Below are 97,537 nucleotides of genomic sequence, written 5' to 3'. Positions count from 1 at the left end.
TTTTTGGTGTGTTATTTCGTTGTTTAGAGTTTCCGATACCGGCGGGGGGGGGGGGGGGGCTCGGCCCCCACAGGACACGACGAAGAGAGCCCTGTCTGCGCTTTCCGCAGACAGGGCTCTCCCGCTCTCGAGTGGGCGATACTGGGATCGAACCAGTGACCTCTTCGGTGTGAACGAAGCGCTCTCCCGCTGAGCTAATCGCCCGCTCTCGGTGTCGAGGTGAACTTTAGCGTACGACTTTCAGGCGCCTGCAAACGGGTGGTCCTCGACGACCACACTCCGCTTACCGGCGAGTACGGAACGCACAACCCCGAGCTAGCCGGGGTTGTGCCGGCGGGGGGCCGCCCGACGGCTCGTTCGACACCCGTGCGACGGTGCTATCGCCCGGCGACTAAACCGCGCAGTATGGAGGCGTGGGCCCCGCGGGGCGCGCCGGTCAGTTGCGCGCCGTGGGTGGTCACGGGTGGAGATGGGGGCCGAAGAGCCCGGACGGGTGATCTGCGGCGCACCCGCGACGGATTCGGCCTCCTGATGCGTCCAAGTGGTGACGCCCTCGGCCGGGCCGGGCCGGGAAGGGAGACGAAGGGTAGGACGATGCGCAACGATCACGTGACGCTCCGCTCGACGGCGGTCTTCGACCTGCTGGCGCCGCGGACTCCCGCGGTTCCGGTCAAGGTGGAGCTGCGCTACGACACACGCGACCCGTACGCGGTCGTCGCCGCCTTCCGCACCGGCCGCGCCGGCTGGGTCGAGTGGGTGTACGCACGCGACCTCCTCGCAGACGGCCTCCTGGCCGACGCGGGTGACGGCGACGTGCGCATCCGCCCGTCGGTCGAGGACCCCGAAGCGGTCCTGATCGAGCTGAACTCGCCCTCCGGGCACGCCATGTTCGAGGCGTCCGCCCAGGAGTTGGCCGACTTCCTCGACCGGACGTACGACGTGGTCCTCCCGGGCAACGAGCACCTGTGGGTCGACGTCGACGACGCGCTCACCCACCTCATCCCGCACGATCTGGCCTGATGACGGCCCTGCAACGGCGGAGTGACACCCCGGTGTCGGCCCGGTTTTCGGGGTCCGATATGGTTTTCCCACACCACGGCGACGGGGACTCGGGTTCCCGGAGCTGCGGAGTGCGGATGTAGCGCAGCTGGTAGCGCATCACCTTGCCAAGGTGAGGGTCGCGGGTTCGAATCCCGTCATCCGCTCGGTAGGCTCTCGGGCCTAGTGACGGTGGAGTGGCCGAGAGGCGAGGCAACGGCCTGCAAAGCCGTGTACACGGGTTCGAATCCCGTCTCCACCTCGCGCGATTAGCTCAGCGGGAGAGCGCTTCCCTGACACGGAAGAGGTCACTGGTTCAATCCCAGTATCGCGCACCACATGTTTTCGCAGGTCAGAAGCCCTGTCCCTCCCCGGAGGGGCGGGGCTTCAGTCGTCAGATGGCGATGAAATGGCGATGGGCCCCGGACCGGGTTCCAGACCACGCCGCGACCGCAGGTGCGGGAACCAGGACACCAGCTTGGCCCGCTCACCCGGGTACAGCGATGCCAGCGACCGCTGCCACCGTTCCTCCAGGACGGCCAGGATCTGGTTGACCATCGCCGGGGTCACGTGGTCGTAGACCCGGGCGATGCCCTTCATCTTCTGCCCCAGCCGCGCCCGCCGGGCGACCTCCGGGATCCCGTCTTCGGTCAGCCACGTGCTGTGGGTGTGGCGGCCCTCGTGGAAGGTGAACGTTGACAGGATCGGCGGCCTGCGCTCCCCCGCCCCCGCGTCGTCCAGTTCGTTGCCGTCCCACGCCGGCCGCCAGAAGCGGATCCGGAAGTTCGACCGCCGCCAAGGATGCCCTTCCGGCGTGCACAGCACGAACGGCTCCCGATGGCTGTCCATTAGCTCCTCGTACAGCACAGCTATGCCCGGCGGTAGCGCGACGAACCTTGTTCCGGCAGGAGTTTTGGTCCGGCCCTTCTTCGGCCGGGAGTTCCCGCGTCGCGTCGGCGGCCGCTGACGGCCGTCCGGGTGATGATCATCACCCTTCCGGCCTCCTTTGTAGACCTTCCCCGCCACCTCCTTCAACGGCATCCGGATCTCGATCCCGCGACGCTCGGAGTCGTACTCGTGCCGCTGCTGCCCGACAAGTTCACCCCAACGGGCGCCGGTATAGAGATCCATCAGGCACAGCACGAACCCCGACTTGCCCAGCCCGAGCTCGTAGAGCCGCATCGCGGCCCTCAGAGCTTGCGCCGGCGTAGCCACCAAGCGCTCGGTGTCGAACTCGCCGTGTGACACCCGGACGCCGTTGCACGGGTTGGCCGGGATCATCCGGGCCCGCACCGCACCGTTGAGGATGGTGGAGAACAGAGCAAAGTACGACGAGACCGAGGACTCGGCGTAATCCTCGTGCAGCTCCGAGAGCCACCGCTCGATCTCGACGTAGCCATTGAAGATCGCGATCAACGGTCACGCCTGCCACTGCGGCAGCAGCTGGTTGTCGAGGAACGACCGGTACTTCGCGATCGTGTTCAGCTCCAGGCGCGGCTCCACGGCCGCCAGCCATTCCTCGGCGAAGTCGTCGAACCGCGTTTCACCATCCCGGGGGTCCAGCCACAGGTTCCGCCGGATCAGCGCTTCCTGCTCCAGCCCCCAGTCCTCGGCCGCCTTCTCGGTCGGGAAGCCTGATTTGCTCCCCCAGGTCCCGTCGGGCCGCTTGTACCGGGCCCGCCACTCACCGGTCCCGGGCTCTTCCTGGCCGTAGGCCATCCTTCACTCCTTCTCTTGTTGCTCCGCGAGCGTCAAGCCGCGCGGAAGTCTTCAGCCAGTTCCGCCAGCGGTACCCGCCGCCGATGCGGCTTCACTGACGCCGCGCTCAGCCGCACGATCTCCGCAACATCGCCGCGCGTGAACCGGTAGTGCTTGCCGAACCGGTGGTGCGGCACCGCCCCGGCGGCTGCCTGATCCTTCAACGTCCTCGGCGACAGCTGCAGCAGCTCCCCCACCTGCTCCGCGGTCAGCAACGCATCAGGATCCGCCGGCGGCTCCGGCACGGTCGCCTGCACCGCCGCGGCCAGCTCACGGATGGCCATGGCGACGGCACAGCCGTCTCCGTTCCCGCGGCATTCGTTGTCCATCACGTACTCCATTCTTGTTGTCAGAAAATCGAGTGGACCAGGGAAGTGTTCGACCCGGCATACACCTATCCACACCGAAACACGACCGGCAGTCAATAGGCTCTCGAAAGAAACTCGAAGAGCCTCGTACATGAGCAAACCCAACAACACCCCGCGATTCCGCGACGCTACTATTCGACGCACCGGTATCCGAAACGGCACCAGAATTAAAGGATAAGCAGATGACCAAGAGGGTCACCATCGAGATACTCGACGACACGGACGGCAGCCGAGCCGAGCAGACCGTCCCATTCGGACTCGACGGCATCGCCTACGAGATCGACCTGTCCACAACGAACACCAACGCACTGCGTGAAGCACTGGCCCCGTATGTGGCGGCCGCAAGCCGAACCGGAGGCCGCCGCATCAAGGTCGCCGTCGGCCAGCCGACCAACAGCACGAAACAGGAACCGGAGCCAAGTGTGAATTACACGGCGACTCACGACATCCGCACGTGGGCTCGAGCCAACGGGTACGAAGTAGCCGATCAGGGGCGCATCTCCAAGACACTAGTCGAGGCATACCACTCATCTCGCCAGCACGGCAGCACCGAAACCAGTCGGAAGCGTCCGACCGGAACAGCGGCCAAGCGGCGCCCCAAACCACGAAAATGATTCTCCCTCAGCATCGAAGCACCTCTGTATTCCCATAACCCCTCCGAAGTAGCGATGGTGTGCCGAGTGCGGCACACTGACGCTCCTAACTCCGGCAATCAGCCCGACTGGAGACATGTGGTGACCAGCCTTGCACGACACCAGCCTGCAGGGTGACAGCCTCCCGGTACTGCTCTCCTCGATGCGACAACTCCAGCCAAACGAACGGCCGGCCCCGATACGGCGCGGTTCCGGTCGCCCACGTGGTCGCTGGAGGTTTATGGTTGAACCCCACGACTCGAGTGAGCCTGAAGGGCGGATTAGTGATCGGAGTACACCCCTCGCCGCACCTGCGCTCTGCAGCGTGGGTACCCAACGACGATCGTGGGCGCTCCCGGACCGACTCTGACCAGAACGTGCGGTGTCCTACGTTATGTCGGAGGGCGTCCCCGAAGCAGGAGCCAAGGATCCGACGCCCCCTTGATAACCGGGCGTAGCCCGTGCAAGAACTTTACCATCGCGCGTTTGCGCGACTCGACCGAGTAGCCGGCAAGCACCGGGAGTTTGCCCGATGCTGGGCGACCTACATCTCGGCGCACCCGTGGGACGTCGAGGTCCGCAGCGTCGATCCCCGCACATTGGAGATCTTGGCAGTCATGCGCCAGCCCGCGCCGGTCGAGCTCGCGCTCATCTTCTCCGAGTGGCTAGCAGCGCTGCGGGCATCCCTTGACAACGCCATCTACGCCCTTGCCGCCGCGCTCACAGGTCAGAATCCCCCACCGCAAGCGGGTAGCATCCAGTTTCCGGTCTGCTCGACTCCGGACGACTTCGCGCGCCAGGCGAATCGTCTCAGGATGTTGCCGCAACGCATTATCGAAGCACTCGAGAAGGCACAGCCCTACCAGTCTCCATGGGGACCCGAGAGCAACTTGACCTGGTGGCTCAACGAGCTGGCCCGTAAAGACCGCCACCGAGAACTCCACATCGGGCTTGGCCGCATCGATGAGCATCGCATCAGGGTCGCCCCGCCGAGCGACGTCACCATCTTGTTCGACGAGAGCGTCATGCCCTACAGCCACATCGAGCAAGAACTCGTGGTCGGGCGGTTCACGGCAAACCGGCCTCTTCAGCCGGAGGAAGTGACCGTGGACTTGACCGGCGTGACCATCGCGCCGGAAATCCAAGCCTGGGCCGAGTTCAAGTTGAACGGAAGGAGGCAACCGCTCGACAAGAGGATGGCCTACACCGAAAGGTTCACGCGCAACCACGTGGAGAACATGACCCTGATGGGCGGGTGCGTACCGCCCGGCGGGTACAGAAACGATCGACCCTGCCGTACTGGAGGACACGGCATAGCTACCCGTCGGTATACCGGATCACCGTAGTCGACCTTGTTTATCAGCACCGTCACCCCGCCGCCATCTCCGGCCGCCAAGGTCGAAGACAACCACGAGCTGGTCGACGTAGACGTCCAGTTCGCCAGGCACAACCGCGTCAAAGCTCCGGCAGCCTGGCTGACCACCACCCTTCCTGGTGGGCTTCGGTACCAGTCGGAGGACCGAGTTGATCTACAACCCACCCTGAAGTTTGCTACCGATTTGCTGCTCGAGTGACGACGGCCGGTTCGCGAACTACGCGGGCACGAGTTCGGTTCCCGTGCGTGCCATGGTGGCGTCTCAATGCGATCCCGGCTATCCCCGGTCACGCCGAGCAGCGCGGGGATCGGCGAAGATTCCTCGACGCGCGCTCACCACGCGGCTGAGCCCTGGAAAGCACCGCGACCACAATCACCACGTGGTCGCCCCTGCTCGTGGATGACCCCGGACGTCGGCCCCGTCAGGTCGCCGGGCGCAGGCGCCGCACCTTTGCCGGGCCGTCGATCGCGCCGCGGGCGATGCGGTTGGCCAGTTCCTTGAGCCGTTCCTCGGTGGTGCGGTCCGCCGGTTGGTAGACCACGACCCGGGCGCGCGGGTTTTCCTCGAGCAGCATCGTCGTGTTGCGGACGGACAGGTTGCCGACGTGCAGCGACCGGATGCGCTTCAGCCGTCCGGGGTCGGTGGACACGTCCGCCTGGTCCCACAACCGCACGAACAGCGGAGACTCCGCGCGAAGCCGGCCGAGCAACGGCTCCCACGCCGGGTCGGTGACCGACTCGCCGTAGTACGCGCGGAGTTTGGCCACGACGGCCGCGCACTCCTGCTCGTGATCCGAGTGTCCGGCGATCCAGTCGGGATGGGTGAAATGCAGGTAGGCACAGTTGCGGTCGGCCGCGGGAAGGGCCTCCAGGTCGTCGATCATGAACCGGAAGGACGCGTTGTAGGCCAGGGGCTCGAACCAGGGATTCATCACCACCGCCGGGTGCGGGGAAAGGTTGTCCAGCAGCCCTTGCAGGCGGGCACCGGCTCGTTCCCAGCTCGAGGCGGCGCCCGCATCGGGGTGTCCGCCGAGGAGGAACAGGTGCCGGCGCTCGTCGCTCGAGAGGCGCAACGCGTCGGCGATCGCCGCCAGCACTTCGGCGCTCGGCTGCACGTCGCGTCCCTGTTCGAGCCACGTGTACCAGGTCGACCCGACGTTCGCCAGGACCGCGACTTCCTCCCGGCGCAGGCCCCTGACCCGGCGCCGGCCGCCGCCGGGCAGGCCGACGTCGGCCGGGGACAGCCGGTCCCGCCGCGCACGGAGGTAGGCACCGAGCTCACGAGAACGCACGTCCGCCATGACCTTGATCGTCGCATGACCGGGCCGGCCGAAGGTAGTGGTCCGAGCACCACCATCACCACGCTCTGGGTAGGGCGTCGCGGATCACGCAGAGTGGGTGCCATGAACAAGACCTGGGCGTGTTTCGTCGCGGCGTTCGGGGCGACGTACACGTTCAGCATCGGCAACGTGACCGCCCCGCGCCTCGGGCCGGAATTGGGCGCCAGTCCCGGCGAGGTAGCACTCGTCCTGGCCGCTTTCGCCGTGTCGTTCGCCGCGGGGTTGATCCTCGCGGGCCGGCTCGGCGACCGGTACGGCCGCCGGCGGCTGCTGATCATCGGGCTCATCGCGCTCGCCACGACGTCGGCGCTGGCCGCGGCGGCTCCCGGACTCTGGTGGCTGCTCGCCGCCCGGGTCGCGCAGGGTGCGGCCTCAGCGGTCGTGATGCCCCAGACGCTGGCGATCATCCAGACCTCGGGCGGCGAGCCGGCCCAAGCGCGCGGGATCGCCGCGTTCACCGCGAGTTCCGGGGTCGGCACCGTGGCGGGCCAGATCACCGGCGGCCTCGTGATGGGGCTGAGCCTGCCCTTCGACGGATGGCGCGGCGCGGTGCTGACCTCAGCGATCCCCAGCGTGGTGGCACTGCTGGGCGCGTTCCGGCTTCCGGCACACCCACCGGCCGGCACCGAACGGCCCGACCTCGGCGGCGCGTTCCGGGTGGGTATCCCGCTCCTGGCCCTGATCGCCGGTCTCTCGCTCGGCCCGACCGCGGGCTGGACCTGGTGGACGTGGGGCCTGGCGGCACTGGGGGTGGTGGGCCTGTCCGGTTTCCTGGTCAATCAGGCACGGCGTGAGCGGGTCGGACGTCCGGTCCTCGTGCCGCCCGCCACCCTGCGCCAGCCCGCACTGCGGCTCGGCCTGCTGATGGCGCTCCTGCTCTTCGCCGGCTACGGCGCGTTCAGCTACGAGTACTCGATGCTCACCCAGGCCGGCCTCGGGTTGACGCCGGTCCAGTCGGGGCTCGCGCTGGCGCCGTTCGCGGGGACCTTCGTCGTCGCGGGACTGTGCATGCCGCACATCACCGCGCGGTTCGGTGATCGCACGATGGAACTGGCCGCGGGCCTGCTGGCCGCCGGTCTCGTCCTGCTCGGCCTCGTTTCATGGGTCACCCAACGGACGGGCGCGGCGGTCTGGATCGGCTGCTTCGAAGTGCTCGGCGTGCTCCTCGGCGCGGCGCAGGCGAGTCAGTACGGCCCCCTGGTCGGGACGGTGCTGGCCGCGGTGCCCCCGCGCGTCGCGGGCCTGGCCGGCGGCTTGTTCACGACCGCGCAACAGGCTGCGCTGGCGCTGGGCGTCGCCACCCTCGGCGGACTCTTCGGCACCCTAGCCCCCGCGCTCGGCTGGCAGCGCGCCTTCGCAGTCGCGCTCGGCCTGCAGGTGATCACCACCGCACTGTTCTGGGTGCTCGCACGTCGGCTTCGCACCACGCCGAGCCGACCCGGCATCCCCATTACCCCCGTACCGGATCAACAACGGAAGAAAGAAACCCATTCATGATCAAGATGGTCATCACCCTGAAGCGCCGCAACGGCATGACCCACGAGGAGTTCACCCACTACCAGCAGAAGATCCACCGGCCGCTGCTGATGTCGATCCCGGAATCGGAACGCTACATCCGCCGGTTCGTCGTGTCCTACCCGGTGCCGGCACCCCGGTACCCCGAACCGGAGTACGACTCGGTGGTCGAGGCCTGGTTCGACAGCATGGCCGACCTCGAAGGCCTGTTCTTCAGCGACAACTTCCTGAAGATCGTCGACCCGGACCACGAAAACTTCATCGACTTGTCGAATTTCGGCCGGATCATCTGCGAAGAGGACGTAGTCGTCGACTGCGGCTAGCAGGTTCCCGGTAAGTCAACCGGCCGGTCAAGTAGGCGGAAGGGCACCCTCGTCGCATCATGCACCGAAGGTGCCCTTCAGCCCACCTCGCGCGCAGGCAACCGTTGCCGGCCCGGCGGTGACCGTCAGGGGGTTGTCCTGGTGAGCACTGCGAAGTCCTTGCCCGCCGACTCCGGATCGGGCAGCACGCGCAGGCAGAGCGCGAGGCCACCGGTGAACACGAACGGCTTGTGCCGCCGGATCCGGCCGGACAGCCAGCCGGTCAACCACGCAGTGACCGCGACGCACGCGATTCCGATCAACCTCAGCAAGAAGATCATGCCCGGCACCGCGCCGGCCGGGACGGCGAACACTGCTGCCGGTCGAACGGACCTTCCCGCTGGCCGACATCGCCGAAGCCCACCACGCCGCCGAGGCCGGTCACGTCCGTGGCCGCCTGGTCCTCATCGTCAACTGAAGGAAACCGCATGAGCGACACCGAATCCGCCCCACCGAACTCGTGGGCGCCCCTGACCGGATCGCTGCAGCCCACCACACCCTCGATCGCGAACCTCGCGGTCGGCTGAACGCCGGCGCACGACCGCTGAATTTTCCACGCACAAGGAGCGGGGCACCGGATTCCTCCGGTGCCCCCCTTGACCCATCCCGCGAACCGTCAGACGGTGTGCGGGCCGTGCAAAACTAAATTGGTCACGCGCCCCCGGCCCTGCAGGTACCTCACGACCGCCGTGCGGCCGAGCTCATCCCTTTTTTCCGACGAACTCGAGGGCTTCCTCGACGAGTGCGACCCAGAGGTGTTCGTCCCGGCCGGCGATCAGGACCCACTCGCGGAACACACGCCCGGCCGGGGCGAACGGCTTGCCGACGCCGTCCGCGATCAGCTGCTCCACCCGGTCACGGGGCAGTTTGACGATCAGGTCGCCGGTGCGGTGGTCGCAGGAGGCGAAGAACGCACCCGACACACGCAGGCACGGGAAACCCATCATGGTGCCGGTCGCGACGTCGGGCCGGGCGAGCGCGCCGGCGCTCACCTCGTGGAAGAACGCGGTCGGCGAGCTGGACACGGACAACCTCCTACTGATCAACACTCAGCAGATATCCGGTGGCGGCGAGCCAGCGCGGCCACGCCGACTCGGGCCCCTCCACGACGACCTCGCCGTCGGCCCGGCCGTCGTCCCAGCCGGCTTCGCCGGCGGCCCAGCGGTCCAGGAACGCCGAGCTGGTGCGGACAACCAGCTCGGGCTCATCGGCAGGGCCGGGCTCCTGGTGCAGACGGCCGCCGGTGAAGCGGAAGGTGACCGGATCGCCGTCGACGGTCAGCTCGAACTCGCCGTCGGCCAGGTCCTCGACGCCACGCACATAGCTGACGTCGAAACGCTGATCGGGTGAGCCGTCGGCGGCCGGATCTGCGAGGAACCCGACGCCCCACCGCCGCAGCTCGCGCAGTGCGCCGTCCAGTGCCCGGCCGCGGTCGGTCAACGCGTAGACCACGCCACCGCCGACCGGGCCGGGTTCGCGAACCACGACGCCGGCGCGTTCCAGCGTGCGCAACCGGTCGGCGAGCACGCTGGTGCCGATGCCGGGCAGCCGGGCCACCAGCTCGGTGTAGCGCGAAGGTCGCTTGAGGAGCTCCTGAACGATGACCAGCGTCCACCGCTCCCCGACCACGTCCAAGGCCCGCGCCAGCGGGCAGAACCGGCCGTAGCCCGTCCACGCCGATCGGGGCATCTCAGGTCGACGGCTGCAGCAGGGCGTTCATCGCCGCGGTGTCGAATATCAGGCGCGCGGCGGCGAGCTTGCCGTCCCGAAAGGTCGTCCACTCCGCCATCGCGATCGAGGACACGCCCGCCGGGGTCTCGATCTTGAAGTCGTAGATCGAGCAGACCTCGTCGTCCGCCTCCCACTGGCGGTGCACGTCGGCGCCGCGCATGATCGGGCACAGTCCGGCGGAGCCCTCCAGGAACGCCGCCTTTCCCTCCGATTGCAGCATGGGGCCGTGGAACCGGAAGTCGTCCGTCAGCAGTTCCGCGGCGCCCTGGCGGTCGCCCGAGGTGAATCTCGCCAGATAGGTGCGGAAGATTTCGGCGTTCGACATGTCGGCTCCCTTGATGAGATTTGACTCTCAAAGTAAGAGCGTTCGCGGTCGCGTCAAGAGCCGGCTGCCAGTAAAGTGCCGGACGTTCTCACCAGCCGGAGGCGGGAAATGCCTGTCGATGTGCAGACCGAGATCGTGATCGACCTTCCTCGCGACCAGGTTGCCGAGTACGCGATCGATCCCTCCCACGCACCCGAGTGGTACGCCAACATCGAATCCGTCGAGTGGGAAACCCCCGCACCGCTGGCCGTGGGTTCACGGCTCGCGTTCGTCGCACGGTTCCTGAGGCGCCGGCTGGCCTACACCTACGAGATCGTCGCGCTGGTCCCCGGCGAACGGCTGGTCATGCGGACCGCTCAGGGCCCGTTCCCGATGGAGACGACCTACACCTTCGCCGAGCGTGGGAGCACGAGCACGCAGATGACGTTGCGGAACCGCGGCGAGCCGAAAGGGGTCTCCGCGATCAGCGCGCCGGTGATGGCCGCGGCGATGCGCCGGGCCAACCGGAAGGACCTCGCTGCGCTCAAGGCACTGCTGGAACGGCCCCACCGGGCGTGATCACTCAGCGCTCTCCCCGGCCGCCGCGGACGAGGAAGTCGCGTTCGGCGTCGGTGGGTGCCAGGGCGGCGGCTCGCTGGTAGGCGGCGCGCGCTTCGTCCTCGCGGCCCAGCCGGCGCAGCAGGTCGGCTCGGGTGGCGTGGAAGGCGTAGTAGTTCTCCAGGTCCAGTTCGTCCACGAGCGTGAGCGCGGCGGCCAGGCCGTGGACCTCGGCGACGGCGATGGCCCGGTTCAGCGCCACGACCGGTGTGGGGTTGAAGGCGAGCAGCTGATCGTAGAGAGCGAGGATCTGCCGCCAGTCGGTCTGCGCGGCGGTCACCGCGTCGGCATGCACGGCGTGGATCGCCGCCTGGATCTGGTAGGGGCCGGGGTGGTTGCGGCTCAGGCACCGCCGGACGATCGCCTGCCCCTCCGCGATCAGGGCGCGATCCCACCGGCTGCGGTCCTGCTCGGCGAGCAGGACCAGACAGCCGTCCGGGCCGGTGCGCGTCGCGCGCCGCGACTCGACCAGCAGCACCAGGGCGAGCAGCCCGGCGACCTCGGGTTCGTCGGGCATGAGCTCGGCCAGGGTCCGCGCCAGCCGGACCGCTTCCGCGCAGAGGCCGGGCCGCGTGAGCCCGGTGGTGTAGACGAGGTAGACGACGGCCAGCACCGACCGCAGCCGTCCCGGCAGTTCCTCCGCCGCCGGCACCCGGTAGGGGATGCGGGCGGCCTTGATCTTGCGTTTGGCGCGGACGAGGCGTTGCGCCATGGCCGACTCGGTCACCAGGAACGCCCGAGCCACCTCGGCGGTGGACAGCCCGCCCAGCAGCCGCAACGTGAGCGCCACCCGGACCTCGGCGGCCAGCGCCGGGTGACAGCAGGTGAACATCAGCCGCAGCCGATCGTCCGGCACCACCTCCGCCTTCCCCGGATCGTCCTGGGCCGCGAGCACGGCCACTTCGCCGAGCAGCTCCCGGCCGCGCGCCTCGCGCCGCAGCCGGTCGATGACGCGCTTGCGCGCGGTGGTCGTGATCCAGCCGCCAGGGTTGGGCGGCAGACCGTCGCGCGGCCAGGTGCGCAGGGCGACGGCGAACGCCTCCTGCACCCCGTCCTCGGCGAGGTCGATGTCGCCGCAGAAGCCGATGACGGCGGCCAGGGACCGGCCGGACTCCTCGCGGAAGATCCGGCCGACCACCGCCTCGCCGACCCCGCCCGTCACGCCATCGGCTCATCCGCGAAGCCGGCGAACGGGCGCACCCCGATCGGCACCTTGATGCACCCGGTGACCTTGCCGGCCCAGCCGAGCGCGGCGTCGAGATCGGCGGCCTCGATGACGTAGAAGCCCCCGAGATGATCCTTCGACTCCGCGAACGGGCCGTCGGTCGTCAGCAACTCCCCGTCGGACTCCCGGACGACGGTGGCCGTGTCCGGCTCGTGCAGGCGGCCGGAGAACACCCAGGCGCCCGCGGTGGCCATCTCCCGCTCGATCTCGCCGAGCCGCGCATGCGACTGCCGCATTTCCTCCTCGGTCATCGGCTCCCGGACTTCGCCCTCACGGCTGTGCACGGACAACAGGTAGCGCGGCATGGTGCCTCCTCCTGATCGGCGGGCTGTCCCGCATCATCACCCCACTACGAACGGGCCGCACCCGGATCGACACCGCTCACGCAGAAAATCGCTAACCCGCACGCCAGGTGTCGGTGGGCGATTCGTCCCGTTGCAGGAAAAGCGTCGACGCCGAACGCGACTGCGCCGCGGCTGGGTGACCCGCCACACGGCACTGCACGGCGGCGTCCTCGCCGGTGGCGCCGGTCTGCGCCTGGCGGCCGGCATCGCGCAGTTCGCCGGGCGCCGCAACCACACTGGCGCATCGCCGCCAGGGCATCCAGGCCGCCGAGCTCTCGGCCCGGCTCACCGATGCCACGGCAGCGGTGTACGACATCGCGCCCATCACGACCCAGCCCGGTCGAAATCCCAGCAGAACGCTCAACGCCAGCCGCCTGCCGGCAGGCGGCCGCTGACCACCCTCCGATTCCTTTTCGCGATGACCGAGGTCTACATGGGTGGGAGGCGCGGCGCGACAGACCCGTCTCTCTCACCCACCCCCGAAACCGAGAGGCTGGCCGCCAGTGACCGTTCCCACGACCATGCGCGCACTGCAGCAGACGTCCCGCAACGGCCCGCAGGACATGCGCCTGATCACGGACGCACCGGTGCCCGTCCCCGGCCCGGGCGAGGTCCTGATCCGGGTCACCGCCGCCGGCGTCAACTTCGCCGACATCTCGAAGGCCCACGGTACGTTCCTGGACGGCCCACGGCCGCCGTACCTGGCCGGCTTCGAAGCCGCCGGTGAGGTCGTCGCGACGGCCGAGGCGGCGACCGGCCCGCAGCCAGGGGGCCGCGTCGTCGGCGTCGGAAACGGCGCTTTCGCCGAGTACATGGTGCTACCCGCGGCCGCGGCGATGCCGGTACCGCCCGGCTGGACCGAGCAGCAGGCGCTGGGCCTGATCGTGAACTGGCCGACCGCGCTGGCCGCGCTCAAGCCGCTGGGCGCAGTCACAGCGGGACACACCGTGCTGGTCCACGCCGCGGCAGGCGCGACCGGTCAGGCCGCGGTCACGTTGGCCAAGCACTACGGCGCGACGGTCGTCGCCACCGCGTCACCGGACAAGCACGACGCTGTGCTGGCCTTGGGCGCCGACCACGTCCTGGGCTCCCTCGACGGCGACATCGCCGCCGACGTGCTGCGGCTGACCGGCGGCACCGGTGCGGATGTGGTGCTGGAGTCGGCGGGCGGCGCCACCTTCGGTGCCAGCCTGGCCGCGGCCAAGCGGGTCACCGGCCGGGTCGTGGTCTACGGCGTGGCGGGCGGCGACGCCTCGGTCACCAACTGGGAACTGGTGTACCGGCATCAGGTCCACGTCATCGGATTCAACCTCGGTGTGCTCATCCAGGCCGCGCCGCGGATCTTCGGCGAGCTCATGGGTGAACTGTCCGCGCTCATCGCCGCGGACGTGGTGACTCCCGGTCGGCCGACCGCGTACGAACTGGCCGACGGCCCGAAAGCGCTCGCAGAGCTGGAAAACAGGGCCACCGTCGGCAAACTGGCCCTGCTGCCCTGAGGAGTCGACACCGATGACCGCAACCGAGGACCCGGCAGCCGAGAAGATGGCGCGATTCGTCGTCCTGTACGACACCCCGTCCGACGTCGACGCGTTCGAACGGCACTACAACGAAGTCCACATCCCGCTGGCGAAACAGTATCCGGGCCTGCGCCGCTACACGCGCAGTCATCAGCCGGCGACGGTGATCGGCGAGCCGTGCTACCTGGTCGTGATGCTGGACTGGGACGACATGGCCGCGCTGGAAGCCGCACTCGGGTCCGAGATCGGCCGGCGCACCGCCGAGGACGCCGCGGCGAACCTGGCCCGCTACACGACCTTCCGCGGCATGATCCTGCAGCTCGATGAGGTGTGATCGCGGACGCCGGCACCGTAGGCTCGCGGCGTGACACGGACGGCACCGGACCAGGACCGGTTCACCGCCGAGACCGAGCGGTTCCGCCGGGAACTGCTGGCGCACTGCTACCGCATGGCCGGCTCGGCGCACGACGCCGAGGACCTGGTGCAGGAGACGTATCTGCGGGCGTGGCGGTCGTACTCCGGATTCGAGGGCCGTGCCTCGATCCGGTCCTGGCTCTACAAGATCGCGACCAACGTCTGCCTGACGGCGTTGCAGCGGCGCCCGGCCCGCGTGCTGCCCTCGGGTCTGACCGGCCCGTACGACGAACCCGACCGCCCGCCGAGTTCCGTCGCGCCGGGCGAGGTCTCGTGGCTGGAACCGCTGCCGGACGCCTGGATCGCGCCGCCCGACCCGGCCGCGGTGGTGGTCGAACGCGAGTCGCTGCGGCTGGCGCTCATCGCCGGCCTGCAGCACCTGCCCGCCCGCCAACGCGCGATCCTCGTCCTACGCGAAGTGCTGGCGTTCTCCGCGGCCGAAACCGCGGAGATCCTCGGCACCACCACCGCGGCGGTCAAGAGCGGTCTGCAGCGCGCCCGCGCCCGGCTGGACGAGGTGCGGCCGAAACCCGGGGAACTGCTCGAACCGACCGACCAGCGCGCACGTGCCCTGCTCGACGGCTACATCTCGGCCTTCGAGCGCTCCGACGCCCGTCTGCTGGAACAGGTACTGCGTACGGACGCCACGCTGGAGGCGACACCGTTCCGCGACTGGCAGTCCGGCCGGGCGATGTGCGTCCACGTCCTCGACACGTTCGTGCTGGGCACCCCGGGTGACTGGCGGATGCTCGCGACCACGGCCAACGGCCAACCCGCAGCTGTCGTGTACCACCGGGACGCGGAGGGTGTGCTCCGAGCCGACGGCGCCGTGGTGCTGGCGCCCACCACGACCGGAGTGTCCAGTGTGATCAAATTCCACGATCCCTCGCTGGTCACGACATTCGGCTTCCCGACCAGGCTCGCGCTCTGACCCGTCAAACGGCTTCCGCTCCGGGGCGCAAGTTGACTCCGACGGCCACGGCAGTCGCCTCACCCTCGTCCTGCCGATACGACCCGAACACCGTCGGTGTCGCCGTAGACCCAGCTGCCTCCGGTGTGCACGTAGGTGCCGGCGCCGACGCCGTCCTGCATCGCGGTGGCCGCGGCCAGGTCCTCGTCACCCGTGCTCGCCTGGGCGAGATGGATCACGGCCTCGGCGCGAGCGGCGGCGTGGTTCAGGATGTCCACGTCCGCCAGTCCACCGCGGACCGCCGTGGCCCCGGCCGCTTGGACGAGCTCCTCGGCGCGCTCGCTGCGGGTCAGCGCCTCCACCGTGTGGCCCCGCCGGCGCAGTTCCGCGATGGTGGCCCGGCCGATGTAGCCGGAGCCGCCCGTGAGGAAGACCTTCATCGTTGCTCCTTCGTTCGTGTGGTGCTTCTCTAGGGTGCGGCGCGGCCGGCCATTGCGTCCAAGACCTGTTTCACTCCCTGTGATACCCATAGGGCATCAGCCACGATTCCACTGTGGACAGGAACAACCCTGGTATAGCGTCCAAGTGCTGCGTTTGTCCTTCTGGCTGCCTTGTTCGGCCGACGAGCCGCGGGCGGTCAGCGTGCGTCGTCGATCCGGGCGCCGGTCAGGTCAGCACAATAAGCCAGGAACTTGTCCTGCAAAGCAGGATCGTGCACTTCGAACGGAACAGACCGCTCCCGGCGATGGTAGAAATGGCGACCGGTGACCGTCGCGGCGGCGTCGCTCACCGCCAGCCATGCCTGGGTCACCGGAGCCTGGTCCAGGTCGTCCGGGGCGCTCGGGCCTCCCATCTTGGTCGGCACCCAGCCGGGCTCGACCGAGTTCGACAGCACCTGCGGCCATCGTCGTGCCACGCCGAAAGCCAGCACAATGTCGAACAGTTTGCTGTCGCTGTAGGCCTGGGAGCCGTTCCACCGCCGACTCGTCCATTGAGGATCGGACAGGTCGGCATCACCGCCGTGGGCCATTCCCGAACTGAGGTAGACCAGCCGGTGCGGCGGGGTGATCAGCGCGGTCAGCAAATAGGGCGCCAGCACGTTGACCGTGAACAGGTGGGAAAGCCCGTCGACGGTCTCGATGCGCCGGGGCTCCCGGTAGCCGATCCCGGCGTTGTGGATCACGGCGTCGAAAGGACCCTCGGCGTTCGCCTGCTGAGCGACCGAGCGAATTCCCGCGAGGGACAATAGATCACCGGTGAGAACTCCGTCAGCGCCTGGCAGGGCAGTCCGGGTGTCCGCGGCGCGTTGGGCATTGCGCGCGTGCAGGGTGACCGAGTGCCCCTGCTGGACAAGCAAGCGGCCGGCCATCAGCCCAAGGCCGTCCGAGGAGCCCGTGATCAGCACTCTTGCCATGGCATTACCTCCGTGCCCCGCAGAACATGCTTCTGCGGTCCACGCCAGTGTGTATTCCGGCGGTGGTCGGCGTCCAAGACCTCCTTCGTCACCTCTGATGCCCTCCAGGCATCAGCGTCGTCCAGGCACCTTGCAGGAGTCAGGAAGCAATCCGTGACGACTGTTAGCCTCGGTCGAGGGATCCGGTTCTCCAGGCCGCCCCGCAAGAAACGCTGGACGAACTACCAGGTGAGCTCGCCGACGAGAACGGCCGGGGGGCGTTCTTCGAACGCCCATGGTGAGCCTGTGTTCACCGCCGGATCGACGACCTCCGGATACGCCGGAAGTGCCACTGCCGCGTGGTGACCGACCAGGCGGCCGTCATCGAAGGGGCTGCTGCGGGGCCAGGACGGCGTCGTTCACGCTTTCCAGGCGGCGGCCGGTGGTGCGCGGGCCGAGGACCGCGATGTCCACCGCGACCACCACCAGCGCGCCGGCGACGACCAGGAACAGCGTCGTCGGGCCGTGCGAGTTCAGCAGTGGCACCAGCACGAACGGCATCGCGCCGCTGGCCAGCCGCGACAGCGAATAGGTGCCGCTGGCCGCCGTCGAGCGCAGCGCCGTCGGGAAGATTTCGGCCTGGTAGATGTGGAAGGCGTTCGAGAACAGGTTGCTGGTCGCGGTGTAGAGGAAACCGAACACGAGGATCAGCGTCATCGACCCCGCGAGGCCGAACGCGATGCCGAAAACCGCCATCGCCAACACCGAGCCGACCACCAGGTACTTCCGCTCGAGTCGTTCCACGAGCGGCAGCGACAGCGCCGAGCCGACCGGGTAGCCGAGGTAGGTCAGCGCGGCGAACAGCAGCGACTGCGAAACGGCGTACCCCTTCGCGGCCAGCACCAGCGGCACCAGCGTGCCGAAGCCGTAGTACCCGAGCGTCTGCAGGATGTGGAAGACAACCATCATCCACGTCCGGCGGCGCTGCCCGGCGCCGAACAGTTCGCGCACCGGCGCGGCGGCGCGCCTGCGGGTGGTGCCGCGCGGCGGGGCCGGGGTGTCGTGGGCGTCGCCGCGGGCCTCGGCTTCCATGCCGGCCACGAGGTGCTCGGCCTCTTCGATGCGGCCGACGGACTCCAGCCACCGCGGCGACTCGGGCAGGCCGCGCCGGAGCAGAAACACCGCGCCGGCGCCGAGCGCGCCGATCACGAACAGCCAGCGCCAACCGGCGATCCCGAGGATCTCGTGCTCGGTCAGCCCGCGGGCGAGGAAGCCGACGACCGGGAAGCCGCAGAACGCGAGGGTGTAGGCCCAGGCGATGAACCGGCCACGCTTGCGCGCCGGCAGCAGGTCGGTGAGGTACGTGTCGGCCAGCGGGGGTTCCGCGCCCAGGCCGACACCCGCGAAGAACCGCGTCGCCAGCAGCATCAGTGCGCTGCCGCTGAACGCGCCGAGGAGCGAGAAGAACGCGTAGAGCCCGAGGTTGAGCAGGAACGCGCCGCGCCGGCCGAACCGGTCGGCGAACCGGCCGAGCAGCAGGGCGCCGAAGAACATGCCGACGAAGGTCGACGCGAGCAGCGGCGGCAGCTCCGCCTTGGTGAGCTCGAACTCCTCGACGAGCACCGAGCTGAGGACGCCGGTCAGGAAGACCTCGTAGAAGTCGAAGAACAGCCCGAGCCCGACGGCGACGGTGGCCCGCTGGTGCGTGCGGGTGATGGGCAGCCGGTCGAGCCGGCCCGCGATCGTGCCGGTGCCCGGCGCGGTCGCGTCGTCGGTGTTCGCCATCGGTCGTCTCCTTTGACTTCTCCACCATGTGGTTGGCAAACCCATAATGTGACGGGCTACCGGCAGAGTCAAGAACACGCGGGACATCACCGGAACCCGTCAACGGGCAACCGCGCCCACTCCGGCACGAATCGGGCACGACCGCATGCGCGGGCGATCAGAGACCGGCGACCTGCTCGACACCCGGCCGGTACCCGAGCCGCTCCGAAGCCCGCCGGCCCGCTTCCACCACGATCGGCGCCAGCCGCGGGACGTCCGCCGGGGTCATCCGCTGCGTCGGCGCGCCGATCCCGATCGCCGCGCCGACCTCGCCGTTCAGCCCGAACACCGGAGCACTGAGCGAGGCCGCCCCCAGGTCGCGTTCCTCGAAACTCGCGGCATAGCCGGCCTCGCGGATCTGCTCGAGCTGCTCGGTGAGCAGCTCGAGGTCGACGACCGTGCGCGGGGTGAAGCGCGCGAGACCGTGCCCGATGGCGTCCTTGATCGCGAGCTTGTCCCAGGCCAGGAACACCTTCCCGGCCGAGCCCGCGTGCAGCGGCATCACCATGCCGACGACGAACAGCCGCACCACCGGGTGGCGGGATTCGGCCAGGGAGATCACCGTCCGGTAGGCGCCGTCGCGGACGTACAGGCAGGCCGTCTCGCCGGTTTCGTCGCGCAGCTGCTGCAGGACCGGCCGCGTCAGCCGGACCAGGTCCAGGCCGAACGTGCCGGGCGCCGCCCAGCGGACCAGGCCGAGGCCGACCCGGTAGGTGTCGTCGTAGCGATCGAGGAAGCCTTCGCGTACCAGGTTGTGCACCAGCCGCTGGCACGTGCTCGCCGGGAGCCCGGTGGACCGGGTGATCTGCTGCAGAGTCAGCTCGGGGTTGTCGATGGTGAACGACTCGAGGATCTGCTTGAACTTGCGCAGGACGAGCACCGGCGTCGTACCGCTGCGTTCTTCCTCTGCCATCGCCCGCCTCGCGCCCGTGGTGTGCCGCACAGTCTATCCACGCTCCTTGCGGTTGACTCTCCGACACTCGCTCGTATTCTGAGTTTATGACCCATAATGTGGTTGGAGGCGGGCATGAGTGAGCAAACCGGGCCGTTGACCGGCATCCGGGTGGTCGAACTGGGGAACTTCATCGCCGCGCCCACCGCCGGCCGGCTGCTGGCCGACTTCGGCGCCGACGTCGTCAAGGTCGAGCGCCCGGGCGTCGGCGACGAGCTCCGGCGCTGGCGGCTGCACGGCGGTGACACGTCGCTGCTGTTCCGGGCGCTCGGCCGCAACAAGCGCTCGGTGACCGTCGACCTGAGCCGCCCCGAAGGCCAGGAGATCGTCCGCGCGCTGGCCGCCCGCAGCGACGTCCTCCTGGAGAACTTCCGGCCCGGCACCCTCGAACGCTGGGGCCTCGGGCCCGGCGAGCTCCGCGCGCTCAACCCCCGGCTGGTCGTCGTCCGCGTCTCCGGGTACGGCCAGACCGGCCCCTACCGCGACCGGCCCGGCTTCGGCGGCGTCGCCGAGGCGGTCGGCGGCCTGCGCGCGCTCACCGGCTATCCCGGTCAGGCCCCCACCCGCGTGGGAGTCAGCCTCGCCGACTCCGTCGCCGGGCTGTACGCGGTGATCGGGGCGCTGATGGGCCTGCTCCGGCGCGACCGCGAGCCGGGCGCGACCCCGGGCGAGGTGGTCGACGTCGCGCTGTACGAGGCCGTCTATTCGCTGATGGAGTCGCTGATCCCGGACTTCGAAGCGTTCGGCGTCGTGCGCGGCCCGGCCGGCTCCGCGCTGCCCGGGGTGGCGCCCTCCAGCACCTACCGCTGCGCCGACGGCAAGTACATCGTGATCAGCGGCAACGGCGACGCGATCTTCCGGCGGCTGATGCACGCCATCGGCCGCGCCGACCTCGCTGTCGACCCCCGTTTCGCGGACAACGCCGGGCGGGTCGCACATGCCGGGCTGCTCGACGACGCGATCGGCGCGTGGGCGGCGACGCTCTCCCAGGAGGCCGTCGAAGCCGCACTGCGGGACGCGTACGTTCCTTGCGGACCGATCCTGACCGCCGCCGACATCGCCAAGGACCCGCACTTCGCAGCCCGGGGCATGCACGAGCGGCACCGGGTGCGCCTCGGCGACCACGACACCGAAGTCACCTTCCCCGGCATCGTGCCGACGCTCACCGAACGCCCCGGCCGCACCCGCGCGCTCGGCCCGGAGCTGGGCGAACACACCGAAGCCGTGCTCGCCGAACTCGGCGTCACCGGCGAGGCGGTCACCCGCCTGCGCGAGAACGGAGTGATCTGACCATGACCGAAGTCCTCATCACCGAAGTCGTGCTGCGCGACGGCCTGCAGGACGAGCCCGTCACGGTGCCGTCGCATGAGAAGGTCCGGCTCGCCCGCGGCCTGATCGACGCGGGCCTGCGCTCGCTGGAAGTCGGCTCGTTCGTCTCCGCCCGCCGGGTGCCGCAACTGGCCGACACCGGCGAAGTGCTGCGGGCCCTGCTCCCCGACGCACCGGCGAGCCTGCACACCCTGGTGTTCACCGAACGCGGGGCGCGGCAGGCGATCGACGCCGGCGCGAAGTCGGTGCGCCTGGTGGTCTCGGCGAGCGACGGGCACAGCACCGCCAACGCCGGCGTGCCGACGGCCGCGGCGCTCGACCGGCTGGCCGCCTGCTCCGCACTCCTCACCTCGGCAGGGGTCGCGATCGAGGCGACCATCGCGACGGCGTTCGTCTGCCCGTTCGACGGCGACACCGACCCCGGCCGGACAGCCGGCGTGGCCGCGCGCCTGGGCAAGCTGGGTGCCCGGGTCGTCCACCTCGCCGACACGACCGGCGCGGCCCGGCCGGGGCAGCTTCGCGCGACGGTGAACGCAGTGCGCGACGAGCTGCCGGACGTCCCCCTCGGCCTGCACCTGCACAACACCTACGGCCGCGCCGCGGCGAATGCATGGGAAGCGCTTTCGCTGGGCATCCGCCGGTTCGACTCCGCACTGGGCGGTCTCGGCGGCTGTCCGTTCGCCCCGGGCGCCTCGGGCAACGTCGCCACCGACGACCTGGTCGATTTCTTCCACGGCGAAGGCATCGCGACGGGGATCGACGTCGACCGGCTGGCCGAGCTGCGCGACCAGGTGAGCCTGGCGGTCGGCCACCGCCTCGGCTCGGCCCTGGCTGCGATCCCCGCGACCCCGGCCGCCCTCCGCTGAGCCGTCTCAGCCGGCCGGTTCACGCACCGGAGCAGTCGGCTCACGTACCCCGCGCTGCCGGCAGGCTGCTGCTCCTGAGTCAGAGAAGCTGCTGCCGCTTGATCCGCTGAGAAGTCGCGATCTGCCGCAGGGCGGGTCGGCCGGGGTGGGCTGAGCTCGCGCGAACGGTGCGGCCGTCGACCGTTGTGGTGCCGGACGTGCTTTGTGCGCGGCGCGTTCGACGCCGCTGCCTACGCGGTCTTGCATAGTGCCCGTAACCGGTCCTGTACAACATCTACTGTGCTCGTTCCCGGTCGATCAGCGCATGCCCCCCAGGCGAGGCATAGGCCAGGAAGGTGCCGATCTGGCAGTTCTCGATCCGGCCGGCGGTTCCGGAGCACTGCCGAACCACGGCTAGCCGGCGCGATAAGCCTGGCGCGCCGAGAGAGCTCTGGCGCCGGCCCGACGCACCGGCCGGCGCGGCGGCTGAACGCCGGATCGCAGCGTTCGCAGGGCAGCCATGGCCTGCTACCTCGCCGTCACCGAGGTGCGGAGGCGGTCGAACCAGGTGGCGATCGAGCGCTTGTCCCCCTCCGGCATCCGCAGCCCGGGTACTTCGTGCTCGGCGAACTCGGTGACTCGACTGTGCTCGTGACTCAAGACGGGCGCCGCGGCCGAGGTGGAGGTGAGCCGTAGGTCACGATGAACACATCCTTGTTCGCCACCGCGATGTGGTAGACCGAGGCGTCGGGGATCTCCGCGGCGTACACCGACAGCCCGGTCTCCTCGGCGATCTCCCGTGCCACGGTCTGCTCCGGGGTCTCGCGCCGGGCTCGAGCTCCCACTCGTCGCGCTCGTTGTGCACCAGCAGCACCTGGCCGTCCCGCACCAGGACGCCCTTGATCGACACCGGGTGTCCGGACTCCGCCACCAGCACCAGCCCCCTGCCGGCCGACACAGCGCCTCACCGACCGTAACAGCGCAACGGCGTCATCGGTGAAGCCCAGTAGTTGACGATCCGTCAGTGGACGGCGCCGACGAACGCCCGGTCTGTAGAACAACGCGACGCCGCGCCGGCACTCCGGCAGCACGGTCGCGAACATCCCGGCATCTCCTCTCGGCTCCACGTCGACGTGGCCGCGGTCGGCGGCGAGCCGGCCGCGGTGCTCGCGCACCCCCGGCGCGGCGATCGACTACACCGCAGCTCACGACATCCGCTCATGAGCACGGAAGAATGGACACGAAATAGCGGACCGAGGACGGATCCCGCTTCGGTCGTCGAGGCGCACCACGCAGCTCGCGCGAGGCACCTGGAACGGCTCTGTTGCGAATCCTGGGATGCTACGAACCTGTGTTCGCATCCTTGTCTGCGGTGCGGGTTCGATCGCGCCCCATCGACCGATCGTACTGAAACTTTCATCGGCGCGAGGCCACCGGCGTGGCGACCTGAACGGGCAATCACCGAAGTGCCCGCCGGCGGGCGGCGCCCCGGCGGTGGGTTCCGGAGGCAATCGAGCACACCCAGCATTCCGGAAAAAGCCATGCACAGGCGTGCTCAATCACCCCGCCGCCGTACCCCGCAGCGCGATAATTGCTTGCCTCCAAAGGATCCACTCCGAAAGTTTCGCGAGGCACGCCACGGCAGGCAGGCCGGTGACGCACCTGGCCGGACAATCATCCGGCTGCTTGCCGCACGGCCGTCCGGCTGCTATTGATAGAGCGCCGGCCGGACCGAGGATCTCATCAGGACGGCCGAAGTACCCGGGCAAGAAAGAGTTTCCGCAGCCCTGCTGCGACGCCTTCCCGGCGGAGCCGCCGGTCGGTCGGGCGGGCGGCGTCAACCGACATTTTCGGTGAAAGGTGCGTGGATCGTGAAACACAGCGCCGTTGCCGGGCCTATTGCCCTCGTGACAGCTCTCTTGGCCGTGCTGACCGGTCTGGTGGTCAGCGGCGGCCTCGGTTTCCCCCCGGCGGCTTCGGCCGCCGCGGCGACCGCGGGCTGCGGGAAAGCCCCCGGGTTGGCGAACGGCAATCACACAATCTCCAGCGGCGGCCAGAACCGTAACTACATCCTGCGGATCCCCAGCAACTACGACAACAACCACTCGTACCGCCTGTTCGTGGGACTCCACTGGCTGGGCGGCACGGCCAACGACGTCGACACGGGCGGGTCCGACGGCTACAACTGGTCCTACTACGGGCTGCGGCGGCTGGCGGACAACGCGAACAACAGCACGATATTTGTGGCGCCGCAGGGCAACAACAACGGCTGGGCCAACCCCGGCGGTCAGGACGTCACGTTCATCGACGACCTGCTGACGCAACTCGAGGCGGCTTTGTGTGTCGACACCTCACAGGTTTTCGCGGGCGGGTTCAGCTATGGCGGTGCGATGAGCTATGCGCTGGCTTGTGCCCGGCCGACGGTCTTCCGTGCGGTCGCCGTCTATTCCGGTGCGAACCTCAGCGGATGCAGTGGTGGCACCCAGCCGGTCGCGTACATCGGTATGCACGGCATCAGGGACAACGTCTTGAACATTTCGCAGGGCCGGTCACTGCGTGACACGTTCGTCCGGAACAACGGCTGTACGCCGCAGAACCCGCCTGAACCGTCGCAGGGCAGCCTGACCCACATCGTGACCGCGTATTCCGGGTGCCGGGCGGGATATCCGGTCGTATACGCGGCGTTCGACGGGGGTCACGACCCCGCTCCGCGGGACGGGTGCACCTGCAGTGGCTGGCAGACCTGGACCTCGGGCGAGGTGTGGAAGTTCATCACCCAGTTCAGCTCCTCGGTCCCGCCGACCTCGACCACGCCGACCACGCCGACCACTACGACGACGCCCACCACCCCGACCGGCGCCTGCAGCGCGAGCTACCGGACGGTCCGCTCGTGGGAGGGCGCTTACCAGGGCGAGGTCACGGTGACGGCAGGCAGCGTGGCGATCAACGGCTGGACGGTCGCCTGGACGTCCGGCGGCCCGGCGATCACCCAGGTGTGGAACGGAAACCTGACCACGTCCGGCGAGTCCGTCTCGGTCGGCAACGTCTCGTACAACGGTTCGCTGCAGGCGTCCGCTTCGACCACCTTCGGCTTCCTCGCCAACGGCACACCGACGACTGCCCCGCCGCGCTGCACCAGCCCCTAGCCGACGCGCTATCGCCTACCCGTGACGGAGATCCTGTGTGTCGAGGTTCGGCTGAAGTAGCGGATGACCTGCGCAAGCGGTTGTCAACTCGGGTTTTCCGCCGCCTTCTTCAGGTGGTTGAGCCAGGCGGCGAGGGATTGGTCGAGGGCGGCCTGCATGAACGGAATGTCAGCGCGAACCGGGTCTCCGTCCCAGGATTCCTCGGTGCGTACGCGCACTGCGGAACCGGTCACGTCGAAGGTCCACAGATGGATTCCGGTGATTCCGTGGGCGGGGCCGCCCCAGATGGTCCGGCGTGGCTCCTCCACTTCGTACACGGTGGACTCGATGTCCAGGCCCCCGGTGCTCCAGCGGAACGTGGTGTCCATCGTCAGTGGACAGTCAGCCTGGTTGGCGGTGATGTCCGGCTGCCACTGTGGCCAAGACGGCACGTCGGTGTGCAGTCGCCAGACACGGTGCAGCGGTGCGTTGATGACGGTTTCGTGACGGACGACGACCGGTGCGCTCAGGTCGATTTCGGTGATCATGTGCTCGCCTTCCCTGTCACCGGCGGCCGGTCCTTCGATCGGCTTCGCGGTGACACAAGGGTGCCTGGCGGGCCCGCTGTTCGCGTCGGTGAGAATTGCCTACCCGCGTTCGCGGCCAAGCAAAGTACTAGGCGAGGTCAGGCAGGTCCTTGAGCTGCCTGCGTGAGGTGACGCCGAGCTTGCGGAAGACGTTGCGCAGGTGGGCGTCGATGGTGCGGGGGCTGAGGTACAGGTTCGCGGCGACTTCCTTCGAGGTCGCGCCCGCCGCGACCTGGCGCGCGATGTGCGTCTCCTGCATGGTCAGCTGGTCATAGGTGTGCTCGGTGCGGCGGCGGGCCACCACGCCGGTCGCGCGCAGCTCGTTCGCCGCGCGTTCGGCGAACGCCTCCATGCCGATCTCCGACAGCTGTTCGTGGGCGGTGTGGAGGTGTTCACGTGCGTCGCGGCGGCGGCCCTCGCGGCGTAGCCATTCCCCGTAGCGCAGGTGCGCCCGGGCGCGGTTCGGCGCCAGTGGGCTGTCGGCCAGTCGCTCGATGGCCTCCCGGTGGTCGTCCTCGGCGTCGGTGACGAGCGCTGTCGCGCCGGCGGCGATGCCGCGTGCCGTGCTGGTGCCGGCGGGTTCGGTGCGTTCGACGAGCGAGGCCAGCGCGGAGGTCGCGACGGCCTGCTCCCCGCAGCGGACCGCCGCCTCCACCAGTTCGGGCAGCGCGAAGCCGGAGACGAAGAGATCGCCGGCCTCCGCGGCCTCGGTGGCTGCCTGCAGCGCGCCGCGGTAGTCACCGGTTCCGTTGCCCAGCACGGCGGCGGCCCACTGGACGTTGGTGAGCAGTTGACCGGTGCCACGGCTCTTCGCGTCGGCGAACTCCTCGCGCGCCTCCCGGCGCCTGCCGCGCATCGCCGCCAGGTACACCCTCGGGTACATCTGAGGTACGTCGCCGGCGGCGTCGGCGATCGCTTCCTCTTCGGCGATCGCGGCGATGGCCTTCCCGAAGTCACCGGTGAGCACCGCGGCTATCGCCACCTGCGAAAGGCCGAGCCGGATGGTGATCGGCGAGCCGGTGTTCCGCCCGGTCCGCACCAGCCAGTCGACGACCGCGGCGTGCAGGTCGAAGTCCCACAGCTCGCCCGCGAGCACGGTGGTCAACCCCGGCGCGTGCGTCCAGTCGGCGCCCTTGCCGGTGAGGACCCGCTTGAGCACGGGCACGCCTTCGCGGTGTCCCTTGGTGCGCAGCAGGATCAGCCCGTCGAGGAGGTCCGGTGGCTCCGCTGCCGGCGGGGCCGTGCGCGCCGCGTCGAGCACCCGGTCCATGACACCGGTGATCCGGCTGACGGCCATCGCCATCTCCGCCGCGGCCACGAAATACCCGCGCGAACGCGCCGGGTCGTGTTCGGCGAGCCGCCGGGCCGCGCGCAAGATCAGGTCCGGTCCGCTGTCGGCCCCGTCCGCACCCCTGACCAACGCGATCTTCCCGCGCAACAGGTCGACGGACACGTGCCGGAGATCGTCGAGCGACCCGGTGTCGATGCTGGAGAGCAGGTCCGCCGCCGCGTCCGCCGCACCGCTCTCGAGCGTTGCCCGCGCGGCCGCGAGCGTGCGGTCGGTCCGCTTGTCCGGGTCGAGCGAGAGCGCCGCGGCACGTTCGAGGAACGCGGCGGCGGCACCGACACCACCACGCGCCTGCGCACGCGAGGCTGACGCTTCCAACTCGGCGGCGACGTCTTCGTCTGGGCCGGCCGTGGCCTGTGCGCGGTGCCATGCCCGCCGGTCCGGTGCGGTGACCGGATCAGTGACCTCGGCCAAGGCCCGGTGCGCCGCTTGCCGCTGGGCGGGTTCGGCCGCCCGGTACACCGCCGAGCGCGCCAGCGGGTGGCAGAACCGTACCCGCGCGTCGAACTCCACCAGCCCGGACGCCGCCGAGTCCCGGCTCGCGGCGGGCACGTCGATGTCCAGCAGCTCCGCTGCCGTCCACAGTAGACTCGCGGCTCCGGTCGGTTCCACGCTCGCGAGGATCAGCAGCAGCCGCGCGTCCGCGGGCAGGTCCGCCAGCCTGGCCTGGAAACTCCACTCGATCCGGCTCACGACCGGCGACGGCGTAGGCAGCGCGAAGCCGCCGGCCTTCGGCAACTCGATCAGCGCCAGTGGGTTGCCGCGTGCCTCGGCGAGAAGGCGTTCGCGCACCCGCTCGTCGAGCGTTCGGGTCTTCTCCGCGGCCAGCAACGCGCGGGCGTGCGCGTCGTCCAGGCCCTCGACGGTCAACCCGGGAAGCTCGTCGAACCCGGGCACGGCTTCCTGGTCGCGAGCGGCGAACACCATCGCGACCGGCTCGGCCGCGATGCGCCTCGCCAGGAAGGTCAACGCTTTCGCCGACGCGGTGTCCAGCCAGTGCGCGTCGTCGACGAGGCACAGCAGCGGACGTTCCCTGGCCGCCGTGGCCAGCAGTTCGAGGGCGGCGAGGCCGACGCGGAACACCTCCGGTGCACCATCGGCCACCCCGAACGCGACCCGGAGCGCGTCGCGGTAGGAGGTGGCCAGTTCATCCACGCGTGCCAGCACGGGAAGGCACAGCTGGTGCAGTGCCGCGAACGGTAGCTCGCCCTCGAATTCCGACCCGGACGCACGGATGATCCGGACCTTCCCCGCGGCCGCGTGTTCGACGTGGTCCAGCAGGGCGCTCTTGCCGATCCCGGGTTCCCCACGGACGACGAGCGCACCGCCCTGCCCCCGTTCCGCGGCGGCGACCAGCGCCCCGAGGCGACCGGTCTCGTCGTGCCTGCCGACCAGCGAACGAGCGGACTGCGTGGGCATGGAGCCAACGATAGGCGTGGGGCCGCCACTGCGGCATCAGCTCTCCGGCGATAGGTGAGGGGATCTAGGCGACCGTCACCGACGCGAGCGCGGGCGTACTCACGCGACCGTTGGCTCAGCACCTCCTCTGCCAGCCGGAACGATGAATTCACGGGGAAGGACGAAATGATGAGCAGCCTTGTCATGGACCCGGGGGCGGTCACTCGCCCACGGATGTCGCGTGGGGTCGCGATGGCCGGCCTGGCGACCGCCATGTTCCTGGTCGTCCTCGACAGCGCGATGGTGAACCTCGCCGGGCCCACGATCCGTGCGGGCCTCGCGCTCACGGACAGCCAGATGACGCTCGTGATCGACAGCTATCTGGTGCCACTCGCCGGCCTGTTGCTGCTGGGTGGCCGCCTCGCGGACCTGCTCGGCGGCCGGAAGGTGTTCCTGGCCGGAATGGGCGCCTACCTGCTGAGCTCGATCGTGTGCGCCGTCGCGACGAGCGGCGGGATGGTGATCGCCGCCCGGATCGGGCAGGGCATCAGTGCCGCGTTGGTCATGCCTGCCGCGCTCTCGCTCGTGCTCGCTCTGTACCCATCCCGCGGCGAACGCACCCGCGCGATGGGCATCTGGGGCGCCGTCGCCGGGGCCGGCAGTCTGGTCGGTGTCTTCCTCGGTGGCTCGCTGACCGAGGCGCTGGGCTGGGAGTCGGTCTTCTGGACCCCGGTGCCGTTCGGCGTCCTCGGAGCCGTCTTCGTGTGGCGCTCGGTGCCGTCCGTTCCGGTCCGGTCCGGGCACTTCGACGCGTTCGGCGCAGTCACGATCACCGCCGGGATCTCCGCTCTCGCACTCGGCATGATCTCGGCCACCGAAGCCGGCTGGGGCTCGCCGCTCGCCCTCGGCGGTATCGCGGTCGGCGTCGCGTTCCTGGTCGCGTTCGTGGCCGTCGAGCGACGCTCCGCGCACCCGCTCGTGCCACTCGGTGTCGTCGGGCGGAAGCCGGTGGTCCTGGCGAACCTCGTGATGCTGCTGGTCGGCGGCACTCTGACGAGCTTGTTCTTCCTCCTGCCGCCGTACCAGCAAGAGGTGCTCGGGATGAGCCCGCTGGAGACCGGGATGAGCCAGCTCCCCCTCGCCGCCATGATCATCGTGGGCAGCGTGCTCGCGCCGCTGGTCGCGAAGCTGATCGGCCTGACCCGTGCGCTACCGGTCTCCCTGGCCGTGCTGCTGGCCGGCCTGCTGTGGCTGGCGTTCGACCTGACGAGCAGTGGGTTCTCCGGGTCATTGCTGGGCGCGTTCGTGCTGATCGGCGGCGGCTTGGGCCTCAGCGCGGTCAACGCCACCGCGATGTCGGTGCGCGACGCTACCGAAGGTGAGGCCGGCTTGCTCAGCGGACTGATCGGCGCCGCACAGCAGCTGGGCGGCGCCGTCGGACTCGCCGGTCTCGTCGGGATCGCTGCCACCGGCACCGCCACGGCAACAGACGGAGGCATTGACTTCACGACCGCGTTCCTGGGTGCCGCCTCGGGCATCGTCGTCGCCTTCGCGCTGTCGCTCTTCCCTGGCGCCAAGACACCGGCTACCCCAACCACAGCGAGTGCACACTGACCGCACAGAAAGGGACAGCTTCGATGATTTACCACGGCATTCGTTTCACCCTCAAGCCCGACGTCACGGAGGACGAGGTGGCGGCAGGCCTGGAGGGCATGCGCAGGGCGAGCCGAGCCATACCGTCCATCAAGTCGTTCGTCGTCGGCCGTGTCTTCGGCGGCGAGCACGATTACGGCGCGATTTCCGTACTCGAGGACGTTGAAGGCTACGACGACATGATGAACCACCCGGTACACCTCGAAATCGACCGGATCGGACTTCCGCTGGTCGACAGGTTCGAGTCGTTCGACATCTCCGACGACCCGGACCCGGAGATCGGCGCGAAGCTCGCCGAGATTCACCAGCGCCGATTCGACGACCTGCCCGACATCGCCGAGCTGGTCTCCGGCATCGGCGAATACACCGGCACCGCCGCACCGGAAAACACGGCGACCGACAACACCCGCTGAACCGGCACCCGGCGATCATCGGCTTGCAGGACGACGTTCCCACGTCCGGCGTCGCACTCGGCACAACGTCTCGTGCCGAGTGCGCCGAGTCCGACGAACCGCGTAGGCCGATCGAGGTACCGAGCGTGTTGCTCGATCACTTCTCTCGACTAGGAGCCGGAAAGCACCTACATGGACAATGGTTCAAACCACTTGTCAGGAGTTGGTCTACCTTGGTCAAGCTTGGCCGGCGAATACGGCAATAACGGCACCGGCCAGCCCAACGTGGGCTCGTTCGTCCAGCTCGTCACGGCCCTGCGTGCGGCGATGCCCACCAAGCTGATCTCGCTGTACAACATCGGCCCGGCGGCATCGCAGTTGTCCTACGGCGAGCTCCTGCACAGCCAAGCTAGGACGGTACGCCTGTTCAGATGACTCGAACCCGGGGACCTCTGCGTTGCTGGTACAGCATGTCGAAGATCAGTCGCCCAGCCAGGCCGCGATCGAACTCAGCGCCGCGGTCTTCAGCCCGGCCGGTGCGGCCGAGCCGGTGACGGAGGCCGCCGCTGCCGCCGCGAGCTGCTCGTCGCTCAGGCCGAGCACCGAGCGAGCGAGTTCGTATTCGCGGAGGAGGTCGGTGTCGAACAGCAGTGCGTCGTCGGTGTTGAGCGAGCATCGGACCCCGGCGTCGAGCAACGTCGGCAAGGGGTTCGTCCCGACGGGATGGTAGACGCCGAGCAGGGCATTGCTCGTCAGGCAGACGTCGAGCGTCGTGCCCCGCGCCGCCAGTTCCTCGACGAGGACGGGGTCTTCGACGGCGCGTACTCCGTGCATCACCCGGTCGGCACCAAGCACCTCGAGCGCGTCACGAACCGACTCCGCCCCCGCGAGCTCGCCGGCATGCGGAACCGAAAGCAGGCCGGCCTCTCGGACGATGTCGAACGGCCGCTCGAACCACCACGCCGGGGCGGCGGCCTCGTCGCCGTCGAGGCCGAACCCCACCACACCGTCGCCGGCGCGTTCGGCGGCAACGGCGGCCACAGCGAGCGCGTCGTCGACGTCGATCCCGCGGTTGGCGGCGACGATGAGCCCGAACCCGACCCCCACCTCGCCGGCCGCGGCGCGACCGGCGTCCAGGACCGTGGCGACCGCGGCCTCGTAGTCGCCCAGGCGGCCCTGGAACAGCCCCGGCCACACGGAAAGCTCGAGCCAGACCACCCCCGCAGCCTCGGCGTCCTCGACGATCTCCCGGACCGCCCGCCGGACATCGGCCTCATTCCGAAGACAGGCCGCCGCCACGGCGATGGTCTCCGTGAAATGCTCGAACGACCCGTACCCCGTCGGCCGCGGAATCGCCCAACCCTCCTCACGCGCGATCTCCTCGACAGTCGACCGACGCAGCGAACCATCCAGGTGCAAGTGCAGATGAGCTTTGGGCAACGCCGGCAATGAGCGCACACCAGCTCGACCGAACGTGGTCACACCAGCACTCTCCCACACCGCGACGACATCCGGTCGTGCCGACGAGCGTGCGTACGCCTCCGTGAATGTCGGCACGGCTGCCTTCGCGTATGGTCGCTGCCTCGGCGGTTCCTCCGTCGCAGCTTGCTCCTGTCACGAACCAGCCGGGCGGGCGGTCCGCCGGGTCAGTTCCAGAGGCCGGTGGCGGCGGTTTCGGCGACATAGTCCTCGAACGGCCTGGCGGGCCGGCCGAGAGCCCGTTCCACACCGTCGGCGGCTTCGGATGCCGTCCCGTCGCGGATAGCGACGAGGATGCCGGTGAGCAGCCGCGCGATGTCGGGCGGCATGCCGTTGGCGACCTGGCGCTCGATGTGCACCTCGGGGGCGACGTCGACGTACCGGATCGTGCGTCCGGCGGCCTTGCCGATGAGGTCCGCCGCCTCAACGAAGCTGATCGCCCGGGGCCCGGTCAGCTGGTAGATCCGCCCCGCGTGGTCATCTTCGGTGAGCGCCGCGGCGGCGACTTCGGCGATGTCCTCGGCGTCGATGAACGGCGTGTGCCCTTCACCGGCAGGCAAGGACAGCGTCCCGGCGAGGACACCCGGCAGCCAGGGGCCTTCGCTGAAGTTCTGCGAGAACCAGTCCGGCCGCAGGATGGTCCAGTCGAGTCCGCAGGCGCGCACGGCCTGTTCGGCGGCCTTGAGCGGATGGCGGTCGTCGGCCTCGCCGACGCCACCGGCCGACAGCAACACCAACCGCCGCACACCTGCGGCAACCGCTTCGGCCACGAACCTCGGGATGCGGTCCCCGCTCGCCTGCAGGTCGGGTTCCACGACGTAGGCGGCCGTCACGCCCTCGAGAGCGGGTGCCCAGGTTGCCGGATCCGCGAGGTCGAACGCGATGTCTCCGCCTGCGCGGGAAGCCGATCGCACAGCCTGGCCGGCGGCCTTGAGGCGCCGGGTGATGCGGCGACCGGTTTTCCCGGTGCCGCCGACGATGAGGATGTTCTGCATGCCGGACAGCCAACTCCCCGAATCGAGGACGATCCATGGGAGAACGTCGGGAATTCCTTTGTGATCGTCTACGGTGGGCGAGTGGACGTGCTGAGCGATCTGCTGGTCCGGGCCCGGGCCGGCACCACGCAAGTCCGGCAGCTGATCCGGCGGCCACCGTGGTCGGTGACTTATGCCGATCCGCCACCGCTGACCGTCGTGGCCACGCTCGGCGGGTGCGCATCGGCCAGGTTCGACGACGCCGGCGCTGCGGCGGTGCGGCTTGCCCCCGGGGACATCGCTCTCGTCAAGGGACCGGGCCGCCACACGATCGCCGACGACCCGTCCACCCCACCCGGGTTCGTGATCCACCGGGGCAGGAAATACCTCCCCGGCGGAGGCGAGGTGGCAGCGCAGGCCCAACGGCACTCGGCACCCCGCACCTACGGCGACCACCTGCCCGGGGCAACCACCATGCTGCGCGGCGCCTACGACCTCCGCGGTGACACCGGTGCCCGGCTGCTGGACATGCTTCCACCACTGGCGGTCGTGCCCACCGGGCCACGGACCCGGCCGGCGCTGGACCTGCTCGCCACCGAAATCGCGCAAGACGAACCCGGCCAGGACGCCGTCCTCGCCCGATTGCTGGATCTGGTGCTCGTGCTGGCCCTGCGCGCCTGGTGCGCCAGGCCGCAGGGAGCGCTCCCTGCCTGGTACCGGGCATTGGAAGACCCCGCCATCGGCGACGCGCTACGCCTGATGCACGACGATCCCGCCCACCGATGGACAGTCGCCGCGCTGGCCGCCAAGGTCGGCATGTCCCGCGCCGCCTTCGCCGCCCGCTTCACCACCTTGGCCGGCCAGCCACCGCTCACCTATCTCACCGGCTGGCGGATGACCTTGGGAGCGGACCTGCTCCGGGACACCGAGGTCACCGTCGCCACCATCGCCCGCACAGTCGGTTACGAAGACGCCTTCGCCTTCAGCGTCGCTTTCAAACGGGCCCGCGGCGTCAGCCCCTCGACCTGGCGCCGCACATGCGCTGACACCAGCACAACGACCGGCAGGTGATCAGCCACCCCGTCGGCCGCGGCCGGACGGGGTGAGCCGACTGACCAGCAGCGAGCCGAGAACCGCGACGGTCCCAGCCGCGGCGACGACGCCGGTGAGGGCCAGGGACTTGGCCGCGAGGACAGTGGTCCGGTGCGGCGTCGCCGTCAGGGTCGTGCGGATCAGGCCGGAATCGTATTCGCCGCTGATCGCCAAGACGGCCGGGACGACGACCGGTGCCGTGCCGGCCGCGACGAGGGCGACCAGTACCCCGGCGGCCACGAGCTTCCGGTTCCTGCCGAATCTTGTCATGCGTGCCTCCCTACACCATCCGATCTTGTATCAGGAGGCAGGAACGGCCGTCCGCTCCTCGGTCCGCTCACCGGATCGAAGGCGGCTTCCGCGGCAGCACCTCGTCCACGTTCGCCGGTTCGCGCTGCGGCCGGCGGTTGAGCGCCCTGCGGACGTTCGCCGACGCGGTGTAGACACGCCGGACGTCCATGATCTCGCCCAACGGCCGGTGGGCGGGCCGTGACGCGCCACTGGTTGAACACCAGGGCGTCGCCCTGCTCCCCTCTTCCCGCGATGTCCCAGCGGGGAAGACGCACCCGGCCGGCCGTGACAAACGGGGACAGCCTCCCCGGCAGAGCCGGGCGAACACGTCCGGGCCACTGTTCAAGTCGAGTTCGCCGTGCAGCGCTCGGCCGGCGTTCGCCGCCGCGGCGGCAGCCGACACTACGAAGATCCTGCTGAAGACCATGAGTGCGATTCACAAATGCCTTCGGCGACGCTGCCGATCGGATGATGTGCAGGCACTCGCGGGGGAAGGATCGGATCCGCGAACTCGTCCGACGGCGAGGCGAACACCGCGTGCCACCTAGCTGTACTGCCCGGGGAGGTTGCGATCGTGGTGACACGTGATCGGATGATCTTGGTGTGAGGGAGGGCCTCCGGGTTCGGTGCGGATTGCGACATCTACGCCGAGCAACGGAGGCCCTCGTGACCCACGCTAACGCACCCCTGACCCCGACCGGCAGACTCCGCCTGGCCCGCTGCATCGTCGAGGACGGCTGGCCACTGCGACGGGCCGCGGAACGGTTCCAGGTCTCGGTCTCCACCGCCGCCCGCTGGGCCTGCCGCTACCGCGACCTCGGCGACGCCGGAATGACCGACCGGTCCAGCCGCCCGTGCCTCAGCCCGAACCAGACACCGACGCGGACTGAGCGGCGAGTCATCAAAGTCCGGGTGATCCGCAGGTGGGGACCCGCGCGGATCGCCTACTTGCTCGGGCTGAACCCTTCCACGGTGCACCGGATCCTGACCCGTTACCGGCTACCCCGGCTCACCCATCTGGACCGGGCCACCTCGGTCCCGATCCGCCGCTACGAACACCCCGCGCCCGGTGACCTGGTACACGTGGACATCAAGAAGCTGGGCAACATCCCCGACGGCGGCGGCCACCGCGCCCTGGGCCGGGCTGCCGGACGCCGCAACAGCGGTCAACGCGGCCACGGTTACGCCTATCTGCACAACGCCGTGGACGATCACAGCAGGCTGGCCTACACCGAAATCCTGGCCGATGAGACCCGGGAGACCGCGGTTGCGTTCTGGGTCCGGGCGCAGGCGTTCTTCGCCGGCTACGGCATCACCGTCCGGCGGGTGCTGACCGACAACGGCGCCTGCTACCGCTCACGCCTGTGGCGCGACACGCTGCGCGACGCGCAGATTGCCCCTAAACGCACCCGGCCTTACCGGCCGCAGACCAACGGGAAAGTGGAACGGTTCAACCGCACCCTGCTCGAGGAATGGGCCTACGCCCAGCTCTACCAGACCGAGACCGACCGACGCCGCGCCTTGCCAGATTGGCTGCACACCTACAACCATCACCGCGGACACACCGCACTCGCAGGCCACCCGCCCATCAGCCGCGTCCCCAACCTCACGGGTCAGTACACCTAGCCCTTTGCCGCCACCAAGTGTGCAGCCGAGGCTTGTCCCAGACGGGTGAGGTCGCCGGCCACGGTTGCGAGGGTGTAGCCCTCCCCCAGCCTCCGAGCTGCGGTGGCGCCGTCGCTTGTGTGAATCCCCGCGGCCACCCCAGCGCGAGCGACTCCGGCGATAGCCGCCTCGAACTCGTCGGCGACCGCGGGGTCGCCCGGGAAGGCGCCACCGACGGCCAGGCACAGGTCCGACGGACCGACATAGACGCCATCGAGGCCTCAGGTCATGATCCACTTCGCGGCCGCGCGGACGCCGTCGAGCGTGATCTGGTGGCCGCCGGGGTGGCGGTGCGTGACGACGTCGGCGCCGCGCTCGCGCAGCAACCGGATCAGCTCCTCGGTGGATGCCAGCGGGGCCATGGGGTCGTGTTCGCCGTTGGCCAGGAAGACCCGCGTCGCGCTCAGGTCGTGCGACGGCGGCTCCGGCACCGGCGACATCGCGGCGAACAACGCGGCTTCGCGGACGGCCTCCGGCCGCAGCAGCGTGACCGCGGCCGCGATGTTGGCGCCGTTGGAGAACCCGACGGCGACCAGCCGCCGGTCACCGAGCCCGTATTTCTCGCGGGCTTCGACGACGAAGTCCGCGAGCTCGTTCGCGCGTTTGACGACGTCTTCGTGGTCGAACACGCCCTCGGCGAGCCGCCGGAACCAGCGTGCGGCGCCGTGCTCGGACACCGGGCCGGCCGGGGCCAGCACCGCGGAGTTCGGGCTCAGTTCGCGCGCCAGGCCGAGCAGGTCCTCCGGGCTGCCGCCGGTGCCGTGCAGCAGGAGCAGCAGCGGCGCGTCCGGCGAGCCTTCGACGTACTTGTGCTGCAGCGTCATGACAGCTCCGGGTTGTTCTCGGCCGGGAGGTTCAGCTTGGGCAGCATGTGCTGGATCTCTTCGCGGCGCGGCTCCAGCCACGGCGGCAGCTTGAGCGCGCGGCCCAGCTCCAGCAGCGGCTCGTCGATCGCGAAGCCCGGCTCGTCGGTCGCGACCTCCAGGAGCGTGCCGCCGGGCTCGCGGAAGTAGATCGAGCGGAAGTACTGGCGGTCCAGGATGGACGTGACGTGCACACCCCGGTCGACCAGCTCCTCGCGCCAGGTCTTCTGGGTCTCCTCGTCCGGCGCGCGCCAGGCGACGTGGTGCACGGTACCCGCGGCGACCAACCCGCGCGGCGCGTCCGGGGTCACGAGGACGTCGACCAACGCTCCCGGCCCGCCTTCACCGGCGGCGAAGCGCAGGCGGTTGCCGTCTTCGTTGGCGAAGGTGAGACCGAGGCCGTCGGTCAGCATGCCGGCGGTGGCGTCCTCTTCGGTCACCGAGAGGGTCACCGAGTGCAGGCCCCGGATGGCGTGCGCGGCGGGAACCAGTTCGGTGTCCCATGGATCGCGCGGGTCGCCCTGCGGGTGTGCGACCAGGGCGAGCTCGAGGCCGTCGGGGTCGCGGAAGGTGATCGTTTCCTCGTTGTCGGCGTTGCGGACCTGGCCGGTCTCGACGCCGTTGGCGGCCAGGTGCTGCTTCCACCAGCCGAGGGACGTCTCGGGGATGGAGAACGACGTGGTCGTCGCCTGACCGGTGCCGTGGCGGCCGCTCGGCGCGTCGGGCCACGGGAAGAACGTCATCAGCGAGCCCGGCTTGCCGGAGCTGTCGCCGTAGTAGAGGTGGTACGTGCCCGGGTCGTCGAAGTTCACGGTGGTCTTCACCAGCCGCAGGCCCAGGGTCCGCAGGTAGAAGTCGGCGTTGCGCTGCGGGTCGCCCCCGATCGCCGTGACGTGGTGCAAGCCGGACGTCTTGATCGACATGGTTGCCTCCTCTGCGTAGGGTAACCCGCTAACCTCTTGCTCGCAAGATATATTCCGTACAGACATTCGGTGACGTGCTCACGGCGGCGATGACCTGACTGTGAGCTGGTTCGCATGTGGGTCCACGGCGACGTCTTAGGGTCTGCCCCGACCGTCACCGGTGCCGCCCAGGTGTCGACCGCGCCGGTCAGGGGGTTTCACCGGTCGTCACGGCACCAGGTGGGCTCGGAGCCGGTCACGGGTCAGCACCGTGCCGGCGGGCCAATCGCGACCGAGCAGCTCGACGAGGCCCGGGTCCGGCGTACCGCGGAGGGCGTCGGGATCGGCCGTCAGATCCGTGAGCAACCGTTCCAGCAGAAGCGCGAGTTCCACGCGGCCGCGCTCGCCGCCGCCCCAGCCGTAGTCCGACCGCGGGGCCCGCGGGGCGAGGTGCAGGGTGCCGGCACCGTCCCGGACGAAGACCGGACCCTCAAGGACGACCTCGCCGAGTGGGGCCGGTGAGGCGAGCCGGCGCGGCGCCAGGACCCGCACCGACCCCGGATCGCGGATCGGTACCACCGCAGGTGCGTCCGACTCGGGATCGACGAGAGGCGCCCCGGATCCCAGCGGGTCGGCGAGTACGTGGACGGCTCGCCGCCCGCAGGAGCGCAGCCGGGCTGCGAATTCGGCTCCGGCGGCCGATCGCAGTGACACCGTGACGAGCTGGGGATGGGTCAGGGGCGTTCCGCCGTCCCAGTCGTGGACCAGCCGGAGGCACTGTTCGGCCAGGAGGTCCTCGCGGTTCTGCACTTCGCGCCACCCCAGTCGGATCACCGGATCCGGCAGGCCGACCGGATCGGCGGGCACGCAACCGTCGTCGACGGCCGCAAGGGAGATCTCCTCCGGCCGCAGCACCGACAGTTCCCGGCCGGTCGGCACGCCGGCGGCGCGCTGACCGGAAATGCGTTGCGCCGTGTACACGAGCGCGCGGTGCACCGGGTGCCCGACGGGGTGCAGCGCGGCCAGCTCCAGCAACGGACGCACCGGCAGCACCGTCATCGCGGGGTGCCGCACGACCGGATCGCCCGGCCGCCACCGGCCGATGAGCTCCGGGTCACGCAGCCCCGGCGGCCAGAACGGCGCGGCGAGCCCCAGCACGCGGGCCAGATCCGGCCACGCGCACGGCTGCGGCGCGGCCTGGGGATCGGCCCCGGTGACCGAGACCAGCTCGGGACCGGTCTGCGTCCAGCGCGTTCCGACGCGCAGGCACGCACCGGCGGCGGGCACCGTGCGAGCCACCTCCGCCAGCGGCACGGGACGGCCGTCCAGGCACCAGCTCACGACCACCCGGCCGACCGTGGTGACCCACTCCTGCAGGACCGCACGGGGCCGGAGGTCGAATCCGGAGCCGAACAGGGGAATGACGCGGGCCAACGTCGCCGGCTGCGTGGCGTCGGGCCACCAGCGCAATGGGTATCGCACCGCCTCGAACCCGGCTTTGGCGTTCAGCCAGGCCCGCACCCTCGCGGTCGACCAGTAGTCGCCGAGCCGGTCGCGGTCGTCGGGTTCGGGAAGCCGGATCTTCCGGCGACGGCGGAACCGGCCGCCGCCCGCGCGCAGAGCGGCTTTCAACTCGGGTTCGTAGACCCGTCCACCGCTCACCATGACCAGCACCTCCGCCGCGGCCGCACTCGGCCCCGCCCCGACCCAAGATCGATTCGTACCATTGTGGACAGTTTGGCGGCCGCCACACGTCGTAGCACGTTCCACAAAGGAATCGATCACGTTCTTCGCATTTATTCAGTGATAATCCGACCTGGATGTCGTCCAGAAGCTGCGGCCAGACTATCGAGCTGCCGAGACTCCAGGCAGCGGTGAATCGAATTTGCATCGCAGTTCAGCGCTCTGCCACGATCGGGTGATAAGTGCTGGCCGGAGGGCATCACGGCCCGGTGGCGGGATGTTCGCCCACCCGAGCGCACCGGCGGGGGCAGCCGAACCCGGCTACGTTCGGCACCGTCGGCGGCCGGCCGACCGGAGCACGGAGGGCACCATGGCGAACGTCGTACGAGTGGAAACCGACGTGGCGGTTCCGGCCGACACCACCTTCAAGTGGTTCACCGACTTCAGCCACTACCCGCGGTTCATGCGCTCGGTCGAGCAGGTGTTCCCGGTCGACGGCCACCCCGGCCGGTTCCGGTTCGTCTACACCCTCGCCGGGATCCCGCGCCGTTACAGCATCGACGTCACCACCGATCTCCGGCGACGGACACTGGACTGGGTCAGCGCGAGCGGTCCCCGGCACCGGGGGCACGCCGTCGTGGGTACCGACGGCCCCGGCTCCGCCACCGTGACACTCGAGCTGGAACTGGAACTGGAAGAGCTCACCGAACGGATCGCCCAGGCCCTCGGGCTCATCACCACCCGCGCCCGCGCCGACCTGCGGCGGTTCGCCAAATTCGTCGAGGACGTCCACCAGGCCGCCGACCCCGCCGAAGCCAAGGAAATCGCCGACGGGGAAACGTCCCACCGCACGCCGCTGCAGTGGCTCTTCGACACCGTCTTCCCCACCGACGAGTCCTCGCACTGACCCGGCAGCCGGGGACGGTCACCCGGCGGCCTCGCAGACCGGCGGCACAACCCACGCCGGACACGCTCTCCGGTCAGGCTCCGGAGCGGGCAGACCAGTCCCCCGGGTGCCGCCTGATCAGCGCGGCGGCGAGGGTGAGCACCGCGGCGAGCGCGATCGCCGCGAGCACCGGGAGGAGCACGGCGTTCTTGCTCGAAGCGCCGATGGCGGCCCCGACCAAGGCCCACCCCACGCCTCCGGCATAAGCCGGCTGGGGCCCCGGCGCAGAACGACCAGAGTCACCGTGCCCACCGCGGCGGCCAAGGCGGCGGCTCGTCGGCGCGACCGGACGTCAAGGCGGCATCACCGAGGAAGAACACCGGACTGGCCGGCTGGGCGATGGCGGTGACCGCGACCGCCCATGAGGCCGCGGCGGACAGCATGCAGCTGACCAGGGAACTCAGCGCGGTCCATGAGCAACCGGGCCACGCGTTCGCCGAGCAGAACGACCTGCATCCCACGCACGTGACCGCACTGGTGGCCGTCCTGCACGCCGAAGCCGGCGGCCACCTGATCACGGCCGGCGACCTCCGCGCGCGCCTGGGCATGACAGATGCCGCTCAGGCCGCGGTCATCGCCCAGCGCATGACCTTCACCAAGCTGTGCCCGGCGAGCCGGACAACGGTCGCTTCGGCGACCGGCAGCCGTGGCAGGCGCAGCTGCGGACGTGTCCACGCCGGCATCATCGCCACCGCCGAGGCCGCGAGCGCCGCGTAGGGAAACCGCGCCGGCCACGGGACGGGCGGGGTGAGCAGAAGGAACCGGGCGGCCTGCCGGGCTTCCGGGGTACCGAGCAGCTCGGGCCGGTACGCGGCCAGCGCCAGGTCGAGCCCGGCCCGGGTCACCGGCGGGTCGGGCACCCCGAGGGCCCGGGCGATCACCGCCGTCTCGGCGACGTAGGAGTCGCACCCCGCCTCGTCGAGGGGACGCGCGCCGTATAGCTGATGGGCACGCAGGAAGCTGTCGACTTCGGCGATGTGCACCCACGTCAGCAGGTGCGGGTCGTCGGCCCGGTAGGGCCGCCCGTCCGGGGCCACTCCCCGCACCCGCCGGTGGACCGCGCGCACGGTCTCGACCGCGCGCCCGGCGTCCTCGGCCGTGCCGAACGTCGTCACGGCGAGGAAGGTGCTCGTGCGCTGCAGCCGGCCCCACGGATCACCGCGGTAGCCCGAGTGCGCGGCCACCGCCGCCATCGCCAGCGGGTGCAGCGACTGCAACAGCAACGCGCGCAGGCCACCCACGAACATGGCCGTGTCCCCGTGCACCCGCCGGATCGCGCTGTCCGGCCCGAACCAGCGCTCCCCCGGCGCGCCGTGGATGCGGGCGCGGTTGCGCGGCCCGTCGGGCCCGGCCACCCGGGCGAAGAGGGCGTCGCGCATCCGCTCGCGGATGCGCGACACCCCGGGCGGGAAGTTCGGCTGCACGGCACCTCCACGGCGTCGAGCCTTCCTACGCTGCAAAAGCGATGCAAGCTCCGTGACTGGGCGGCATCCAGGTTGGCGACCCGCCACTGATCCTACCTGCGCTTACTCCGGAAAGCGCACGAGAACGGACCTGCCGCGCTGCCGCGCTGAGCGCACGGCGGATCTTCCCCCGGGCGCTCGCAGCCCAGACGGCTTACGTTTGTGACGTCTCTGCATCGCCTGAGGAAAGGACGTCGCATGGCCGACAGCGGCCCGCCACCGCGCTGCGCGGTGCTGGGCGCGACCGGGTTCGTCGGCCGTGCGCTCGTCGCCGACCTCGCCGCCGCCGGGCACCCGGTCCACGTTCTCTCCCGCACGGCGGAGCACGGCTTCCCGCACCGGATCGACGTGACGCTCGGGGACGCCACGGACCCGCGCGCGCTCGAGACCGTGTGCGCCGGCGCGGACGTGGTCTTCCACCTCGTGCACTCGCTGGGTCACGCGGACTTCGCCGGCCGCGATCGCACCATCGCGCGGCACCTCACCGCCACGGCCGCGGCCGCCCGGGTCCGGCAGCTCGTCTACCTCGGCGGGCCACGGCCGGCAGCCACGACATCGCCGCACCTGGCGTCCCGCTCCGAAGTGGCCGAGATCCTGCTCGACGGCGAGGTCCCGGCGCTCGCGCTGCAGGCGTCGATGATCCTGGGCCGCGGCTCGGCCGGGGTCGAGCTGCTGTCGCGCACCGCCCGGCTGCCGGTCCGGCCACGGCCCCGGTGGACCGCCAGCCGCAGCCGCCCGGTCGCGCTCGCCGACGTCCGCCACTACCTGCGGGCCGCGGCCGGCCACCCGCCGCTGCGGGGCCGGTTCGACGTCAGCGGGCCGGAAACGATCAGCTACGACGGCCTCGTGCGGCGGTGCGCCCGCATCCTGCGGCGGCCCGCCGCGCCCACCCTGCCCTCGCCGTTCTGGTCCCACGAAACCGCCGCGCGGATCGCCGGGCTGACATCGCCCGTGCCCGCCACCGTCGCCGGCCCGCTGTTCGCCTCGCCCGAGCACGACCTGCTCCCGGCCGACACCCCGGCCGAATCCATCCTGCCGCCACCGAGCGGCGGATCGACGAGCCTCGACAACGCCCTGCGCACAGCACTCGGCGTACCGGTCCCCCAGGCACCCGCCGGCCCGGCGTACCGGGAGGAGCGCACCCGGCACGCGAAAGCCGGCCCGCACCGGCTGTGGCAGGCGATCACCGCCCTCGGCGGCGACCACGGCCGGTTCCCGCCCGCACCGGCGTGGGCCCTGCGCGGCCTGCTCGATGGGCTGCTCGGCGGGGCCGGGGCCTACCGCGGCCGCCCCGACCGGCCGGTGGCCGGCGACGTCATCGACTTCTGGACCGTCCGCCGCCGCGACGACTCCCAGCGAGAGCTCGTACTCACCGCAGACATGCGCCTGCCCGGCGACGCCGAGCTCACCCTCCGCGCGGACCCGGCCGGCTCCGGCAGTCTGCTGCGGCAGCGGGTGCGATTCGCCCCGGCCTCACCACTGGGCCACGCCTACTGGCACATCCAGAAACCAGCGCACGACCAGGTGTTCGCCTGGCTTGCCCGCTCGATTGTCCGCGACGCCGAACGCGGGACCTGATGGCCGCGTAGCCCGGTCCTAGCCGGTCGGCGGCGCCCGTCCGATGGCCCGCTCCACGATGACGACGGGCACAACGCGAGCACTTCCCCGACGGGCGGGCCGCGCTCCAGTGCGTCCCCATGGCGATCCTGAGCCCCGGCCCGACCGGCGCCGGCCGCAGACGCTGGACCGACCGTTCACCGAAGCCGAACCCGGAGCTCGCCCGACTTTCCGGTGACCTCCGCTTCGAGCTGGTCACCTCGGGATGTGGCGACCAGCCGGTACGGCACCGGGCGGCCGCCGAACGAGACGCCGGTGACCGTTTTCCCCGGAGGGAGGACGGCCCCGACCGTGACCGCGGCGGTTCCGGTCCAGGAGAACCACGTGGTCAGGCTCGCGGCGGTACTCGTCGCGCGGACGGCGAGGGAGCCGGTGCCGAGCCGGATGTCCGAACCCGCGATGCGGTGCTGTCCCTGCGGGATCTGGGGAACGACCGCGATGCGGCCGTGGGGCAGATCGGGGTCGACACCGAGTTGCTGGTGCACGACCGGCCAGAGCACGCCGTAGGTGCCCCACGCCTGGAGGACCATCGAGCGGTCGGTGAACGGGCGGTCGATGTTCGCCGTGAAGTCGGGCGACGGGGCCACTTCCGGCATCGCGCCCGGCTTCTCCCAGATCGCCGGGTCGAGCTGGATCCGGGTGTTCGCCGTGGTGTAGCGCTGCTGCTGGGTGCGGCCGAGCCGGCCGTAGTTGCCTTCGGCCACCGCCATGATCGCGGTGTTCAAGGAGTAGACGGCCCGCTCGGCCGGTACCGCGGTGACCACCTGGTCGCAACTGGGGCCGGGGTTGCCACCGGAAGCGCTGGTCGGGCCCGTCCCGGTGTGGTACAGGCCGAGGTCGCCGCTGTAGCAGTCCTCTTCCCGGCGTTGCAGGGTTTGCTGCGCGTGGCGCCGGGAGGCGAGTTCCCGCGCGCCCGGGAGGGCCGCTTCGAGCGGGGTCAGCCCGATCCAGTGCCGCTGGAAGACGGGCGTGTTGTCGTCACCGAGGGAGTCGCCGTACCCGGCGGCGTCGTCGCCCGCCCACCAGGTCGCGTCGAACCGGCCGCGCAGGTCTTCGAAGCGGGTCTGCGCCCAGCGGGCGGTCGCGTGGTCGCCGCGGCGTTCGGCCATGTCGGCGAGGTCGGCGAGGCCGCGGAGGTAGTAGACGGCGTTGTCCAGCTTTTCCGCGCCCATGCCGGGACGCTCGACGTTGCCCAGCCCCTCGGGCCAGCCGTCGTGGTCGGCGTCGAGGTTCGTGGCGATGTACTTCAGCGCGCGAGCGGAGAGGTCGTAGAAGTCGTCGAGGACCCGGTCGTCCCCGCTCCAGCGCCACAGCAACGCCACCACGCTCGGGAACTTCGCGGTCTCGTCGGTGTTGCCCGCGTCGGCATTGGCACCGAAGTACACGTCACCGGTGGAAACGACTTCGTGCACGATCTTCCCGCTGCGCCGGTTGACCAGGTCGCTGACGTTGCGCAGGGCGCGCAGGTGGTCGCGGACCAGGTCGAAGCGACCGGCCGCCACGGCCGCGAAGGCGGTGTACTCCCCGTCGGTGCCGAACAGCCACGGGTAGTCGGGGAAACCGGCGCCGATCCACCGGGCGGACGGGACGGTACCGGCCGCTGGCGGGTAGGCCGTGCCGGCCGACACGGGCCGGATCTGCAGGTTCCGGGCCTGCTGCACCGAATCCGCGAGGTTGCTCTTGCTCCACTGGACCGCGGCCTGCAGCGCACGATCACCCGGCAGGTCCACTTGGGTCGGGGCGACCGCGGCCCGTCGTACCGCGAGCTTGTTCGTCCAGGCGGCGGCAGGGGCGGCGAGCGCCGTCCGGGCGGCGTGGGCCGCCTCGGTGGCGCTCGTGGTGGAGCCGGCCACCGCGAACCACAGCGTCGTCGTGCGGTTGGCCGTGACGTCGACCCGGTAGTCGAGAGCGCCTCCGGCCCCCTTGCCGGCACTGCTGTCGTCGCAGCGGTACGGAGCCGTGCCGGTGGCGGGACACAGCACGGGCGGGTCCTGCGGACCCCGGTGCGGCCCCGCCGTGGCGGTCGCCACCGGTGGTCGATCGCCGGCGACGACCGCGCTGTAGTCGTGCGGGCGCGCTCCGGGCGCCGACGACGTCCCGGTGTCGCGGAAGGTCAGCGCCGTTCCGTCCGTGCTCGCGGTGTCGGGCAGGTCCACGGCGGCCGAGGACGGTGTGGTCGACGTCCACGGGTAGGCCGGCAGCAGCTCCGAGTGGGCGTCGACCCGGAGATCGACCGTACGGCTGACCGGGCTGCGCAGGCTGAGCGCGATGAGGGTGGTGGCCGATCCGTCGGGGACGAACTGGACGCGCTCCGCCGTCATGCCGCCGGTGGTGCGGTAGCGGAAGCGCTCGTACCCGTCACCACTGGCGTAGCCGACGGCGGTGGCGCCGGTGCCCAGCCACTGGTCCCCCACCCGGAACCAGAGGCCGTCGAGCAGCTTGATCGGCGGCGCCCAGAACCCGCCCATCTCCCCGCGGATGTGGAACCCCGCGGCCGGGTACTGCCCCGATTCGTCGCCGAGCACGTACGCCTGCTCACCGGTGATCAGCGACCGCCGGTCGGCGAGGCGGGTGGTGGTGGTCGGTTCGTCCGCTCCGGACCCCGCCACCAGCAGAGGGCCGGGCAGGCTCGTCCCCGCCGTCGCGGCGGCGGGGACAGCGGTCAGGCAGAGCGGGACGAGTACGGCGAGCACACCGGATCGCGTGCGCAACACGGTTACCTCCAAGGAGTTTCGTCCGGCGCGGCACGGCCGGTCATTTGAGACCGCCCGCGGTGAGGCCGGCGATGATGCGGCGCTGGAAGACGAGCACGAGCACGACGAGCGGCACGGTGACGACGACACCGGCCGCCATCTGCGTACCGAAGGGCTGGTCGAAGCTGTACGCGCCGGTGAAGCGGGAGATCGCCACGGTCGCGGTCTGCATCGACTTGTCGTTCACCATCGACAGCGCGATGATGAACTCGTTCCACGCGGTCACGAACGTGATGATCGCCGTGGTGAACACCCCGGGCGCGGCCAGCGGCAGGATGACCCGGCGGAACGCACCGAGCCGGGTGCAGCCGTCGATCATGGCCGCTTCCTCGAGTTCGCCGGGCATCTGCCGGAAGAACGCGTTGAGGTTCCACACCGCCAGCGGCAGGGCGAGTGCCATGCTCGGCACGATCATCGACTGGTAGGTGTTGATCCAGTTGATGTCGGTGAACAGCTTGAGCAGGGGCACGACCAGCGAGATGCCCGGGAACATCGACGTGGCGATGATGATCGCGGCGGCCGCGTTCTTGAACCGGAACCGCAGCCGCGCCAGGCAGTAGGCCGCCGACAGCCCGATGAGCAGGGTGAGGACCGTGGCGACCCCGGCCACCACGAGGCTGTTGAGCAACGCCCGGCCGAACCCGACGTCCACCCCGAACACGGCCGTGAAGTTGGCCACGGACACCGGAACCGGGAAGGGCGTCAGCGAGAACTGGTCGGTCGGCCGCCGCAGCGCGGAGACGACCATCCAGTAGAACGGGGCCAGGCAGTAGGCGAGGATGACCACCAAGCCGGCGTAGCGGAACACGGCGCGGTACTTCATACCGGAACCACCTCGGGAACGGGGTCGTGGGCCGGCGCGGGAGCGGGCCGGCGGCGTCCTCGGCGGGTCCGGTCGCGCGCCTCGCCGATGACGTCGGCGCCGAGCAGTTTCACGAACACGAGCGCGACGGCGGCCACGTATAGGAACAGCACGGTGGCGTAGGCAGCCGCTGGGCCGAACCTGAGGTTGCTGGCCTCGTCCCAGGCCAGCATCGTCAGCGTCTCCACCGACTCCTTGCGGTTGCCGACGAGGACGAACGGCAGGTCGAACATCCGCAGCGAGTCCAGGACGCGGAACAGCACCGCCACCGCGAGGATCGGCCGGATCAGCGGCAGGGTGATCGACCGGAACTGCCGCACCGCTCCGGCGCCGTCCACCCGCGCGGCCTCGTAGACCTCGCGCGGGATCACCTGCAGGCCGGCGAGCACCAGAAGCCCGATGAACGGCGCCGTTTTCCACGTGTCGGCGATGATCACGGCGAACTTCGCCTGCCAGCCTTCGGTGGTCCAGAGCACCTGGTGGCCGATGATCGCGTTCGCGACCCCGTCGGCCTGGAAGATCCACCGCCACAGGATCGCCGAGACCGCCGTGGGAATGGCCCACGGCACCAGGATGCTCGCCCGCACCACGCCACGCCAGCGCAGCGCCTGGTGCATGACCAGCGCCATGGCCACGCCGATGACCACCTCGAGGGTGACGGTGACGCCGGTGAACAGCGTCGTGTTGCCGAAGGCGTTCCAGAACCGGGCCGCCGCGGGACCACCGAAGATGCCGGTGTAGTTGTCCAGACCGGCGAACCGGTCGCCCTGAACGACGAAACCGTCGGCGTCGACGGCCTGCCCCGACTGGTAGAGCGACTCCCGCAGGGCCGAAACCAGCGGGTAGCCGACGGCCAGGGCGAGCACCACGAAAGTCGGCGACAGCAGCAGGGCGGCGAGCCGTCCGGCTTCGCTCACCGCCCTGCCCCGCCGCACGGGCGTTGCCGTGCTCACTTGAGCAGGCCCCCGAGCTGGGTCTGCAGCTCCTTCAGCGCGGCCGCGCTGTCCTTGGTGCCGGAGATGGCGGCGTAGGCGGCTTCCTGGATAGCCGTCGTCACGTCCCCGTACCGGACGGCTTTCGGCCGCGGCTTCGCGCCGAGGATCGAAGCCTTCAACGTCGGCAGGTACGGGAACTGCTTGAGCAGCTCCGGGTCGTCGTAGAGCTTGGTCCGGGTGGGCGCCTGCGAGGTGGCCAGCAGGTTGGACCGTTCCGCCTGCTCGGTGGTGAAGAACTTGATGAAGTCCAGCGCCGTCGCCTTGTGCTCGGCGAACGCCGAGATGGCGAAGTTGTGCCCGCCCAGGCTGGAGACACCCGGACCGGCCGCCCCGGGCAGCGGCGCGACGTCGAACTTGCCCGCCACCGTCGAGGATCCGTCGGTCTTGTTCGCCAGCGCCCACTGGTACGGCCACTGCCGCTGGAAGACCAGCTCGCCGGCCTGGAAGGCCCGCCGGCCCTCTTCTTCCTTGTAGGTGATCGCCTTCTGGGGGATGACACCGGACTTGAAGCCCTGCACGAGCCGGTCGAGACCGGCTTTGGCCTGCGGCGTGTCCACGGCGGGCTTGCCGGAGTCGTCGACGATCGTTCCGCCGGCCGAGTGCACGGCCTCGTCGAAGTTGACGGTCAGGCCCTCGTACTTCTCGAACTGCCCGGTGTAACAGCCCGCGTTCGCCGCCTCGGGCAGCGCCTTGACCTTCTGGCACGCGGCGGTCAGCTCGTCCCAGGTCTTCGGCGGCGCGACCCCGGCCTTGGCCAGCAAGTCCTTGCGGTAGTAGAGAAGCCCGCCGTCGGAGTACACCGGGACGGCGTACAGCTTGTCCCGGTACTCCGCGGTCTGCACCGCAGGCTTCAGGAAGTTGTCCAGGTCGAACTGGTCACGCGGGAGCTCGACCACCCAGCGGTTGGCGGCGAACTCGGGCGTCCACACGACGTCGAGGTTGAGCACGGTGTAGGCGGTGGACTTCACCTGGGCGTTCTGCACCAGCTGCTGCCGCTGGGCGTCCGCCGACTCCGGCAGCTCGACGATCCGCACCTGCTCGCCGGGATGGCCGGAATTCCACTCCGCCACCAGCTTCTGCATGTTGTTGGAGGTGTCCTTGCCGGTGACGAAGGTGATGTCACCCCGTCCGTCCAGTGCCGGCGCCGCATTGCCGGTGGCCCCCGCCCCGCTGCCGCTTCCCCCGCCGCAGGCGGCGGCGAGTGCCCCCACCGCCGCCACCGCCGCCACCCGCAGTGCGGTCGCTCCTGGTCCAGCCATGCTCGTTGTCTCCCATCACCATTGATGTTCACAAACCCAGCGGGGCGCTGCCCCGGACCACGATCTGCCCGGGCAGCAGGACACCGGCTTCGGCTTCCGCGGCGCCGGGCTCGGCGTCCAGCAGGCCGACCAACGTCGTCGCGATCTCGGCGGTCGGCTGGCGAACCGTGGTCAGGCCGTTTTCCACCGACGTCGCCAGCAACGAGTCGTCGAAGCCCGTCACCCAGACGTCGTGGCCGGGCCGCGACCCGCGGCGGCGCACCTCGCCCAGCACCCCGACGGCCAGCAGGTCGGTCGCGGCGACGATCGCCGTCGGCGGCTCCCGGTCGTCCAGCAACTCCGCGGCCGCTCGCGCGGCACCCTCCAGGCTGTCGGAGTCCGCGCGGGCTTCCGGTTCCGGCAGGCCGAGTTCCCGGCACCGGGACCGCCAGCCGTCCCGCCGGTCGCTGCCTGCTCCGCCCGCGTCGGGACTGTCCCAGCCGATGAAGCCGATCCGGTCGTGCCCGGCGTGGTGCAGCCGGGTCACCAGCTCGGCGCAGGCCGCGTGGCCGTCCACGTCGACCCACGATCCGGCCTGCCGCCCGTGCCGCGGCCAGGTCCGGCCGAAGGAGGCGAACCGGATGCCGCGACCCGCGAGCCACGGGTGCCGGGGATCCTCCCCGACGGTGTCGGACAGCACGAACGCGTCGACGGCCTGCTGGGCGACGAGGTCGGCGTAGGTCGCGAGCCCGTCCTCGCCCTCGGGCGCGGTGAACAGCAGCAGGTGCCGCCCCGACGCTTCGACGGCCGCGGTGAGGGCGTGCAGGAACGCGTCCATGTACAGGCTGTGCCCCGAGTGGCGGGACAGGCAGTACCCGATCAGCCCCGCCTGGCGGGTGGCCAGGCTGCGCGCCGTCCGGTTCGGCCGGTAGCCCAGTGCCTCGATCGCCTCCCGCACCCTGCTGCGCGTGGCCGGGTCGACGCGTTCGGGCGCGTTGAGGACGTTCGACACGGTCTGGTGGGACACGCCGGCGTGCGCCGCCACCTGCCGCAGCGTCACGTCCTGTCCTCGTCGAACCACTCGCCGTCTCCGCATCTGGTGACACTCGCTCGCGAATGCCGTACTCTCCGTAGTTTGACCGGTCAAATCCGGCCGTAACAGTGACTGATGTCACCAGTTCGTGTCAACCCTGCGGAGGAACCGTGACCGGCTCGAGCACGTCGCTGCACAGTCTCATCACCGTGCTGAACGCTCCCTCCGTCGTGTGCTCCCACCCCGACGGGCACCTGTCCGGCCGCGGGGCGACCGGCTGGTTCAGCCACGACGTCCGCGTGCTCGCGCTCCTGGAGTTCGCGATCGCGGACGTGCCCACCGTCTCCGTCGGGCACGAACTCCAGCGGCCCTCGGCAGCCGTGTTCCACGCCGTCGCGCGCGAGTCGGAGTCCCACTCGCGCGACGCGACGCTGCTGCTGGAGCACCGGCGCCAGGTCCACCCCGCCACCCTCGCCGAACGGCTCACCGTCACCAATTTCGACAGCCGGCGGACCTTGACGATCAGCCTGCGCGTGGCGACCGACTTCGCGGGTATGGACGCGGTCAAGGCCGGCCGGACCCTCGCCGCCGTCCCGCCGGTGGTCGACGACCGGATCCGCTGGCAGGAGGAGCGTGCCTCGGCCGTCCTCCGCACCGAGCCGGCGGGGATCGCCGAGGTCGACGCCGACTCCGTGACCGAGCTGACGTGGCAGCTCGAACTGGGCACGGGCGAATCCTGGCACCTCGACGTCACCGTGGCCGCCACGTTCGGCCCGAGCGAGTTCGACCAGCGGCCCGCGGCCCGTGCTCCACAGTGGACAGTGACACCGGACGTGCCCGCCCCGGTCGCGGAAAGCCTCGAGGACCTGCGGGCGCTGCTGCTGGCGGACCCGGACAGCCCGGACGACGTCTACCTCGCCGCCGGCGCCCCCTGGTACCTGACCCTGTTCGGGCGGGACTCGCTGTGGGCGGCCCGGCTCCTGCTGCCGCTCGGCGGGCACCTGGCCGCGGGCACCCTGCGCACCCTCGCCCGCCGCCAAGGCGTCCGGTACGACCCGCACACCGAAGAACAACCCGGCAAGATCCTCCACGAAGTGCGCGCGGCACCGATCGACACCGGCCAGGTGCGGTTGGGTTCCCGCTACTACGGGACGATCGACGCGACCCCGCTCTGGATCTGCCTGCTGCACGAAGCGTGGCACGCAGGCCTGCCCGCCGAGGAGGTGGAGCGACTGCTCCCCCACCTCCTGGCGGCGATGAGCTGGCTCACCGGAACCGACGCCGACCCCGACGGGGACGGGCTGATCGAGTACCGGCCCTCGCCGGCCGGCGGCCTCACCCACCAGGGGTGGAAGGATTCGCACGACGCCTTCCTGCACGACGACGGCACTCATCCCCGAGCCCCGCTCGCGCTGTGCGAAGCCCAGGGTTACGCCTACGCAGCCGCGCGAGCCGCCGTCGAACTCGGACAGGCCTTCCGGCGGCCGGAGGTGGCGGAGTGGGCCGGCTGGGCGCACCGGCTCGAACAGCGCTTCCGAGCGACCTTCTGGACCGAGGACGCATCGGGCAGGTACCCCGCCATCGCTCTCGACGCGGAGAAGAACCCGGTCCACGGCGCGACCTCGAACATGGCGCACCTCCTCGGCACCGGACTGCTCACCGGCGAAGAAGCGGCGCTCGTCGCACACCGGCTCGGCCACCCCGACCTGACGACCCGCTTCGGGCTGCGCACCCTGAGCTCGGCCAGCCCGCTCTACAACCCGTTCAGCTACCACCGGGGATCGATCTGGCCCCACGACACGGCCATCGCCATGACGGGCCTGGCCGCGGAAGGACACCACGACCAGGCCGGCCGGCTGGCGGAGGCCGTCCTGCGCACGGCCGGACACTTCCGCGGTCACGTTCCCGAACTGTTCGCCCTGCTCGACGATTCCGGCGCCCCCCTGGCCTACCCGGCGGCCTGCAGGCCCCAAGCGTGGTCGGCGGCCGCGGTCGTCCGGGCCGAGCAGTACCTCCGCACCCGGTGAACGTCCACCTGGGAGGGCCGGGGATCCCGGGTCAGGCGGACCACTGGCAGTGCAGGTGGGTGTCGTGCCCGGCGTCGCCGGGGCCGAGGACGAGGCTTGCCCCGTTGTTGCGACAGCTCTGCATGACGTCGCGGTAATACGCATTCCCGGAGTCGACGGTGACGCCGTTGATCACGGAAATGTCGAAGGCCCGGCCGTCGTAGTGGGCCGACCCGGCGGTGTGCGATCCGCCGGCGATCTCGCTGATCGACAGCCGGTACGCCGAACCGACGAAGTAGAGGCCCTTGAGCATGGATTCCTTGAGGCACACCGAACCGCCCGGCGCGGTGCCGTAGCTGCTGCGCTGCGCGGCCAGGCCGGAAGCAGCCTGGTTGATCTCCTTGAGCGCGGTGGCGTTGTCGGTGACTCCGCTTTCGTGGAAGTTCGCGAAGGTCGTGCGCCCCTGGTTGATGACCGACAGTGCGGTGGCCGACGGACACTCCCCGGCCGACGCCACCCCTGGCGCTGCCACGGCCTGGGTCGCGCACAGGCCGGCCGCGACCACCGCGGCGGACACCAGGTGCAACACTGCGTTCTTGAACGAGCGAGTCATGCGTTCTCCCGGAAATTACAGGTAACAGCCCGAAGAGCCGAGGATGGGTGTGGTGTCCACGGTCAGTCCCGAGGCGGGACCGACGACGATCGTGGCGCTGCTGCGGGTGATGGCGCTTTCGCAGGCGGCGGCGCTGGATCCGGTGTAGTAGCCGATCCAGACGTCGACGCGGCGCTTGCCGCCGGACCAGTCGCTCTGGCACGCGCCGCAGAGGTCTTCCATGACGAAGTACTTCTTGAGGTACGGGATGTAGACCCGGGTTCCGGCGCTGAGCCAGCGCGGGTCGGACGCCAGGGTGACGGGGTTGTCGTAGGTGCCGGTCCCGTTGGCCGTGCCGTGTCTCGGTGCCGAGCCGGGGTAGGCGATCGCGCCGCCCGGCGGATCGTTGTCGCCGGCGGCGAACCCGGTCACCGTGGCGGTGTAGTCGGCGGCCGCCGCGACGCCGGTCGTCGGCGACACGAAGGCAACGGTGAGCAAGGACAGGATTGCCGTGATTCTCGTTCGCACGAGCACAGCCTGAGCGAAACACGATAGCCGGACAACAGGAGATTCCTTCACGAACCGCACGGCTGTTTACGCCGGCGTAAAGCCCGCTTCGCCGGGCAGGTCGATTCCCGGGTACAAGAGCGGGTTCTTCGCCATGTAGGCGTAGTGCGCCGGGTTGTTCTCCGCCACGCGCCGCCGGTACCGCTCGCGGTAGAGACCGAGCACGGTCGGCGCCAGGGCGGCCACCGCCGGGTCGTCGCGCCACGACAGCGCATAGCGGGACACCGGGCCGCCGAGGAGCCGGCGCGACACGATGCCGGGCTCGCAGCGGTAGCTCGGCGGCCCGATGTCGACCGCCGTGCTGAACGCGTGGATGCCGGCCATGTGCACGCTGTCGTCGACGTCGTGGACCAGACGCGGCCGCACCGGGGAAAGATCGGCGAAGATCCGGACCATCAGTTCGCGCTGGTCGTCGATCGGCGTCAGCCAGTCGTACCGGCACAGCTCTTCCCAGGTGACCACCGGCTGCCCCGCGAGGGGGTGGTGCGCGCCGAAGATGGCCCACACCGGATCGCGGACGATGTCCGCCGAGCCGAACCCGGTCAGGTCCAGCCGGGGCCGGACCCGCGGGCCGTACCAGGTTTCCCAGACCAGGAAGTCCACGGCGCCGCGGCGCAGGTCGGCGAACCCGTCCGCGCAGGCGCGGTAGTAGCGCAGGCGCCAGGGGACGTCACCGGCCACCGCACTGAGCAACGGCACCATGTCTTCGTGCACGGCGCGGTAGGTGCCGACGGTGTAGCTCTCCGGCCGGTCGGCGGCCGCCGGTGCCGCCAGCCGCCGGTGCGCCGAGGCCCAGACCGCGTCGATCTCGAGAACGGCGGCGAGTGTCGTGTCGCCGGCCGCCGTCAGCGCCACCGACTTCGAATCGCGGTCGAGCAGCTGGGCGCCGAGGGACCGCTCGAGCCGCCGGATGCGCTGCGACACCGACGAAACCGACATCCGCAGCCGGGTGGCGGCGCGGGTGAACGACAGCTCCTCCGCCACCGCGCGGAACACGAGCAGGTTGATCCAGTCCAGTTCGGCGGCGCTGCTCCCGAGCCGCGTCACGGGGCGTACAGGTCCGCGTCCGGCGTGCCCCGATCGACGTCGCGGAGGTAGTAGCCGGTCGTGGGACGGCTGTGGAAGTCGAACGTCGAGCCGGGGCGCAGGCGCCAGATCTTGAACCCGCGGTAGGTGAGCGGTTCGCCGGGCACGGCCCGCTCGGGCCGGTGGTCGGCCAGGACGACGTAGGCGTCCTGGCCGTACAGGGTGGCCAGGCCGGTGCGGTCGAGGAAGAGGGAGCCGCCTTCTTCGACACCGACACCCCACGCGGCACCGCCGGAGGTGAGGCCGTCGTTCACCGCCCGGGCGGTGAAGGCCATCAGCCTGCCCATCCGGTCACGGGTGACGAAGTGCGAGTCGTTGATCGTGTCGCCGTAGTCCGGCCACGCGAACATGCCCGTGGTGAAGGTGATGTCCGAGGAGTAGGGATCGTCGAGCGCGGTCCGGCTGTCGACACTGGCGCCGCATCCGTTGTAGACGATCGAGCTGTTGATGTGCGTCCCGGCGCTCCCCCCGCCCGCACCGCCGCCCTTGGCGACCACGGACCGGACGGAGGCTTGCAGGGCGGTGCCTTTCCAAGCGGCGTAACGGCATTGGTCACCGCCGGCGAAGTAGACGAACTCGGCGTTGCGGATGTCGGCGTTGACCCGGCTGTCGTCACCGTCGGCGGCCCGGGTGAGCACCCAGGTGGTGCAGGAGTTCACCCCGGCCAGCCGGATGACGGCATCGCATTCGGGGGTGCGGCTGCCGCTCGCCGGGGTGGAACCGGCGAGGACCACGACGTCGAGGGTGCCGCTGCCGCCGCGGATGGTGTCGACGGCTCTGCGCATGCTCGCGTCGACGACCGCGCCGGAGCCGTTCATCGTGAACGCCGGGCCCGACCAGTCCGGCCGGGTGACGTCGGTCGAGCTGCCGGCGCGGAACCGCGTGACCGAAGCTTGCGCGACGGCGGTCCCGGAGACGGCCAGCAGCATGCAGGCGGCCAAGACGGTGAGGCGACGACCCATGTGCCCTCCCAGGTCCGGTGAAGAAATAAATATTACATCTAGCCTCATGTTGACGGAAGATGTAAGTTGCGTTTCACCTTCGACCGGCCATCACCGGACACCGCCCCACTCCTCGGGAAGGCTCGACCGTGCTCGTGAAACCTCCTGCCCACCCCGGCCCGCTCGCCGCCGTGGCCGCCGCCTGCCTCGTGACCACCCTGACCGGCTGCAGCCCGTCCTCCACCGCAGCGCCCGCCCAGCAGACCGTCGCCGTCGCCGGGGTGACCATCAGCGCGGCCGCGGACCTGCACGACGCGCTCCCGGCCGCGATCCGCGACACCGGGACCATCCGGGTGGCCTCGGACGTCCCCTACGCGCCCTTCGAGATGTTCGTCAAGGAGGGACAGCCGGAGCTGACCGGCCTCGACTACGACCTCGGCCAGGCCCTCGGCGGCAAACTCGGAGTCAAGTTTGCCTTCACGCCGCAGAAGTTCGACGGGATCGTCCCGGCGATCCAGGCCGGCAAGTACGACGTCGTCATGTCGGCCATCACCGACACGAAGAAGCGGCAGCAGGTCCTCGACTTCGTCGACTACTCGGTCTCCGGCTCGGGCATCCTCGTCGCGAAGGGCAATCCGCAGAAGATCGGCTCCCTGGGTGACCTGTGCGGCAAGGCCGTCGCGGTCCAGGTCGCGACCCACCAGCTCGACCTGCTGACCGCGCAGCAGGCGAAGTGTCCCGCGCCGATCTCGATCCAGACGTTCCCGAAGGACTCCGACGCCCAGCTGGCCCTCCGCTCGGGTAAGGTGGCCGCGGAGGTCCTGACCAAGCCGGCCGCCGGCTGGACGGCCAAAACGGCCGACGGCGGTTCGGCGTTCGAGTCGGTCCAGGACCCCGCCGCCGACGGCGGTTACGACGCGACACCCAACGGGATCGGGGTGTCCAAGCGGCTGCCCGAGCTGACCGACGCGATCCAGAAGGCGCTTCAGGCGTTGATCGACGACGGCACGCTCAAGAAGATCTGCGCGGCCTACGGCGTCGAGTCCATCGCCGTGCCGAAGGCGACCCGCAACGCCGGGGCGGCCTGAGATGACCGTCCACACCGAACCGGAGGCGACGACCGGCCGGACACCGCCGGCCGAGCTGACCACCGTCCCCTTGCGACACTGGGGCCGGCTGGTCTCCGCGGCGATCGCGCTCACCGCCCTGATCGGACTGATCGGCTCCCTGGCGAAGAACCCGAACGTGCACTGGGACATCGTCGGGCAGTACCTCTTCGACGGCCTGGTCTTCCGCGGGCTCGCCACCACGCTCTGGCTCACCGCCGCCGCGATGGCGCTCGGCCTGGCGCTGGGCACGGTGATCGCCGTGCTCCGGCTGTCGCACAACCCCGTGCTGAGCAGCCTCGGCAGTCTCTTCGTCTGGTTCTTCCGCGGCACGCCGCTGCTGGTCCAGATCATCTTCTGGCGCTACGCCGGCGCGCTCTACCAGCGCATCATGATCGGCATCCCGTTCACCCACGTGACGTTCTTGAGCGTGGACACCAACTCCGTGCTGACCCCGGCCGTCGCCGCGCTCCTCGCGCTCGGGCTGAACGAAGCGGCCTACTGCAGCGAAATCGTGCGGGCGGGCATCCAGTCCGTCGACGTCGGCCAGGCCGAGGCCGCACACTCCCTGGGCATGCCACCGGGCCTGACCCTGCGGCGGATCGTGCTGCCCCAGGCGATGCGCGTGATCATCCCGCCGATGGGCAACGAAGTGATCAACATGCTGAAGATGACGGCCCTGGTCTCGATCATCTCCGCCCACGACCTGATGTCGAACATCCAGGACGTCTACGCCCAGAACTACCAGGTCATCCCGATGCTGGTGGTGGCGGGCGCGTGGTACCTGGCGCTGGTCACCCTGCTGGCCGGGCCGCAGTCGTGGCTGGAACGGCGGTTCGGCCGCGGCACCACGACCGCCGGACCGGGCCCCGCGGCCCGGCTGTTCGCCGGCGGGCTGTCCCGCCGGCTCTCGCGAAAGGAAGACCGATGAGCCCGGCCATGGTCAGCGCCCACGGGGTGCGCAAGCGGTTCGGCCGGCTCGAGGTGCTGCGCGGGATCGACCTGGAGGTCGAAGCCGGGCAGGTGTGCTGCCTGCTGGGCCCGTCCGGCTCCGGCAAGTCGACGCTACTGCGCTGCATGAACCACCTCGAGAAGATCGACGGCGGGCACCTGTCGATCGACGGCGGGTTCGTCGGCTACCGGCAGCAGGGGACGAAGCTGCTGGAGCTGACCGAGCGGGAGGTCGCCCGCCGCCGCCGCGAGATCGGCATGGTGTTCCAGCGGTTCAACCTCTTCGGGCACCTCACCGCCGAAGAGAACGTCATGGAGGCCCCGGTCCGCATCGGCGGCCTGACGAAGGCCGCCGCGCGCGAGCGCGCCCGGGAACTGCTCGACCGGGTCGGCTTGGCCGACCGGGCCGGTCACTACCCGGCCCAGCTCTCCGGTGGCCAGCAGCAGCGGGTGGCCATCGCCCGCGCGCTGGCCATGCGGCCCAAGCTGATGTTGTTCGACGAACCGACCTCGGCGCTCGACCCCGAGCTGGTCGGCGACGTCCTGGACGTCATGCGCGGACTGGCGGCCGGCGGGATGACGATGGTCGTCGTGACCCACGAGATCGGCTTCGCGCGGGAGGTCGCCGACAAGGCCGTGTTCATGGACGAGGGCGTCGTGGTCGAGGAGGGTGATCCGCGGCAGGTGCTGGTCCGGCCGAGCCACGCACGGACCCGCGAGTTCCTGGCGAAGGTCCTGTGAGCCTGCGGACCGACCTGGCGCACCCGCTCCGGCGCGCCGCGGTCGAAAGCCTACCCGGCTACCTGAGCGAACTCGCCGGGCTCGTCGCGTTGGACTCCGGCTCGGACGACCCCGACGGCGTGAACGCGGTGGCCTCCCGGGTGACGCACCTGCTGCGGCAGCAGGGGTTCGCGGTCGAGCGGGTGCCGCTGGACGGGCGGGGCGACGCGGTGATCGGCCGGCTGGCCGGCCGGACACCCCGGCCCCGCGGCGGACGGCGCATCCTGCTCGCCGGGCACCTGGATACCGTCTTCGACCGCGGCACCGCCGCCGCCCGTCCGTTCGCCACCGACGGCAGGCGTGCCTACGGACCGGGCGTCAGCGACGACAAGGGCGGGCTGCTCGCCGGGCTGACCGCCACGAAGCTGCTGCTCGGCACGGGTTTCCGGGACTTCGCCGAGCTGGTCTTCCTGGCCACCCCGGACGAAGAGGCCGGCTCGCCCATGAGCCGGCCGGTCACCGAGGCACTGGCCGGAACCGCGGACCTGGCCCTGGCGCTGGAGTGCGCCCGCGAGAACGGCGACCTGGTCATCGCCCGCAAGGGCGTCGCCGACTTCCACATCCGCATCACCGGACGGGCCGCCCACGCCGGGATCGAGCCGGAGCGCGGGGCCAACGCCGCGCTGGCGGCGGCGAACCTCGTGCTCGAACTCCAGGCGCTGAACGGGCGGCGGCCGGGCGTGACGGTCAACGTCGGCACGATCCGGGCCGGTACCCGGACGAACATCGTCTCCGCCGAAGCGTGCCTCGAGCTCGAGGTGCGCTCGCCGACCCGGGACGGCATGGAGTGGGCCGCGAAGAGCATCCACGAACACGCCGGGCACCTCGCCGTCGAAGGCACCGCCGCCGTGGTCACCCAGCTCGACGACTGCCCGGTCATGGAAGACGGCCCCGGCGCCCGAATGCTGCTCGCCCGTGCCCGCGCCATCGGCGACCAACTCGGCTTCGCCGTCGACGCGGCCGCGACGGGTGGGGTGGGGGACGCCAACTTCATCGCCGGTCAGGGCGTGCCCGTCCTCGACGGGCTCGGTCCCGTCGGCGGTGCGGACCACACCCCCGGCGAGTGGCTCGACGTCACCTCCGTGCCGGACCGCGTCGCCCTGCTCGCCACGCTCATCGCCACCTGCGGCACCCTCGATGCCCGGAAGGACCTCTGATGCCCGGACGCCCGGCTCGCGCCATCATCGTCACCATCCTGCTCGTGCTTTCCTCGTGGACGTCCGCGCACGCGACGACGGCCGCGCGAGGGTCCTTGGTGCTCGTCGGCGGCGCGCTCGCCGAAGACAACGACGCCGTCTTCGACGAGATCATCGCGAGAGCGGGCGGCTCCCGGGCCCGGATCGGGATCATCACCGCAGCCTCCCTCCCGGCCAGCCAGGACCCCGACGCCGACGACCCCGAGAAGTGCTCCAACTCCGTGTGCAACGGCGCGTACTACGCCGGGCTGTTCACCCAGCACGGTGCCGCCGCGGAGTGGATCCCGGTCGACCTGGACCACGTGGCCGCGGCGGAATCCGACGCGGTCGCCGCGCAGGTCCGGGGTATGAGCGGCTTCTTCTTCGGCGGCGGCGACCAGTACCGGTACGTGACGACGCTGCTGCGCGGGGACCGGCACACCGACAGCTTGGTGCTGGCCGCCATCCGGGCGAAGTTCCGCGCGGGCGCGGTGATCTCGGGATCCAGTGCGGGCGCCCAGATCGCGTCCGGCCCCGACATGGTCACCGGCGGCGACTCCTACGAGGGCCTGCGCGACGGCAGCAGGCCCGGCTACTTCGCCGACCCCTCCGTGCTCGGTTACCTCCCGGCCGGCGGGTTCGGCCTGCTCACGTCCGGCCTGCTCGACACCCACACCGGCGTCGAGGGCCGCGAAGGCCGGTCCCTGCGGCTGGCCGCCGACACGGGGCACGACCGGGTCTACGCCCTCGACGAAAACACGGCCGTGGTGGTCGACCGCCCCGGCAGCCCGGCCGAAACGCTCCGGGTGCTCGGCGAACACGGCGTGACGGTCCTCGACCTGCGCCACGGCCAGGCGACCACCGGGAGTTGCGGCTGGTCCGTCCACGACGTCCGGTACGACTACCTCACCGACGGTGCCCGGTACCTCCCGGCGGCCCGGCTGGCCGTTCCGCCGGCCGGTGCCCGGCCCGCCACGCCGGTGGACCGGTCCCCGGTCCCGGAGAACGACGACGTCTTCCATTCGCCGCGGAACGCGGCCGGCGCGCCCTATTCGCTCCTGCGCACCGCGGCCGCCCTGGCGGGCAGTGCGGTCGCCCGCACGACGACCGCGCACACCTTCGAGACCGCGCCGCGGTTCGACGTCCGGCTCCGGAAGACCGCGGCCACCCGGACGTGGACGAAGCCCGCGGTCCCGGGCAGTGTCCTGGGCTTGCGGCTCGACGTCGGGCCGACGGCGTGCACGGCACCCGTCCGTTAGGTTGTCGGCGGGGCGATCCGCCGCCCCGGCACACGGAGGAGCCCCACGATGCCCGTCGACACGGTTGCCGAGCAGATCCGGCGACGGCTCGGCGAGCTGAGCCCCGCCGAGACCAAGGTCGCCCGGATCCTGCTGGCGAACTACCCCGCGGCTGGTTTCGAGACTCTCGCGGCCCTGGCCGCGCAGTCCAAGGTCAGCGCGCCGACCGTGCTCCGGCTGGTCACCAGGCTCGGCTATGCGGGCTTCCCGGCGTTCCAGGCCGCACTGCGCGAGGAGCTCGGCGCCCGGGAAGCCTCGCCGCTGACGCTCTATTCGGGAGCGGACGAGCCCATCGGCGCGATCGCGGTCCTCGACCGCGCGGCCGGGGAATTCGGCCGAGCGATCCACCGCACGTTCGCCGAAACCAGCGAACACGACCTCGACCGCACGATCTCCCTGCTCACCGACCCCAGGCGGCGGATCACGCTCGCCGGAGGCCGGTTCAGCGGTCTGTTCGCCCAATATCTGGCCCTGCACCTGATGCAGCTGCGCGACCACGTCGAAGTCCTGTCCGAACACCCCGTACCGCGAGCGGCCGCTGCCTCGTCCTGGGGCCCGAAGGACGTGCTGGTGCTGTTCGACTACCGGCGCTACGAGCCCCCGACGGAGCGCCTGGCCGAGCTGGCGGCGGAGCGCAAGGCCACGATCGTGCTGTTCACCGATCCTTGGCTGTCCCCGGTGAGCCACCACGCGGACGTGGTGCTGGCCCAGCAGGTCACCGCACCCTCGGCCTACGACAGCTTCGTGCCGACGATCGCTTCGATCGAGGCCGTGATCGCGTTGCTGCTGGAAGCCCGCGGAGAAGAGGCCCCCGCGAACCTGGCCGAGCGCGAGAAGATCGTCCACCGCCTTGACCTCCACTGAAGCCCGGGACGCGGACCTGAACCAGGAAACCGACCGGTTCGACACCGGCTCGCCACACGGCCCCCATCCGGCCCCGGCTCGTGTCGGTTGCCCCGGAGCAGACCGAACCCGCTCGCCGTTGCCGGACGTGAACTCCCCGAACACCTCAAGACTACCTGGTACTCCAGCCGCACTTCGTGCTGACGAGTGGCACCTCAGCGGCCGCGGAAACGGGGCGCGCACGCGTCTGACTTGTTCCTCCCACTGCGTCCGCACCCCGTTGGCCAGGACGTCCGCGGACACTTCCACTCGGCCAATGCCGCAAGCCATGATGCGCCGCCCTGACGGCTCAGGTACTGACATCCCGGTCAACTACACTTTTTCGTCGGTGAACGTCGGCTTGGCGCTGTCCGAGCCATAGCTGAGGTAGGAGACGAGCTGCTCGCCCAGCTCCGGTTCCTCAGCCGGATTGGCGGGGAGTGGCCAGCGCAGCTTCCGATAAAGATCCAGCCGGTGAAGATCAATGGCGGCTTCGATCAGTTCGGCTTGGGTTCGCGCCATCCCGTGGACGAGGGTTCGCTGCAGGAGCACTGCGGCGGCGATGCCCAACGGGCCGGCCCACCACACCCACGGGCTGAGTGCGACGAACAACACGCATCAGCACACCGCCATGACCGCCCGCTCCAGCGCGTGCCCAGCGGCGGTAATCTCCTTCTGGGTGGTTCCGGCATGACGAGGAAGAGGTGCGGCCAGAGCGCGACGGGGTCGAGGCCGTACTTGTCGATCGGCCGGGCCTGGGCGGCACGCACCAGGTTGCCGAGCTTGGTGGGCAGGTACCGGTCCGGGTCGCTGGGCAGCCGGCGAAGCCGCTGATCCAACCGGGCGTCGGTGCGCCGATCCCGTTCGAGCTCTTGCACCGCCGCGGCGTCGCGGTCGGCGTTTTCGTGACGCGACGAACCAAACGCGCTCGAACAGGTTCCAGCCAGCCCGGCCAGTACCCCTCCAGCAGGCGGAGGACCTGCGGGGCGAGCGAGAGGATCGTCACGCCGACCAGCGTCACGCCGACCAGAATGGCCACTGTGACCCTGCCCGAGACCGGAGCGCCCGGCCAGCCACCGCGCCGATCGAGTGACCAGAGCCCCGCCGTCGTAGGTAGACCACGCACCGACGGCCGCGCCGAGTAAAACTGCCGCCAGGAGCGCCGCGCCGAACATACGTTGGGAGGCCCGCCCGCTGACCGTCCGGAAGAGCGAGTCGATCACGGCTGTTCCTCGATGCGCACGAGGTCGACGTCGTGCACCAGGCATTTCGGCGGTCGCTCCCCGACGAACCGCCGATACCAGACCAGGGTGCCCTCCGGGCAGGTGAACGTCGCGGATGGCCGCACGAAACCGGGATCACCGCTCAGGCGTGTGTAGTCCCGCTCGCTCGCCGCGACCGCCTCCAGGTGGTCGGACATCCACTCGCGCACCCTGTCCTGCCTGCTGATCACGATGATCAGGCTCTCGTCGTCGACGGCGGCCGCGAGCTCCGCGGTGAACGTGGCCGCCAGGTCCGTCTCGACCAGCTCGGGCAGATGCGGCCGCACGGCTGCGGCGGCACCGCGGATCGACGATTCTCGTTGGACACTCGGAACCCCTCACGCACCTACATAGATGAACGGCGCCCAGAAATAAGGATCGCCGAACGGACGTTGGGTCGACGGCCGCAGTCGCAGGAACTCCAGCGCCGGCGACAGATCGTCGCATTCCCGGAGAGTTTCCCCGGTGGAGACGGTACGCAACCACTCACGGGCACGAGCCAGCGCCACCGGCGGCACCGCACTGTCGTACTCACGGTAGAACGCCCGGACGAGCAGGAAGGTCGCCGCGTCGTCCGCCTTCCACAGGGTTCCGATGACCCCGGTCGCTCCACTGTGGATGCACGCGGACGGCAGGCCGACGACCTCGTCGCGCGCGGACAGGACGTCGCTGATCCCGGTCTGACACGCGGAGAGGAACGCGAGCCGCACGCCGCTGAGCAACTGGTGCTGGATGAGCTCGCCCAGCCGCAACGGCTCCTCGTCGACGTAGATGGCCGATTCGGCAGGCTCGTCGAGCCGGTAGACCCCGTGCGTCGCGAGATGCAGGTGATCGAATCGCGCCAGCTCGGCCAGCAGGTCGTCCTTGGCGTCCGGACCGGCAGGCACCGTGATCCCCTCGTCGAACGCCGCGGCGACGCCTTCGACCTCGCGGCTCTCCAGGGGAAGGGATCGATCGGCGTAGGCGAGCACGCCGGGCCGCCGGTTGCTCTCCCGTGCCAGCCTCGTGCGGCAGTGGTGCCGGACTTCCGCGGAGACCGCGTGGATCAGGACCGAGCCGTCTTCGGTGAAGAGGGTGAACGGCACGGCGCTCCACGGGCCCATCGGGACGATCATCGTCGTTCCGAGATCCCGCAGGCCGTCCCGCAACCATGCCGCCACCGGCGATCGATCGAGGTCCTCGATCGCCTGGCGCATCAGCTCGCCACCGAGAATCGCGCCCGCGAGCAGCCCGCCGCGGGGCCCGTCGCGGTGGATCAGCAGCGCGAACAGGTCGTCGTGCGTGAACGCGTGCTCCCGCTTCTCGGTCATGCTCACTCTCCGGCCGGAGAGTGAGCATGACCGTGCCCCACTCCGGGGACAGGAGGTAGACGACCGCGTCCGTCCCGGCGGCATACCGGCGGATCGCCGCGACGTCGGTCGGCGCCGGCGTGGTCAACCGCGCACGTGCCTCAGCCGCCGCTCGCCGGGCCGACTCCAGCTCGGACTGCCGTTGCACGTCCACCGCGCGAGCCTGTTGGGCCGTGGTACGAGGGTGAGCGAGCCACGGCAGCTGGACGGCGGCCTCGGCCGCCCGCACCGACGCGAGGGCACCGAGGTACTGCCGGTACTCGTCCGAGTCCTGGTCGGCTGACAGGTCCACCGTGGCCGGGTCGAGTTCGAGGGCCTCCCGCAACGCGAACGCCCGCCCGGTTTCGGCGCGCATCAGCGCCTGGGAAAGGTCGCCGGCGCGGGCGGTCGCGTAGGCCGCGGAGGTGTGCGCCACGCCGGCCTGCCGGAACAGCGCCGTCCGGGCGGACGACCGCCTTGCGTCCAGGTAGGCATACCGCAAGGCGATGACCGCGGCCTGGAAGGCCTCGGCCGCCTCCGGCCAGCGGGCGGTCTCGGCATGGCATTCGCCGACCAGGCCGGCGGCACGGGCGGAGATGGCGGGCCCTCGTGCCGGAGTCAGCTCCCGCAACGCGAGCTCACCGCGCCGGACCGCCGCGTCCCGGTCACCGTGGGTCTGGTGCACGACCGCCTTGTTGAGCTGGGCAACGCCCCACTCGAACGGAAAGTGCGCGCGGCAGCGCATCGATCGAGCCCTCCGCGCAGGTCAACGCCCCCGGCAGGTCCGGGTCGGCCGTTTTCGCCTTGACCAGGCCGAGCCCGGACGCGCCCAGCATCTACCACCGCCAAGACCAAGGCAGCCGAGTTAGATCAGCCGACGCAGAGCACGGCCTCCGCCGTGGTCCATTCGTCCAGCATCGCCGTCTGCGCCACGGCCAGGCTGAGACTGTCCGCCCGCCGTTACCGCTGCAAGTCAGACCCACGGACCGATCTGGACCCCAAAGGGACATCCGGAAGAACCGCGCAGCTGCAACAAGCTGGGCAGCGAGCTCCATGCCCCGGAGTCCTCCAACACTCGGTCAACGTCAGCAGCGACATCCCCTCTCGTCGCGAAGGCACGGGTCCTCGACATCACCGACGGCAGCTTCCGCTCCGCGTCATCGCTTCGCGGCTTCTGTGATGCATTGCCGACGGTAATCGCTCGGTGAGAGACCGTAGGCGCCACGGAAGACCTGACTGAAATGCGCAGGGCTGCTGAATCCCCACCGGGCGGCGACCGCGCTGATCGGACGCGCGCTCAGCCGAGGTTCGGCGAGGTCACGGCGGCATTGCTCGAGCCGACATCGGCGGATCCAGCCGGCGACGGTGTGCCCATCCTGGTGGAAGAGACTGTGCAGATAGCGCAGGGAGACGTGGTGCGCGGCGGCGATCGATTCCGGGGTCAGGGACGCATCGCCCAAGTTTTCCCGGACAAAGGCGTGGATCCGGGCCATCAGCGCTCGCCGGCGGGTGTGCGGCGGCACAGTGCTCTGGGCATCCAGCGCATGGGCCAGGGCCGCCGTCAGCACATCGACCGTCAGGTTCGACAGCCGGGAGGCGTCGGCCGGTGTGAGCTCATGCAGGTGGTGAGCGAGGTGCAAGAGGAACTGCGAAGACAGCGCACCGACCCCTGAGGCGCCGGGGATTCGGGCAGCTGTGAGCCGCCGCAGGTCCTTGGCCGGCAACGGGAGCAGCGAGCGAGGGAAGCGCAACAGAAGCAACTGGCTCATCGGGGCATCCGGAGCGAACTCGCCTCCGAAGGGCTGTGAGGTGTCGTACAGCTTCAGGTCTCCCTCCCCGTACTCCACGCACTGGCCATCCTGCATGTGCACGCCGCCTCCGCGTACGAAACAGCCCAGCTTGAACACCTCGGGATCGCCCTGCCGGATGAGCTTGGGGGTGCGGTGCACCGAATGTGGCATTGTGGTCATCAGGGTTACCTGCACGGAACCGAATTCGCTGACACCCACCTGGGCCCGGAACTCGCGTTCCCGTCGCGGATCGCAGCGGAGGTCGTACGGTGCCCAGAGCTTGGAATTCACCTCGCGCCAGTAGCTGAAACGTTCGCCCTCCGGCGCTTCAGTAGTACTGATCACATCCATGGTCCCCCCTGACCTGGTTGCCGCGCGACACCGCAGGGACGAATTATCGGACACCCCCGGCGTCGCGGCAACCAAACCACGGCGTACCACGCAAATCGCTGATACCGCGCGGAACTTCGGTGGATTTCGCATCCCTGCGCCGACCTAGGCGACAGCTTCTCGGGCGTGGTCCGCGCACGGGAATCCGCGGTGAACACCCCAGCCGCGCGAAAGCCCCTCCACTTCGCACGCCCTGACTGCAGGCGTTCAGGAAGCACCTGTCCGTCGTCGAGCCGGCCTGGGCCCTGTTGGAAGGGCTCGCCCCCTGCGCTCAAGCCGTGGACCGTGTCGACAAGGTGGCAGGGAACGCGCGACGCGTCCTTGGCAGAATCTTCTCCGAGCACACTGCCGGCGGTCACACGACGCTGCGAACGTCCCGGGTTCTCCTACTGGCTGCACAGATAGAGGCCTATGAGCTACTGATCGTTCGGCGCCGGCTCAGCAGGCTCCCCAGGCGCCCAAGTCGTTGAGCTTGTTGGCGTTGATGAAACCCACGTGGCCGTTCGCGTGATTGAGGACGAACGTCCAGACGCTATTCTTGGCGTGGCAAATCTGAGCAATGTCATTACCGGGATAAACCTGTCCAGGGTTGCAGAACGTTTGCGGACACTGATAGATCGTTTCGCGATTGTCGACAGAGGTTCCTGTTCCCACTCCGGCACAGCTCGGCTCCGGACCTGGGTTGATGTAGTCGGTATGCAGGAAACCGACGTGCTCGTTCGCCGGGTTGTACACCAGGTACCACACGCTTGTTTGACAGTAGACGTGAACTGGCTGGCCGGCGGTTACGTATCCTTGGTTGCAGTTGGTCGCCGGGCACTGATAGATCGGGTACTGTGTGGCGACCGCGAGCGTGGCGGTCGCATCGAGACCCCTGTCAACGGCGGTCGACGCGGCGGAATTGCCGGGATCACCGGATGCCAGAGGTGTCGAACCAGTGGCGGAAGCCTCCGCAGGCGCAAGCTGTGCGACCACGGTTGCGGTAAGCGTCGCCAGAGCGACACCCATCCTGGCCATGCGTAATGCTTTCTTGGACATCATTTCCTCCCATGCCGAACCGAGAGCGCTGACTTTCCGGCAATGACGAAAGACCACCCTGCCGCCTGCGTGGCAGGGAAGTCCGATTCCCTTTCAAGATGCCGCACGGCGCCGACCTTGTCATTACCGGTGAGTGCACTGTTCTTTCGTCTGCGTGCACTCGTGCGTGTGTTCGCGGCGGAACCTGCTGGGCGAAAGACCGTAGGTGCCGTGCGGTGTCCTGGTCTCGCTGACCGATCGCCTGCGCATGATCGTCAGCTATCACACAGCGACGACGCAGCGAGGGGCGTTTGTCGCGGCCGGGTGCGCCGCCCACACCGTGGAGAGCGGCGAACTGGACCACCAGCTCGGCCCGAACCCGGGCATTCCTTCGCAGGCGACCTCGGCGGCACGGCGAAGTCGCCGTTCGACGTGTCCAGCAGGAGCTTGTCCGACACTTCCGCGAAGACGCAGGCGCAGCAGCCGCAGGGTGGTGTCCCTTACTGAGCTTCTTCCCGCCGCCCGCCGGATAGCGGCCGAGGCATCTACCCCGGCGACCAGGGGCCTGTTCGCGAATCCGGTTATCAGTCCCTCCGCCGGTCTCCTGGGCTCCAGCATGGCTCGGCCAGCCGCGTGCCCGCCTTTCCGAGCAGGAAGTTCCTTTTCGCCGGGGATGAAACCCGGCTCAGGTCCGCTGACGGACGGCAGGCGTCGTGCGACGTGCGAGCAAGGACCGCGCTTGCTCCAGAAACCTGCCGTGGTCGTCCTCGTCCAGGGATTCGTAGATCGTCACGGCTTTGGTCAACCACAGACGGGCGTCGCCGTCCGTGGTGGCCCGCCGGCCCAGTTCGAGCAGGGCACGAGCCTCACCCGCGGGTTCGCCGAGATCGGCAAAGGCCAGCCGCGCGGCCTCCAAGCGCTTCCTCCCCTCGGTCACTGCCCAATCGCCGTCAATCTTGCGTTCGGACAACGCTCTGCCGACGTCCATCAGGGACGTTCCGGACAGGATCAACGCGAGGGGTGCGTCCAGTTTGGCATCACACCGCACGAACAGTCCGTGTGCCCAGTGGGACAGCCGAGCCGCGGTGCCATAGTCCTTCTCGAGGAGGAAGGTTTCCCCCTGCAGGAGGTAGGACCGGGCGAGGTGGTATTCGGAGCCGATGGCCCGGGACAGGCGGATCGCGGTCCAGAGGACCACGTGAGCTGCCCGCAGCTTGTTGTAGCGGAAGTAGCCGCCCGCGAGGCGCAGCGCCGTTTCGGTCGCCATCAGGAACGCGCCCGTCGCCTCGTAACTGCGTTTCGCGGCGCGCAAAGAGGTCGCGGCCGCGTTGGGCCGCCGCTGGGCGAGGAGGCACATTCCCATGCCTTCCAGGGCACTCGCCTCGAGGTACCGCCGGTCCCACTTCCTTGCGATCCGCTCGGCGCGCGCGAAGAAGTGTTCCGCCCCGGCCGGGTCGGTGGCCATGCTCAGGTGGCCGGCATCCAGGAGAGCCGTGAGCAACACGGTCGGCCGATCCACCTGCTCGGCGAGGCTGATGGCCGAAACCGCGGTGTTCGGATCGTTCGCGGCATAGGCCACCGCGCACAGCGCGACGACTTCCTGGGTGCGATCGCCCAGTCGTCGTGCCTGGTCGAGCAGATCGGCGGGTTCGACCGTTCCCACGGAAAGGAGCTGGTACCGGAGCCGAATCGCCGTGCATGGTGGTACCGGGAGCGCAAGGACCGCTTCGATCAGGTCCTGACCCTCCGCTTCGTGACCCCATTGGACCAGGTACGGCGCGACGACCAACACCGTCTCAGCGGCGTACTCGAGGTCTCCGTCGCGCACAGCCTGGCGCACGGAGGCCACGACCGTGCGGCGGTCGGTTCGAAGCCGGCGCCACGCCGGGCCCGGCAACGACATCGGCGTGTCGTACCCGGACGAGAGGAACTGGCGGTAGTACGCCTTGACCGCACCGGCGACCTGCTCCCGCACGCCGGGCGGATCCACCGCATCCCGGGCGGCTTCCACGATGGCCGGATGGCACCCGGAACGCCATTCGTACCGGTCGCCGGCGCGGGTCATCAGCCTGGCGCTGCAGAACTCGTCCAGCAGCCGGCGCGCTTCGAAGGAGGTGATGTTGTCGATGTACGCCGCCAGGTCGGCCGTGACATCAGGCCCCGGGTGGACGGCCAGGCGCCTCAGCAACCGCTGACGGTCGTCGCCGAGCGTTTCGTAGCGCTGCTTCGCCGCCTCCTTCAGCAGCCAGTCCCGCAGCTCGGTATGCCGGAAGCGATAGACGTCGCCCTCTCGTCGCAGGATGTCCACCGCGTCCATCTCGTCCAGGAACGCGGTCAACCGGACGGGGATGCGGCCGCCGAGCGCCAGCGGGATCCGGGCCGCGACGAACCACGGCCATTCGGCGTGCAGGAACACCTGGACCACCACCGCGATGACCGCGAGGAGGACGATCCACCATCCCAGGTGCTCATCGACCCGGTGCAGGAGCGGGAACGCCTGCGCGGCGCCGCCGGTTACCCCCGCCTGCAGGAGGGGCACCGTGACCACCGCTCCGACCGCCAATCGCAGAAGCGACCACCGTCGGTCCTGGGACAGTGTGTGGCGGAAGTCGGCGGCCTGGTCGAACTCCACGTCCTGGTGTGTGCCCGGGAAGCCGTCCGGGCGGCCGTCGAGGACAACCTCCCTCAGGGACGCGACATCCTGGTCCACCGGAGCCATGGCGACCAGCCCACCGACGAACACGCCCAGGAGGAGGCTGGCCGCGATCATCAGGGCGACCGGGTCGAACCCGGTGAGGTCGGGCATGACACCCCCGCCGGAGAGCGCCTGGTGGACGAATCCCGGGTCCGCCAGCGACACCCCCCACAACAGAGCTCCCAATCCCCAGATCAGCGCGCACGCGCCGGTGAAGCCGGTCGTGAACCGTTTGACCACCCCCGGTCGAACCCGGCGCCAGTGGACTCGGAGCCACCGGTGCAGCCGCCCCGACCGGACGGGCACAACCTGCTGCGGCTGACCGGGCGGCCGCACGGCATCGAACTCCAGCAAGACCAGGGCGCCGACACATGCCCCCAGCCCTATCGCCCGGGCCGGCCCGATGGACGGCCCCGCTGCCACACCGACGACAGCGGCGACGGCGATCGCCACGGACACCAGCGACGCTCGCGCCGACAACGCGGTCCGAAGCTCCCACCAGCGCAGGTCGTAGGTCCCTCGACGATCCAGGTGCTTGGCGAGGAAGGTCAGCCACCGCCGTGTCTTCTGCTCCCGCCGGGGTGACGTTTCGTTCGACACGTTACGTTGGCGTCGCAGCACGGTCGGAATCCACGTGCCCAGGATGTGATCCCCCGGGTCGGCCACGGTGGTCAGCTCCTCCGGGTCCCGCTCCGGGGCGCCCCGGTGGTAGATCTCCGCGGCCATCGCCACCATGAGCGGACGGGACAACGTCCGAGCCAGCCCGCCGTTCGGATCCTTCCGGACGGCGGCGTCCACCCGGGCCCAGCTGTCGAGTTGCCGCTCCGAAGCGGACTTCCGCAGCGTCGCCAGCGCACTCGCCCGCCGCACCCGCTGCATGGTCACCACGGTGTCCACGGGCATCAGGGGCAACGTGGCCACCGGATCGACGTCCGGATCCGTCCGGCAGGAGATGATCAGCGGGAGCTCTTCGAGCATCGCGTCGCGGAGGGCTTCGCAAAACCACTCGCGAGGGTCGTCCGGGAGCTCGTCCAGGCCGTCGATCACCAGGAGCAGCCGCCTTGCCGTGATCAGGTGCATCGCGATCGTGGCCCCGGAGTCGGTCCTGCGACGGACGCCGGGATGCAGGAGCAGCAGCTGGTTTTCGATCCAGCGCCGGACCGGCTCACCGACCGTCCACGTGGAGGCGGCCAGCACGACGGGCACTCGATCGCCGTTGGCCGTGGACCGGGTGCAGGAGAGGGCGATCCGCCGGGCGAGCGAAGACTTGCCCGCGCCGGCCGGTCCCACGACGAGGATCCGGGCGTTCCGGCAGAGGACAACCTCGGCCAAGGCCTCGATACCACCCGCGTCCCGCACCGCGCGAGTGGTCTTGGTTTCTCCCTGGTAAGGACGCGTTTCCCACGGTACGTCGATCAACTGGTCCACGCGCAGCCCACGGTGGTTCACCGCTTCGTCTAGCCGCCGTTTGATCGTTTCGGCCAGCGCGGCGAAAGCGTCTTCCACGTCCGCACGTTTCGCGGGTTCGCGCGACGACCAGGCCCGGTAGGCGGCGATAGCCCCGCTGGCCAGCAGAAGAGCGCCGGCCGCGGCCCATGCCCACCGATTGGTCTTGAGCATCGTCGCCAAACTGCCCGCTACGGTCACCGCGACCGTCGCGACGGCGACCAGCGCGGCCGCAGCGACCGTGTGCTTGAACCGGCCCATCGGTAGACCTCCCCGTCACCGATCAACTACGGACCGCATTCTGCCACCCGCGTCCTCGCGACGCGACCGCGCCAGGCCTCAGGTCACCTGCTCGCCAACGTCGGCGATGACCACGGGAGCACTGGGTGGACGCATGACGACGTCGATCGGCCGCTCGAACGCCCGACCTCGTCGACGAGGACGAAGTCCCCGGCCGGGGACCGTGAGCCGGTCGTGGCGTACCAGCAGATGTTCGACACTGCCTGCTGGACTCGCCGGCATCGGCGAGTCTTGCCGCCCTCGTGCGTCATGGCGCTCACACAACCGCAGGCCTCTTCGTTGCCGGGTACGTCGACCTCAGTTGGGGAAGCGTCGCCCGTCGGTGGTCACTCATTCGGCTGGCCCTGGTGAGCGCGCTAGTTTGCAGAAGAGGCGGCGAGGCCGCGGGAGGACGGGGTGTTCGCGATCCTCTCCCGCGATTCGGGAACCGATTCCCGACCCGCGGTGTGAAGTAGGTGAGCAGACCGCGAAGGGGATCGATGACCAAGATCGAACCGGGCGTTCCAGCCCTGGTTTCTGCGCATCGTCATCAACGAGGCCTTCAAGCTGCGATGTTTGCAATCGCTCATTTCCTCAGTCGATCTCCCTCGACCTCGTTCGACCTGCAATTTCGCCCTCAAATCGCCCTTGGTTCGACAGCCAGGCACATCACCGCGTCCGCCCTGCAGTCGCCGACTACGCCGCCAGCATGCTCCAACGCGGATCGGGCGATTGCCGAAGAGGTAGCCGATCAAACCGTCTGGTCACAGTCCACCGCTCCGGCACATCGGTGAGTGTCACCGCGTGCCGCCCTGTGTCGATAAGGGCAGTTCAACCAATGTTTCACCGCCTTTCGGGTGTCGCGAAGTGTCGTCCAGTGTCAGGCACTACTTCGGCAACCGAGCCTCATCGGAGACGCACGGGCCGCCGTTCTGGTCCGCTTTCGACACGAGCCCTGCCATTCAACGCGGTCTGCAGGCACTGATGATCGCGAGCGCCGGTAACCCAATGATCGCATTGACAGTCACAGTGTGCAGCAAGACGATCACGGCGTGAGCTACCGATTCGGGTAGCGAGTCCGGCCTGTCCGTGCTCGAGGAACAGCCGATCAGCCCGGGCTGGGCCCGGCATGGAGCTCTGTACCGACTCGGACGACAGGGGCGACTGACCGGCACACTGGGGAATGCTGACCAGGAATGCAGTACGCGACGAGCCCCTACACAAAACTCGCTGCAATTCTCGAAGAAAACCGCACCCGAGATGCACTTGTGCAGCCGATGTGGGATTCGGCCGTCCGGGTGGAGTCAACGGCGAAAGCTCGTGATGTCATGCTTGGTGCCATGTCGGACGAGCGGGTGCGCAACGACGTACCGGGAAACGTCACCGGTCAGGTCACTCAGGTCGGCGCGGTGCACGGCGACATGCACGTCCACGCGCCGCCGACCGCACCGACGCCGGAACCGCTGCTGGACCTCGGCATCCGAATCGCCTGCTCGCTGACCGACGACAGGGACTGGACACTCCGCAAGATCGTTCTACTGCTCGCCGACCGCGATCAACGCCGGGCCGAACAGGTCATCGAGCTGATCGCTGATGCGGCAAATGCCCAAAGGGCCGGGAACGAACTCGCTGCCGCCATCGTGGAACGCGATCCCGAACGAGCACACCAACTGGCCCAGGCGATGGCTAACGCTCCGGTGAGCCCATGGGAGTGGGTGATCGCCATCGCCACCATGGTCACGGCAGGGCTGAACCCCGGCCGTTGCGATCAACTGGTGCGTCAGGTCGAGGAAGAACAGCCGGCCGACGCGCACATCCCGCTCGCACGTCTCGCCAACGCCGTCCATACGAACGACCCCGCCTGTGCCGAGCGACTGGTCGCGCTCGCCGAGCGGCTCGCACTGGAGGCGGAGCATCCGGACTCCAGACTCTGGTGGATCGCCCACACAGTCGCGGCCACTGATCCCGCCCGCGCTGCGAGGACCCTCAGCCGGCTCAGTCCCGACTACTGGATCCACACGAGCTTCTGGTCTGAGAAAGTCGCCGATGCCGCGCGCGTGCATCCGCAGTTCGCCCTCGCGTTGATCGACACGGCCGCTCCTGCCCTGGCCGACTCCACGCACAAGCATTACAACGACTACCACCTCAAGGACCTCGCCGTTGCCGCTGCTCCAGTCGATCCACACCGGGCCGACCGGATCGCGGCGATGATCAGCTCGCCGAGGAACCAGGTCGCCGCACTGACCGAAATGGCCGAGAAGAAACCGGACTACGTCCTGGCGCGACGCTGGCTCGCCACTGCGGAGAAGGCCGCAGGGAACTCGCCCAGGCTGCTCGGCGTCGTAGCGACGGCCGCGTTGAACCTCGACCCCACGCTCAGCAGGCGTGCTCGCAGGCGCATCGTCGACGGCATCAGCCCGGAGGCCTGCGCCCAGGACCTGGTCGAGCGGGCCAAGTGCCTTGCGCCGACGGATCCCGTCCACGCGCTCGACCTCGCACGCGGTGCGGGCGCTGACACCGAAGACTTCGAGGTGCAGTTCGCTGTCAAGTGGGTTCACGTGTACGCAGCCAAGGCCTTCCTCGCGAACGATCCGACCGCGGCGCTGCGCACCATGAACGACTTGACCATCCCGTCCGGCATGGAGTATGGCACCATGCGGTTCGAAGCTGCCAAGGTTCTCGTGAAGATCGCCAGGGGACTGGCCGTGTGGGAACCGGAGCAGGCGAAGGGCGTAGCGAACCGTGCCCAGCGGGAGCTGCGAATCGCTTCGTCGGGCGCCGGGACAGAGGTCAGGAGGGTGTGGAGGGATCTCGCCGAGCTGCTCACCCAAGTCGACCCGGCCCTGTGCGGACGGCTCGCCGCGCAGCTCGTGGACTTCGCCCAGGACGAGGTGCTGTCCGTGCTGACCCCCGTCGACCCGGCAGCGGCCGAACGCGTCGCGTGGTCCGTCATTGATCGCGACCGACGCGAGAGTGCGCTCACCGCGGTGGCGATGAGCGCCTGCAAGCCACGGTACTAGTACCTGCAACGGCCTTCGTGTCGCGCTCGCTGCCGGAGTGTTGTCCACCCGCCTGGTCAGTTGTGATGCGCTGACCGCATCAGCCGCGCGCTCCGATCAGGTACGTCACGATGCCGCCGGGTCCTGGTCCTGCTCCCCCGTCCCAAGAAGCGGCTACGTCGTGGTCTCCTCGACGACCGCTCTCGGCATTGCCCTTCGCGTCCGAGTCGAGCTCTCCTGGATCGTTTCTTGCTCTTCTGCGCGTCCTGGGGTGTGCCGTGACGGCGACTGACAGCGAAGGAGTGGGGATGGCCTTCAGGTGGCTGAAGCAAAAAGAGTGTCGCTGCGATCCGCAGTGGCCGTCGCTGGTGGCTCGACTCCATCTCGCTGCCCTCGCCTCGCACGCCGCGCCGGGTGGTCGATGGCGCTGACCGCGTTGTCTGCGGACTCTCAGGGGCCGCGACAGCGGGCCCGCGCAGCGAGCGGTCTCGATGACGGCGAGCAGGGTTGGGGGTACGACCGCTGGAACCAATGCACGCTCACGCCGCCCGGTCGCCTGCCGATGAGCCTGCCGCCGAAACCGGCTAGGTCGAGAAGGTCACGCAGCCGGAAGGCTGCTGCTCCCGACATCGGCGGGGCGGGGCAGCCACGCGGCTACCCCACCCCGAGCGCAGCCTTCCGCTCGCCCAGCCGCTCCGCCCACGGTGGGGCACGAACCGGCTCGCCGGTTTACGTGGCATCGCAACGCACGGCACCGCTCCGGGCTGGGCACCTCGTCAGCACGTACCGGCTGCACGACTTCGAGTTGCTTGCGGAGCCAGCGCGACGCCCCTGCTCGCCGCCGCGGCCGTGGGAACGACGCTGGCTCTGTCGGGAGTCTCAGCTCCCGGTTGAGCTGGGTCTTGATTGCCGTCATGTCAGCGTCAGCTGTACTGTTTTGCGAGTGCTGACTTGTGAGACCCGTGGTGCCGCGCTCGCCCGGCTCGGTCGTGCGCTAGCCGATCCGACCCGGTGCAAGATCCTGGTCGCTCTGCTCGACGGGGTGAGCTATCCCGGCCAGCTGGCCGAACAGCTCGGCCTGTCCCGGTCCAATGTGTCCAACCATCTCGCCTGCCTGCGCGGGTGTGGCTTGGTCGTAGCTGCTTACGAGGGCCGTCAGGTGCGCTATGCCCTCTCCGACGCGCACCTCGCGCGGGCGTTGCGCGAACTCGTGCAGGTCGTCCTCGCCGTCGACACGGGCGAGCCTTGTGTCGATGGCGAACCCGCCCCCCTGCCGGCCCTCGCCGGGGACCACGAGGGGCACCGATGATCGACCCCGCCGAACGTCGAAACGCACCACTGGTACTGGGGACCGGCCCGACGGAGATCTGCGCCGACGACTGCTGCGCGCCGCCGGGCACCGACACCAGCGTCACCGCCGAACGCCATGCGGTTCTGGCGCGGCGGGTCCGGCTGTTCGTGACCGCGACCATCACCTACAACGTCATCGAAGCGATCATCGCAATCGCGGCCGGCACCGTCGCCTCGTCCACCGCGCTGATCGGTTTTGGCCTGGACTCCGTGATCGAGGTTGCGTCCGCCGCGGCCGTGGCCTGGCAGTTCTTCAGCCGCGACCCCGAAGCCCGGGAGCGCACCGCGCTGAAGGTAATCGCGGTGTCGTTCTTCGCCCTCGCTGCCTACGTCACGGTAGAGGCCGCGCGGACGCTGTTCGGCGCCGAGCCTGCACAGCAATCCACGGTTGGGATCATCCTGGCCGCGATGTCGCTCGCGGTGATGCCACTCCTGTCCTACGCTCAGCGGCGAGCCGGCCGTGAACTTGGCTCCGCCAGCGCGATCGCCGACTCCAAGCAGACACTGCTGTGCACCTACCTTTCCGGCGTCCTGTTGGTCGGGTTGCTGCTCAACAGCCTTTTCGGCTGGTACTGGGCCGACCCGATCGTTGCGCTCGTGATCGCCGTCGTCGCCGTCAAGGAAGGCCGTGAGGCTTGGCGAGGCGAGCATTGCTGTTGACGCCCCGCTCGGTGCCGGAGGTCAGGCGTAGCCGCGTTTGAGCAGCATGCCCGCGGCCTTGTCGAACTCGGCGTCGGTCGGGATGGTGAAGCCCAGTGCGTTGGCGTAGGGGGTGATGATGTTAAACACGGCCGCGTCTTCGGGCTGTTGGCGGGTGGTCCCCGCGGCCGGCGCCGCTCGGACTTGCTCGCCCCGCAGTCGGCCCGCGCATCGCGGCCTGCGTCCACGCGCCGAGCGCGGTCCTGGCGAACCCCTTGTGGTACAGGGCAACCCGGGCCGCGTCCGGGAGACGCGTGCCCAGCGCCGGCGAGATGACCCGGGATCAGCGTCCTGGTGCGCAGACCGTCGCCGCGTTCGACTTCAGGCAGGCGCATCGGTTGCCTCCGCGAGCACCCTGGCCGCGACGTCCCAGCGGGCCAGGCCCGCTTCGATGCAGGCGGACATGACGAGCGTGGGCGGTGGAGTCGAGATTCGGTTGCCGCGCCACAGCGGGACAGCGCCCGCGGAGATCATGACGCGTCGGTTGCTGGATGTGTTGATCACGCGGCATTGCTCCCGGCTCAGGTCGCCGGGAGGTTCCGCCTGGTCGCCCGGCCTGTCAATGGGTACTGTCGCTGGAGTGACCGAAGCGGGCGCTAGGCCCGGCACCCCCGGATGAGTCCATGGAACCCTCCGCGAAGGATCCCGGCGATCTTCGGCGTTCGGCTGCCGAGCATCTGGCCTTGCGGCGAGTGGCGACGCTGGTGGCGCGGGGGGCCGCTCGTGCCGAGGTTTTCGAGGCACTGGTGACCGAGGTGGGCCTGCTGATCTCCGCGACCGACGCGGCCCTGGTGCGGTTGCACGACGACGAGACGGTCACCATGATCGGGCGCTGGAACGAGTCCGACGGCTACCAGGGCATCGGGGTCCGGCACCCGTTCGGCTCCGGCACCCTGGCCCGGCTGATCTGGGACGGCAAGCGTCCGGGCCGGATCGCGAGCTACACGGGCTCATCGGGTTCGCTGGCCGAGATGATCCGCGGCTGGGGCTGGCGATCGTCAGTCGGTGCGCCGGTCATCGTCGACGGAACCGTGTGGGGTCTCACCGCCGTCGGTTCGGCGAGCGACCAGGAGCTCCCGCCTGGGACGGAGGACCAGCTGGCAGCGTTCACCGAACTGCTGGCCATCGCGATCGCCAACGAGCAGAGCCGCGAGGAGCTCGAGCAGCTCGCCGCCGAGCAGGCCGCGCTGCGGCGGGTGGCCGAGCTGGCGGTGCACGACGCCCCGCCGGATGAGGTGCTCGAGGCGGTGGTCACCGAGGCTGCGCGCCTGGTCGGTGTCGCCTTCACCACGTTGTTGCGCTTCGAGCCGGACGGGGCGACCGAGGTGGTGGCGATCCACGATCCGCCGGACGGCGTGACCGTGGGGATGCGTGCCTCGGGCGAGGGTGACGGCGCCACCCAGCGCGTCTGGCGGACCCGGCGGCCGGCCCGCACCGACCGGCTGAAGGCCATGTCGGGCGCGTGGCCGCGGCTGGCCGCGAGCCAGGGGTATTCGTCGAGCGCCGCGGCGCCGGTCCTGGCCGAGGACCGGCTGTGGGGCGCTCTGGTGGCCGCCGGGAGAGGGGCGTTACCGCCCCGAATCGAAGAACAGCTTTCGCGGTTCGCCGAGCTGGCCGGCACGGCGATCGCCAGTTCCCAGGCGCGTGCCGACGTCCAGGCGCTGGCCGACGAGCAGGCGGCGCTGCTGCGCGTCGCCGAACAGGTGGCCCGCGGCGGACCGCCCGAGGCGATCTTCGCGGCGGTGGCTGCCGAGGCTCAGCAGCTTCTCGACGGCCAGCCGATGACACTCGTCCGCTTCGAGGAGGACGCGGCGCTGGTGGTGGTGAGCCGCAGCGGTGGTCCGGTGCCGCCCGGGACGCGCATCGCCTACGCGTCCGGCACGTTGCCCGACCGCGTCCGGCGGACCGGACGACCGGAGCGCGTCGACGACTACGGCGCCGAACCCGACGCCGGCCTCGCCCGGGAGTTCGGCCTGACCGCCGCGGTCGCCGCACCGATCGCGCTGGAGAGCCGCGTGTGGGGAATGCTCACCGCCACCTCGACCGACGGGCCGCTGGTGCGCGGGGTCGAGGAGCGTCTTCAGCAGTTCGCCAACCTGGCCGGCACCGCGGTGAGCAACGCGGCGAGCCGCGCACAGCTGATCGCCTCACGCGCCCGGGTCCTGTCGACGGCCGACGAGACTCGGCGGCGGCTGCAGCGTGACGTGCACGACGGTGCCCAACAGCGTCTGGTCCAGACGGTCATCACCTTGAAGCTGGCCCGGCAGTCACTCGCCGATCGCGACGTGCCGGCCGGCATCGAGCGGGTCGAGGAAGCACTCAAGCACGCTCAGCGCGCTACCGATCAACTGCGTGAGCTCGTCAGCGGGATTCTCCCGGCGGGGCTGACCCGCAAGGGCTTGCGCGGCGGAGTGGAGTCCTTGCTGGCCGACCTGCCGCTGCCGGTCGACGCCGTGGTCGACATACCCCGGCTGCCCGCGGAGATCGAGACCACCGCCTACTTCGTCGTCGCCGAGGCGCTGACCAACGTCGTCAAGCACGCCCGCGCCAGCCGCAGCTGGGTGCGCGCCGGCCTCAGCGACGGCGCGGTGCACATCGAGGTGGGTGACGACGGGATCGGCGGAGCTCAGGCCGGCACGGGCTCGGGTCTGACCGGCCTGTTCGATCGGGTCGAAGCACGCGGCGGCGCGCTGCGCATCACCAGCCCGGCGGGAAGGGGGACCACCGTGGAGGCCACCGTGCCGGTTGACGAACCGCTCCCGTCCACGCCGGGAACGCCTCATTAACGGTGCGCGGGTCTACCAGCCTGGCCCGGCGCTCCGCACGTAGGCCAGTACGGCGAGGACCCGGCGATGTCCGGTGCTTTCGGCGCCGATGCCGAGCTTGCGGAAGATGGCGGTCACGTGCTTTTCCACGGCCGCCTCGCTGATGGCGAGCGCCGCGGCGACGCCCGCGTTCGACTTGCCCTCGGCCATCACGGCGAGCACGGCCCGCTCGCGGGCCGTGAGCTCACGCAGCGGGTCGTCCCGGCGATCGCGGCCCAGCATGCGGCGCACGACCGCGGCGTCCAGGGCGGTCCCCCCGGACGCGACCCGCCGGATCGCGCTGACGAACGTCTCGACATCCCCGACCCGCTCCTTGAGCAGGTAGCCCACCCCTTCGGGCCGGTCCCCGATGAGGTCCAGAGCGTAGGACTCCTCGTTGAACTGCGAGAGGACCAGAACCCCGAGCGCGGGCCGGCGGCGTCGCAGCTCCAAGGCCGCGACCAGCCCGTCATCGCCTCGGTGCGGGGGCATCTGGACATCCACGATGACGACGTCCGGACAGTAGGCCAGCACCTTGCCGAGCAGGTCTTCGGCGTCCCCGGCCTGGGCCAGGACCTCGAGCCCGGCCTCCGCCAGCAGGCGCACGATTCCCTCACGCATCAGGACGTCGTCCTCGCCGACGACCACGCGCACGGCGCGGGCCGGCTCACCCATCGAGCATCCGGCGGAACTGCGGTCCGGCCATGTCGGTCTTCGGGACGAAGCCGACCGCGCCCGCCTGCCGGGCCTCGGAATCGGTCGCCGCGCCGGAATCGGAGGAAATCAGCAGCACACGGGGCTGCCACGACATCAGCCGCATGCGCGCGGTCAACTGGAAACCGTCGCCGTCCGGTAGCCCGATGTCGATCAGCACGGTATCGGGACGGAGCTCGGTAACCCGCTCCACTGCCTCGGCGATGCTGCCGGCTTCCCCGACGACATCATGGCCCCAGGAGCGCAGCAGCCCGACCGCAAGCTCACGAAAGGACGAGTCATCGTCGACGACGAGAACCGACCGGGGCATGGCAACATCTTTCCAGCCCGGCTGGCTCGGCAGGGTAGGGCTGGCCGGAAATCTCGGCGGGCCGGCCGTAGTCCACTCGCGGGTGAGCACGACCGTGCTGTCGGGCCAGGGGGTCTGGGCGTGGCCGCGCCCCGTTGACAGGCTGCCCGGGACAGCGAGCTTCCCCGGGAGGGCGCCATGGGCACCGTGACCGTCGGCCAGGAAAATTCCACCCCGATCGAGCTGTACTACGAGGACCACGGAAGCGGCGACCCGGTCGTCCTGCTGGCCGGCTGGCCGCTGGACAGCCGGTCCTGGGAACCGCAGGTTCACCCCCTCCTGGAAGCGGGACACCGCGTTGTCGCCTACGACCGCCGCGGGTTCGGCCGGTCGAGCCGGCCGGCCGAGGGCTACGACTTCGACGCCCTGGCCGACGATCTTCACCAGCTGCTGACCGAGCTCGACCTGCGCGAGGTGACGCTGATCGGCTTCTCGCTGGGGACCGGTGAGCTGGCCCGCTACATCGGCACCCACGGCACGGGACGGCTGAAGAGCTGCGTCTTCATCGAAACCCTGGCGCCGTCGTTCGCCAAGTCCGCCGACAATCCCGAGGGCGTCGACCAGGCCGCGGTGACCGGCGTGCAGCAGGCGATCCTGGACGACCGGTTCGCCTGGCTGACCGGGCTGGTCGAGAACCTGCTCAACCTCGACGACTACCTCGGCAAACGGGTGAGCGAAGAGACCGTTCGCGCCATCTGGGACGCCGGCGCCGATGCCTCACCGTGGGCGACCTGGGCGTGCCCGCCCGGCTGGCTGGCGGACTTCGGCGACGACATCACCAAGATCGACGTCCCGACGCTGATCCTGCACGGCACCGCCGACCGGATCCTGCCGATCAACGGGCAGGGCCGTCGCCTGCACGCCGCGCTGCCCGCGGCGCGGTACGCCGAGATCGACGGTGGCCCGCACGTCATGGGCGTCACCCATGCCGAAGAAGTCAACCGCGAGCTGCTCGCCTTCCTGCGCGACACCGCGCCGGCGCCATGACCGGCCCCGGCTCCCGTGACGACCTCGCCGGGACACTCAAGCGGACCGAACTGCAGCGTGCCGCGTCCTCGATCCCCGGCCGCGAAATCGTCCAGGTGCTCACCGAGATCCCGGCCGGCGTGCAGTCCGGCTGGCACCGGCATCCCGGTGAAGAGGTCGGCTTCATCGTGGCCGGCATCGTGCGCATGGAGATCCAGGGCCGGCCCACGCTCACCCTGCACGCCGGCGACGGCTTCCTCATCCCGCCCGGGACGCCGCACAACGCCACGGACCTCGGCCCCGAAACGGGCCGCATGCTTTCCACCTACATCGTCGAACCGGGAAAGCCACTGGCCGTGTTCACCAAGCCATGACGACCGGGCGGGCGGACATCCTGGCCGGGAAGCGGCTGACCTGTTGAGGAGCAGTCGATGAGCACAGCACGGAATGATCCGGGCGACTCCACCGCCCCGGAGCGGGACGACGAGGCGACCGCGGCGCCGGCTGCTTCCGCGCAGGGGCACGGCCGCGGGTACTGGGCCACCCTGGCCGCGATCGGGGCGGTCGGCGGTGTCCTTTCCGGACTGTTCGCGATCGGCGGTGGCATTTTGATGGTTCCCCTGCTGATGTGGCGCGCCCGCCTCGGCCAGCGGCAGGCCGCGGCGACCTCGCTGGTGGCCGTCATCCCCGCCGCCGTGGTCGGTTCGGCCACCTACCTGGCCCACGGCGCCGTCAGCATCGCAGGCGCCGCGCTACTGGCGCCGGGCGTGATCGCCGGGGCGGTCGCCGGCAGCTACCTGCTGCGGCGCCTGCCGCTGGCCTGGCTGCGGTGGATGTTCATCGCCTTCGTCGTCGCGAATGCGGTCCGCCTGCTGGCCGTCGCGCCCGAGCGCGGCCACCCGGTCCACCTGACCGCGGGCGTAGCACTCGGATACGTCGGCGTCGGCCTGGTGGTCGGGATCGCCTCCGGCCTGTTCGGCATCGGCGGCGGGATCATCGCCGTGCCGCTCCTGATCTCCGGCTTCGCCGTCAGCGACCTGATCGCGAAAGGCACGGCGCTGCTGGTCAGCATCCCGGCCGGCGTGGCCGGCACCGTGACCAGCCGGCGTGGCGGCCTGGTGGATGTCCGCGCCGGGCTGGTCGTCGGTACCGCGGCCGCCGCCGCCTCGGTGCCGGCCGTGTACGCCGCGCTGGTGATCCCTCCCGCCCTGTCGGGAATCTTGTTCGCGGCGCTGCTGCTGGCCGTCGCCGTCCGACTCGTCTTCAAGGCGCTGGCCGCCCAGCGGATCCAGACGGCGGCCGCCAGACGGTCACCGAGTCACGGGTGAGCACCATCAATCAGGAAGAAGGAGAGAACGATGGGCACTGTCACCACCACCGACGGCACGGAGATCTTCTACAAGGACTGGGGAGCCGGGCGGCCGGTCGTCTTCAGCCACGGCTGGCCTCTGACCGCCGACGCCTGGGACGATCAGCTGTTCCTGCTGGCCTCCCACGGCTACCGCGCCATCGCGCACGACCGCCGTGGCGGCGGCCGGTCCGGCCAGCCATGGGACGGCAACAACCTGGACACCTACGCCGACGACCTGGCCGCGGTCATCGACGCCCTCGACCTGCACGACGCGGTCCTGGTCGGCCACTCCACCGGCGGCGGGGAGGTCGCCCGCTACATCGGCCGCCACGGCACCTCCCGGGTGGCCAAGGCGGTGCTGCTCAGCGCGATCCCGCCGCTGATGCTCAAGACAGAGGCCAACCCCGAGGGCCAGCCCCTGGAAGTTTTCGACGGCCTACGGGCCGGGCTGACCGCCGACCGGTCCCAGTTCTACCGGGACCTCAGCGAGCCGTTCTACGGCGCCAACCGCGACGGCAGCACCGTGTCGCAGGGTCTGCGCGATTCGTTCTGGCTGCTGAGCATGACGGTGGGCGAGAAGGGCGCCTACGACTGCATCAAGGCCTTCTCCGAAACCGACACCACCGAGGACCTCAAGAAGTTCGACGTCCCAACCCTGATCATCCACGGCGACGACGACCAGATCGTCCCCATCGCCGCCGCGGCACTGAAATCGGCGAAGATCGTCCCGAACGCGACCCTGAAGGTCTATCCCGGCGCCCCGCACGGCCTGGCCCAGACCACCGCCTACAAGGACACCTTCAACAACGACCTGCTCGACTTCATCAAGTCCTGAGCCAAGTCCCCGCAATCGCCTCCCGCCGATCAGCGCCAGCCTCGCTCTGGTGGGCGCGCCGGCCAACTTGTTCAGCCGACCCGGGCCTTCCATCGCGGTTCGGGCCGGTGAGGCGCGCCAATCGGCTGGAGGGTGCTGACCGGCGGGAACAGGGCTTGCCGAAGTCTCTGTCGTCGCGCAGGCAGGGCCACCCTCCAGGTGCAGAAGGCCATCGGGCTCTCCCCCCGTCCGGACTTCGGCACGGCCGCGACGGCGGTGATTTCGCACGCGGGCCGCTGGGAGCATCATTTTTCCTTGCCGCCTGACCGGAAAGGCCGTGTATGCCACCGACACGGCTTCCCCGGCGCGTTCCCGGAGTTCACCGCCGAACGCGACAAGACCTGACCAGCGGGCGCCGGCACTCCGGCGGCTATCCGCCGAACGCGGCCAGATGGTGCTGCGACGCCATCAGCAGGTGCCGGTACACCCGCTGGACGTCGGGCGCGGTCAGCCCGTCGAGGGCCTTGCGCAGGTCGGTGATGTCGGTTGTCTCCACCGTGCGCCCGACCTGCAGCGCCGCGGCTTCGCTCGCCGATCCCTGCGCCAGCAGCCGGTCGTAGGTCGCCTGCACGGCCGGGGTGGCGAAGCGGCCCTGTGCCTGGCCCGCGGTGGGATCGGTGACCTGGTAACGGCTCATCAGCGTCCGCACGGCGTTCAGATGCGCCGTCTCCGCCGCCGCGATCCGATCGAAGACCACCGTGTCGTACCGGGCGTCGAACGCGGTGTAGAGGTCGTGCGCGAGCTTCTCCTCTTCCGCATTGGCGGCCAATGCGGTGCGCTGGGCCTCGCTCAGGATCCCGCTCGGGTCGGCCACCCCGCCGAGGCAGGTGCCGTCCCGCTGCCGGTCCTGCACCATCATGCCCATCCCGGCACCCCGGCCGGGGCCGTTCCCGGTCCCGGCGGGCCCGCCGGCCGCGAACGCGGGGATCGCCACGGCCGCACCCACGGTCACGAGCCCACCCGCGGCGATGGCGGTGATCAGTGTCCGAGTCCGCATGACTTCCTCCTTCCGGACTCCCCTGCACCCTCAGGATCGGCCGACCACGCGCAGCCGGTGTGTGGTCGATGTGGAGATGACGTGGAGCCCGCCACGCCGGGCCTTTCGACCCTCGATCCACCCGGCGCCCACCCGGCACCCTGCGAGGGTGAGTGCCACCGTGCTGGTCGTCGAAGACGAGAAGGAGATCCGGGAACTGCTGCGCCGCTACCTCGAGCGCGCCGGCTTCGCGGTGGTGACCACCGGCTCCGGCGCCCGAGCGCTCGCACTGCTCGAAGCGCGTGCCGCCGGACTCGTGCTGCTCGACCTCGGTCTACCGGACGTCGACGGCGTCGAGGTTCTGCGCGCGGCCCGCGACCGCGGCCGGGTCCCGGTCGTCGTGCTGACCGCGCGAGGCTCGGTCGACGACCGGATCCGCGGGCTGGAGCTGGGCGCCGACGACTACGTCACCAAGCCGTTCAGCCCGACCGAAGTCGTGCTGCGGGTGCAAGCCGTGCTGAACCGGACGGCCGGTACGCCGGACACCACCACGGCGACGTTCGGGGACGGCCGGTTGCGCATCGACGACAGCCGGCACGAGGTCCGCTGGCAGGGTGACCTCCTGGAGCTCACGCCCACGGAATGGGGTGTGCTCACCGCGCTCGCGGCCGTACCGGGTCGGGTGTACTCGCGCTACGAGCTGATCAACCGGGTCCGCGGCTACGAGTTCGAGGGTTACGAACGCGTCGTCGACTCGCACGTGAAGAACCTGCGCCACAAGCTCGGCCCGGACGGACCGGACGTCGTCCAGACCGTCCTCGGCACCGGCTACCGGCTGGGACTGCGCCGTGACCGCTGACCGCGACACCCACGGCGGACCGCTCGCTTGGCGGCTGCTGTTCGCGTTCGTCCTCGTCGCGCTGTCGTCGGTCGCCGCGCTGACCGTGGCCGCGCTGCTCGGCACCGACCGCGGCCTCGCCTCCGCCGAACTCGCCGCCCGCCAAGCGACCGCGGCGCAGGTGGCCTCCGCCGCGGGCACCGCCTACCAGCAGGCCGGTGGTTGGACCGGAGCCCGGCTCGACGAAGCCACCGCGCTCGCCGCCGGAGCCGGAGCCCAGCTCGTCGTCCGCGACACCACCGGCTCCCCGGTCACCGGCCGCCACCACGGCATGGGTGCGGGCCCGATGGGCCCCGCGCCCGGCGGCGGGCGGGTCACCGCACCGATCGTGGTGGCCGGCCGGACCGTCGGCTCGGTGCAGCTGGCGTTCGGCACCTCCACCGCCACCGCGGCCAAGGAGATCGCCTGGACCTGGATCGCCCTCGCCGCCGCAGTCGCGCTGCTGCTGGCCTTGACGGCCGCCTGGTTCGTCAGCCGCCGCATCGCCACACCCCTACGCCGCCTCACCGCCACGGCGAAGAGCATCGCCGCCGGCGACCGCTCCGCCCGCGCACGGGTCCGCGCGCCGGGCGAGCTCGGCGAGCTGGCGGCCGCCTTCGACGACATGGCCGAGCAGGTCACCCGGGCCGACCGCGCCCGCCGCCACCTCACCGCCGACGTCGCCCACGAACTGCGCACCCCGCTCGCCACCCTGCAAGCCGGCCTGGAAGAACTGCGCGACGGCCTCGAACCACCCGACACCGCCCGGCTCACCAGCCTGCACGACCAAGCCCTGCGGCTCGGCCGGATCGTCCAAGACCTTTCCGAGCTGGCCGCCGCGGAATCCGCCGCGCTGTCGCTGCACCGCCAAGACACCGACCTCGCCGAACTGGCGGCCGACGCCGTCCGCAACCACACCGCGCACCTGCGCGCCGCCGGGATCGACGTCCACACCGACCTCGCCGGACCACTGCCCGTCCGCGTCGATCCCGATCGGCTCCACCAGGCGATCGGGAACCTGCTCGGCAACACCGCCCGCTACGCCCGGCCCGGCGACAGCGTCACCGTCCGGGCCTACGCCGACGGGAAATCGGCAGTGCTCGAAGTGGCCGACACGGGCCCCGGTATCCCGCCCGACGAACTGCCGCACGTGTTCGACCGGCGCTGGCGCGGGACCGGCACGTCGGTACCCGGCGCCGGACTCGGGCTCGCCGTCGTCCACGAACTCGTCACCGCCCACAGCGGCACCGTCACCGCCCGTTCGACGCCGGGCGAAGGCACCACCTTCACCATCCGGCTCCCCCGGAGCTGAGAAGTCGGTTCAGCATGAGCCAGGCGAAGGTGTGCTCGACCGGCCGGCGGATGGTGCCCAGGCCGGAGCCGTGCTCGACCCCATGGCGGGCGGTGTTGCCGCATCCCCAGGACCGAGTCCCCCTCGGACGAGCGGGCACGCCGATGGCGAGGTGGGCCCCGTAGCGAAGAGTTGGCCGCCGACCAGCTTCCCCGGGTCGCCGCGTCGCGCACCCAGGGTTGGCGGATCGCGTCATGCGGGCGTTCAGCCACACTCGCTGGTGCTGTCTCCGGCCAGGTCGGCCAGGCGGCCGGGTTGAGTGCCACGAAACCAGTAAGACTAGGCGGGTAAGCCGGGCCAATCACCCACGAAGAAGTATTCGACCTGCCTGCTGGCGCTCGCGTCCTCGAGCCCCGCGCCTTCGGTCATGGACAAGAGGTTGTGCACGCACCGCAGCAGTGTGTGCACGTCCTGGTGAACCAGTGGGTCGAGACCGTGGATCACCACCGCCACCGGCTGGGGATCCGGCGCGGTCAACAGGTCCCAGAGACGGTCGTTGAAGGCCGCCCAGCTGCCCGCGCCGACCTCGGAGAAACCCAGGGTCCGCGTGAGCTTCGCCAGGAGGTCGTCCGCGAAATCCGATGATTCCACATCGCCCGCCACGCTAACGACCCGAAATCCTTTTCCAGCGAGAGACGCGATTAATTCCTCAGTTCGACCGGCCGTTATCAAATAAGGACGGTGAGCAAGCCCGGGTAGCGCGGCCGAAACGTCGATCCACGGCCGGGACAAGTCAGGTTGTTGACTCCGCAGCGGCAGCCGAGTGTTGTCAGCTTCCACAGTTCGGCCCTCTCAGCTGCACGAATCCATCCTTGTAGTGGCCTGTGCACCATAGCTCGCCGCGATCATCGAAAACCAAGCGGCCGGATTGCGGCTGGTCTCTCGCGCCGCTGGGCGCGTTCGCCGCCGCGACGCGGCGGGAGCCGGAGTGTTGTTCCTCGTGGTGACGATCGCCCGGTCGATCGGGAGGTCAACCGGCTGTCTCGGGTGCACATCGGTTCAGCTCGTCCGGGCCATGCGACGTGGCCCCAGGACATTCCGAACTCGGCTTCACGGGACCGTCGGCCGCCCTGGTGGGTTCGGGTCGATGTCGGCCGTGCGGGAGGCTTGCCGAGGCATCCGGCTGAGGCTGTCGAGGATGAGGTCGAGCCCGAACTGGAACTCGTCGGCGAAGGCGAACCCCGTTTTCGCCAGTTCGGTGACCACCTCGGCGAGGTAGGGGTAGTCCTCGAGGCCCGACGGTTGCCGGCCCACGACGGCTTCTTGCCGTCGCGCCGCTTCCGCCGGGATGTCGCCGGCGAGGGTCTTCTCCTGGAGGGCGAACCCGTAGACGTAGGCGTCCATCAGGTTGTACGCGTGCACGGCCATGCGGAAAGGAAAGCCCGCGTCACGGCGGAGGCACCGCATCACCGCGTTGTGGTGGTGCAGGTTCGCCGGTCCCGGAGTACCGGTCTCCATCCGGCCGACCGCCCACGGGTGACGGAGCAAAGCCTGCCGCATCGACGCCGCGCGGAGGCGCATGGCGGTCTGCCAGTCGACGTCGACGGGCACCTCGACCTCGGCGAAGACCAGGTCGACCATGCCGTCGAGGAGTTCGCGCTTGTCCGCCACGTGCTTGTAGAGCGCCATCGGCACGACGCCGAGCCGGTCCGCGAGCCGTCGCATGGTCAAAGCCTCGAAACCGCCCTCGTCCGCCAGTTCGACGGCGGCGCGCAGCACCTTCGCGCGGTTGAGCCGCTCCCGGCCGACGGTCGCGGCGGTGTCCTGCATCAGGGGTCCTCCACCTCGTGACCGGGTGCCCGGTCTTGACAGGTGTACATCGTACGCCTAGCTTGGGCGCGGCAGAGGTGTACTTAGTACACCTCGGTCGTATCCGTCTCGGAGGAGCCAGGCATGAGTGCGACGCCAACACCCGGCAAGACGAAGCAGTTCTCCATGGCGCCCGACGCAAGGAGGCTTTCGCGGGCCACCGGAATCGCTGCCGCGCTCGCGGGGGCGCTGTTCATCGCGGTCCAGGTCGGGCACCCGGCCATGGACGTCTCGGCGGTCACCACCACCGACTGGGCCGTGCGCAGCACGGGGAAGGCGCTCATGGCCGCGCTGGCGCTCGCCGGCATCACCGGCATGTACCTGCGCCAAGTGCGGCAGACGGGAATCCTCGGCTTCCTCGGTTACGTGTTGTTCGCCGTCGGCTATCTGTTCATGTTCAGCGTCGAGGTCGTTGCTGCCGCTGTTCTGCCCGCGCTGGCGCACACCGCGCCCGGCTACGTCGCAGACGTCCTCGCCGTCGCCTTCGGTGGCACCGCGACCGATGGCATCGGCGCCATGCAGACCGTCTTCGTCGTCAGCTCCGTCGGCTACCTCGCCGGCGGGTGCCTGTTCGGTATCGCGTTGTTCCGGGCGCGCGTCCTCGCCCGGTGGGCCTCGGCGCTGCTCGCCGCGGGCACCGCCGCCACGGTCGCGCTCGCGGTACTGCCGGAGTCGTTCAACCGGCCGTTGGCCGTTCCGACCGGAGTGGCGCTGATCGGTTTGGGCATCTCGCTGTGGCGGGCCGAGGCCATGGCCGGCGACACCCCCACGCCTTCCCGTGCGGAATACCTCGCAGCGCGCTGACCAGCCGGCAGGCCGGTGCCCGATGGGAGGAGTCAAGAAGGCCAGAAAACCGGCAACCGAGACGGATCACCGCCCGCCGGCCCGGACACATGGTCCACCTCGACGGGAAGAAGACCGGCCCGATCGCCGACGCCCGGGCGGTCGCACGTCCCCGAGCAGGGGCAGGTGTTCGCTGAGCGGCTCCGGGTCGAGGGCACGGGCCCGGCGGCAGTGCCGAGGTCGCATCCGGTCCGGATGCCGATCTGCCGGCCTTCGGTGGCACCACGCCGAGGACCGCGGCTTTCATCCGGACTGCCGTCCGGGCCTGTCAGGTTTGCCAGCAGGGGGCCGGATTTCTAGGATCTCGGCATCGCGAGCCGGAGTGCTCGATCGTCTGGGAGTTCGGAGGTTCACCGATGGCGAGTGCCGGCCGGCGAAGAGCCAGCAGCGGGCTTGACCGTCCAGGAGGTGCCGAGGAACGCCGGCGGTGGGCCCGTCCGATCGAGACAGCCCAACTGCCGGTCATCCCTGGAGAGCCGCGGCAAGCGGACACCGAGCAGGACGGGCGCCGCGCGCGGTTGGAACGGCTGGCCCGGGAAGCGGCCGACCCACAGCTGCGCGCGGGCGCGCGGATCCGCTGGGCGGCCGTGTTGGTCGCGGGCGCGGCGGTGGTGCTGGCAAGCATCGCCGCGCTGACGACGACGATGTCCGGCCCGGCGCAGCCGCCGCGCGAGGCGGCGTTGTTTTCGGCGCCGCTCGAGCCGGCCGCCCCGCTGCCGTCGAGTGCCATCCCGGCTCGGTCCGCCGCGCCCACGACCTCGGCCACGCCGGCCACGACCTCGGCCACGCCGGCCACGACCTCGGCGACGCCGCCGGCCACGCCGACACACTCGCCCACCCGCCCGAGCGTCGCCCCACCACCGCCGGCTGCCCCGGTCGCGCCCACCCCGCACTGTCCGACCGCCGAGACGGCGACGCTCAACGACGACGCGAACGGCATCATCTACAGCGGACCGTGGTACTCCGCCGGCAAACGCGGCTTGGGCGACTTCCACGACGACGTGCACGCCACGAGGGAGGATGGCAGCCAGGTCCGCTACACCTTCACCGGGACCGGCATCGCGCTCTTCAGCGAGACCTACTCCGACGAGGGCCGGATGGACATCTACCTCGACGACGTCTTCCAACGCACCGTCGACACCACCAGCCAGGTCCGGCACGCCCAGCAGAGCGTGTTCAGCGCCTGCGGCCTGTCGCCGGGCCGCCACACCATCCGGGCCGTCAAGCGCAGCGGCACCTACATGCTGCTGGACCGCTTCGACGTCACGCCGTGAACCGCTGGGCTCGTCGGGTCCACATCGGATCACCAGTGCCGGTCCCACGGTGCGGTGCCGAACTGGCGCTTGAACGCGGGCGAGAAGGCGAACGTCGAGGTGTAACCGACCTTCGCGGTTCGGGCACCTGGGCCGCACCGCTGAACCGGCCGGCCCAGTCTCCGCGGCGCCGGGGCCACCATTGCCCGCGCGGTTCGGATTTCCCTTCACGGGAACGGGTTCATTGCCGGAAGAGCGCCGCGTGTGGTCGCGCGTCTCAGCCGCAGGCACGTCCGAGACTCGTGACCTCGCGGACGGCCGCGGCGATGGCCGGTGCGTCCTTCTTCAGCAGTGCGCCGTGGTTGCTCGGGACCTTCGCGCTCACCTTGATGTTCGGGTTGCGGGAAGTCACCCCGTCGAGGCTGGTGCGAAGCACTTCCTGTTCGTCGCCCTTGCTGCCGAAGGACGTCCCCGACGCCACCACGTACCGCACCGGCACCGTGATGCCGTCCAGCACCGGGCCCAGCTCACGCTCGCGCGACAGCACCCCGAGCTCGATGTTGCTTTCAGCCTGCTGGGCCGCACTCATCCGCGGGGTCAGGCCGGTCGGGCGCAGCAACGGCATGACCAGGTTCAACCGCTTGAACAGCTTCCGGATCCGCAGCTCCATCGCCTCGTCGAGCCAGTCGTACGGGTAAGCCCCGTCCACCAGCACCGCGCCGATGGCCCGCTCCGGGTTCCGCCCGGCCCAGTGCGCCGCCACCACCGCCCCGTAGGACCAGCCCACCACCACCGCCCGGTCGACGCCGCGGGCCGCCAGCACGGCGTCGACGTCCCGCACGGCGGCCTCGAACGAGTAGTCCGCCGACCGCTTCGACTTGCCGCGGGCCCGCTCGTCGAAGGTGATGTGCCGGAACTCGCCGCCGAGTTCGGCCAGTACCCGCCGCCAATACCCCTGCGTGGCGAACTGGCCGTTGCAGTAGAGCACCGGGACGCCGGTGCCACCGGTGTCGGTGACGGCGAGCGCGGTGTCTTCGACCGGCAGCATGCCGGTCCAGGCCGAGATGGTCGAGGAAGCGTCGGTGTTTGTCATGCCGCTACTGTCGGCAGCTCGCCTGACACCGGTCTGACTCCGTCCTGACACGGGTTCCGGAAGGCGGGGAACCCTGGCTTCCCCCTGGTGTCGCGCAGGCACTTGGCCAGGACGACGGCGTCCCCCATCGCCATCGACGCACCGCGACCGGCGTTCGGCGGCATGAGCAGTATCGCCGATCACGATCATCCGGCCGGCCTGCCACCTCCGCGTCGAAGCGATGTCCTAACCGTTGGCCGGCGCTGGTGGTGACCCACCGGCCGGCGGCCTTCGCGCACTTCCGGCGATCGACCTCAACCCGGCTCACTCGGAGAGCCCGGCCTGGCGACCCGCCCGGCAGCCCGGGGAAGCTCGATGTGGACGCACGTGCCCTGGCCCGGAGAGGGATCCGCGAACCACACCCGGCCACCGTGGGCGCGGACCGTGTCCGCCACGATGGCCAGCCCGAGGCCGGAGCCCGGGAGGGCACGGGCGGCCGGGGCGCGCCAGAACCGGGCGAAGGCCCGTTGCCGGTCCCCCACCGGGATTCCCGGGCCCTGGTCGGTGACCACGAGCCGGCCGGGCTCGCCCCGCACGCGGATGACCGAGCCCGGCGGCGAGAACTTGATCGCGTTGTCGAGCACGTTCAGCACCGCCCGTTCCAGGGCGGCGGCGTCGCCGGCGGCCGACCACGGAGCCAGCTCCACCACGAAGCCGTGCCGTGCCGTCCGGCTCCGAGCGCGGGCGACCGCACGCTCGACCACGGCCGCCACGTCCACCTCCTCGTGGGCCAGCGCGCGGTGGTCCCTGGCCAGCACCACCAGTTCGCCGACCAGGTCGCCGAACTCCGCGGCCTGGGCCTGCAGCCGGTCCACGATCCTCGCCCGCCGTCCGGGCGGCAGGGCGCGGCCGGTGCGCTCGCTGCGGGCCAGCAGATCGATGTTGGTGCGCAGGCTGGTCAGCGGGGTGCGCAGTTCGTGCGCCGCGTCGGTGACCAGCTCGCGCTGTCGTCGCCGGGAATCCCCCAACGCCCCCGTCATCGCGGTGAACGCCCGGCCAAGCAGGCCGACCTCGTCGCGGCCTGCCACGGGTACCGGGGTGTCCAGGTCCTCGGTGCGGGCGATGTGCTCGGCCGCGGCGGTGAGCCGGCCCAGGGGCGCGAGCACGCGGCGGGCCAGCAGCAACCCGGTCGCCGCCGCGAGGAGCACCCCCGCCAGGCACACCAGGAACAGCAACGTGCGCAGGCCGGCCAGGGTCTCCTCGACCGGGGCGAGGCTGCGGCTGATGGCCACGACGTCGCCGTCGCCGGCCGGGCGCAGCAGCACCCGCACCGGGACGCCCGCCGCGGTGGTCCCGTCCCGCAGGGTCACGGCCGTCACGACGTGGTCCGCTTGGCCGGTGACCACCGCGTCCACCCCGGCGGGCACGCACCCCGTGCCGTCGGCCCGCAGCAGCTGGATGCCCTCGAGGAACCGCTGCAGGTGGTGCGCGGCCGGATCGCACAGCAGCGCCTTGCCGGCCATGGCGGGCGCGGCCGCCCCTTCGCGCATGGTGGCGAGCGTCGGGACCTCCTGGTCGAGCAGGGTCCGGTCGAGCTGGGCGAGCAGGTGGTGCCGGGTCGCGACCCAGGTGATCACCCCGATGCCGATCACCGCGGCCGCGACCACCCCGGCCGTGATCGCCGCGACCCGGCCGCGCAGCGTCATCGGCCGTCTCCGCCGTCCCGGAGGACGAATCCGACCCCGCGCACGGTGTGCAGCAGGCGATCGCCGCCCGCCGCCTCGGTCTTGCGGCGCAGGTAGCCCACGTAGACGTCGAGGGTGTTGGCGCCCGGCGGATACCCCCAGACGCGCCGCTGGAGGTGGGCGCGGGTGAGCACCCGCCGCGGCGCGGACAGGAACGCGCGCAGCAAGTCGAACTCGGTCGGGGTCAGCGCGATCGGCCGGCCGTTCCGCGTCACCTCGCGGGTCACCGGATCGAGGACGAGGCCCGCGTGCCGCAGCGGCTCCCGCCGGGGTGCCGGGGCACGGTGCCGGAGGAGCGCACGCAGCCGGGCCAGGAGTTCCTCCAGTGCGAACGGCTTGACCAGGTAGTCGTCGGCGCCCGCGTCCAGGCCGGTGACCCGGTCGCCGAGGCCGTCCCGTGCGGTCAGCAGCAGCACCGGCAGGCGCTGCCCGCTCCCCCGCAGCCGCCGGCACACCTCCAGGCCGTCCACGCCCGGCATCAGCACGTCCACGATGGCGAGGTCGGGGCGCGGCCCGGCCGCGAGCCGCCGCAGGGCCCGCTCACCGTCGGCCGCGGTCTCCACCGCGTAGCCCTCGAACTCGAGGCTGTCGCGCAGGCTCTCCCGCACGTCCGGGTCGTCGTCCACCACCAGAAGCCGCACCGGCACAAGGTAAACCCGTCGACGCGCGATGCGCACCGCTCTCACGATCTTCTCAGCGTCCGCCCAGGCCTCTCTCATCCGCGGCCCGGCAGCGTGGACGCCATGACCGATTTCCCCCGCCGCACCTTCCTCGCGGGCACCGGCCTCGCCGCCGCCTCGCTGCTGTCCCCCGCACCGGCGGCCGCTGCCGAGAGCACCGAACCGGACCGGCTGTTCTCCGGCGGCTGGTTCGCCGCCGCCGACCGCGGCTACGCCAGGATCCTGCGTGAGCGCCCCGACGACGCGCACGCCATCGCGCAGCGGGGCTACCTCGCCCTGCTGGGCAACAGGTTCGCCGACGCCGAGCAGTTCCTGTCCCGGGCGGTCGCCCTGGGCGACCCGGCTTCGCGGCAACGGCTCGCCGAATGCTTCGTCCGGCAGGACCGGCACGACCGCGCGATCCCCCTGCTCCGATCGACCGGCGATTCGCGGGACGCGGCGTACGCCGAGCTGTACTCGCACCTGGACGGCCCGGCATGGCAGGTGCACGGAGCAGCGGACACGAGCCTGCCGTTCCTCATGACCGATCCGGTGCCCGCCGTCGAGGCGTCGGTGAACGGCGGCCCGCCGCAGGGCTTCCTGCTCGACACCTACGCGCCGCTCGACCTGAACCAGGCCGACGCCGAGCGCGCGGGGCTCCGCTCGGTCGCCACCGTGCCCGGCGTGGCCATGGGCGGGCCGATCACGATCCACCTCGGCGTCCTGGAATCGCTGCGCGTCGGCGGTGTCGAGCTGCGCAACATCCCGATGCAGTGGGCCGACATCCGGCGGCCCGCCCTCCCGGACGGCACGCAGCCGGCCGGCGTGCTCGGGACCACGGTCTTCTACCACCTGACGGCCACGATGGACTACGCCGGCCGGGCGCTGCGGCTGCGGCGAGCGGGGTGCCGGACCGCCGGCCACGGGCTGCCTCTGTGGCTGGCCGGCGACCACTTCCCCTGTTCGCTGGGCAGCGTGCTCGGCTACGGCCCCCGGGTGGTCACCCTCGACACCGGCGGGCTCGCCCACGGCCTGGACACCACGGTGGAGCTGGCCGAGCAGCTGGGGATCCCCGTGGACCGCGCCCATCCGCGGCAGATGGGCGGCACCACCGTCTACCCGATCACCGCGGAGCGGATCAGCCTCGGCGGAGCGACCGGGCACGACGTGCGCGGCTTCGCCGCCGAGCGCGGCGGTCTCGGCCTGCCCGGGCCCGGCCAGGCCGGGCAGTTCGGGTTCACGCCCATCGCGAACTTCACCCACGAGTTCTTCAAGCCGTTCGCGATCACGTTCGACTACACCGCCATGCGGCTGTTCATCCGCTGACGCGGATCAGCCCTCCCCGGTCCAGTGCCGCACCTCGGGCAGGTCCTCGCCGTGGGCGCGGATCCACCGGCGGTGGCGGCCCTGGGCCTCGGTCATCCGCTGCCGGAGCACGCCGGCCGTCGCGACGAGACCCGCACGCGTTCGATCACGTCGATGACCGGCTGGAACCGGTCCATCTGGTTGCGCACCGGCATGTCGAACGGCGTGGTCGTGAGGTCGTGAGGGATGGGCGTTCGCGGCCAGGGAATCACGGGCGTCCGGGGATCAGGACCTTGTCGATGACGAACACCGTGGCGTTCTTCGCCGGGACGTTCCCGCAGAGGATCTTCGCGCCGTCGACGGTCATGTTCTCGCCCGCGCCCTCGATCTTCAGCGGACCGGCGGCAGCGTCGAGCGGCGCGACCGAACCGGCGGTGGCGAGCCCCTTGGCGTCATAACGCGTGCCGATGACGTGGTGCTCGATGATCCGGACCAGGTCGCCCGGCCCGGCCGTCCCCAGCGCCGCGAACGCGGGGTCGGCGGGAGCGAACACCGTCATGGCCGGCCGGTTGTCGAGTGCGTCGACCAGACCGGCGGCCGTCATCGCGGCCACCAACCTGGTGAGCATCGGGTTCGCCGACGCGACCGACGCCACCGGCCGCGGGCCCCGCGGCAACCGCGGGCAAGCCGGGCCGAACACATCGGCGTCGGTGGTCACCCCATCGGGAGTTCCGCTCATGCCCGCGCTCGGCGGCGGCGCCATCGAGACAGCCGGACCAGCCGGGGAAGCCGGGGCACCGCTGCCGCACGCGGTGAGCGTGCACACGGCGGCCAAGACGGAACCGGCGAGACGAACCTTCGTCACGAAGCACTCCTGGGTGGGCGGGCGGAAAATCCACGGTGGATTCGCGACTCGCATCGGGTGGGACGGCCGGGAACGGGTCGACCACTCGATTGGCTGAACGACGCAACCAATCCGCTCGGCAGGCCGGCCCGAACCACGAGGTGCACCGGTACCGAGGGAAGGCCGTTTCCGTGAGGGATTTCGACGAGGGCCTGGCCGAGCTCACCCGCCGGGTCGCCGGGGCGGCCGAAACCAGGGTCGCCCTCGACGACCTTCCGGACCTTCGCGAGGTGCGCTCGCGCGTCACCGCGTCGCTGACCTTCGGAGCGGGTGCCGCGGATCGGTTCGGAGGTGTTCTCCTCGTCATCGACGAGCTCGTCGGGAACGCCTACCGGCACACCACCGGGGCCCGCGAACTGCACGTCGTCCGCGAGGCCGAGCACCTGCTGGTCGAAGTCGGCGACCGCGGTCGGGACGTCACAGAGGTGCGGGCGTGCCGCCCCGGATCGGGGCGGTACGGGCTCCGGTTGGTCGAGCAACTGTCTCTCGACTGGGGCGTACGCGCCGAAGACGGCGGGAAAGTGGTCTGGGCGCTGGTGCCGATCACGGTCTTTCCCCTCTGCCCCTGAGCGCACCCCGGGGGCCGGTCGCCGACACGGCCCGGGAGTGATCCGGCGGTGGCGGCGACCGGCGGACGCCGCCGCTTCGGCGTCCCCGGCGGCGGATCTCCTGCTACCCGCCGCCAGACTGCGATCGCTGTCCCAAGACGAGCGAAGGACGGCCACCCCAGGCTCCAGGAGGACTGGGAGCCCGGAGTGACCGTCCGGTGCCGGCCACCCGTCGGCGGCCAAGCCGGTGCTACTTGTTGGTGCCCGGGGTCAGCACCTTGTCGATCACGAAGACGGTGGCGTTCTTGGTGGGGATGTTGCCGCACAGGATCTTCGCGCCGTTGA

The 97,537-nt window shown here is 70.3% G+C and carries 96 protein-coding genes, 4 tRNA genes and 3 pseudogenes; 47 read left to right on the top strand and 56 right to left on the bottom strand.

What is annotated here, in order from left to right:
- Positions 1 to 132 precede the first annotated feature (132 nt).
- Positions 133 to 204: transfer RNA gene (locus ACWEGE_RS38770), tRNA-Val, on the bottom strand.
- A 390-nt stretch (positions 205 to 594) separates the two neighbouring features.
- On the opposite strand from ACWEGE_RS38770, the gene ACWEGE_RS38765 reads away from it, so the two are divergent.
- The 4 genes from ACWEGE_RS38765 to ACWEGE_RS38750 all read left to right on the top strand — a co-directional run bounded on the left by ACWEGE_RS38765 (position 595) and on the right by ACWEGE_RS38750 (position 1,376).
- Entirely contained in the window at positions 595 to 1,020 is a 426-nt protein-coding gene (locus ACWEGE_RS38765) for an SsgA family sporulation/cell division regulator (RefSeq protein ID WP_013227152.1), read from the top strand.
- Between the two features lie 112 nt (positions 1,021 to 1,132).
- A tRNA-Gly gene (locus ACWEGE_RS38760) sits at positions 1,133 to 1,205 on the top strand.
- Positions 1,206 to 1,229: 24 nt separating this feature from the next.
- Positions 1,230 to 1,300: transfer RNA gene (locus tag ACWEGE_RS38755), tRNA-Cys, on the top strand.
- Between the two features lies 1 nt (position 1,301).
- A tRNA-Val gene (locus ACWEGE_RS38750) sits at positions 1,302 to 1,376 on the top strand.
- A gap of 49 nt (positions 1,377 to 1,425) precedes the next feature.
- Here ACWEGE_RS38750 and ACWEGE_RS38745 read toward each other — a convergent pair.
- The 3 genes from ACWEGE_RS38745 to ACWEGE_RS38735 are packed head-to-tail and all read right to left on the bottom strand — an operon-like array spanning position 1,426 to position 3,125.
- Positions 1,426 to 2,454 (bottom strand): tyrosine-type recombinase/integrase, encoded by a 1,029-nt coding sequence (locus ACWEGE_RS38745; protein WP_449665460.1) that lies wholly within the window; start codon positions 2,452 to 2,454, stop codon positions 1,426 to 1,428.
- Between the two features lie 3 nt (positions 2,455 to 2,457).
- Positions 2,458 to 2,757 carry a tyrosine-type recombinase/integrase gene (locus tag ACWEGE_RS38740; RefSeq protein ID WP_449665459.1) on the bottom strand — a complete coding sequence of 100 codons (300 nt, stop codon included), beginning with the start codon at positions 2,755 to 2,757 and terminating at the stop codon, positions 2,458 to 2,460.
- A gap of 32 nt (positions 2,758 to 2,789) precedes the next feature.
- Complete coding sequence (locus tag ACWEGE_RS38735) at positions 2,790 to 3,125, bottom strand: helix-turn-helix domain-containing protein (protein ID WP_449665458.1); 336 nt, start codon at positions 3,123 to 3,125, stop codon at positions 2,790 to 2,792.
- A 221-nt stretch (positions 3,126 to 3,346) separates the two neighbouring features.
- Here ACWEGE_RS38735 and ACWEGE_RS38730 point away from each other — a divergent pair, with 221 nt between their 5' ends.
- The 3 genes from ACWEGE_RS38730 to ACWEGE_RS38720 all read left to right on the top strand — a co-directional run bounded on the left by ACWEGE_RS38730 (position 3,347) and on the right by ACWEGE_RS38720 (position 5,370).
- Positions 3,347 to 3,778 (top strand): histone-like nucleoid-structuring protein Lsr2, encoded by a 432-nt coding sequence (locus tag ACWEGE_RS38730; RefSeq protein WP_449665457.1) that lies wholly within the window; start codon positions 3,347 to 3,349, stop codon positions 3,776 to 3,778.
- A gap of 479 nt (positions 3,779 to 4,257) precedes the next feature.
- Positions 4,258 to 5,142 carry a hypothetical protein gene (locus ACWEGE_RS38725; protein WP_449665456.1) on the top strand — a complete coding sequence of 295 codons (885 nt, stop codon included), beginning with the start codon at positions 4,258 to 4,260 and terminating at the stop codon, positions 5,140 to 5,142.
- Between the two features lie 6 nt (positions 5,143 to 5,148).
- The gene (locus ACWEGE_RS38720) at positions 5,149 to 5,370 is read left to right on the top strand and encodes a hypothetical protein (RefSeq protein ID WP_449665455.1); all 222 of its coding nucleotides are present in this window, start codon (positions 5,149 to 5,151) and stop codon (positions 5,368 to 5,370) included.
- A gap of 223 nt (positions 5,371 to 5,593) precedes the next feature.
- Here the strand turns inward: ACWEGE_RS38720 and ACWEGE_RS38715 are convergent, their stop codons facing one another.
- Entirely contained in the window at positions 5,594 to 6,472 is an 879-nt protein-coding gene (locus tag ACWEGE_RS38715; RefSeq protein ID WP_449665454.1) for a helix-turn-helix transcriptional regulator, read from the bottom strand.
- Between the two features lie 102 nt (positions 6,473 to 6,574).
- On the opposite strand from ACWEGE_RS38715, the gene ACWEGE_RS38710 reads away from it, so the two are divergent.
- Together ACWEGE_RS38710 and ACWEGE_RS38705 are read left to right on the top strand one after the other, a co-directional pair.
- Positions 6,575 to 8,008: an MFS transporter gene (locus ACWEGE_RS38710; protein ID WP_449665453.1), complete on the top strand. Its 1,434-nt coding sequence runs from the start codon at positions 6,575 to 6,577 to the stop codon at positions 8,006 to 8,008.
- Entirely contained in the window at positions 8,005 to 8,349 is a 345-nt protein-coding gene (locus tag ACWEGE_RS38705) for an EthD domain-containing protein (RefSeq protein WP_449665452.1), read from the top strand. Before ACWEGE_RS38710 ends, ACWEGE_RS38705 begins: the two co-directional genes overlap by 4 nt.
- A 125-nt stretch (positions 8,350 to 8,474) precedes the next feature.
- Here the strand turns inward: ACWEGE_RS38705 and ACWEGE_RS38700 are convergent, their stop codons facing one another.
- Positions 8,475 to 8,669, bottom strand: a complete 195-nt coding sequence (locus tag ACWEGE_RS38700; RefSeq protein WP_449665451.1) for a hypothetical protein — start codon at positions 8,667 to 8,669, stop codon at positions 8,475 to 8,477.
- A gap of 35 nt (positions 8,670 to 8,704) precedes the next feature.
- Between ACWEGE_RS38700 and ACWEGE_RS38695 the strand changes: the two are divergent.
- Positions 8,705 to 8,806: pseudogene (locus ACWEGE_RS38695) on the top strand (zinc-binding dehydrogenase); the annotation flags it as partial.
- Between the two features lie 283 nt (positions 8,807 to 9,089).
- Here the strand turns inward: ACWEGE_RS38695 and ACWEGE_RS38690 are convergent.
- The 3 genes from ACWEGE_RS38690 to ACWEGE_RS38680 are packed head-to-tail and all read right to left on the bottom strand — an operon-like array spanning position 9,090 to position 10,444.
- On the bottom strand, positions 9,090 to 9,413 hold the full coding sequence (locus tag ACWEGE_RS38690; protein WP_449665450.1) for a hypothetical protein: 324 nt from the start codon (positions 9,411 to 9,413) through the stop codon (positions 9,090 to 9,092).
- Between the two features lie 10 nt (positions 9,414 to 9,423).
- Positions 9,424 to 10,077 carry a winged helix-turn-helix transcriptional regulator gene (locus tag ACWEGE_RS38685; RefSeq protein WP_449665449.1) on the bottom strand — a complete coding sequence of 218 codons (654 nt, stop codon included), beginning with the start codon at positions 10,075 to 10,077 and terminating at the stop codon, positions 9,424 to 9,426.
- Between the two features lies 1 nt (position 10,078).
- Positions 10,079 to 10,444 carry a nuclear transport factor 2 family protein gene (locus ACWEGE_RS38680; RefSeq protein WP_449665448.1) on the bottom strand — a complete coding sequence of 122 codons (366 nt, stop codon included), beginning with the start codon at positions 10,442 to 10,444 and terminating at the stop codon, positions 10,079 to 10,081.
- A gap of 108 nt (positions 10,445 to 10,552) precedes the next feature.
- Here ACWEGE_RS38680 and ACWEGE_RS38675 point away from each other — a divergent pair, with 108 nt between their 5' ends.
- A complete protein-coding gene (locus ACWEGE_RS38675; protein WP_449665447.1) occupies positions 10,553 to 11,002 on the top strand; it encodes an SRPBCC family protein in 450 nt (149 codons plus the stop codon).
- Positions 11,003 to 11,006: 4 nt separating this feature from the next.
- On the opposite strand, the gene ACWEGE_RS38670 is transcribed toward ACWEGE_RS38675, so the two are convergent.
- The 3 genes from ACWEGE_RS38670 to ACWEGE_RS38660 all read right to left on the bottom strand — a co-directional run bounded on the left by ACWEGE_RS38670 (position 11,007) and on the right by ACWEGE_RS38660 (position 12,974).
- Positions 11,007 to 12,203, bottom strand: coding sequence for an RNA polymerase sigma factor (locus tag ACWEGE_RS38670; protein WP_449665446.1), 1,197 nt, complete (start codon positions 12,201 to 12,203; stop codon positions 11,007 to 11,009).
- Complete coding sequence (locus ACWEGE_RS38665; protein WP_449665445.1) at positions 12,200 to 12,571, bottom strand: YciI family protein; 372 nt, start codon at positions 12,569 to 12,571, stop codon at positions 12,200 to 12,202. The genes ACWEGE_RS38670 and ACWEGE_RS38665 overlap by 4 nt, the downstream gene beginning before the upstream one ends.
- Before the next feature lie 91 nt (positions 12,572 to 12,662).
- Complete coding sequence (locus ACWEGE_RS38660) at positions 12,663 to 12,974, bottom strand: hypothetical protein (RefSeq protein WP_449665444.1); 312 nt, start codon at positions 12,972 to 12,974, stop codon at positions 12,663 to 12,665.
- Positions 12,975 to 13,113: 139 nt separating this feature from the next.
- Between ACWEGE_RS38660 and ACWEGE_RS38655 the strand changes: the two genes are divergently transcribed.
- From ACWEGE_RS38655 to ACWEGE_RS38645, 3 genes are read left to right on the top strand one after another with little or no spacing between them, the layout of a single operon-like run.
- Positions 13,114 to 14,106, top strand: a complete 993-nt coding sequence (locus ACWEGE_RS38655) for a zinc-binding dehydrogenase (protein ID WP_449665443.1) — start codon at positions 13,114 to 13,116, stop codon at positions 14,104 to 14,106.
- Positions 14,107 to 14,119: 13 nt separating this feature from the next.
- Positions 14,120 to 14,461 carry an EthD family reductase gene (locus ACWEGE_RS38650; protein ID WP_449665442.1) on the top strand — a complete coding sequence of 114 codons (342 nt, stop codon included), beginning with the start codon at positions 14,120 to 14,122 and terminating at the stop codon, positions 14,459 to 14,461.
- Between the two features lie 30 nt (positions 14,462 to 14,491).
- A complete protein-coding gene (locus ACWEGE_RS38645) occupies positions 14,492 to 15,472 on the top strand; it encodes a sigma-70 family RNA polymerase sigma factor (protein WP_449665441.1) in 981 nt (326 codons plus the stop codon).
- 59 nt (positions 15,473 to 15,531) lie between these two features.
- Here the strand turns inward: ACWEGE_RS38645 and ACWEGE_RS38640 are convergent, their stop codons facing one another.
- The 4 genes from ACWEGE_RS38640 to ACWEGE_RS38625 all read right to left on the bottom strand — a co-directional run bounded on the left by ACWEGE_RS38640 (position 15,532) and on the right by ACWEGE_RS38625 (position 19,581).
- The gene (locus ACWEGE_RS38640) at positions 15,532 to 15,891 is read right to left on the bottom strand and encodes an NAD-dependent epimerase/dehydratase family protein (RefSeq protein ID WP_449665440.1); all 360 of its coding nucleotides are present in this window, start codon (positions 15,889 to 15,891) and stop codon (positions 15,532 to 15,534) included.
- Between the two features lie 197 nt (positions 15,892 to 16,088).
- A complete protein-coding gene (locus tag ACWEGE_RS38635) occupies positions 16,089 to 16,865 on the bottom strand; it encodes an SDR family NAD(P)-dependent oxidoreductase (RefSeq protein ID WP_449665439.1) in 777 nt (258 codons plus the stop codon).
- 360 nt (positions 16,866 to 17,225) lie between these two features.
- Entirely contained in the window at positions 17,226 to 18,629 is a 1,404-nt protein-coding gene (locus tag ACWEGE_RS38630; protein ID WP_449665438.1) for an MFS transporter, read from the bottom strand.
- Between the two features lie 157 nt (positions 18,630 to 18,786).
- On the bottom strand, positions 18,787 to 19,581 hold the full coding sequence (locus tag ACWEGE_RS38625; protein WP_449665437.1) for an IclR family transcriptional regulator: 795 nt from the start codon (positions 19,579 to 19,581) through the stop codon (positions 18,787 to 18,789).
- Positions 19,582 to 19,695: 114 nt separating this feature from the next.
- Here ACWEGE_RS38625 and ACWEGE_RS38620 point away from each other — a divergent pair, with 114 nt between their 5' ends.
- Together ACWEGE_RS38620 and ACWEGE_RS38615 are read left to right on the top strand one after the other, a co-directional pair.
- Positions 19,696 to 20,910, top strand: coding sequence for a CaiB/BaiF CoA transferase family protein (locus ACWEGE_RS38620; RefSeq protein WP_449665436.1), 1,215 nt, complete (start codon positions 19,696 to 19,698; stop codon positions 20,908 to 20,910).
- Between the two features lie 2 nt (positions 20,911 to 20,912).
- The gene (locus tag ACWEGE_RS38615) at positions 20,913 to 21,815 is read left to right on the top strand and encodes a hydroxymethylglutaryl-CoA lyase (RefSeq protein ID WP_449665435.1); all 903 of its coding nucleotides are present in this window, start codon (positions 20,913 to 20,915) and stop codon (positions 21,813 to 21,815) included.
- Between the two features lie 507 nt (positions 21,816 to 22,322).
- Here ACWEGE_RS38615 and ACWEGE_RS38610 read toward each other — a convergent pair.
- Positions 22,323 to 22,454, bottom strand: a complete 132-nt coding sequence (locus ACWEGE_RS38610; protein WP_449665434.1) for a hypothetical protein — start codon at positions 22,452 to 22,454, stop codon at positions 22,323 to 22,325.
- Positions 22,451 to 22,600 carry a hypothetical protein gene (locus ACWEGE_RS38605; RefSeq protein WP_449665433.1) on the bottom strand — a complete coding sequence of 50 codons (150 nt, stop codon included), beginning with the start codon at positions 22,598 to 22,600 and terminating at the stop codon, positions 22,451 to 22,453. Before ACWEGE_RS38605 ends, ACWEGE_RS38610 begins: the two co-directional genes overlap by 4 nt.
- 1,101 nt (positions 22,601 to 23,701) lie before the next feature.
- On the opposite strand from ACWEGE_RS38605, the gene ACWEGE_RS38600 reads away from it, so the two are divergent.
- Positions 23,702 to 24,940 carry a cellulose binding domain-containing protein gene (locus tag ACWEGE_RS38600; RefSeq protein WP_449665432.1) on the top strand — a complete coding sequence of 413 codons (1,239 nt, stop codon included), beginning with the start codon at positions 23,702 to 23,704 and terminating at the stop codon, positions 24,938 to 24,940.
- A gap of 83 nt (positions 24,941 to 25,023) precedes the next feature.
- Here the strand turns inward: ACWEGE_RS38600 and ACWEGE_RS38595 are convergent, their stop codons facing one another.
- Together ACWEGE_RS38595 and ACWEGE_RS38590 are read right to left on the bottom strand one after the other, a co-directional pair.
- A complete protein-coding gene (locus tag ACWEGE_RS38595; protein WP_449665431.1) occupies positions 25,024 to 25,467 on the bottom strand; it encodes an SRPBCC family protein in 444 nt (147 codons plus the stop codon).
- 127 nt (positions 25,468 to 25,594) lie between these two features.
- Entirely contained in the window at positions 25,595 to 28,273 is a 2,679-nt protein-coding gene (locus ACWEGE_RS38590) for an AAA family ATPase (protein ID WP_449665430.1), read from the bottom strand.
- 168 nt (positions 28,274 to 28,441) lie between these two features.
- Here ACWEGE_RS38590 and ACWEGE_RS38585 point away from each other — a divergent pair, with 168 nt between their 5' ends.
- The 3 genes from ACWEGE_RS38585 to ACWEGE_RS38575 all read left to right on the top strand — a co-directional run bounded on the left by ACWEGE_RS38585 (position 28,442) and on the right by ACWEGE_RS38575 (position 30,732).
- Positions 28,442 to 29,866 (top strand): MFS transporter, encoded by a 1,425-nt coding sequence (locus tag ACWEGE_RS38585; protein ID WP_449665429.1) that lies wholly within the window; start codon positions 28,442 to 28,444, stop codon positions 29,864 to 29,866.
- 23 nt (positions 29,867 to 29,889) lie between these two features.
- Positions 29,890 to 30,318 (top strand): Dabb family protein, encoded by a 429-nt coding sequence (locus ACWEGE_RS38580; RefSeq protein ID WP_449665428.1) that lies wholly within the window; start codon positions 29,890 to 29,892, stop codon positions 30,316 to 30,318.
- A gap of 222 nt (positions 30,319 to 30,540) precedes the next feature.
- On the top strand, positions 30,541 to 30,732 hold the full coding sequence (locus tag ACWEGE_RS38575; RefSeq protein ID WP_449665427.1) for a hypothetical protein: 192 nt from the start codon (positions 30,541 to 30,543) through the stop codon (positions 30,730 to 30,732).
- A gap of 45 nt (positions 30,733 to 30,777) precedes the next feature.
- Here the strand turns inward: ACWEGE_RS38575 and add are convergent, their stop codons facing one another.
- On the bottom strand, positions 30,778 to 31,779 hold the full coding sequence (add, locus tag ACWEGE_RS38570; RefSeq protein WP_449665426.1) for an adenosine deaminase: 1,002 nt from the start codon (positions 31,777 to 31,779) through the stop codon (positions 30,778 to 30,780).
- A gap of 164 nt (positions 31,780 to 31,943) precedes the next feature.
- The gene (locus ACWEGE_RS38565; protein WP_449665425.1) at positions 31,944 to 32,771 is read right to left on the bottom strand and encodes an NAD(P)H-binding protein; all 828 of its coding nucleotides are present in this window, start codon (positions 32,769 to 32,771) and stop codon (positions 31,944 to 31,946) included.
- A gap of 81 nt (positions 32,772 to 32,852) precedes the next feature.
- Here ACWEGE_RS38565 and ACWEGE_RS38560 point away from each other — a divergent pair, with 81 nt between their 5' ends.
- Positions 32,853 to 33,821 (top strand): AraC family transcriptional regulator, encoded by a 969-nt coding sequence (locus tag ACWEGE_RS38560; protein WP_449665424.1) that lies wholly within the window; start codon positions 32,853 to 32,855, stop codon positions 33,819 to 33,821.
- Here the strand turns inward: ACWEGE_RS38560 and ACWEGE_RS38555 are convergent, their stop codons facing one another.
- Both ACWEGE_RS38555 and ACWEGE_RS38550 read right to left on the bottom strand, forming a co-directional pair.
- Positions 33,822 to 34,112 (bottom strand): hypothetical protein, encoded by a 291-nt coding sequence (locus tag ACWEGE_RS38555; protein ID WP_449665423.1) that lies wholly within the window; start codon positions 34,110 to 34,112, stop codon positions 33,822 to 33,824.
- A 67-nt stretch (positions 34,113 to 34,179) separates the two neighbouring features.
- The gene (locus ACWEGE_RS38550) at positions 34,180 to 34,302 is read right to left on the bottom strand and encodes a hypothetical protein (RefSeq protein WP_449665422.1); all 123 of its coding nucleotides are present in this window, start codon (positions 34,300 to 34,302) and stop codon (positions 34,180 to 34,182) included.
- Between the two features lie 497 nt (positions 34,303 to 34,799).
- On the opposite strand from ACWEGE_RS38550, the gene ACWEGE_RS38545 reads away from it, so the two are divergent.
- A complete protein-coding gene (locus tag ACWEGE_RS38545) occupies positions 34,800 to 35,759 on the top strand; it encodes an IS481 family transposase (protein ID WP_449665421.1) in 960 nt (319 codons plus the stop codon).
- Positions 35,760 to 36,019: 260 nt separating this feature from the next.
- Here the strand turns inward: ACWEGE_RS38545 and ACWEGE_RS38540 are convergent, their stop codons facing one another.
- The 3 genes from ACWEGE_RS38540 to ACWEGE_RS38530 form a co-directional block, all read right to left on the bottom strand.
- On the bottom strand, positions 36,020 to 36,622 hold the full coding sequence (locus ACWEGE_RS38540) for an alpha/beta hydrolase (RefSeq protein WP_449665420.1): 603 nt from the start codon (positions 36,620 to 36,622) through the stop codon (positions 36,020 to 36,022).
- Positions 36,619 to 37,584 (bottom strand): ring-cleaving dioxygenase, encoded by a 966-nt coding sequence (locus ACWEGE_RS38535; protein WP_449665419.1) that lies wholly within the window; start codon positions 37,582 to 37,584, stop codon positions 36,619 to 36,621. Before ACWEGE_RS38535 ends, ACWEGE_RS38540 begins: the two co-directional genes overlap by 4 nt.
- Positions 37,585 to 37,791: 207 nt before the next feature.
- On the bottom strand, positions 37,792 to 39,228 hold the full coding sequence (locus ACWEGE_RS38530) for a hypothetical protein (protein WP_449665418.1): 1,437 nt from the start codon (positions 39,226 to 39,228) through the stop codon (positions 37,792 to 37,794).
- Positions 39,229 to 39,616: 388 nt separating this feature from the next.
- Between ACWEGE_RS38530 and ACWEGE_RS38525 the strand changes: the two genes are divergently transcribed.
- Positions 39,617 to 40,153, top strand: a complete 537-nt coding sequence (locus ACWEGE_RS38525) for an SRPBCC family protein (RefSeq protein WP_449665417.1) — start codon at positions 39,617 to 39,619, stop codon at positions 40,151 to 40,153.
- 73 nt (positions 40,154 to 40,226) lie between these two features.
- On the opposite strand, the gene ACWEGE_RS38520 is transcribed toward ACWEGE_RS38525, so the two are convergent.
- Positions 40,227 to 40,385 (bottom strand): hypothetical protein, encoded by a 159-nt coding sequence (locus tag ACWEGE_RS38520; protein ID WP_449665416.1) that lies wholly within the window; start codon positions 40,383 to 40,385, stop codon positions 40,227 to 40,229.
- 367 nt (positions 40,386 to 40,752) lie between these two features.
- Positions 40,753 to 41,616, bottom strand: a complete 864-nt coding sequence (locus ACWEGE_RS38515; RefSeq protein ID WP_449665415.1) for an oxygenase MpaB family protein — start codon at positions 41,614 to 41,616, stop codon at positions 40,753 to 40,755.
- A gap of 237 nt (positions 41,617 to 41,853) precedes the next feature.
- On the opposite strand from ACWEGE_RS38515, the gene ACWEGE_RS38510 reads away from it, so the two are divergent.
- Complete coding sequence (locus ACWEGE_RS38510; protein WP_449665414.1) at positions 41,854 to 43,233, top strand: DUF2867 domain-containing protein; 1,380 nt, start codon at positions 41,854 to 41,856, stop codon at positions 43,231 to 43,233.
- 176 nt (positions 43,234 to 43,409) lie between these two features.
- On the opposite strand, the gene ACWEGE_RS38505 is transcribed toward ACWEGE_RS38510, so the two are convergent.
- The 5 genes from ACWEGE_RS38505 to ACWEGE_RS38485 are packed head-to-tail and all read right to left on the bottom strand — an operon-like array spanning position 43,410 to position 50,180.
- Positions 43,410 to 45,986, bottom strand: a complete 2,577-nt coding sequence (locus tag ACWEGE_RS38505; RefSeq protein ID WP_449665413.1) for a hypothetical protein — start codon at positions 45,984 to 45,986, stop codon at positions 43,410 to 43,412.
- 40 nt (positions 45,987 to 46,026) lie between these two features.
- Positions 46,027 to 46,848, bottom strand: a complete 822-nt coding sequence (locus tag ACWEGE_RS38500) for a carbohydrate ABC transporter permease (RefSeq protein WP_449665412.1) — start codon at positions 46,846 to 46,848, stop codon at positions 46,027 to 46,029.
- On the bottom strand, positions 46,845 to 47,804 hold the full coding sequence (locus ACWEGE_RS38495) for a carbohydrate ABC transporter permease (protein WP_449665411.1): 960 nt from the start codon (positions 47,802 to 47,804) through the stop codon (positions 46,845 to 46,847). Before ACWEGE_RS38495 ends, ACWEGE_RS38500 begins: the two co-directional genes overlap by 4 nt.
- A 32-nt stretch (positions 47,805 to 47,836) precedes the next feature.
- Positions 47,837 to 49,141 (bottom strand): ABC transporter substrate-binding protein, encoded by a 1,305-nt coding sequence (locus tag ACWEGE_RS38490; RefSeq protein ID WP_449665410.1) that lies wholly within the window; start codon positions 49,139 to 49,141, stop codon positions 47,837 to 47,839.
- Between the two features lie 28 nt (positions 49,142 to 49,169).
- Positions 49,170 to 50,180 (bottom strand): LacI family DNA-binding transcriptional regulator, encoded by a 1,011-nt coding sequence (locus tag ACWEGE_RS38485; protein WP_449665409.1) that lies wholly within the window; start codon positions 50,178 to 50,180, stop codon positions 49,170 to 49,172.
- A 143-nt stretch (positions 50,181 to 50,323) separates the two neighbouring features.
- Between ACWEGE_RS38485 and ACWEGE_RS38480 the strand changes: the two genes are divergently transcribed.
- Positions 50,324 to 52,180, top strand: coding sequence for a glycogen debranching N-terminal domain-containing protein (locus ACWEGE_RS38480; protein ID WP_449665408.1), 1,857 nt, complete (start codon positions 50,324 to 50,326; stop codon positions 52,178 to 52,180).
- 31 nt (positions 52,181 to 52,211) lie between these two features.
- On the opposite strand, the gene ACWEGE_RS38475 is transcribed toward ACWEGE_RS38480, so the two are convergent.
- From ACWEGE_RS38475 to ACWEGE_RS38460, 4 genes are all read right to left on the bottom strand, one after another.
- Positions 52,212 to 52,772 (bottom strand): hypothetical protein, encoded by a 561-nt coding sequence (locus tag ACWEGE_RS38475; RefSeq protein WP_449665407.1) that lies wholly within the window; start codon positions 52,770 to 52,772, stop codon positions 52,212 to 52,214.
- A 15-nt stretch (positions 52,773 to 52,787) separates the two neighbouring features.
- Positions 52,788 to 53,279, bottom strand: a complete 492-nt coding sequence (locus ACWEGE_RS38470) for an RlpA-like double-psi beta-barrel domain-containing protein (RefSeq protein ID WP_354918673.1) — start codon at positions 53,277 to 53,279, stop codon at positions 52,788 to 52,790.
- A 66-nt stretch (positions 53,280 to 53,345) separates the two neighbouring features.
- Positions 53,346 to 54,365, bottom strand: a complete 1,020-nt coding sequence (locus ACWEGE_RS38465) for a LysR family transcriptional regulator (protein WP_449665406.1) — start codon at positions 54,363 to 54,365, stop codon at positions 53,346 to 53,348.
- Entirely contained in the window at positions 54,362 to 55,366 is a 1,005-nt protein-coding gene (locus ACWEGE_RS38460) for a hypothetical protein (RefSeq protein ID WP_449665405.1), read from the bottom strand. Before ACWEGE_RS38460 ends, ACWEGE_RS38465 begins: the two co-directional genes overlap by 4 nt.
- Positions 55,367 to 55,494: 128 nt before the next feature.
- Here ACWEGE_RS38460 and ACWEGE_RS38455 point away from each other — a divergent pair, with 128 nt between their 5' ends.
- Genes ACWEGE_RS38455 through ACWEGE_RS38430 form a run of 6 tightly spaced genes read left to right on the top strand, consistent with a single transcriptional unit; the run spans position 55,495 to position 61,519 of the window.
- Positions 55,495 to 56,433 (top strand): ABC transporter substrate-binding protein, encoded by a 939-nt coding sequence (locus ACWEGE_RS38455; RefSeq protein WP_449665404.1) that lies wholly within the window; start codon positions 55,495 to 55,497, stop codon positions 56,431 to 56,433.
- A gap of 1 nt (position 56,434) precedes the next feature.
- The gene (locus tag ACWEGE_RS38450) at positions 56,435 to 57,382 is read left to right on the top strand and encodes an amino acid ABC transporter permease (protein WP_449665403.1); all 948 of its coding nucleotides are present in this window, start codon (positions 56,435 to 56,437) and stop codon (positions 57,380 to 57,382) included.
- On the top strand, positions 57,379 to 58,143 hold the full coding sequence (locus ACWEGE_RS38445) for an amino acid ABC transporter ATP-binding protein (protein WP_449665402.1): 765 nt from the start codon (positions 57,379 to 57,381) through the stop codon (positions 58,141 to 58,143). The genes ACWEGE_RS38450 and ACWEGE_RS38445 overlap by 4 nt, the downstream gene beginning before the upstream one ends.
- Positions 58,140 to 59,339, top strand: coding sequence for a M20 family metallopeptidase (locus tag ACWEGE_RS38440; RefSeq protein WP_449665401.1), 1,200 nt, complete (start codon positions 58,140 to 58,142; stop codon positions 59,337 to 59,339). Before ACWEGE_RS38445 ends, ACWEGE_RS38440 begins: the two co-directional genes overlap by 4 nt.
- A complete protein-coding gene (locus ACWEGE_RS38435) occupies positions 59,339 to 60,616 on the top strand; it encodes a cyanophycinase (protein ID WP_449665400.1) in 1,278 nt (425 codons plus the stop codon). Before ACWEGE_RS38440 ends, ACWEGE_RS38435 begins: the two co-directional genes overlap by 1 nt.
- 48 nt (positions 60,617 to 60,664) lie before the next feature.
- Positions 60,665 to 61,519: a MurR/RpiR family transcriptional regulator gene (locus tag ACWEGE_RS38430; RefSeq protein ID WP_449665399.1), complete on the top strand. Its 855-nt coding sequence runs from the start codon at positions 60,665 to 60,667 to the stop codon at positions 61,517 to 61,519.
- A gap of 351 nt (positions 61,520 to 61,870) precedes the next feature.
- Here the strand turns inward: ACWEGE_RS38430 and ACWEGE_RS38425 are convergent, their stop codons facing one another.
- From ACWEGE_RS38425 to ACWEGE_RS38400, 6 genes are all read right to left on the bottom strand, one after another.
- Positions 61,871 to 62,152 (bottom strand): hypothetical protein, encoded by a 282-nt coding sequence (locus ACWEGE_RS38425; protein ID WP_449665398.1) that lies wholly within the window; start codon positions 62,150 to 62,152, stop codon positions 61,871 to 61,873.
- A gap of 604 nt (positions 62,153 to 62,756) precedes the next feature.
- The gene (locus ACWEGE_RS38420; protein ID WP_449665397.1) at positions 62,757 to 63,086 is read right to left on the bottom strand and encodes a hypothetical protein; all 330 of its coding nucleotides are present in this window, start codon (positions 63,084 to 63,086) and stop codon (positions 62,757 to 62,759) included.
- Positions 63,087 to 63,137: 51 nt separating this feature from the next.
- Complete coding sequence (locus ACWEGE_RS38415; protein ID WP_449665396.1) at positions 63,138 to 64,109, bottom strand: CHAT domain-containing protein; 972 nt, start codon at positions 64,107 to 64,109, stop codon at positions 63,138 to 63,140.
- A 1,175-nt stretch (positions 64,110 to 65,284) separates the two neighbouring features.
- Entirely contained in the window at positions 65,285 to 66,268 is a 984-nt protein-coding gene (locus tag ACWEGE_RS38410) for an AraC-like ligand-binding domain-containing protein (protein WP_449665395.1), read from the bottom strand.
- 477 nt (positions 66,269 to 66,745) lie between these two features.
- Positions 66,746 to 67,345 carry a hypothetical protein gene (locus ACWEGE_RS38405; protein ID WP_449665394.1) on the bottom strand — a complete coding sequence of 200 codons (600 nt, stop codon included), beginning with the start codon at positions 67,343 to 67,345 and terminating at the stop codon, positions 66,746 to 66,748.
- Positions 67,346 to 68,009: 664 nt separating this feature from the next.
- Positions 68,010 to 71,726 (bottom strand): NACHT domain-containing protein, encoded by a 3,717-nt coding sequence (locus ACWEGE_RS38400; protein WP_449665393.1) that lies wholly within the window; start codon positions 71,724 to 71,726, stop codon positions 68,010 to 68,012.
- Positions 71,727 to 72,244: 518 nt separating this feature from the next.
- Here ACWEGE_RS38400 and ACWEGE_RS38395 point away from each other — a divergent pair.
- The 4 genes from ACWEGE_RS38395 to ACWEGE_RS38380 all read left to right on the top strand — a co-directional run bounded on the left by ACWEGE_RS38395 (position 72,245) and on the right by ACWEGE_RS38380 (position 76,753).
- Complete coding sequence (locus tag ACWEGE_RS38395) at positions 72,245 to 72,538, top strand: hypothetical protein (RefSeq protein WP_449665392.1); 294 nt, start codon at positions 72,245 to 72,247, stop codon at positions 72,536 to 72,538.
- A gap of 402 nt (positions 72,539 to 72,940) precedes the next feature.
- Positions 72,941 to 74,764 (top strand): hypothetical protein, encoded by a 1,824-nt coding sequence (locus ACWEGE_RS38390; protein ID WP_449665391.1) that lies wholly within the window; start codon positions 72,941 to 72,943, stop codon positions 74,762 to 74,764.
- A gap of 922 nt (positions 74,765 to 75,686) precedes the next feature.
- Entirely contained in the window at positions 75,687 to 76,052 is a 366-nt protein-coding gene (cmtR, locus tag ACWEGE_RS38385) for a Cd(II)/Pb(II)-sensing metalloregulatory transcriptional regulator CmtR (protein ID WP_449665390.1), read from the top strand.
- The gene (locus tag ACWEGE_RS38380) at positions 76,049 to 76,753 is read left to right on the top strand and encodes a cation transporter (protein WP_449665389.1); all 705 of its coding nucleotides are present in this window, start codon (positions 76,049 to 76,051) and stop codon (positions 76,751 to 76,753) included. The genes cmtR and ACWEGE_RS38380 overlap by 4 nt, the downstream gene beginning before the upstream one ends.
- Before the next feature lie 360 nt (positions 76,754 to 77,113).
- On the opposite strand, the gene ACWEGE_RS38375 is transcribed toward ACWEGE_RS38380, so the two are convergent.
- Complete coding sequence (locus ACWEGE_RS38375) at positions 77,114 to 77,296, bottom strand: hypothetical protein (RefSeq protein ID WP_449665388.1); 183 nt, start codon at positions 77,294 to 77,296, stop codon at positions 77,114 to 77,116.
- 188 nt (positions 77,297 to 77,484) lie between these two features.
- Here ACWEGE_RS38375 and ACWEGE_RS38370 point away from each other — a divergent pair, with 188 nt between their 5' ends.
- Positions 77,485 to 79,578 (top strand): GAF domain-containing protein, encoded by a 2,094-nt coding sequence (locus ACWEGE_RS38370; protein WP_449665461.1) that lies wholly within the window; start codon positions 77,485 to 77,487, stop codon positions 79,576 to 79,578.
- 12 nt (positions 79,579 to 79,590) lie between these two features.
- On the opposite strand, the gene ACWEGE_RS38365 is transcribed toward ACWEGE_RS38370, so the two are convergent.
- A complete protein-coding gene (locus ACWEGE_RS38365) occupies positions 79,591 to 80,271 on the bottom strand; it encodes a LuxR C-terminal-related transcriptional regulator (protein ID WP_449665387.1) in 681 nt (226 codons plus the stop codon).
- Entirely contained in the window at positions 80,264 to 80,620 is a 357-nt protein-coding gene (locus tag ACWEGE_RS38360; protein WP_449665386.1) for a response regulator, read from the bottom strand. Before ACWEGE_RS38360 ends, ACWEGE_RS38365 begins: the two co-directional genes overlap by 8 nt.
- A gap of 177 nt (positions 80,621 to 80,797) precedes the next feature.
- Between ACWEGE_RS38360 and ACWEGE_RS38355 the strand changes: the two genes are divergently transcribed.
- From ACWEGE_RS38355 to ACWEGE_RS38335, 5 genes are all read left to right on the top strand, one after another.
- Positions 80,798 to 81,646: an alpha/beta fold hydrolase gene (locus ACWEGE_RS38355; protein WP_449665385.1), complete on the top strand. Its 849-nt coding sequence runs from the start codon at positions 80,798 to 80,800 to the stop codon at positions 81,644 to 81,646.
- Entirely contained in the window at positions 81,643 to 81,999 is a 357-nt protein-coding gene (locus ACWEGE_RS38350) for a cupin domain-containing protein (RefSeq protein WP_449665384.1), read from the top strand. The genes ACWEGE_RS38355 and ACWEGE_RS38350 overlap by 4 nt, the downstream gene beginning before the upstream one ends.
- Before the next feature lie 57 nt (positions 82,000 to 82,056).
- On the top strand, positions 82,057 to 82,953 hold the full coding sequence (locus ACWEGE_RS38345) for a sulfite exporter TauE/SafE family protein (RefSeq protein ID WP_449665383.1): 897 nt from the start codon (positions 82,057 to 82,059) through the stop codon (positions 82,951 to 82,953).
- Between the two features lie 30 nt (positions 82,954 to 82,983).
- Complete coding sequence (locus ACWEGE_RS38340; protein WP_449665382.1) at positions 82,984 to 83,811, top strand: alpha/beta fold hydrolase; 828 nt, start codon at positions 82,984 to 82,986, stop codon at positions 83,809 to 83,811.
- A 198-nt stretch (positions 83,812 to 84,009) separates the two neighbouring features.
- The gene (locus ACWEGE_RS38335) at positions 84,010 to 84,195 is read left to right on the top strand and encodes a hypothetical protein (RefSeq protein ID WP_449665381.1); all 186 of its coding nucleotides are present in this window, start codon (positions 84,010 to 84,012) and stop codon (positions 84,193 to 84,195) included.
- A 25-nt stretch (positions 84,196 to 84,220) separates the two neighbouring features.
- Here the strand turns inward: ACWEGE_RS38335 and ACWEGE_RS38330 are convergent, their stop codons facing one another.
- Entirely contained in the window at positions 84,221 to 84,847 is a 627-nt protein-coding gene (locus ACWEGE_RS38330; RefSeq protein ID WP_449665380.1) for a DUF2202 domain-containing protein, read from the bottom strand.
- Positions 84,848 to 84,995: 148 nt separating this feature from the next.
- Between ACWEGE_RS38330 and ACWEGE_RS38325 the strand changes: the two genes are divergently transcribed.
- The gene (locus ACWEGE_RS38325; RefSeq protein WP_449665379.1) at positions 84,996 to 85,685 is read left to right on the top strand and encodes a response regulator transcription factor; all 690 of its coding nucleotides are present in this window, start codon (positions 84,996 to 84,998) and stop codon (positions 85,683 to 85,685) included.
- Positions 85,675 to 87,015, top strand: coding sequence for a sensor histidine kinase (locus ACWEGE_RS38320; protein WP_449665378.1), 1,341 nt, complete (start codon positions 85,675 to 85,677; stop codon positions 87,013 to 87,015). Before ACWEGE_RS38325 ends, ACWEGE_RS38320 begins: the two co-directional genes overlap by 11 nt.
- 318 nt (positions 87,016 to 87,333) lie before the next feature.
- Here the strand turns inward: ACWEGE_RS38320 and ACWEGE_RS38315 are convergent, their stop codons facing one another.
- Together ACWEGE_RS38315 and ACWEGE_RS38310 are read right to left on the bottom strand one after the other, a co-directional pair.
- Positions 87,334 to 87,657, bottom strand: a complete 324-nt coding sequence (locus ACWEGE_RS38315; RefSeq protein WP_449665377.1) for a hypothetical protein — start codon at positions 87,655 to 87,657, stop codon at positions 87,334 to 87,336.
- A gap of 447 nt (positions 87,658 to 88,104) precedes the next feature.
- Positions 88,105 to 88,824 (bottom strand): TetR/AcrR family transcriptional regulator C-terminal domain-containing protein, encoded by a 720-nt coding sequence (locus tag ACWEGE_RS38310; protein ID WP_449665376.1) that lies wholly within the window; start codon positions 88,822 to 88,824, stop codon positions 88,105 to 88,107.
- Between the two features lie 123 nt (positions 88,825 to 88,947).
- Between ACWEGE_RS38310 and ACWEGE_RS38305 the strand changes: the two genes are divergently transcribed.
- Together ACWEGE_RS38305 and ACWEGE_RS38300 are read left to right on the top strand one after the other, a co-directional pair.
- Positions 88,948 to 89,667 carry a hypothetical protein gene (locus tag ACWEGE_RS38305; protein ID WP_449665375.1) on the top strand — a complete coding sequence of 240 codons (720 nt, stop codon included), beginning with the start codon at positions 88,948 to 88,950 and terminating at the stop codon, positions 89,665 to 89,667.
- Positions 89,668 to 90,224: 557 nt separating this feature from the next.
- Complete coding sequence (locus tag ACWEGE_RS38300) at positions 90,225 to 90,980, top strand: hypothetical protein (protein ID WP_449665374.1); 756 nt, start codon at positions 90,225 to 90,227, stop codon at positions 90,978 to 90,980.
- 256 nt (positions 90,981 to 91,236) lie between these two features.
- Here ACWEGE_RS38300 and ACWEGE_RS38295 read toward each other — a convergent pair whose 3' ends face one another.
- The 3 genes from ACWEGE_RS38295 to ACWEGE_RS38285 form a co-directional block, all read right to left on the bottom strand.
- Positions 91,237 to 92,052, bottom strand: coding sequence for an alpha/beta fold hydrolase (locus ACWEGE_RS38295; RefSeq protein WP_449665373.1), 816 nt, complete (start codon positions 92,050 to 92,052; stop codon positions 91,237 to 91,239).
- A 293-nt stretch (positions 92,053 to 92,345) separates the two neighbouring features.
- Positions 92,346 to 93,737 carry a HAMP domain-containing sensor histidine kinase gene (locus tag ACWEGE_RS38290; RefSeq protein WP_449665372.1) on the bottom strand — a complete coding sequence of 464 codons (1,392 nt, stop codon included), beginning with the start codon at positions 93,735 to 93,737 and terminating at the stop codon, positions 92,346 to 92,348.
- Entirely contained in the window at positions 93,734 to 94,417 is a 684-nt protein-coding gene (locus ACWEGE_RS38285; protein ID WP_449665371.1) for a response regulator transcription factor, read from the bottom strand. Before ACWEGE_RS38285 ends, ACWEGE_RS38290 begins: the two co-directional genes overlap by 4 nt.
- Before the next feature lie 102 nt (positions 94,418 to 94,519).
- Between ACWEGE_RS38285 and ACWEGE_RS38280 the strand changes: the two genes are divergently transcribed.
- Entirely contained in the window at positions 94,520 to 95,761 is a 1,242-nt protein-coding gene (locus tag ACWEGE_RS38280) for an aspartyl protease family protein (RefSeq protein WP_449665370.1), read from the top strand.
- A 6-nt stretch (positions 95,762 to 95,767) separates the two neighbouring features.
- Here the strand turns inward: ACWEGE_RS38280 and ACWEGE_RS38275 are convergent.
- Positions 95,768 to 95,982 (bottom strand): annotated as a pseudogene (locus ACWEGE_RS38275) (phosphoketolase family protein); the annotation flags it as partial.
- Positions 95,983 to 96,008: 26 nt separating this feature from the next.
- On the bottom strand, positions 96,009 to 96,605 hold the full coding sequence (locus ACWEGE_RS38270; RefSeq protein ID WP_449665369.1) for a fasciclin domain-containing protein: 597 nt from the start codon (positions 96,603 to 96,605) through the stop codon (positions 96,009 to 96,011).
- Between the two features lie 170 nt (positions 96,606 to 96,775).
- On the opposite strand from ACWEGE_RS38270, the gene ACWEGE_RS38265 reads away from it, so the two are divergent.
- Complete coding sequence (locus ACWEGE_RS38265; protein ID WP_449665368.1) at positions 96,776 to 97,213, top strand: ATP-binding protein; 438 nt, start codon at positions 96,776 to 96,778, stop codon at positions 97,211 to 97,213.
- A 229-nt stretch (positions 97,214 to 97,442) separates the two neighbouring features.
- Here the strand turns inward: ACWEGE_RS38265 and ACWEGE_RS38260 are convergent.
- A pseudogene (locus ACWEGE_RS38260) lies at positions 97,443 to 97,537 on the bottom strand (fasciclin domain-containing protein); the annotation flags it as partial.

The sequence above is a fragment of the Amycolatopsis sp. NPDC004747 genome (assembly GCF_053601335.1).
The sequence above is the reverse complement of the archived record's forward strand: the minus strand, read 5'-3'. Positions and strand labels throughout refer to the sequence as shown.

Bases quoted from the DNA above. Each gene is read 5' to 3' on its own strand.
- ACWEGE_RS38340 (WP_449665382.1), top strand. From the start codon at position 82,984: ATGGGCACTGTCACCACCACCGACGGCACGGAGATCTTCTACAAGGAC.
- ACWEGE_RS38510 (WP_449665414.1), top strand. From the start codon at position 41,854: ATGGCCGACAGCGGCCCGCCACCGCGCTGCGCGGTGCTGGGCGCGACC.
- ACWEGE_RS38650 (WP_449665442.1), top strand. From the start codon at position 14,120: ATGACCGCAACCGAGGACCCGGCAGCCGAGAAGATGGCGCGATTCGTC.
- ACWEGE_RS38710 (WP_449665453.1), top strand. From the start codon at position 6,575: ATGAACAAGACCTGGGCGTGTTTCGTCGCGGCGTTCGGGGCGACGTAC.
- ACWEGE_RS38635 (WP_449665439.1), bottom strand. From the start codon at position 16,865: ATGGCAAGAGTGCTGATCACGGGCTCCTCGGACGGCCTTGGGCTGATG.
- ACWEGE_RS38310 (WP_449665376.1), bottom strand. From the start codon at position 88,824: ATGCAGGACACCGCCGCGACCGTCGGCCGGGAGCGGCTCAACCGCGCG.
- ACWEGE_RS38445 (WP_449665402.1), top strand. From the start codon at position 57,379: ATGAGCCCGGCCATGGTCAGCGCCCACGGGGTGCGCAAGCGGTTCGGC.
- ACWEGE_RS38400 (WP_449665393.1), bottom strand. From the start codon at position 71,726: ATGGGCCGGTTCAAGCACACGGTCGCTGCGGCCGCGCTGGTCGCCGTC.
- ACWEGE_RS38580 (WP_449665428.1), top strand. From the start codon at position 29,890: ATGATTTACCACGGCATTCGTTTCACCCTCAAGCCCGACGTCACGGAG.
- ACWEGE_RS38740 (WP_449665459.1), bottom strand. From the start codon at position 2,757: ATGGCCTACGGCCAGGAAGAGCCCGGGACCGGTGAGTGGCGGGCCCGG.
- ACWEGE_RS38345 (WP_449665383.1), top strand. From the start codon at position 82,057: ATGAGCACAGCACGGAATGATCCGGGCGACTCCACCGCCCCGGAGCGG.
- ACWEGE_RS38405 (WP_449665394.1), bottom strand. From the start codon at position 67,345: ATGTCCAAGAAAGCATTACGCATGGCCAGGATGGGTGTCGCTCTGGCG.
- ACWEGE_RS38675 (WP_449665447.1), top strand. From the start codon at position 10,553: ATGCCTGTCGATGTGCAGACCGAGATCGTGATCGACCTTCCTCGCGAC.
- ACWEGE_RS38395 (WP_449665392.1), top strand. From the start codon at position 72,245: ATGACCAAGATCGAACCGGGCGTTCCAGCCCTGGTTTCTGCGCATCGT.
- ACWEGE_RS38630 (WP_449665438.1), bottom strand. From the start codon at position 18,629: ATGGCGAACACCGACGACGCGACCGCGCCGGGCACCGGCACGATCGCG.
- ACWEGE_RS38330 (WP_449665380.1), bottom strand. From the start codon at position 84,847: ATGCGGACTCGGACACTGATCACCGCCATCGCCGCGGGTGGGCTCGTG.
- ACWEGE_RS38730 (WP_449665457.1), top strand. From the start codon at position 3,347: ATGACCAAGAGGGTCACCATCGAGATACTCGACGACACGGACGGCAGC.
- ACWEGE_RS38705 (WP_449665452.1), top strand. From the start codon at position 8,005: ATGATCAAGATGGTCATCACCCTGAAGCGCCGCAACGGCATGACCCAC.
- ACWEGE_RS38280 (WP_449665370.1), top strand. From the start codon at position 94,520: ATGACCGATTTCCCCCGCCGCACCTTCCTCGCGGGCACCGGCCTCGCC.
- ACWEGE_RS38475 (WP_449665407.1), bottom strand. From the start codon at position 52,772: ATGACTCGCTCGTTCAAGAACGCAGTGTTGCACCTGGTGTCCGCCGCG.
- ACWEGE_RS38525 (WP_449665417.1), top strand. From the start codon at position 39,617: ATGGCGAACGTCGTACGAGTGGAAACCGACGTGGCGGTTCCGGCCGAC.
- ACWEGE_RS38680 (WP_449665448.1), bottom strand. From the start codon at position 10,444: ATGTCGAACGCCGAAATCTTCCGCACCTATCTGGCGAGATTCACCTCG.
- ACWEGE_RS38355 (WP_449665385.1), top strand. From the start codon at position 80,798: ATGGGCACCGTGACCGTCGGCCAGGAAAATTCCACCCCGATCGAGCTG.
- ACWEGE_RS38460 (WP_449665405.1), bottom strand. From the start codon at position 55,366: ATGGGTCGTCGCCTCACCGTCTTGGCCGCCTGCATGCTGCTGGCCGTC.
- ACWEGE_RS38590 (WP_449665430.1), bottom strand. From the start codon at position 28,273: ATGCCCACGCAGTCCGCTCGTTCGCTGGTCGGCAGGCACGACGAGACC.
- ACWEGE_RS38360 (WP_449665386.1), bottom strand. From the start codon at position 80,620: ATGCCCCGGTCGGTTCTCGTCGTCGACGATGACTCGTCCTTTCGTGAG.
- ACWEGE_RS38380 (WP_449665389.1), top strand. From the start codon at position 76,049: ATGATCGACCCCGCCGAACGTCGAAACGCACCACTGGTACTGGGGACC.
- ACWEGE_RS38350 (WP_449665384.1), top strand. From the start codon at position 81,643: ATGACCGGCCCCGGCTCCCGTGACGACCTCGCCGGGACACTCAAGCGG.
- ACWEGE_RS38765 (WP_013227152.1), top strand. From the start codon at position 595: ATGCGCAACGATCACGTGACGCTCCGCTCGACGGCGGTCTTCGACCTG.
- ACWEGE_RS38365 (WP_449665387.1), bottom strand. From the start codon at position 80,271: ATGGGTGAGCCGGCCCGCGCCGTGCGCGTGGTCGTCGGCGAGGACGAC.
- ACWEGE_RS38595 (WP_449665431.1), bottom strand. From the start codon at position 25,467: ATGATCACCGAAATCGACCTGAGCGCACCGGTCGTCGTCCGTCACGAA.
- ACWEGE_RS38435 (WP_449665400.1), top strand. From the start codon at position 59,339: ATGCCCGGACGCCCGGCTCGCGCCATCATCGTCACCATCCTGCTCGTG.
- ACWEGE_RS38295 (WP_449665373.1), bottom strand. From the start codon at position 92,052: ATGACAAACACCGACGCTTCCTCGACCATCTCGGCCTGGACCGGCATG.
- ACWEGE_RS38535 (WP_449665419.1), bottom strand. From the start codon at position 37,584: ATGTCGATCAAGACGTCCGGCTTGCACCACGTCACGGCGATCGGGGGC.
- ACWEGE_RS38555 (WP_449665423.1), bottom strand. From the start codon at position 34,112: ATGACAAGATTCGGCAGGAACCGGAAGCTCGTGGCCGCCGGGGTACTG.
- ACWEGE_RS38430 (WP_449665399.1), top strand. From the start codon at position 60,665: ATGCCCGTCGACACGGTTGCCGAGCAGATCCGGCGACGGCTCGGCGAG.
- ACWEGE_RS38640 (WP_449665440.1), bottom strand. From the start codon at position 15,891: ATGAAGGTCTTCCTCACGGGCGGCTCCGGCTACATCGGCCGGGCCACC.
- ACWEGE_RS38490 (WP_449665410.1), bottom strand. From the start codon at position 49,141: ATGGCTGGACCAGGAGCGACCGCACTGCGGGTGGCGGCGGTGGCGGCG.
- ACWEGE_RS38305 (WP_449665375.1), top strand. From the start codon at position 88,948: ATGAGTGCGACGCCAACACCCGGCAAGACGAAGCAGTTCTCCATGGCG.
- ACWEGE_RS38615 (WP_449665435.1), top strand. From the start codon at position 20,913: ATGACCGAAGTCCTCATCACCGAAGTCGTGCTGCGCGACGGCCTGCAG.
- ACWEGE_RS38390 (WP_449665391.1), top strand. From the start codon at position 72,941: ATGCAGTACGCGACGAGCCCCTACACAAAACTCGCTGCAATTCTCGAA.
- ACWEGE_RS38530 (WP_449665418.1), bottom strand. From the start codon at position 39,228: ATGGTGAGCGGTGGACGGGTCTACGAACCCGAGTTGAAAGCCGCTCTG.
- ACWEGE_RS38700 (WP_449665451.1), bottom strand. From the start codon at position 8,669: ATGATCTTCTTGCTGAGGTTGATCGGAATCGCGTGCGTCGCGGTCACT.
- ACWEGE_RS38410 (WP_449665395.1), bottom strand. From the start codon at position 66,268: ATGGATGTGATCAGTACTACTGAAGCGCCGGAGGGCGAACGTTTCAGC.
- ACWEGE_RS38625 (WP_449665437.1), bottom strand. From the start codon at position 19,581: ATGGCAGAGGAAGAACGCAGCGGTACGACGCCGGTGCTCGTCCTGCGC.
- ACWEGE_RS38565 (WP_449665425.1), bottom strand. From the start codon at position 32,771: ATGCAGAACATCCTCATCGTCGGCGGCACCGGGAAAACCGGTCGCCGC.
- ACWEGE_RS38450 (WP_449665403.1), top strand. From the start codon at position 56,435: ATGACCGTCCACACCGAACCGGAGGCGACGACCGGCCGGACACCGCCG.
- ACWEGE_RS38540 (WP_449665420.1), bottom strand. From the start codon at position 36,622: ATGACGCTGCAGCACAAGTACGTCGAAGGCTCGCCGGACGCGCCGCTG.
- ACWEGE_RS38415 (WP_449665396.1), bottom strand. From the start codon at position 64,109: ATGACCGAGAAGCGGGAGCACGCGTTCACGCACGACGACCTGTTCGCG.
- ACWEGE_RS38715 (WP_449665454.1), bottom strand. From the start codon at position 6,472: ATGGCGGACGTGCGTTCTCGTGAGCTCGGTGCCTACCTCCGTGCGCGG.
- ACWEGE_RS38665 (WP_449665445.1), bottom strand. From the start codon at position 12,571: ATGCCGCGCTACCTGTTGTCCGTGCACAGCCGTGAGGGCGAAGTCCGG.
- ACWEGE_RS38500 (WP_449665412.1), bottom strand. From the start codon at position 46,848: ATGAAGTACCGCGCCGTGTTCCGCTACGCCGGCTTGGTGGTCATCCTC.
- ACWEGE_RS38620 (WP_449665436.1), top strand. From the start codon at position 19,696: ATGAGTGAGCAAACCGGGCCGTTGACCGGCATCCGGGTGGTCGAACTG.
- ACWEGE_RS38735 (WP_449665458.1), bottom strand. From the start codon at position 3,125: ATGGACAACGAATGCCGCGGGAACGGAGACGGCTGTGCCGTCGCCATG.
- ACWEGE_RS38585 (WP_449665429.1), top strand. From the start codon at position 28,442: ATGAGCAGCCTTGTCATGGACCCGGGGGCGGTCACTCGCCCACGGATG.
- ACWEGE_RS38550 (WP_449665422.1), bottom strand. From the start codon at position 34,302: ATGGACGTCCGGCGTGTCTACACCGCGTCGGCGAACGTCCGCAGGGCG.
- ACWEGE_RS38685 (WP_449665449.1), bottom strand. From the start codon at position 10,077: ATGCCCCGATCGGCGTGGACGGGCTACGGCCGGTTCTGCCCGCTGGCG.
- ACWEGE_RS38290 (WP_449665372.1), bottom strand. From the start codon at position 93,737: ATGACGCTGCGCGGCCGGGTCGCGGCGATCACGGCCGGGGTGGTCGCG.